Annotated in this window: 96 protein-coding genes, 8 pseudogenes, 2 CRISPR repeat arrays, 1 riboswitch and 1 other annotated feature (2 of these 108 only partly in view); of the genes and pseudogenes, 17 read left to right on the plus strand and 87 right to left on the minus strand. The window is 52.0% G+C overall.

Annotated elements, in window-relative coordinates; genetic code table 11:
* Positions 1–721: the 3' portion of a phosphatidylinositol-specific phospholipase C/glycerophosphodiester phosphodiesterase family protein gene (locus ACHHV8_RS21780; RefSeq protein ID WP_395161514.1), read on the plus strand. It extends 320 nt beyond the left edge of the window; the window shows 721 of its 1,041 coding nt (coding positions 321–1,041); its start codon lies off the left edge, out of view; the stop codon is at positions 719–721.
* A gap of 1 nt (position 722) precedes the next feature.
* On the opposite strand, the gene ACHHV8_RS21785 is transcribed toward ACHHV8_RS21780, so the two are convergent.
* Both ACHHV8_RS21785 and ACHHV8_RS21790 read right to left on the minus strand, forming a co-directional pair.
* Positions 723–1,184: a hypothetical protein gene (locus tag ACHHV8_RS21785; protein ID WP_395161516.1), complete on the minus strand. Its 462-nt coding sequence runs from the start codon at positions 1,182–1,184 to the stop codon at positions 723–725.
* A 334-nt stretch (positions 1,185–1,518) separates the two neighbouring features.
* Positions 1,519–2,553 carry a YheC/YheD family endospore coat-associated protein gene (locus ACHHV8_RS21790; RefSeq protein ID WP_395161518.1) on the minus strand — a complete coding sequence of 345 codons (1,035 nt, stop codon included), beginning with the start codon at positions 2,551–2,553 and terminating at the stop codon, positions 1,519–1,521.
* A 524-nt stretch (positions 2,554–3,077) separates the two neighbouring features.
* On the opposite strand from ACHHV8_RS21790, the gene ACHHV8_RS21795 reads away from it, so the two are divergent.
* Complete coding sequence (locus ACHHV8_RS21795) at positions 3,078–3,233, plus strand: hypothetical protein (RefSeq protein ID WP_395161520.1); 156 nt, start codon at positions 3,078–3,080, stop codon at positions 3,231–3,233.
* 628 nt (positions 3,234–3,861) lie between these two features.
* Positions 3,862–4,284 (plus strand): hypothetical protein, encoded by a 423-nt coding sequence (locus ACHHV8_RS21800; protein ID WP_395161522.1) that lies wholly within the window; start codon positions 3,862–3,864, stop codon positions 4,282–4,284.
* Between the two features lie 351 nt (positions 4,285–4,635).
* A CRISPR array of direct repeats spans positions 4,636–6,197; the repeat unit is 32 nt; unit sequence ATTTCAATCCACACATCCGTGAAGGATGTGAC.
* Positions 6,198–6,388: 191 nt separating this feature from the next.
* On the opposite strand, the gene cas2 is transcribed toward ACHHV8_RS21800, so the two are convergent.
* From cas2 to cas3, 7 genes are all read right to left on the minus strand, one after another.
* Positions 6,389–6,679 (minus strand): CRISPR-associated endonuclease Cas2, encoded by a 291-nt coding sequence (cas2, locus tag ACHHV8_RS21805; protein WP_395161524.1) that lies wholly within the window; start codon positions 6,677–6,679, stop codon positions 6,389–6,391.
* A gap of 9 nt (positions 6,680–6,688) precedes the next feature.
* Positions 6,689–7,720, minus strand: a complete 1,032-nt coding sequence (gene cas1c / locus ACHHV8_RS21810; RefSeq protein WP_395161526.1) for a type I-C CRISPR-associated endonuclease Cas1c — start codon at positions 7,718–7,720, stop codon at positions 6,689–6,691.
* Positions 7,717–8,373: a CRISPR-associated protein Cas4 gene (gene cas4 / locus ACHHV8_RS21815; RefSeq protein ID WP_395161528.1), complete on the minus strand. Its 657-nt coding sequence runs from the start codon at positions 8,371–8,373 to the stop codon at positions 7,717–7,719. Before cas4 ends, cas1c begins: the two co-directional genes overlap by 4 nt.
* On the minus strand, positions 8,363–9,226 hold the full coding sequence (gene cas7c / locus ACHHV8_RS21820; protein ID WP_395161530.1) for a type I-C CRISPR-associated protein Cas7/Csd2: 864 nt from the start codon (positions 9,224–9,226) through the stop codon (positions 8,363–8,365). The genes cas4 and cas7c overlap by 11 nt, the downstream gene beginning before the upstream one ends.
* Before the next feature lie 13 nt (positions 9,227–9,239).
* Complete coding sequence (gene cas8c / locus ACHHV8_RS21825; protein ID WP_395161532.1) at positions 9,240–11,156, minus strand: type I-C CRISPR-associated protein Cas8c/Csd1; 1,917 nt, start codon at positions 11,154–11,156, stop codon at positions 9,240–9,242.
* Complete coding sequence (cas5c, locus tag ACHHV8_RS21830; protein WP_395161534.1) at positions 11,153–11,872, minus strand: type I-C CRISPR-associated protein Cas5c; 720 nt, start codon at positions 11,870–11,872, stop codon at positions 11,153–11,155. Before cas5c ends, cas8c begins: the two co-directional genes overlap by 4 nt.
* A gap of 78 nt (positions 11,873–11,950) precedes the next feature.
* Entirely contained in the window at positions 11,951–14,386 is a 2,436-nt protein-coding gene (gene cas3, locus ACHHV8_RS21835) for a CRISPR-associated helicase Cas3' (protein ID WP_395161536.1), read from the minus strand.
* A gap of 122 nt (positions 14,387–14,508) precedes the next feature.
* Positions 14,509–16,331: direct repeats of the CRISPR family, unit length 32 nt; unit sequence ATTTCAATCCACGCATCCACGTAGGATGCGAC.
* Positions 16,332–16,811: 480 nt separating this feature from the next.
* Here cas3 and ACHHV8_RS21840 point away from each other — a divergent pair.
* A complete protein-coding gene (locus tag ACHHV8_RS21840; RefSeq protein WP_395161538.1) occupies positions 16,812–17,891 on the plus strand; it encodes a GGDEF domain-containing protein in 1,080 nt (359 codons plus the stop codon).
* Between the two features lie 246 nt (positions 17,892–18,137).
* On the opposite strand, the gene ACHHV8_RS21845 is transcribed toward ACHHV8_RS21840, so the two are convergent.
* Positions 18,138–18,809, minus strand: a complete 672-nt coding sequence (locus ACHHV8_RS21845; protein ID WP_395163583.1) for an O-methyltransferase — start codon at positions 18,807–18,809, stop codon at positions 18,138–18,140.
* Positions 18,810–18,943: 134 nt separating this feature from the next.
* Here ACHHV8_RS21845 and ACHHV8_RS21850 point away from each other — a divergent pair, with 134 nt between their 5' ends.
* Positions 18,944–19,846, plus strand: a complete 903-nt coding sequence (locus ACHHV8_RS21850) for a LysR family transcriptional regulator (RefSeq protein ID WP_395161540.1) — start codon at positions 18,944–18,946, stop codon at positions 19,844–19,846.
* Between the two features lie 27 nt (positions 19,847–19,873).
* Here ACHHV8_RS21850 and ACHHV8_RS21855 read toward each other — a convergent pair whose 3' ends face one another.
* From ACHHV8_RS21855 to ACHHV8_RS21865, 3 genes are read right to left on the minus strand one after another with little or no spacing between them, the layout of a single operon-like run.
* Complete coding sequence (locus ACHHV8_RS21855; protein ID WP_395161542.1) at positions 19,874–21,055, minus strand: Ger(x)C family spore germination protein; 1,182 nt, start codon at positions 21,053–21,055, stop codon at positions 19,874–19,876.
* Positions 21,052–22,488, minus strand: coding sequence for a spore germination protein (locus ACHHV8_RS21860; RefSeq protein WP_395161544.1), 1,437 nt, complete (start codon positions 22,486–22,488; stop codon positions 21,052–21,054). The genes ACHHV8_RS21855 and ACHHV8_RS21860 overlap by 4 nt, the downstream gene beginning before the upstream one ends.
* Positions 22,485–23,585 carry a GerAB/ArcD/ProY family transporter gene (locus tag ACHHV8_RS21865; protein WP_395161546.1) on the minus strand — a complete coding sequence of 367 codons (1,101 nt, stop codon included), beginning with the start codon at positions 23,583–23,585 and terminating at the stop codon, positions 22,485–22,487. Before ACHHV8_RS21865 ends, ACHHV8_RS21860 begins: the two co-directional genes overlap by 4 nt.
* Before the next feature lie 167 nt (positions 23,586–23,752).
* Between ACHHV8_RS21865 and ACHHV8_RS21870 the strand changes: the two genes are divergently transcribed.
* Entirely contained in the window at positions 23,753–24,832 is a 1,080-nt protein-coding gene (locus ACHHV8_RS21870; protein ID WP_395163584.1) for an LLM class flavin-dependent oxidoreductase, read from the plus strand.
* Between the two features lie 275 nt (positions 24,833–25,107).
* Here the strand turns inward: ACHHV8_RS21870 and ACHHV8_RS21875 are convergent, their stop codons facing one another.
* The 9 genes from ACHHV8_RS21875 to ACHHV8_RS21915 all read right to left on the minus strand — a co-directional run bounded on the left by ACHHV8_RS21875 (position 25,108) and on the right by ACHHV8_RS21915 (position 39,242).
* On the minus strand, positions 25,108–25,509 hold the full coding sequence (locus ACHHV8_RS21875; RefSeq protein WP_395161548.1) for an NUDIX hydrolase: 402 nt from the start codon (positions 25,507–25,509) through the stop codon (positions 25,108–25,110).
* 104 nt (positions 25,510–25,613) lie between these two features.
* Complete coding sequence (locus ACHHV8_RS21880) at positions 25,614–26,696, minus strand: mandelate racemase/muconate lactonizing enzyme family protein (RefSeq protein WP_395161550.1); 1,083 nt, start codon at positions 26,694–26,696, stop codon at positions 25,614–25,616.
* Positions 26,693–29,785: a hypothetical protein gene (locus ACHHV8_RS21885; protein ID WP_395161552.1), complete on the minus strand. Its 3,093-nt coding sequence runs from the start codon at positions 29,783–29,785 to the stop codon at positions 26,693–26,695. The genes ACHHV8_RS21880 and ACHHV8_RS21885 overlap by 4 nt, the downstream gene beginning before the upstream one ends.
* The gene (locus tag ACHHV8_RS21890) at positions 29,748–30,020 is read right to left on the minus strand and encodes a hypothetical protein (protein WP_395161554.1); all 273 of its coding nucleotides are present in this window, start codon (positions 30,018–30,020) and stop codon (positions 29,748–29,750) included. The genes ACHHV8_RS21885 and ACHHV8_RS21890 overlap by 38 nt, the downstream gene beginning before the upstream one ends.
* Positions 30,021–30,246: 226 nt before the next feature.
* Positions 30,247–32,610, minus strand: coding sequence for a helix-turn-helix domain-containing protein (locus tag ACHHV8_RS21895; RefSeq protein WP_395161556.1), 2,364 nt, complete (start codon positions 32,608–32,610; stop codon positions 30,247–30,249).
* Positions 32,611–32,681: 71 nt separating this feature from the next.
* Positions 32,682–33,542 carry a carbohydrate ABC transporter permease gene (locus tag ACHHV8_RS21900; RefSeq protein ID WP_395161558.1) on the minus strand — a complete coding sequence of 287 codons (861 nt, stop codon included), beginning with the start codon at positions 33,540–33,542 and terminating at the stop codon, positions 32,682–32,684.
* 23 nt (positions 33,543–33,565) lie between these two features.
* Positions 33,566–34,528, minus strand: a complete 963-nt coding sequence (locus ACHHV8_RS21905) for an ABC transporter permease (protein ID WP_395161560.1) — start codon at positions 34,526–34,528, stop codon at positions 33,566–33,568.
* 99 nt (positions 34,529–34,627) lie between these two features.
* Positions 34,628–36,178, minus strand: a complete 1,551-nt coding sequence (locus tag ACHHV8_RS21910; RefSeq protein ID WP_395161562.1) for an extracellular solute-binding protein — start codon at positions 36,176–36,178, stop codon at positions 34,628–34,630.
* Between the two features lie 427 nt (positions 36,179–36,605).
* The gene (locus ACHHV8_RS21915; protein WP_395161564.1) at positions 36,606–39,242 is read right to left on the minus strand and encodes a metallophosphoesterase; all 2,637 of its coding nucleotides are present in this window, start codon (positions 39,240–39,242) and stop codon (positions 36,606–36,608) included.
* Positions 39,243–39,576: 334 nt separating this feature from the next.
* Between ACHHV8_RS21915 and ACHHV8_RS21920 the strand changes: the two genes are divergently transcribed.
* Positions 39,577–41,103 (plus strand): glycoside hydrolase family 26 protein, encoded by a 1,527-nt coding sequence (locus tag ACHHV8_RS21920; protein ID WP_395161566.1) that lies wholly within the window; start codon positions 39,577–39,579, stop codon positions 41,101–41,103.
* Positions 41,104–41,129: 26 nt separating this feature from the next.
* Here the strand turns inward: ACHHV8_RS21920 and ACHHV8_RS21925 are convergent, their stop codons facing one another.
* From ACHHV8_RS21925 to ACHHV8_RS21965, 9 genes and pseudogenes are all read right to left on the minus strand, one after another.
* On the minus strand, positions 41,130–42,398 hold the full coding sequence (locus tag ACHHV8_RS21925; protein WP_395161568.1) for an MFS transporter: 1,269 nt from the start codon (positions 42,396–42,398) through the stop codon (positions 41,130–41,132).
* Between the two features lie 62 nt (positions 42,399–42,460).
* Positions 42,461–42,886 carry a MarR family winged helix-turn-helix transcriptional regulator gene (locus tag ACHHV8_RS21930; RefSeq protein WP_395161570.1) on the minus strand — a complete coding sequence of 142 codons (426 nt, stop codon included), beginning with the start codon at positions 42,884–42,886 and terminating at the stop codon, positions 42,461–42,463.
* A gap of 354 nt (positions 42,887–43,240) precedes the next feature.
* On the minus strand, positions 43,241–45,055 hold the full coding sequence (locus ACHHV8_RS21935) for an ABC transporter ATP-binding protein (RefSeq protein ID WP_395163585.1): 1,815 nt from the start codon (positions 45,053–45,055) through the stop codon (positions 43,241–43,243).
* Between the two features lie 46 nt (positions 45,056–45,101).
* Complete coding sequence (locus ACHHV8_RS21940) at positions 45,102–46,850, minus strand: ABC transporter ATP-binding protein (protein WP_395161572.1); 1,749 nt, start codon at positions 46,848–46,850, stop codon at positions 45,102–45,104.
* A gap of 15 nt (positions 46,851–46,865) precedes the next feature.
* Positions 46,866–47,375, minus strand: a complete 510-nt coding sequence (locus ACHHV8_RS21945; RefSeq protein WP_395161574.1) for a metallophosphoesterase — start codon at positions 47,373–47,375, stop codon at positions 46,866–46,868.
* Between the two features lie 147 nt (positions 47,376–47,522).
* A complete protein-coding gene (locus tag ACHHV8_RS21950) occupies positions 47,523–48,377 on the minus strand; it encodes an APC family permease (RefSeq protein WP_395163586.1) in 855 nt (284 codons plus the stop codon).
* A gap of 19 nt (positions 48,378–48,396) precedes the next feature.
* A pseudogene (locus ACHHV8_RS21955) lies at positions 48,397–48,870 on the minus strand (APC family permease); the annotation flags it as partial.
* A 56-nt stretch (positions 48,871–48,926) separates the two neighbouring features.
* A riboswitch (guanidine-I (ykkC/yxkD leader) is annotated at positions 48,927–49,034 on the minus strand.
* Between the two features lie 319 nt (positions 49,035–49,353).
* Positions 49,354–50,643 (minus strand): stalk domain-containing protein, encoded by a 1,290-nt coding sequence (locus tag ACHHV8_RS21960; RefSeq protein ID WP_395161576.1) that lies wholly within the window; start codon positions 50,641–50,643, stop codon positions 49,354–49,356.
* A 304-nt stretch (positions 50,644–50,947) separates the two neighbouring features.
* Positions 50,948–51,631, minus strand: coding sequence for a queuosine precursor transporter (locus ACHHV8_RS21965; RefSeq protein WP_395161578.1), 684 nt, complete (start codon positions 51,629–51,631; stop codon positions 50,948–50,950).
* A 241-nt stretch (positions 51,632–51,872) separates the two neighbouring features.
* Between ACHHV8_RS21965 and ACHHV8_RS21970 the strand changes: the two genes are divergently transcribed.
* Positions 51,873–52,796: an AEC family transporter gene (locus tag ACHHV8_RS21970; RefSeq protein WP_395161580.1), complete on the plus strand. Its 924-nt coding sequence runs from the start codon at positions 51,873–51,875 to the stop codon at positions 52,794–52,796.
* 4 nt (positions 52,797–52,800) lie between these two features.
* Here the strand turns inward: ACHHV8_RS21970 and ACHHV8_RS21975 are convergent, their stop codons facing one another.
* The 16 genes and pseudogenes from ACHHV8_RS21975 to ACHHV8_RS22050 form a co-directional block, all read right to left on the minus strand.
* Positions 52,801–53,295, minus strand: coding sequence for a hypothetical protein (locus tag ACHHV8_RS21975; RefSeq protein WP_395161582.1), 495 nt, complete (start codon positions 53,293–53,295; stop codon positions 52,801–52,803).
* Entirely contained in the window at positions 53,282–53,842 is a 561-nt protein-coding gene (locus ACHHV8_RS21980) for a GNAT family N-acetyltransferase (RefSeq protein WP_395163587.1), read from the minus strand. The genes ACHHV8_RS21975 and ACHHV8_RS21980 overlap by 14 nt, the downstream gene beginning before the upstream one ends.
* Before the next feature lie 6 nt (positions 53,843–53,848).
* Positions 53,849–54,257, minus strand: a pseudogene (locus ACHHV8_RS21985) (NUDIX domain-containing protein); the annotation flags it as partial.
* A 543-nt stretch (positions 54,258–54,800) separates the two neighbouring features.
* On the minus strand, positions 54,801–56,342 hold the full coding sequence (gene spoVB, locus ACHHV8_RS21990) for a stage V sporulation protein B (protein ID WP_395161584.1): 1,542 nt from the start codon (positions 56,340–56,342) through the stop codon (positions 54,801–54,803).
* Between the two features lie 151 nt (positions 56,343–56,493).
* Positions 56,494–56,886 carry a hypothetical protein gene (locus tag ACHHV8_RS21995; RefSeq protein WP_395161586.1) on the minus strand — a complete coding sequence of 131 codons (393 nt, stop codon included), beginning with the start codon at positions 56,884–56,886 and terminating at the stop codon, positions 56,494–56,496.
* Positions 56,887–57,344: 458 nt separating this feature from the next.
* Positions 57,345–58,650, minus strand: a pseudogene (locus ACHHV8_RS22000) (ABC transporter substrate-binding protein).
* A gap of 160 nt (positions 58,651–58,810) precedes the next feature.
* Entirely contained in the window at positions 58,811–59,635 is an 825-nt protein-coding gene (locus ACHHV8_RS22005) for a carbohydrate ABC transporter permease (RefSeq protein WP_395161588.1), read from the minus strand.
* A complete protein-coding gene (locus ACHHV8_RS22010; protein WP_395163588.1) occupies positions 59,632–60,483 on the minus strand; it encodes a carbohydrate ABC transporter permease in 852 nt (283 codons plus the stop codon). The genes ACHHV8_RS22005 and ACHHV8_RS22010 overlap by 4 nt, the downstream gene beginning before the upstream one ends.
* Positions 60,484–60,857: 374 nt before the next feature.
* On the minus strand, positions 60,858–61,247 hold the full coding sequence (locus ACHHV8_RS22015) for a CS domain-containing protein (protein WP_395161590.1): 390 nt from the start codon (positions 61,245–61,247) through the stop codon (positions 60,858–60,860).
* Between the two features lie 18 nt (positions 61,248–61,265).
* Positions 61,266–61,484, minus strand: a complete 219-nt coding sequence (locus ACHHV8_RS22020; RefSeq protein ID WP_395161592.1) for a spore germination protein — start codon at positions 61,482–61,484, stop codon at positions 61,266–61,268.
* A gap of 26 nt (positions 61,485–61,510) precedes the next feature.
* Positions 61,511–61,897, minus strand: a complete 387-nt coding sequence (locus ACHHV8_RS22025) for a spore germination protein GerPE (protein WP_395161594.1) — start codon at positions 61,895–61,897, stop codon at positions 61,511–61,513.
* A gap of 38 nt (positions 61,898–61,935) precedes the next feature.
* Complete coding sequence (locus ACHHV8_RS22030) at positions 61,936–62,109, minus strand: spore gernimation protein GerPD (RefSeq protein WP_395161596.1); 174 nt, start codon at positions 62,107–62,109, stop codon at positions 61,936–61,938.
* Between the two features lies 1 nt (position 62,110).
* Positions 62,111–62,332 (minus strand): spore germination protein GerPC, encoded by a 222-nt coding sequence (gerPC, locus tag ACHHV8_RS22035; RefSeq protein ID WP_395161598.1) that lies wholly within the window; start codon positions 62,330–62,332, stop codon positions 62,111–62,113.
* The gene (gene gerPC / locus ACHHV8_RS22040) at positions 62,301–62,729 is read right to left on the minus strand and encodes a spore germination protein GerPC (RefSeq protein WP_395163589.1); all 429 of its coding nucleotides are present in this window, start codon (positions 62,727–62,729) and stop codon (positions 62,301–62,303) included. The genes gerPC (ACHHV8_RS22035) and gerPC (ACHHV8_RS22040) overlap by 32 nt, the downstream gene beginning before the upstream one ends.
* A gap of 18 nt (positions 62,730–62,747) precedes the next feature.
* Positions 62,748–62,957 (minus strand): spore germination protein GerPB, encoded by a 210-nt coding sequence (locus tag ACHHV8_RS22045; protein WP_395161600.1) that lies wholly within the window; start codon positions 62,955–62,957, stop codon positions 62,748–62,750.
* Positions 62,958–62,972: 15 nt separating this feature from the next.
* Positions 62,973–63,203: a spore germination protein gene (locus tag ACHHV8_RS22050; protein WP_395161602.1), complete on the minus strand. Its 231-nt coding sequence runs from the start codon at positions 63,201–63,203 to the stop codon at positions 62,973–62,975.
* A gap of 91 nt (positions 63,204–63,294) precedes the next feature.
* On the opposite strand from ACHHV8_RS22050, the gene ACHHV8_RS22055 reads away from it, so the two are divergent.
* Positions 63,295–63,528: a hypothetical protein gene (locus ACHHV8_RS22055; protein ID WP_395161604.1), complete on the plus strand. Its 234-nt coding sequence runs from the start codon at positions 63,295–63,297 to the stop codon at positions 63,526–63,528.
* A 107-nt stretch (positions 63,529–63,635) separates the two neighbouring features.
* Here ACHHV8_RS22055 and ACHHV8_RS22060 read toward each other — a convergent pair whose 3' ends face one another.
* Both ACHHV8_RS22060 and ACHHV8_RS22065 read right to left on the minus strand, forming a co-directional pair.
* Complete coding sequence (locus ACHHV8_RS22060) at positions 63,636–64,808, minus strand: aminotransferase class I/II-fold pyridoxal phosphate-dependent enzyme (RefSeq protein ID WP_395161606.1); 1,173 nt, start codon at positions 64,806–64,808, stop codon at positions 63,636–63,638.
* 49 nt (positions 64,809–64,857) lie between these two features.
* Positions 64,858–65,095, minus strand: a binding site (T-box leader).
* Positions 65,096–65,608: 513 nt separating this feature from the next.
* Positions 65,609–67,753 (minus strand): right-handed parallel beta-helix repeat-containing protein, encoded by a 2,145-nt coding sequence (locus tag ACHHV8_RS22065; protein WP_395161608.1) that lies wholly within the window; start codon positions 67,751–67,753, stop codon positions 65,609–65,611.
* A gap of 537 nt (positions 67,754–68,290) precedes the next feature.
* On the opposite strand from ACHHV8_RS22065, the gene ACHHV8_RS22070 reads away from it, so the two are divergent.
* The gene (locus ACHHV8_RS22070; RefSeq protein ID WP_395161610.1) at positions 68,291–68,797 is read left to right on the plus strand and encodes a CBO0543 family protein; all 507 of its coding nucleotides are present in this window, start codon (positions 68,291–68,293) and stop codon (positions 68,795–68,797) included.
* A 48-nt stretch (positions 68,798–68,845) separates the two neighbouring features.
* On the opposite strand, the gene ACHHV8_RS22075 is transcribed toward ACHHV8_RS22070, so the two are convergent.
* The 10 genes and pseudogenes from ACHHV8_RS22075 to ACHHV8_RS22120 form a co-directional block, all read right to left on the minus strand.
* A complete protein-coding gene (locus tag ACHHV8_RS22075) occupies positions 68,846–69,193 on the minus strand; it encodes a hypothetical protein (RefSeq protein ID WP_395161612.1) in 348 nt (115 codons plus the stop codon).
* A complete protein-coding gene (locus ACHHV8_RS22080) occupies positions 69,190–69,528 on the minus strand; it encodes a YHYH domain-containing protein (RefSeq protein WP_395161614.1) in 339 nt (112 codons plus the stop codon). Before ACHHV8_RS22080 ends, ACHHV8_RS22075 begins: the two co-directional genes overlap by 4 nt.
* Before the next feature lie 114 nt (positions 69,529–69,642).
* The gene (locus ACHHV8_RS22085) at positions 69,643–69,843 is read right to left on the minus strand and encodes a hypothetical protein (RefSeq protein ID WP_395161616.1); all 201 of its coding nucleotides are present in this window, start codon (positions 69,841–69,843) and stop codon (positions 69,643–69,645) included.
* A complete protein-coding gene (locus ACHHV8_RS22090; protein WP_395161618.1) occupies positions 69,840–70,928 on the minus strand; it encodes a GerAB/ArcD/ProY family transporter in 1,089 nt (362 codons plus the stop codon). Before ACHHV8_RS22090 ends, ACHHV8_RS22085 begins: the two co-directional genes overlap by 4 nt.
* Before the next feature lie 122 nt (positions 70,929–71,050).
* Positions 71,051–72,091, minus strand: a complete 1,041-nt coding sequence (locus ACHHV8_RS22095) for a Ger(x)C family spore germination protein (RefSeq protein ID WP_395161620.1) — start codon at positions 72,089–72,091, stop codon at positions 71,051–71,053.
* Between the two features lie 49 nt (positions 72,092–72,140).
* Complete coding sequence (locus ACHHV8_RS22100) at positions 72,141–73,526, minus strand: spore germination protein (RefSeq protein ID WP_395161622.1); 1,386 nt, start codon at positions 73,524–73,526, stop codon at positions 72,141–72,143.
* A 478-nt stretch (positions 73,527–74,004) separates the two neighbouring features.
* Positions 74,005–74,358, minus strand: a pseudogene (locus ACHHV8_RS22105) (hypothetical protein); the annotation flags it as partial.
* Positions 74,359–74,715: 357 nt separating this feature from the next.
* Positions 74,716–75,432: an amidohydrolase family protein gene (locus ACHHV8_RS22110; protein WP_395161624.1), complete on the minus strand. Its 717-nt coding sequence runs from the start codon at positions 75,430–75,432 to the stop codon at positions 74,716–74,718.
* Positions 75,433–75,538: 106 nt separating this feature from the next.
* Positions 75,539–76,369, minus strand: coding sequence for a sulfite exporter TauE/SafE family protein (locus ACHHV8_RS22115; RefSeq protein WP_395161626.1), 831 nt, complete (start codon positions 76,367–76,369; stop codon positions 75,539–75,541).
* A 21-nt stretch (positions 76,370–76,390) separates the two neighbouring features.
* A complete protein-coding gene (locus tag ACHHV8_RS22120; RefSeq protein WP_395161628.1) occupies positions 76,391–77,401 on the minus strand; it encodes an ABC transporter substrate-binding protein in 1,011 nt (336 codons plus the stop codon).
* A gap of 275 nt (positions 77,402–77,676) precedes the next feature.
* Here ACHHV8_RS22120 and ACHHV8_RS22125 point away from each other — a divergent pair, with 275 nt between their 5' ends.
* Positions 77,677–78,885 carry a helix-turn-helix domain-containing protein gene (locus ACHHV8_RS22125; RefSeq protein ID WP_395161630.1) on the plus strand — a complete coding sequence of 403 codons (1,209 nt, stop codon included), beginning with the start codon at positions 77,677–77,679 and terminating at the stop codon, positions 78,883–78,885.
* 117 nt (positions 78,886–79,002) lie between these two features.
* Here the strand turns inward: ACHHV8_RS22125 and ACHHV8_RS22130 are convergent, their stop codons facing one another.
* Genes ACHHV8_RS22130 through ACHHV8_RS22140 form a run of 3 tightly spaced genes read right to left on the minus strand, consistent with a single transcriptional unit; the run spans position 79,003 to position 82,101 of the window.
* Positions 79,003–79,827 (minus strand): carbohydrate ABC transporter permease, encoded by an 825-nt coding sequence (locus tag ACHHV8_RS22130; protein WP_395163590.1) that lies wholly within the window; start codon positions 79,825–79,827, stop codon positions 79,003–79,005.
* Positions 79,828–79,838: 11 nt separating this feature from the next.
* A complete protein-coding gene (locus tag ACHHV8_RS22135; protein ID WP_395161632.1) occupies positions 79,839–80,750 on the minus strand; it encodes a carbohydrate ABC transporter permease in 912 nt (303 codons plus the stop codon).
* 28 nt (positions 80,751–80,778) lie between these two features.
* A complete protein-coding gene (locus tag ACHHV8_RS22140) occupies positions 80,779–82,101 on the minus strand; it encodes an ABC transporter substrate-binding protein (protein ID WP_395161634.1) in 1,323 nt (440 codons plus the stop codon).
* A gap of 386 nt (positions 82,102–82,487) precedes the next feature.
* On the opposite strand from ACHHV8_RS22140, the gene ACHHV8_RS22145 reads away from it, so the two are divergent.
* Both ACHHV8_RS22145 and ACHHV8_RS22150 read left to right on the plus strand, forming a co-directional pair.
* Complete coding sequence (locus ACHHV8_RS22145; RefSeq protein WP_395161635.1) at positions 82,488–83,264, plus strand: response regulator transcription factor; 777 nt, start codon at positions 82,488–82,490, stop codon at positions 83,262–83,264.
* Between the two features lie 27 nt (positions 83,265–83,291).
* Positions 83,292–84,887 carry a sensor histidine kinase gene (locus tag ACHHV8_RS22150; protein WP_395161636.1) on the plus strand — a complete coding sequence of 532 codons (1,596 nt, stop codon included), beginning with the start codon at positions 83,292–83,294 and terminating at the stop codon, positions 84,885–84,887.
* Positions 84,888–85,457: 570 nt separating this feature from the next.
* On the opposite strand, the gene ACHHV8_RS22155 is transcribed toward ACHHV8_RS22150, so the two are convergent.
* Both ACHHV8_RS22155 and ACHHV8_RS22160 read right to left on the minus strand, forming a co-directional pair.
* Positions 85,458–85,907: a hypothetical protein gene (locus tag ACHHV8_RS22155; protein WP_395161637.1), complete on the minus strand. Its 450-nt coding sequence runs from the start codon at positions 85,905–85,907 to the stop codon at positions 85,458–85,460.
* Positions 85,855–87,057: a hypothetical protein gene (locus tag ACHHV8_RS22160; protein WP_395161638.1), complete on the minus strand. Its 1,203-nt coding sequence runs from the start codon at positions 87,055–87,057 to the stop codon at positions 85,855–85,857. Before ACHHV8_RS22160 ends, ACHHV8_RS22155 begins: the two co-directional genes overlap by 53 nt.
* Positions 87,058–87,294: 237 nt before the next feature.
* Here ACHHV8_RS22160 and ACHHV8_RS22165 point away from each other — a divergent pair, with 237 nt between their 5' ends.
* Positions 87,295–88,032 carry an SDR family NAD(P)-dependent oxidoreductase gene (locus ACHHV8_RS22165; RefSeq protein WP_395161639.1) on the plus strand — a complete coding sequence of 246 codons (738 nt, stop codon included), beginning with the start codon at positions 87,295–87,297 and terminating at the stop codon, positions 88,030–88,032.
* A gap of 273 nt (positions 88,033–88,305) precedes the next feature.
* Here ACHHV8_RS22165 and ACHHV8_RS22170 read toward each other — a convergent pair whose 3' ends face one another.
* The 16 genes and pseudogenes from ACHHV8_RS22170 to ACHHV8_RS22245 all read right to left on the minus strand — a co-directional run bounded on the left by ACHHV8_RS22170 (position 88,306) and on the right by ACHHV8_RS22245 (position 103,678).
* On the minus strand, positions 88,306–89,220 hold the full coding sequence (locus ACHHV8_RS22170; protein ID WP_395161640.1) for a DMT family transporter: 915 nt from the start codon (positions 89,218–89,220) through the stop codon (positions 88,306–88,308).
* Between the two features lie 240 nt (positions 89,221–89,460).
* Positions 89,461–89,742, minus strand: a complete 282-nt coding sequence (locus tag ACHHV8_RS22175; RefSeq protein WP_395161641.1) for an NUDIX domain-containing protein — start codon at positions 89,740–89,742, stop codon at positions 89,461–89,463.
* Between the two features lie 62 nt (positions 89,743–89,804).
* Positions 89,805–90,221 (minus strand): annotated as a pseudogene (locus ACHHV8_RS22180) (GNAT family N-acetyltransferase); the annotation flags it as partial.
* 96 nt (positions 90,222–90,317) lie between these two features.
* Positions 90,318–91,313 carry a DUF1835 domain-containing protein gene (locus tag ACHHV8_RS22185; RefSeq protein ID WP_395161642.1) on the minus strand — a complete coding sequence of 332 codons (996 nt, stop codon included), beginning with the start codon at positions 91,311–91,313 and terminating at the stop codon, positions 90,318–90,320.
* 174 nt (positions 91,314–91,487) lie between these two features.
* Positions 91,488–92,057, minus strand: coding sequence for a maltose acetyltransferase domain-containing protein (locus ACHHV8_RS22190; protein ID WP_395161643.1), 570 nt, complete (start codon positions 92,055–92,057; stop codon positions 91,488–91,490).
* 288 nt (positions 92,058–92,345) lie between these two features.
* The gene (locus ACHHV8_RS22195) at positions 92,346–93,140 is read right to left on the minus strand and encodes a putative protein N(5)-glutamine methyltransferase (protein WP_395161644.1); all 795 of its coding nucleotides are present in this window, start codon (positions 93,138–93,140) and stop codon (positions 92,346–92,348) included.
* A gap of 125 nt (positions 93,141–93,265) precedes the next feature.
* Entirely contained in the window at positions 93,266–94,672 is a 1,407-nt protein-coding gene (locus ACHHV8_RS22200; protein WP_395161645.1) for an ABC transporter substrate-binding protein, read from the minus strand.
* 139 nt (positions 94,673–94,811) lie between these two features.
* Positions 94,812–96,437: a response regulator gene (locus ACHHV8_RS22205; RefSeq protein WP_395161646.1), complete on the minus strand. Its 1,626-nt coding sequence runs from the start codon at positions 96,435–96,437 to the stop codon at positions 94,812–94,814.
* The gene (locus ACHHV8_RS22210) at positions 96,430–98,244 is read right to left on the minus strand and encodes a cache domain-containing sensor histidine kinase (protein ID WP_395161647.1); all 1,815 of its coding nucleotides are present in this window, start codon (positions 98,242–98,244) and stop codon (positions 96,430–96,432) included. Before ACHHV8_RS22210 ends, ACHHV8_RS22205 begins: the two co-directional genes overlap by 8 nt.
* A 146-nt stretch (positions 98,245–98,390) precedes the next feature.
* Positions 98,391–99,236, minus strand: coding sequence for a carbohydrate ABC transporter permease (locus ACHHV8_RS22215; RefSeq protein WP_395161648.1), 846 nt, complete (start codon positions 99,234–99,236; stop codon positions 98,391–98,393).
* Between the two features lie 44 nt (positions 99,237–99,280).
* Positions 99,281–100,240: a carbohydrate ABC transporter permease gene (locus tag ACHHV8_RS22220; RefSeq protein WP_395161649.1), complete on the minus strand. Its 960-nt coding sequence runs from the start codon at positions 100,238–100,240 to the stop codon at positions 99,281–99,283.
* 214 nt (positions 100,241–100,454) lie between these two features.
* Positions 100,455–101,033: an alpha-L-rhamnosidase-related protein gene (locus ACHHV8_RS22225; RefSeq protein WP_395161650.1), complete on the minus strand. Its 579-nt coding sequence runs from the start codon at positions 101,031–101,033 to the stop codon at positions 100,455–100,457.
* Positions 101,002–101,754, minus strand: coding sequence for an alpha-L-rhamnosidase-related protein (locus tag ACHHV8_RS22230; RefSeq protein WP_395161651.1), 753 nt, complete (start codon positions 101,752–101,754; stop codon positions 101,002–101,004). The genes ACHHV8_RS22225 and ACHHV8_RS22230 overlap by 32 nt, the downstream gene beginning before the upstream one ends.
* A 24-nt stretch (positions 101,755–101,778) precedes the next feature.
* Entirely contained in the window at positions 101,779–102,396 is a 618-nt protein-coding gene (locus tag ACHHV8_RS22235; protein ID WP_395161652.1) for a family 78 glycoside hydrolase catalytic domain, read from the minus strand.
* Entirely contained in the window at positions 102,350–102,628 is a 279-nt protein-coding gene (locus ACHHV8_RS22240) for a hypothetical protein (protein WP_395161653.1), read from the minus strand. Before ACHHV8_RS22240 ends, ACHHV8_RS22235 begins: the two co-directional genes overlap by 47 nt.
* Positions 102,629–102,778: 150 nt before the next feature.
* A complete protein-coding gene (locus ACHHV8_RS22245) occupies positions 102,779–103,678 on the minus strand; it encodes a LysR family transcriptional regulator (RefSeq protein WP_395161654.1) in 900 nt (299 codons plus the stop codon).
* 181 nt (positions 103,679–103,859) lie between these two features.
* Between ACHHV8_RS22245 and ACHHV8_RS22250 the strand changes: the two genes are divergently transcribed.
* Complete coding sequence (locus tag ACHHV8_RS22250; protein ID WP_395161655.1) at positions 103,860–104,624, plus strand: sulfite exporter TauE/SafE family protein; 765 nt, start codon at positions 103,860–103,862, stop codon at positions 104,622–104,624.
* A gap of 131 nt (positions 104,625–104,755) precedes the next feature.
* Here ACHHV8_RS22250 and ACHHV8_RS22255 read toward each other — a convergent pair whose 3' ends face one another.
* Positions 104,756–105,469: a glycoside hydrolase family 73 protein gene (locus ACHHV8_RS22255; RefSeq protein WP_395161656.1), complete on the minus strand. Its 714-nt coding sequence runs from the start codon at positions 105,467–105,469 to the stop codon at positions 104,756–104,758.
* Between the two features lie 301 nt (positions 105,470–105,770).
* Between ACHHV8_RS22255 and ACHHV8_RS22260 the strand changes: the two genes are divergently transcribed.
* Both ACHHV8_RS22260 and ACHHV8_RS22265 read left to right on the plus strand, forming a co-directional pair.
* Positions 105,771–106,091, plus strand: a complete 321-nt coding sequence (locus tag ACHHV8_RS22260) for an NIPSNAP family protein (RefSeq protein ID WP_395161657.1) — start codon at positions 105,771–105,773, stop codon at positions 106,089–106,091.
* 32 nt (positions 106,092–106,123) lie between these two features.
* Complete coding sequence (locus tag ACHHV8_RS22265; protein ID WP_395161658.1) at positions 106,124–107,077, plus strand: aldo/keto reductase; 954 nt, start codon at positions 106,124–106,126, stop codon at positions 107,075–107,077.
* 717 nt (positions 107,078–107,794) lie between these two features.
* Here the strand turns inward: ACHHV8_RS22265 and ACHHV8_RS22270 are convergent.
* The 6 genes and pseudogenes from ACHHV8_RS22270 to ACHHV8_RS22295 form a co-directional block, all read right to left on the minus strand.
* Positions 107,795–108,941 (minus strand): annotated as a pseudogene (locus ACHHV8_RS22270) (benzoate/H(+) symporter BenE family transporter).
* 527 nt (positions 108,942–109,468) lie between these two features.
* Positions 109,469–110,231: pseudogene (locus tag ACHHV8_RS22275) on the minus strand (DeoR/GlpR family DNA-binding transcription regulator).
* Between the two features lie 27 nt (positions 110,232–110,258).
* Positions 110,259–111,687: pseudogene (locus ACHHV8_RS22280) on the minus strand (rhamnulokinase).
* 70 nt (positions 111,688–111,757) lie between these two features.
* Positions 111,758–113,020, minus strand: a complete 1,263-nt coding sequence (gene rhaA / locus ACHHV8_RS22285) for an L-rhamnose isomerase (protein ID WP_395161659.1) — start codon at positions 113,018–113,020, stop codon at positions 111,758–111,760.
* A gap of 24 nt (positions 113,021–113,044) precedes the next feature.
* Positions 113,045–113,416 (minus strand): sensory rhodopsin transducer, encoded by a 372-nt coding sequence (locus ACHHV8_RS22290; protein WP_395161660.1) that lies wholly within the window; start codon positions 113,414–113,416, stop codon positions 113,045–113,047.
* A gap of 58 nt (positions 113,417–113,474) precedes the next feature.
* A protein-coding gene (locus ACHHV8_RS22295) for a bifunctional aldolase/short-chain dehydrogenase (protein ID WP_395161661.1) crosses the window boundary here: on the minus strand, positions 113,475–115,343 show its 3' portion. Its footprint extends 201 nt past the window's final position; only the last 1,869 of its 2,070 coding nucleotides appear in the window; its start codon lies beyond the right edge, outside the window — the gene reads right to left on this strand; its stop codon occupies positions 113,475–113,477.

Below are 115,343 nucleotides of genomic sequence, written 5' to 3' on the forward strand. Positions count from 1 at the left end.
AAACGAACCGTTGACGCTGAAGGAGTTTAAAGGGTACAAAATATTGAAGGACTATACTCCGCTCTCTTTTATGAACGTCGTACGTATTCTGGAGAAGTATCCGGACGTTTACTTTATCACCGATACGAAGGAAACCGACCCGGCTTTGGTCCAAAAGCAGTTTACGCTCATAAAAGATACGGTCAACAAGGTCGATCCCGCCCTGCTGGACCGGCTTATACCGGAGATTTACTCGCCGGAAATGATGACCCAGGTGAAAAATCTTGTTCCCTTCAAGCACGTCATCTTCTCCATTTATATGTCTTCCATGGAGCCCAATGAAGTTGCGAAGTATGTGAAGGAGAACCAGATTCATGTCGTAGCCATGCCGTTTGAGAGAGCCACCCGCTCCTATATGAAAAAATTATCCGACGCCGGCGCCGTAGTCTACGTCCATTCCTTGAATAATGTCGATGATGTAAATAAATATTTGGCGATGGGTGTGCACGGTGTATATACGGACTTCTTGTCCTACAAAGATCTCGGGATCGATACTACTGCCTGGACCCAGCCTGTTACGGTAGCGTCCGCCGCTCCGGCGAATCCGGCCGCCTCGAACACAGAAGCAGCAGCCACACCGGCCAGCAGCACTGCCGTTTCAGGCAACGCCGTGGCAGCAGAGCCGAAGCCGAGCGCATGGGAAATGCTGAAGTCGATTCTCTCAGACATTTTCTCCATTTAACTTAATAGTGGCAGTTCAGCCGGTTCCAAGCCTGCTCAGCCTCCGACGCCGGGGACATGATGCAGGCTTGGTTTATGCCGCTAGGCGCAAAGGTAAGGATCATCTCCTGATACCGCTCTACGCCTTGTATGGCAAAAACAAGCCTTGTTCGCCCGTCCATATGCTCTCTGTCGTGCGGAACAACCAGCGAGTTATAACGGACTGCATACAAACCCTGCGCCCTCAGTTCTTCCATCTGGCGCACCCATTCCTTTTGGCGTTCCGGATTGCGTGCCAGCTCGGCAGATGCGGCCTGCAAATCATTCTCGGTCAAAGCATCCAGATAGCGCACGGCTGTCTGTTTGTTAACCGGATTCAATACCCAGCCGATCACACGCACAGGTTCGACCATAAACAACACCATGACAAAACCCATGCCCAGCGTAAAAAGCAAGCCGATGGTCTTAAACAAGCTCCATTTCATAAAGACGCTCCTTTTTGGCGAATTGAGCTTTTTGTGATTTATCTTGTAGACGCTTAGAGTATCCCGTGTAGGGTGTGACTTTCTTACTTCAAACAAAGCCGTAAACGTGCTCCGTGTATTTACGCATAATTGATTTTGTTTGATCCGTCGATTCAGTATCTACAAAAACAATCTCATCTACGAGATAACAAGCATCATTCGATGGTATCCTCTTCATTTTTCTAAATCATAACAGACTAATAGTAATTAAGACACTCACTTCGTAATAGTTTTATTCAGAAAAAATTTCCTGCCTTAGCGCTTCATGAGGAAAATTAAAAAAACTAAAGATCTCTCAAGATTGAGAAAGATAATATGCATACTCCAATGGTCTACTATAAATTTTACGTTTATAATACTTAAGATCTTTGTATATAATTTTTTGGGGTTTTCCGTTAAGTTCTATAATCCATAGCTTTCTCTGTTCGTCTAATACAAAATCGACACTCAGTTCCCCCATTGAACCCATAAGAATTTCTGCTTCTTGGGCAGCCTTTACACTTACCACACTCAGAGAACGGAGGATTTCATTCACTTTATCCGGCAAAAATATTCGAGGAAAAATTTCTGCGGCATCATAAACCGTTTCACACACACTCGTATTATAAAAATGTTTAAAAGCTACTCGACATGTTATGGCGGAAGTCTTCCATTCTCCAAGAATATCCTTTTGAAGAAGCACCCGGATATCAAAATATTGATGATCAAGTTGATTCATACGAATTCCTTGCTGAATAATGAATGACTTTTGCCCGAACAGTTCATCCAATTTCCCCTGAGTATCTTCACACTTTCTGCAAATATATCTTGGAGCCACGCTGTGCAATGAGATATGAATATCTCCACGATCCGTTAATTCAACCCGATATACAGACTTCCCTTTAGATCCGTAAGTGGGCTTAATATAGACAAGCTTATATTTCTCTAATAGCTCTGATACGTTCACTTCATTGTATAAAAATGTGTCCGGCACATAGCTGCTAAGAGTTGTCCGTTCTAATACATTATATAGATCCCATTTATTCATAAAATTGATTTTGTTGAAGCATTTGTTGCTGCCAATCGCTTTCTCAAGACGATGAATCGTTTTTAATTTTTTGTTAAAACATCGGTTGTAGATAACATCAGGAAATGGGAACGAACATTGCTTCCATATACCCTTTTTAAAACAAAGTCCAGTGATACGCTGTTCCTTCCAAAGAATATCTGCTGGAGTAAAGGCGTAAAGCTTAATATTTAAGTTGTTATAACGTTGATATAGCCTTAAAATTCTTTTTCTACTGTTCCTTTTAGATACCAAAATACCTACTACTGGGCAATTCCCCACCATTATCAACTCCCTGGTACTCATGCACTTTGTATTATCTAATGCATGCGTAGACGTCTGATATGGGCCAATCTCATAGGGGAATATAAATTCAGCGAATGTACCAACAGCATTTGTCTATTTTTAACTTTATATAGGCATTTACCAGTTTTACCCTCATTGATCATGAATATGATGGAATCACCTTTGGTAATAGGAGATGAGACTATGGGAAAACATATTGGTCCTTCCTGGTTCATCCAGGCCCTGAAGGCCCTAAAGGACCTAAAGGGATCCGAGGGGCAACAGGGGCTACTGGCGCGACGGGCTCTACTGGACCCGCTGGGGCTGCAGGCGTGACGGGCGCTACTGGACCTGCTGGGGCTACTGGCGCTGCCGGACCTGCTGGGGATGCTGGCGCGACGGGCTCTACTGGACCTGCTGGGGCTACTGGGGCTACTGGCGCTACCGGACCTGCTGGCGCTGCAGGCCCGACGGGTGCTACTGGGCCTGCTGGGGCTACTGGCGCTGCCGGGCAGCTGCTGGGGATGCTGGCGCTACCGGCGCAGCCGGAGCTGCTGGGGCTACTGGCGCTACCGGCGCTACTGGACCCGCTGGGGATGCAGGCCCGACGGGCGCTACCGGACCTGCTGGCGCTGCAGGCCCGACGGGTGCTACTGGGCCTGCTGGCGCTGCAGGCGTGACGGGCGCTACTGGGCTGCTGGGGCTACTGGCGCTACCGGCGCTGCCGGACCTGCTGGCGCTGCAGGCCCGACGGGCTCTACTGGACCTGCTGGGGCTACAGGCGCGACGGGCGCTACTGGACCTGCTGGGGATGTAGGCCCGACGGGTGCTACTGGGCCTGCTGGGGATGTAGGCCCGACGGGCGCTACCGGACCTGCTGGGGCTACAGGCGCGACGGGCGCTACCGGACCTGCTGGGGATGTAGGCGCTACCGGCGCTGCCGGACCTGCTGGGGATGTAGGCCCGACGGGTGCTACTGGGCCTGCTGGGGCTACAGGCGCGACGGGCGCTACCGGGCCTGCTGGGGATGCTGGCGCGACGGGCGCTACTGGGCCTGCTGGGGCTACTGGCGCGACGGGCGCTACTGGGCCTGCTGGGGCTACAGGCGCGACGGGCGCTACCGGACCTGCTGGGGATGTAGGCGCTACCGGCGCTGCCGGAACTGCTGGGGATGTAGGCCCGACGGGTGCTACTGGGCCTGCTGGGGCTACTGGCGCTACCGGACCTGCTGGGGATGCTGGCGCGACGGGCGCTACTGGGCCTGCTGGGGCTACAGGCGCGACGGGCGCTACCGGGGCAACGGGCGCTGTGTTCGGCTTTGCAGATTTTTTTGCACTTATGCCTCCTGATAATGCAGCAACTGTTGCTCCCGGTACAGATGTTAGTTTTCCGCAAGATGGACCTAATAGCGGGACTACTATTACTCGTATTGGTCCCAGTTCATTCAACCTCGCTTCAATCGGCACATATCAAATTTTGTTTCAAGTGGGTGTAACTGAACCAGGTCAACTAATTTTAACTCTCAATGGCGCTGATTTAGCTTATACGGTAGTCGGGCGAGCAACAGGTACTTCTCAGATCGTAGAAATGGCTCTTGTGGAAACGACCGTCATCAATTCAATTCTTACAGTACGAAATCCTGCCGGCAATTCCACAGCACTAACCATCACTCCTCTCGCTGGAGGAACAAGGCCTGTTTCTGCACATCTTGTTATTACGCAACTCGGATAAAGAAAAATAAATGGACCCACTCGTCCATCAAGAAGGGTTGCGAAAAGCACAGCATTTTCAAATCCCCCCCTTTCGGTACGAAAAAACTAAAGGGTAAGCACTCTATTCGCATAAATCACAAAATCCAGCCGGACAAACTGATTTAGTGTCAGTTTGTCCGGTAGGCAACGATTACACCGAGGAGCAGCAGTATCAACTCAAGAATACAATCATCGAGTACATCAAACGTGAGTTTGGAAAAAACTACTCCATCCGATGTGTCTCCAAGTCGATGTTTGTCGAAACCACTTCTCCAAAATGATTGACTACGGGTGACGTTATATGTTGGACTACGTAACGCAAGCGCAACGAATTTCAATCCACACATCCGTGAAGGATGTGACGGGGTTATTTTTTGCCCAACAACGGGCGGACAGGAATTTCAATCCACACATCCGTGAAGGATGTGACATGTTCGAGAATCGCGGCATTAGCGAGTATTGGGCATTTCAATCCACACATCCGTGAAGGATGTGACGCCGTCTCCAATTCGCGCCTATCGCTTATTAGCTATTTCAATCCACACATCCGTGAAGGATGTGACCTGGTATCTACACATTGGCAGGATGCAGAAATTATTTCAATCCACACATCCGTGAAGGATGTGACGTAACGACCAGCCTTACAACGGGCGCGGGTGACAAATTTCAATCCACACATCCGTGAAGGATGTGACCTATTGCCGGGACGATTGTATCGCGCATGATGGCAATTTCAATCCACACATCCGTGAAGGATGTGACTTACACCGTTTCAGCTGTTGATTTATCCGGAAATATTTCAATCCACACATCCGTGAAGGATGTGACGACCTCCTTGGCACTATGGGTACTCCAAGGGCTGATATTTCAATCCACACATCCGTGAAGGATGTGACTTCAATAACACGGAAGGGACGACCGTTTTTCTTGATTTCAATCCACACATCCGTGAAGGATGTGACTGCGCTGCTTTGCTTCGATGATGATTTCGATATTGATTTCAATCCACACATCCGTGAAGGATGTGACGCAAGCCCTCATAAACGACTACATCAAGCGGTGGGATTTCAATCCACACATCCGTGAAGGATGTGACTATAATTGTTGCTTTACTGTTTAGTGGAGTTAGAGATTTCAATCCACACATCCGTGAAGGATGTGACTGTCCGATACATTCTCGTATACGGTCGCCAATATATTTCAATCCACACATCCGTGAAGGATGTGACATGAGGGAGGGACACGAGGGACAGCTCAATCCGATTTCAATCCACACATCCGTGAAGGATGTGACAACACCTTGACCATATTCTTTAACCATTTGTTCAGTATTTCAATCCACACATCCGTGAAGGATGTGACATGAATTTCCGTAAAAAATGCCGCTACTGTCCATTATTTCAATCCACACATCCGTGAAGGATGTGACTTGGAGCAAATTGCGCAATTGCTTCAGCAAGAACATATTTCAATCCACACATCCGTGAAGGATGTGACGTCGGCAGGTCGATCCATTGTTTCACTCGATAGATTTCAATCCACACATCCGTGAAGGATGTGACGAAATCCAACTGGTCAAGGAAATTTTGATGGCGGCATTTCAATCCACACATCCGTGAAGGATGTGACGCTTCTTGTCTTCATCCCAAACAGTTGCACAGGAATTTCAATCCACACATCCGTGAAGGATGTGACAAAAAAGTACCGCTGGTGACCCGCCAAAGAATGATTTCAATCCACACATCCGTGAAGGATGTGACGCTAATCGGACTGATGCCGACCGAACGCAGCACGCGATTTCAATCCACACATCCGTGAAGGATGTGACGCTCCTGCTTTGGGAGATGCACGTCCAGATGAGATTTCAATCCACACATCCGTGAAGGATGTGACAGCGATTTTTAACCAAAATATAACATTTATTACATATTTACAAGAAAAAAACCGCTAAAAGAAGTATACATCCATAAAACATAGACTTAGGCGCAGTAAACCATCCGTATAACTGGATATTAAATCCATTTTCATGGTGCGAATGTTCCAGGAAAATCATGTGTGCTATACATCCGCACCGCCTATTCGCACTAAAAAATCAATGGACCCTCCAAGTCAATAGATTCTTTCACTCCGATATGCTCTACCTTATTTTTATAATTATTACCTAGTTGATATATCCTGAGGCTATCTCTTTCTTGATCAATAACCTCCAAAAGCTTAATTTTTAATACGGCAAGCTGCGTGGCGTCAACAACACACTCAAAAACTGAATTTTGAACTCGCTGACCGTGATTCTGGCATATTTTCGCTACTTGGCGCAATCTCCGTTGGCCGCTGCTATTCACTGTGCTTACATCATATGTTACTAATACGAGCACTTCATTCACCTACTTCCATAAGAACGGAGGGTATTCATCCAGATCATGGCGCAAATGACGCGCTAATAATAAGGCTTGCGCATGAGGTACTAAGCCCCAAGAAATCTTCTCTCCCAGATAAGGATGCGTGATTTTCTCCTGCTTTTTATTTTGCCATGCCGCCAGAAACTTCTTCCTTGCCTCGTCTTTCATGATAACGGCACCGTTCTCTTTTCTCAAGAAATCCTCTTTGCTCACCATCTTCTTGTTAATTAGCGACAGCACAAACCGATCCGCATAAACACCGCGAAGCTCCTCCATCACATCAAGCGCCAAGGAAGCCCGGCCCGGCCGATCGCGATGCATAAAGCCGACATAAGCATCCAGTCCGACTCCCTCCAATGCGGATGTCACATCGTTAGCCAGAAGGGAATAAGCAAAGGAAAGCATCGCATTGACATTATCCAGCGGCGGTCTCCGGGACCTGGAATGAAAATAAAAGTCCTCTTTTTGCTGCAAAACCATTGAGTCCAGCAGTTTGAAATAGCTTGTTGCCGCCTGGCCCTCCAAGCCCCTCAATCTTTGTAGATCTTCACACGTCCTTACCTGCAAAATCAATTCAGATAGCTGCTGAGATACAGCTTTGAACTGAGCAACGTCAATGCGTAAGGGATAGTCTCTCGTCCATCTCTCGAGGATCCATTTATGATTGTAAATCTTTCCAATAATAAAATTGCGCGCAATTTTTGCAGACAGAACTTCATCCGCCGATACGGCATATTGCTTTTTCCTCAGGACGACATTGCCGTTGCTTTCCCCAATCACTCTTGCCAGAAATCTTCCATTCATTGTAAAAAAGGATAATGAGATATTGCGTTCCGCGCAGTATCCCATTAAGGCCGGACTCGCGCCCGTGTAACCAAAAGAGATTACCGCCTCCAAATTATGCAGCGGCAATCTCCCCAGCTTTTCCTGCTCCTTTACTAAAACAATATTGTCGCCGTCCAATGATAAATAAACGTCAGGCTGTGTAACAAATAACGTGTTCAGCAGTTTTTTCATTCGTGAATTTTCCCCTCAATATAGCTTTTCACGGACCGTTTATTCATCAGCTCTGGCAAGCAAATCGATTGGAGGGAACAGCTTCGGCAGAACGGGCCCGTCTTCACTTTAGGCGTATATTTTCGAGTATAATAGTCCTGCATTTCCGCGGCCATTTGTTTCACTTTCATTTTGACAGCCGGAGTTAAGGGCACCTCGACTCTATGCTTGATCTCGTTATAGAACAGGTAGCCCGTGTCAATATGGCAGAGCAGCATTTCTTCCAGGCAGATCGCCTGAGCGGCTAATTGCAGAATATCTTCGTCGTTCATTTTCGGTTTGCCCCGTTTATATTCAACAGGGTAGGCGGTGTAGGTTCCTTCAGCTCCGCTAATCCCCACACCGCTGTCATCTCGTACAAACTCAACGACATCGCATACGCCTGTGATTTGAAGACGGTCCGACTTTACAGGCATAGCGCGGACAATGAGTTTATCTCCCCGGTTTTCTCTCGTAAACGGCTGGTCAGCCTTCCTGTGAAGATGCTCTCCCTCAATGGTGCGGACATTTTCCTCCCACTGTTGTTCAATATGAATCAACGCCCACTGCCGCTTGCAAAATTGAAAATGCTGTATGCCGGACAGCATTAAATATTCATCTTCCCTACTGTCCATCAATGCAATCGACTCTTAGACCTTCTAGCGGCTCAACATGAAATTGATAATCTTGAAAGGTCTTGGGTTCTTCGGAAAGTCTGGTAACCTTGAGTGAACGGTGTACTTTAGCTGAGGAATATTGTCCAAGCTTAGAGGTGTGCTCCCACCAATACACGGTATGCACCTCCATACTCCCTTCCGGTCTGGCCGACGAGGCATCATTCTCAAATAAAGAAACAAGCGCATTCTTGAATCTCTCAGCATCTTCGTTGGTGAACCCGGTTTTCTCCGCCAGCTGCGTATTGATGCTTCCGCAAAACACATAGACGCCCGAATCTACCCGATGCTTCATCCCCATCGTATCCGAACCTCTGGATGCCCCCGGCTCGGAATTCACGCTTTTCGTGATCTGCATGCTGGAGATATCGATAGGATCCAGGCTTGTCGCCGTATGAATCGATACCGGGCCTCTAATGCCGACAGATACACCGGCACCGCTTTTATCCGCTTTGAATGCAAAAACCTGGCCGAAGCTTCGCACGTCGATCCATTCGCGGCAGGCGATACGGGCAAACTCGTCGCTGGAGACGGTTTTGGATTTCAAAATTTTCTCCAATTCGGCGTTCCCATCCGCACGTTCCCGAAGGCTGCCATAGGCATCTATCTTCCGGTCATTGGACTGCACGAAGATCGACTCCCCCATATCCTGCAGGCGGTTCCGGATTTTCCGTTTCAACGCCACATCCGAAATTTCGCCATAACCGTCATAGTTTTGCCGCGGACGGTTGCCATTCAGCGGGTCGCCGTTCGGGTTCGCTTTCGTCACAGATAAAACAACTGCAAAATCGATTTTATGATCTAAAGTAGTCATGTCCATCTCTCCCTTATTCGTTGGATGCTTCCACCGTATCGCCGGATTCCTTTTTCCGATAAAGCTCATGCCGCTGGCTGTAGTAGCCGAGCAGATATAAATCAGATAATGGCTCGTTGTTAAATTTACTAATTGGAATCCTAGAAGCTACTTCATCAATAATCGCTGCATATTCGGATAAATATTTATATCTTGTTCCAAGCTTGGCTTGATGGGGTTGCAGGGCCGACTGGATCGTATTCCACGTTCTTGCCGGATGTCTGGAAAATGCATTCATGTATCGGATAGCGTTGGTGGCTCGTGTTTCTTCATACCCCAGTGCTCGCCTTTCCAATACATCCGCAACCGCTAATAAGCGTCCGAATAAATAGTTTCGATCAGAATGATTTTCGTCCAATGCCACACTGAATCCCACCTTACTCTGTTTATTAATAAGCGCACACGCGATGCTCAGCGTCTTCTCCCAATCCCATTTGTCCATCGATTCTGGACTTGATGCCCGATGGCGGACACTGTTCACAATATCCAACGGTAAATTCCGTTTGTCGATGATGCATGGCAGCATCCGCTCCATAACCCCTTTGACGAGCTTGTCGCTTGCTCTCGGGCCGTAGGCAGCATAAGCGATATCCTTTGTCGCAGGCGCTCCATAAAACCGGACATACTCTCCGTCATCATTTTTGCGGTAACTGTGCAGCCAGCTGCAAGATGAATGCCACTCGCTAAGCCTGTCCAAGTAATGCTCCACGTTCAGATTGCGGTAATACAGTACCGCCATGCGTCCTGTCGTTGCCGAATCCAGGACAAGAATACTAACCTTCTGCTCCTTATTGGATGCAGGCTTCAGCTTGTTTCTGTATCCGTCCAGCGCTTTGGCCACTTCCGCCGCAAGCTCTGGATGAGTATACGAAGCTTGCTCCTTGACGACGGCAACCGCAGGATTAATGGCAAATAAATCTTCGGTGAGCCCCGGAATGTCCTTATCCTCATTGCCCCATACGAGAAACACGCGCTGGTCGATTGTTTTGCCTTGGCGATGGATCAGCCACTTCAGCGCATTATGGGCTTTCTGAGATACCTCGTAGCTGATGCTTGCCGCTTCCTGACTGTTATGAAACCGTCCTCGAAAGGTGAAACCGCTGGTGTCATTGGCCGAAATGAGCTTGGCCTTATCTGCAGCATTTCGAATCTTATTGGCATGCTTGTCTGTCGCCGGAAGCAATTCCCCCGTCACATAGCACAGATCTTCATCGCCTAACTGACCGCTGTAAAATCGGACGAAGGAATCGTACATCTCCTGATCCTTCCACACATCCGTCAGCTCTTTGACCGGGGAATAGACGTTGAACCGGACAAACGCGCTGGTCTGATCGCCCGCCAGCACAGAGAAGATCGGAGGTCTCGCGCTATCCTTTTCCCCCGCCTGCTGCTCCCATTTGTCCAAAAGCTTGCCGTGGGCGTCAACATATAGAATGCCGCCCTCCACCAAATCCTGAATAAGGCGTCCCTTGCGCAAGTAGTGATAAATGCTTCTCACCTTATTGGCGGCATAAGGGGAGTTCGCCCAGCTCTTCAGCTGCTGAATATAGTAGGCGAAGGGTTCTTCCTTCTTGATCTCCCCGCCATAGGCGGCATAGTCTCCCGCAACATAGCTTAATTTGTCGTGCAGCGGGTAAGGAGCGATTTTAGCTCCCGCACGGTTCGCCGAATCTTCAGTGCATGGGATTAAAGTGCTCGCATCACTCTTATCAACGACCTTGGCGGAATGAAACTCTCCATCTGCGGTAATCTGCACCTCGATATGCGCATTCTGGGTTGTATGGGAAACCGGCAGCAGCGTATATTCCTGCTCGTTATGCTTTTTCTCGATGCGGCCCACGCGGCCTGTATTCGATTCGTATGTTTCATATAAGTTCAATAACCAGCTCACTGATTCACCTCCCCTTCCAGCTGCTCGAACAGCTCATCTGCGGACATGACATTAGCAGCGCTAAATGGCTTCGGCATCATATCTGTAATCGTGCGTACCTGGGTACATTGTTCAGGCCTTATAAATTGGATATTGCCGTCCCTCATCACCGGATTCCACAGACGCACTTCCAGCTGGTTCCTTCCGGTTTCATCCGGATAATTCAAGCCGTGCACCATCGTTCCCAGATGAATATCGCCATAGTTATCGTAAAAGCCTGTCCCAGAACCAAACTCGCAAGGCTCCACATAAGCCTGGCATTCTCTTGCGCCGAGAAAAATATCCCTGCGGCCCCCCGCATGAAGAGAACGCTTCATGATATTGTGATGCTTGTGCTCGTTCCGGTCATAAGCCAGATCCGGCCGGTGTGGATTAAACTCAAAATAAGCCCTTACCTGATATGCGACATCCCGCAAATACGTGTAATTCGCAAGTGTATTCCCGCCTCCGTAATCCATCGGGCGAATCCCTTTGGATTCCATACGGATAGGCTTCATAATGCGAACCTCGTCTACGAACATGGTCAGCGTTGGCTTCCAGTAAATGCTCTCGACGATCCCCTTCAGCGCCTGATACGTCGGCACCTGATAGCTGAGTTTCTCCCCGCCGAGCTTCGTCAGCGGATCGGTGAACAGGGCATAGTCGCCGTATACTGTGAACTCTATCGAATTTCTCATAGCTTCTTCACCTCCTTTCAAAAATATAGTGTGTGAAGTGGAAACCTATCCGGCAAGACAGATAGGTTTCTTCTCTTCTCAGTACATACTCAGATCCCACTGGCCGTCATTCTCCAGATTCAGACCATACTCCTTGTTGTAGGCTGTTTCCCTCAGCGCTAATATTTTGCCGTCCAACAAGCTGTCCAGCCCGTCATTCTGCTCCAGCTGCTTGCATTCATAATAAAACAAATTAATCATGTACTGCTGTGCCCGGCGCAGCAGCCCTGACAGATCCTCTATCGTTTCACTCCCGTTCAGCTGCGCAATGATTTCCTTGCTCTCTTCATCGTAAGGAACAAGGACCGAAGTTGTCCGATCTTCGATCACCTGAAAGTGCTCCGCTGCCGTGCGATAGCTGTTCACGATAAACAGCGGCAGCGACTTCTTGTTCTCATGCGTATAGGCAATGTTGTAAGAACTGTTATTCCTGTTCGCCGCCAGCAGCTCTGTCATGTCCTTCTTCAACGGCTTAATAAAATAATTCAAGCTGGTATCAAAATAAGTATAAAATTGTTTAAAATATTTGTTCATCGCCTGAGCCGACAAAATATGGCCGCCATGCTCGCTTCGATTCCGCTTGAGATCGACTAGAATCCTTGCCGAAAAGTCCTTGCCTGCCCGGATTTCCTGCAAATACTTTAAATTCTCCTCCGCATGGTCAATGACGTACACTTGTCGGATGCCTTGCCGTCCGTGCCGGTTGCATCTGCCTGCCGCTTGGGCTATGGAATCCAGCCCCGCCATAGAACGGATCACACAATCGAAGCTGACATCGACCCCGGCTTCGATCAGTTGGGTGCTCAGGCAGATGACTTTTTCATGACGCTCCAGATGCTCACGCACCTGCTTCAAAATAACATTGCGATGAGCGGCGCACATCGATGTGCTTAGGTGATACACAGGGACTCCAAGATCCTTGTCCGCCATTTGGCGATACAGCTTCTTGACCACTGCTTTCGTATTCAGAATGACCAGTACACTGTGCATCTCATCCAGCTTCTCAGCAATAAAATCCGCCAGCTTGTCATTATCGAATGTCTCGTCCGTCGCTTTATCGACAATTTCCACCCGTTTGAATGCCGCAATAACACCGTCCAGATCCTGTATGATTTCAGCTTCAGCATCCATATCGAGCCGCCGCTCGACATAATTCAGGGTTGGCTGAGTTGCCGTACACAGCAGAAGACTGGATTGACCGTAAGCCTTCAAAAAGTTGAGCGCTTGATTAAATAAGGATACGCATGAAACCGGAACCTTCTGCACCTCATCGAAAATAACGACCGATTCGGTTAAGTTATGAAGTCTTCGAATATTGCGGCTTCCTTTGGCGTAGAAAACATTCAGAAATTGCACCATCGTTGTAAAAATAATCGGGGAGTCCCAGTTATCCTTAGCCAGCTTGAGCTTTTGGTGGGTACTCATAATGCCATCTTGGGACTCATCGTCAACCTCATTCACATCATTAATCACATTGGAATGATGCTCCAGAATGCTGCCATCATCCATCAAAATCCGGCGCACCTCGGCCGCGTTCTGTTCGATAATCGTCGTGAAGGGAACCACGTAGATGATATGCTTTTTGCCGAACTCCTTTGCGTGCTTGAGCGCATACCTTAAACTTGCCAAGGTTTTGCCGCCCCCCGTTGGAATCGACAGCGTATAAATCCCTGAGGGCTTCTCCGCGAAGCGGTCACATTGATCGGACATGTCCCTCCTAAGCGTATTAATCGCTGATTGGGCCTCCGGATGAGCTTGGTAAGAATCGATTTCTGCCATCAGCTTTTCATAATAGCCCGCAAACAAAGCCTTATAGTCCTGTTCCGGCTCGGGCTGTTTATTTTCTTCAAATAACCGGGTATTTGTTCGATCGGCATCAATTAAAGCGCTGAAAATAAATTTGGTCAAAAACATGAGCTTGCTTTCGTCGGTCTCCTTGCAAGGCTTGCTCAAATAAGCTTCCAGTTCGTCTAATGCGGTTGAAACATACTGCTGAAACTTAGCCTCACTGATGACATTAGCAAAAAAGCATTGCTTGGACAGCTCGAACTCTCTTAGCTGGTCATCGGATTTCCGTACACGATTCAAGTAGGGTGATTCCAATTCAGAATTTAAAAAATCATGAAGATAGGAATGATGCGAGATGATCGCGTTTCCCACTACTTCGGACAAAATCCAAACCCTGGAGGGGTTCCCCTGATGAAACCCTTCATATAACAGCTTTCCACCCGCTGTAGAGTGATCCACACTTCCTCTTTTTGGGGGAGCATCCGGGTTTTCTACCGCTTGCATGATGTACTCTCTGAATTCATTGGTATACTTGCCCATATCATGAAGCATGCCTGCCAAGCCCGCGATATGCTTCACGCCTATTTTCACGCCATAAGATTCCGCCAACTCTCTGACACCAATCAAATGCTCCTCAACGGTTTGAATTTCTCTATCACTCTCACGAATGTGGGCGATGTACTTCATATGGTCACCTCCGGTCACTCCTAGTAGTATACGATACGCTGCTGCTCATAGGTTGTCAGGAAACATATGTTCTATGAACACGAGGCAGCCCGAACGATATTTATAAAATCCTCCCAGTTCATATTTCAATCCGCGTATCCGTGAAGAATGCGACAACCAACGATACACTGCTCAATTCTACGACGCAGAATTTCAATCCACGCATCCACGTAGGATGCGACTACAAATTCGCCCAGGTTCATCGAGATCCGGACATTTCAATCCACGCATCCACGTAGGATGCGACTAAATACAAATTCTTGTTGAGGGATGACGCGGGAATTTCAATCCACGCATCCACGTAGGATGCGACTGTTTCTTTCTCTGCAAATTCTGGGACCGTTTATATTTCAATCCACGCATCCACGTAGGATGCGACAGCTGCTTGGCCTTTGAATCTTTCATATTGGAGATTTCAATCCACGCATCCACGTAGGATGCGACGCTTCACATTGCTCCTTTAATACCGTTCCTATCTATTTCAATCCACGCATCCACGTAGGATGCGACCGGGTCCGATTCCGCAGATATTTTAAAAAAGGGGGATTTCAATCCACGCATCCATGTAGGATGCGACGCTGCGGCAGCTCCTACATTGAGTGCAACGGCTGGATTTCAATCCACGCATCCACGTAGGATGCGACTACGGTAGCTTTTACCGACTGGTAACTCACGGATATTTCAATCCACGCATCCACGTAGGATGCGACAACGTCCACCCTGTTTTATTCCGTCACTGGTTTAATTTCAATCCACGCATCCACGTAGGATGCGACCTGTGCCGGCGATGAGGCCCGCAAGCCACGGTGAATTTCAATCCACGCATCCACGTAGGATGCGACATTACCGCCCGCGTCCTTGGACGGGGCTACAAGCGATTTCAATCCACGCATCCACGTAGGATGCGACCAGGATCACGTACGCTGCCGTCCTTAAAATTGAACATTTCAATCCACGCATCCACGTAGGATGCGACAATATCGTTAGCATCGAAGACATTAATACAATCAAATTTCAATCCACGCATCCACGTAGGATGCGACTCTCCCGGCAACGACATAAAATAAAACGCAATCCAATTTCAATCCACGCATCCACGTAGGATGCGACCCAATCCGTTGTAAACCGATCCCAAGGTATTGCAGATTTCAATCCACGCATCCACGTAGGATGCGACGCAACTCGGCGAGTATACCGTTATCGGCAATATATTTCAATCCACGCATCCACGTAGGATGCGACGAAATTGACGACGCAACAACGGAAAAGACGCGCAAATTTCAATCCACGCATCCACGTAGGATGCGACATTTTGCCCAGGCGGACTATGAAACCTTAAAAAGGATTTCAATCCACGCATCCACGTAGGATGCGACACCTCTCCGACCTTTGCACAGTAGAGAGATTTAAGATTTCAATCCACGCATCCACGTAGGATGCGACGAATCCCTGTTGGGCTAAAATCATATTCCCCAGTATTTCAATCCACGCATCCACGTAGGATGCGACTCTGCGGCCAGGTACTGGTATGGGGCGCTGTATGGATTTCAATCCACGCATCCACGTAGGATGCGACTAACCAGAACCCCAAGTCGTATACATCGACTTGATTTCAATCCACGCATCCACGTAGGATGCGACTAACCAGAACCCCAAGTCGTATACATCGACTTGATTTCAATCCACGCATCCACGTAGGATGCGACAGGAAGGCGGCGACGCTTTACTCATCTTTTTTTTATTTCAATCCACGCATCCACGTAGGATGCGACCTGCATACTGAATACATTGTCGGAGATGGCGGGGCATTTCAATCCACGCATCCACGTAGGATGCGACGATGGTAGCTATCTCCATTATAGGTCACTTCCAAGATTTCAATCCACGCATCCACGTAGGATGCGACAGCGATTTTAAAGGATACGATGGCTTAAACCGCCAAATCAACCTTCAAAACGCTCAAACAAAAGAAGAAACTGTAAACTAATGTATAAATCACACCATAAAATGGTCATTACTTCCATTTTTATGGTGCGAATGTCCCTGCAAATGCATGTGAACTATACATTCGCACCAATAATTCGCACTACATTCATCAATCGAACGCTGCCACGATGGACCAAATCATTTTTCCGCATCAATACTATCTATCATTCTATCAAGCTAGTTATAGTTCTTAAGAACTATTTAATATATTCCCAATTATATACTTAATATCCTCATCCTTCAACAAATTACGAGTTCCGCTACTGATTACAAAATATAACCATTGTTAATATTCTTTTTCACTAAAAAAAGAAGAAATACGACCAATTATATACACAAAATCCGACTGACTCTGTGCTAGAATTAATAATAAAACTAATAAAACGATTCCGGGTGACTTATGTTAAACAAACTCACAGAGAAGGAACTCAAATGGGCCAGAAACATATGGATTTTCTTTTGGTATATTATTTGGGTACATTTTTTTGCCCAGCTCTTCTCCTTTCTGTTTCTGCCCTACCCGGCACAAGCCCGTGAATTTTATATAGACGTGCTGATTCTGCCAACCATCTTCATGAGTGTTACCGTCAGCCTTGCATGGGTTATCGTCAAATTCAGTCAAAAATATACATTTCATGCCTTATATATTGCGGCTACCGTGGTTGCAGTGATGATTATTCGGCTTAACACGGATATCCGGATTATTTCTGCGCTTTTGCTACTGCCTATTCTTTCGTCGGTTATTTTCTTCCGCATTCGTTTAACGCTGTTTTCCGCGGCTCTGCAGGTGCTGGGATTCATCCTTTTATACTTCGTGGACCCGAGTTACCGGGGGTATTTGTCCGCGTTTGACGTGATTGCCATTCCCTGCTTTCTCGGCCTCTGTACTTTGATCGCAACCATCATTATGATTCGCGGCCGCGAGCTGCGGGAGGAATTATTTGCAGCCATGATCGCCAAGCAAGACCTCATGATTCAATACGCGATTATGCAAAAACAAGCCAAGTTCGATTCGCTTACGAATCTGTATAACCAGGCTTCCTTTTACGAGCATTTCGAGCTGGCGCTAAAGTACGGGGACGATCACCGATCCTCATTCCATCTGGCTCTGATCGATATTGACAATTTCAAAACCATTAATGATACCTTCGGCCACCGCGTGGGGGATCTGGTGCTTTCGGGCGTCGCCCGCATCATCAAGGAAACGATACCTGCCAACGACATTGCCGCGAGATACGGCGGGGAAGAGTTTGCGATACTGCTGTTTGAAGCCGACTTTGAGGATGCGGTCAAATTACTCGACAGCATTCGAGCTGCCGTCTCCGGCACGAGCTTTGAAGAATTGGACGGAACTCCGGTCACCATAAGCATCGGAATTTCCAGCTACAAGCCGTCCCTAAACAAAGAAAGCTTATTTGAACAAGCGGATAAAAATTTATATAAAGCCAAGCGGTCCGGAAAAAACAGAATTGCGACCTAAGCCGCTCTGTGTGATGAACTGAGAATTGAACCGAGAAGTGAACTGAGTAAACGTGCGTGGTATATAACAAATCCCCCTTCGTCAACGTAAATCGGTGCAAATACCTCGTTTACAGAGAGGCCATTGAAAAACTTGCGGAGAGTACGGAATCGTTCTGTAGAAGCGAAAGCGATCGGAACAATGGTCCGTACTTGCATGGATGGCTTTTTCAGTGGTCCTTTACGAAGGGGGATCGCTGTTTAAAAGTTACGAGGTGACGATACCGAGCACAAAGCCGTCATATCCTTTGCTGCCGACGGTTTGGATCGCAGAAGCGGTGATCCTCGGCTCCGCCGCAAGCAAGTCGTAAAATGTGCGAACTCCCTGCACCCGCAGGTCCGTACTATCCTCTTGGAGAATCTCCCCGTCGCGAATCACATTATCCCCGAAAATGACCGTCCCCGGACGCGAGAAGCGGAGCGCCCACTGCAAGTACCCCGGATTATTCGGCTTATCCGCATCAATGAATATGAAATCAAAAGGCTCCACGCCCTCCCGCTCCATTTCGGCCAGCTGATCCAAAGCATTCCCGACTCGCAGCTCGACGCGTTCCTCCAACCCGGCAAGAGACAGGTTGGCTTTCGCCACTCGGGCATGAACGGGGTCCAGCTCCAGCGTGACCAATTGTCCGTCCCGCGGCAGCGCCCTGGCCATCCAGATCGTGCTGTAGCCTCCCAAGGTACCGATCTCCAGAATTCTTCGGGAGCCATGCATTTGCACCAACAGCTGGAGCAGCTTCCCCTGAGCAGGCGTCACATCGTAAGAGGGCAGCTTCGCCTGCCGATTGGAAGCCAGCGCTTGCTCCAAAACCGGATCCTGCGGGATGAGACGCTCCGTGATGTAACGATCGACCTGATCCCAAGTGTCCGCTGATTGCATATTCATCACATCTCCTCATGAATCGATTCGCTTTCGGGTTTATTATAGAGGAGATTTTATTATAAATATAATATATGATTTTATATAAACCATATTTTAAATATATAAATTAACCAACAGGAGAGACCCCTGCCATGTTAAATCTGCATGCGCTCCGTTTATTTCATGTCATTGCTTCCACCGGCAGCGTCACGCGCGCTTCCGAGCTGTTAAGCATAAGCCAGCCGGCAATCACCGCTCAAATTAAAAAATTCGAGAAGGAGCTGTCGCTTTCCCTTCTCAAGCCCCAAGGCAGGGGAATCGCCTTGACCGATGCCGGAGAAGAGCTCGCCGTATTGGCCAAAAGGCTGTTCGCAGTTGAGCAGCAAATCGAGCAATTTGCGCTTGATTACCGCTCCGGCACGAAGGGCAGCATCCGGCTGGCGGCGACCTATTTGCCCGCTAACTTCCTGATTCCGACCTGGATAGCGAAGTTCAAGCAACGGTTCGAGCAGGTCGAGATGAGCATCACGACTACGAATTCCAGCGATGCCATGAAGCAGCTGTTACAGGTCGAGGCGGATATCGCCCTATACGGGGGTGTTCCGGAGCATTACCCGGACACGATTCAAACCGAGGAGCTGTTCCAGGATGAGCTATGGTTCGTGGTGGCGCCCGGACACCGGTACGCGAATCAGCACATATCCTTGCAGGATATGATGAAGGAACCCTTCGTCATGCGTGAAGAGGGGAGCGCTACGCGTGAGCGATTATTTTCGCTGTGCCGCACTTACAACATGCCGGCCCCCCTCATTTCTTTGCAGTTCAACGGGCTGCATGAAGCGATTACGGCTGTCATTGCCGGCTATGGCGCGAACTTCGTCTCATCCCTGGTTGTAAGGGAATATGTAGAGCGAGGGGAGCTGTGCCGGGTTTATGTGGAAGGCATCCGGCTTCAGAATACGATTGCGATCTGGACCCGTAAAGACGAGCCTCTATCCGCCCCGGCGATGAATCTGATCCGGCTCATCCGCCAGTTCCCTCGGGGAAATGAATGAATATACGAATCCAGCTTACCAGCCTCCTCATCTATAAGTATCCTTAACCTGGGGCGATTTGTACTTCTGCGCATGGTTGATCAGAAGCTCCACGTCCACCGCTTCCAGCGAACTGGGCTCCAGCGGCAGCCGGCCGTTCACGCTGAGTTTTTTCCACCGGGCCGGATGGTAGCGGTAATAGGTCTGGCCCAGACGGACCAAATCGGCCTGCATGGCAAGCCCTTTCTTGTAGTAGGCCATAATTTCGTTACGGACCGTCTGCTCGGCCAGCCGTTCAATCTCCTCCAGAGGCATTTGCTCCGCCAATTCCATGATCGTCCCCTTGGCCTTTAGCTTGACCTTAAAACGGGGTTGTCCCGCCTGTTCGTGAATTTCGATTCGATGCGTGGCATCCTTCACTTCGATGGTAGCGAGCACATGCTGATCCCGGCGGAGCGTCAGCGGCGAAGCCTGGTACGCGCTCTGAAGCCAGCGGCCCTGCATAATATCGCTCATCTTCATCCAGCCGGCATACTGGGTACCGTTAAATATAAAGCCGCCCGATTTCTTGAAAATGGGCATCGGTTTATTTTGCTCCCTCCATACTTGATCGGTGAGCTCCATCGAAGGAATCACGACCGTGGAGGAAGGCTCCAGCATCCCCGCTACAATCTCATTGACATAGTAAGGCTTCAAATTCGACAGCTGCGCATAATTTTGCTCCGGATCGCCCAGCTGGCTGTCGAGAGAACTGCGGTCAAAGAACGATTTGGCGGACATCAGGTCAAACAGACTGCCCCGGGTGCCGTAAAACCATTTGGTATACCGCGTTTCTTTATTGCGGTTCGTAAAATCGAACACCTTCTCCAGCATCTGCTCCTTAAACACGTTTTCGGTCAAAATGAGAAAGTTGACGTGCCCGAGAAACATCGTTCCTGATGCGGTGGATATCAAATCGTTAATGGCGGCAAGCACGGTAGAGCCCTTCCCCTGCCCTACCCAGGTTTTTACCTTGGCGTTCTGCTGCTCTTCCTTGGCGATGGCCGCAAAGTTGACCATTTGGGCATAAATGACGAATTTATGGTTCTCATAATCGACGCCGAGGCCTGTAATGTAGCTGAGACGCTGCACCTCTTTGGCATCCCAGCAGCCCGTAAGGAGCACCAGGAACAGAAGAACCGCGCCGCTGAGCAGACAAGCTGCAAATCGTTGGGCCGCCCTTCTCTTCAAGACCGGTCATCCCCTTTCTGTGCGGAGGCCTCCCCGATCACGTCAATGTTGTTTTTGCGGAAGGGCAGCCGGATAAATTTCAGCAGACTGTCCTTTCTGCCGTATTTTTCGTACCTGAAGTAAGGCTCCCCGAACGATTCCTCATTAATCGCATAAACCAGCATATAAAACAACGCCAGAATGGTGCCGTAGATCCCGCAAATCGCGGAGAACATAAGGACAAACAAGCGCATGATGCGCGTTGTGCTTTGCAGATTCAAATTGACGAGAGTGGAGCCGGACACGATGGCCACCGCCGCCAGGAAAGTCATGCTCGGAGACAAAATCCCGGCACGCAGCGCCGCATCCCCGATAATAATCCCGCCGACGACGGTAATCGTGGAGCCGGTCGCCCGCGGAAGACGAGCCCCTGCCTCGCGCAGCAGGTCGAGCAGAAATAAGCTCAGCAGCATCTCGAAAAAAGCCGAGATCGGAAGGCCTAGCCGGGAGATTCCAATAGTGGCCAGCAGCTGGAACGGAATCTGGTCTTGATCGTACATCAGCAAGGAAATAAAGAGTCCAGGGGAGAATACTGTGACAAAAGCGGCTATCACCCTAAGCAGCCGGTTGGCAATAGCTACGTGATAGCTGAAATAAGAATCCTCCGGGCTGATAAAAAGCTCGGTTAAAGTGACGGGCGCCATCATGCAGGTAGGGGAGCCGTCCATAAAGACGAGAAATTTGCCCCGTGCAAGACGCTCCGACGCATAATCCGGCTTTCCCGTAAAATTGCTTAGCGGCAGTATGGAATACCGGCTCCCTGTAAGTACGTCCTCCAGCCTGGCATTGCCTCCGATCAGCACCGTATTCCCAAGGTCGGACAGGCGCTCGTGAACCATGGACAACGATGTCTCGGGCACTCTGCCCTTGAAATAAAGCAGCGCGAGGCGCGTGCGAGCCGTTCCGTGGGAATAGTAATACTTGACGCTAAGCTCGGAGGTCCCAAGGCGCTTGCGGATCAAAGCGATATTGGTGTCCAATTCTTCGGTAAATCCGTCCCTGAACCCGCGTATGGAAGGCTCCAATGCGGATTCTTCCGGTTCCCTGTGCGGCTTTTCCGCAAAATTGATGCAGTACATTTCTTCCCTGTGGTTGAAATACATCAGCAGCCGTCCGCTGAAAATAAAAAACGCGTAGTCTTCCGCCGACAAGTCCGGATCGTCGATAAGTACGGCTGCGTTTTCTTCCAGAAGCTCCGTAAATTCGGTGCCCTCCAACGACAAGGCGTGCGTCAGCTCCGGCATAAAATACTCACGCATCCGCCGCATGTCGATCAAGTCCGGCTGAAAAAATAGCGTGACCAGCCGCTCCCCCGAGCTTTGCTGCTCCGTAGCGATGTCTTCGCAATCCTCAATGGCATTCTTCAGCGCTTCATATACTTCGGCTTGACTCATGGAGAACCGCTCCTCTCCTGCATTTTAAACCGGGTCAGCAGCATCAGTCCTATACTGAACAGCAGGGCGACGGCAATCGTGCCCGAAAAATACCATTTGCTCAGCAGTTCGACAAAGCCTTGATCCGAAAAGGGCAGCAGAGCAATGATCGTCATCAAAACAGCGCCCGTCATAATGATGAGAAATGAGGCTCTCGTTCCGCTGGAATCGCTGCGCAGCAGGTCTTTCATAAGAAAGAGCGACAGCGAGATCCGTACGAAGCTGCCGGACAGCCATTGAAAAATCGACAGGAAATCGACATGCTCCACATAATGCCCGATCCGCACAAGCCGCCATTCTTCATAAGCCGGGTAGCGGAGACGAGCCGCCTCGTCCGGTCCGAATTCCACGATAGCTCCGATCAGCGGCCCCGCGGTTAAACCGACCAGCATCCAGAGGATGAACGTCAAATGACGCACCTTCAGCTTCTCCTCCAGATGATGCTGGAGCAGCAGGACGAGCACGACTTCAATCAGGCCGCCCATGCCGATAAAAATACCCTTGAAAACCGGATGAAACCCGTTCTCCAGTATCGGCAGAAGATGCATGTAATGCTTGCGCGGAATATTGGCTACGCTGACAAAAATACCGAACAGAACGACCAGCGGCAGCAGAAAAATACCGCATCGCGCAATTTTGCGAATGCCCAGGAAGGCCGCCCACACACAGACTCCCATAAGGGCGATAGTGATAAACCATAACGGCGTTTCCGGAAGAAACATGCTCTTGACCCAGCCGACGGTATCCACAAGCGTGACGGTGCCGAAAGCGAACACATAAATCATCACCGGGGCTTGGAGCAAAAGCGCGGGCAGCGCGCCGTATTTCCGCTTAACCCATTCGAAAACCGGCTGCCCGTTCATTTTACGGATAGCATAAGTCAGCGACGGGAGCCAGCAGGTCAGGAGCAAACCGACGATCAGGACGGAAATCCATCCGCTGCGTCCCGCCGTACCGAGCAGGAACGGCATCACGATCACATGGTCCATGAGACCGGATGAAAGCATGAACAAAGTAATAAGCTGATGAAGATTCAAGCCTTTCTGGCTGGGTATCATGATAAACCACCGACTGAAGGATTTTGTCAAAAAGAATACAAGTAGACATATTATCCCTCCGACGGTAACCTTTATACTTTCTTCCACCTTCATTTGACTTACTAAATTTGAGAAACTATAAATAATAGAGTAAAGTATGGGTATGCAATCTAAGGAGGCGTTTCATGATGGCCGAGCCGGCAATGAATATGGAAATTGGAATCAGTACATTTTTGGAAGCGACACCGGACCCGGTAACGGGAAAAGCAATCACCCATGCCGAGCGGCTGCGCGAGGCGGTGGAGGAAATCGTGCTGGCCGACCAGGTCGGTCTGGACGTATACGGCATCGGGGAGCATCACCGTCCCGATTATGCAGGCACGTCTCCTGCAGTCGTATTGGCCGCGGCGGTAGCCATGACAAAACGAATCCGGCTGACCAGCGCCGTAACCGTGCTGTCTTCGGACGATCCGGTTCGCGTATATCAGGCATTCTCCACACTGGACGGCATCTCCAACGGCCGGGCCGAAATTATGGCGGGCCGGGGTTCATTTATCGAGTCCTTCCCGCTGTTCGGGTACGATCTGAACGATTATGAAGAATTGTTCGAGGAAAAGCTGGAGCTGCTGCTCGCCATCCGGGCATCGGAAAAGGTAACCTGGCGCGGCGGCCATCGCCCTGCCATCCATAATCTCGGGGTTTACCCGCGATCCGTCCAAGATCCGCTGCCTGTATGGATTGCAAGCGGCGGGAGCCCCCAATCGGCCGTCCGGGCGGGCATGCTCGGTCTTCCGATTGCCTTTGCGATTATCGGGGGGATGCCGGAGAGCTTCGCACCGCTAGTCGAGCTGTACAAGAAAGCTGCCCTGCAGGCCGGGCACGACCCGAACAAGCTGGCTATTGCAACGCATTCGCACGGATTCGTCGGGGACACCACAGAACAGGCCGCCGATGCGTTCTTCCTGCCTACGCAAGCCCAGATGAACGTCATCGGGCGCGAGAGGGGCTGGGGACAGCCTTATAGCCGGGCTACCTATGACGCAGCGCGCAGCCTTCGGGGCGCCCTCTATGTGGGCGATCCGGAATATGTGGCGGAAAAGATTATTTTGCTGCGCAAAAATCTGGGTGTAACCCGCTTCTTCCTCCATGTGAATGTCGGGACGATGCCGCATCGCGAAGTCATGCATGCCATCGAGCTGCTCGGGACCAAGGTAGCCCCGATCGTCCGTAAGGAGCTAGCCCGGATCGAATCTGAATCCAAGGCGTGACGTTCCGCCTGTCTTAAGCCGCAGAAACGCATCGCAAAGCTCCATTGTTATTAACCCCGTCACAGACGGCTGCACTGTTGTCTTTACCCAGGCTGACACTGCTCCAATTGACCGGTCAGCAGTCTGATCTAGTCCAACAAAAAAAGTGTGCAGGCATGGAACAGCCTGCACACTTTTTTTGCCTCTTACCGAAAGCTCCTGCGTACCGCCGCAGCCTGCCTTCAAGCCTCGGCCAGCTCGTCTCAGCCGGCTTTCCGCCAACTGTCGCCGCTCGACTACAATAACAGCTTCATGTCATGCAGCTTGTCAAAAATGATTTGGCTGACTTCGGATACCCGTTCCCGGTCGCTGTAAGTCAGCCAAGCCACTTCCTCAATTTCAGAGGCCGGACGCAGCTCGCCTTCGAACTCCGCTGTATAGCAGGACATGCGGACAAGAACACCGTCCGTCTTGCCGTGAGCTTGGGCCTCAAAGGTACCGAAAGGCCGGATCGTTTCGGGCCGGATCCGGACGGACAGCTCCTCTTCTATTTCCCGCAGCAGCGCGGCGGCATCCGTCTCGCCGGGCTCCCTTTTGCCTCCGGGTAAATAGTAAGTGTCCTTTGCTTTGGAACGGGCGCCTAACAGACGCCCTTCCACAATATAAATCCAAGCAATCTTATCGATGATGGCTGTCATGGTGTGCGCTCCCTTGCCTTTGGCATGTTTACCTGAAATTATAACACGGGAGCGCCGATCCGCCCAACCGACTGTCTGCTTCGTCCGTTACCGGAGAGAGCGGATTAAACGCGGGTCAGCAGGCGGTTCATTTTTTCCTCGTCCGGCTGAATGCCAAGACCGTTTCCTTCCGGCACACGGATAAATCCGTTCTCCGCCTTCAGTTCCGTCGGAGCAAACTGCTCTCTGATCGGGTTCTTCTCGATCGAGTACTCGTAATAGCTGTTGCATTCCGGCGTGCTCGCCGCCAGATGCAGCGCCGCCGCAAAGCCGACCCCGCGCGTTGTATTATGAGGCACGTAGTGAATGCCGAAGGCGCGGCATAAGACGGCCGCCCGTTTGGCCTGTGAAATACCGCCGCATTTGATCGGATCGGCTGCATACAGGTGGCAGGCTCCCTTGGCGATGAAATCGCGGAACGTAAACAGGCTCCAGTCCTGCTCGCCTACATGGATCGGCACCGGCAATGTTTGCGCCAGCTTGACGTAGGCATCGATATCGTAATACGGGCACGGCTCCTCGTAATGATGCAGGTTGTATTGGCTGATTTTCTCATACAGCTGTACCGCCTGGATATACGTGTAGGAGCTGTTGCCGTCGACCATCAGCTTGCAATCGGGGCCTATCGCTTCGCGGACGGTGCGAACCTTCAGCGCATCCTTGTCCAGATCGACCGGCAGACCGGAGCCGTACCGCGGGCCTACTTTGATTTTGACCGCTTTGAACTGGAACTGGTTGATGCCTTCGAGCAGCTTGGCCGCTTCCTCCTCCGGCTCAAGATCCCGGCTCATGCTGGAGCCGTAGAGCGGGATTTGATCTCGGTACAGCCCGCCCAGCAGATTGTACAACGGCTGCTTTAAAAATTTCGCTTTGGCGTCCCAGAGCGCGATCTCGATGCCGCTGAAAGCCATAGCCAGCAGCTGGCCGGAAATTTTGTAGTTTTTCCGCATCACCTGCTCCTCGATTTTCTCGATATCGAACACGCTTTGCCCGATCACCTGCGGCTTAATAACCGTCTGAATAATCGGCACAATCGCGTCCACCTGCATCGGACTGCATTCGCCGAAGCCGTCGATGCCTTCATCCGTTTCGACTTTGACATAAAATAACCCTTGGGCAAAATAGCAAATAATATTCGTTACTTTCATTTCGTTTCCCCCTGCGAATTTATTTCGTAAACAAACGATGAGGTTTCCTTGATCTGATGCGTTTCATAATAAAAATAAGTGCCGTCGAGCCGCATACTCAGCGTGTTGTTCACTCTCAATTCAACGGTATTGCCATCCGGACGAAGCCATTCCGTCCGTCCCGACCAGCGGTAAGGCGTCCAGGCGCGCACGCCGAGCGAATGACCGTTGACCCGGATTTCCGCGCAATCGTGGAAGTGCGGGCTTAAACCGGACAGCGTCAGCTCGAACGTTTCCGACGCTCCGGGATCGGCAGCCAGCGCCACGGAGGTTTGCCGGAAAAGGGCGGCCCCCGAGTAATACGGGCAGCCTTCGATGACGGGAAGATTCGGGTTCCCGTTCACCGGTGCGGCCGTCAGGACCGGCCGTCCGCCGGATTTGAAGCGTACGCCGAATGCGCCCCGCAAATAAATCGGGTCGACCACGCCTTCATAAGCGTGCCGGATGACCACGCGGACCATCAGTGTGTTCAAGCCTTGGACCAGCGGCAGCGGACCGCCGTCTCCGTCCCACAGCGTACCGTTCACGAACAAGCTGTACTCTCCCAGAATCGCTTCGCGGTCCATCGTCAGCTCGGCCGCGGCGGGAAGCTGCTCGACTTCGAATACGGCCTTATACCAGCATACGACCGGGTAATCGATGTTCAGCTTGAAAGGCGTACCGAACCAATGGGTGCGGTAGGTCAGCGCATGCTTCCATTCTTTAGCGTGATCGGACGTTTGGCTGATCCATGTTTTCGCGTCGACTTCATACCATTTCACATCGGCTGCCGTCCCCGGATTTTGCGGCCATCCTTGTTCCAGCCCGACATCCTGCTCATCCAAGGCGAGCTGAAAGCGGCCCAGTCTCAGCAGGTTCGGCTCCGACAGTTCCAGCTCCCATGCGGTGTCGGCATGAACCTCCACCGGAAGGAGCGCCGTTTGTTCTTCAACGTCCACTACTTCGGACGGAGCAGTCAACGCCGCAGCCGTACCCGCAATCTCGATCAAGTGCGACTGATACGGGGCGAACGTCAGCTTGAACACCGTTTGGCCGTCCTCCGTCCGTACCGCCTGAAGCGGAGCTTGGCCGCCGGTCTCCAGATCCCGATACGCGAGCTGAAGCTCCGTACCGAAGCAGGCTCCATCCAATCGGACTTCCACCTGCTTCTCTGCCGCCCCATGGTTGGCGATAAAGACGACATCGCTTTGATCGTCGATCCGTCTGTGCTGCATCAGCAGCGTGTCCGTCAGGCCGTCCTCCGACCGGAGCTCAACTGCGCGCGGCAGCGTCCGGTCCAGCAGCTCAAGCAGTGTCCCGATAGCCGGAGCGCCTTCGGCACCGTCAGCGTACGGAACGAAATATGCCCCTTGCTTGCCCTTCCTCCAAGCGGTTGTTTCTCCAGCCTGATGCTCAGCAGCATCCGTTCCGGCAGCGGCTGCGCCGCCGTTCCCAGCGCCTCCGAGAAACCATTCCGCCATAGCCGCAACCGTGTCGGCTTCCGGCTCGATCGTCTCGTACGGCAGGGAGCCGACGGAAATGACGGTGCCTCCCGCCTCCATAAACGAGCGGAGCTTCGCCCAGGCCGCCGACTCCAGATTCGATACCGGCGGAATAATGAGCACCCGGTACTGAGCGGCGCCAAGCTTCAGCGAGCCTTCTTCCACGGAAGCTTCCATCAGCAGCTCCGGGTCTAACGTATCGTAATCGCGCTGGTTCATCAGCAGCGCGGTCTGGATCTCGATCCAGCTGGCCTTCAGCTGCTCCAGCATCTTTTTCTCCCGCTCGCCGACTCCGGCAAAGCCGAACTGATGGAACGGATTGCCCATATGCGTCCAGAGAGAAGTCGTCGGGTCCACTACGGCAATATCGATTTTGGCCGCGCCCTCGCTCATCAGCCAGCTCAGCCGGCCGATATAGTCGCCGAGAAGAGCGAAATGCTCCCAATACGGGTTCTCCTCGAACTGGGACGGCGCCGCGTCATGCTTGCGAAGTCCGTCAATAGAGTAGAAGAACGCATGGAAGTTAAACATGTTGGTGCCGAGCACCGCCATCCAGTCGATCATCCAGCGGGCATCCTGCAGCGTCATCGACCAGCCGATGCTGTGGAAGCATTCGATCAGCGCACGCCGGCGTCCCAGCTGCCGCGACAAGGAGCTGCCCATCTTCGGATTATGGCGCAGGCTGTGCGCATACCGCTTCATAATTTCCGGCAGCGAGCGGCCGAGCTTCTCATGCGCGCTGTCTCCTCCGGGAATATGGCTGTGCAGCTGCGTCGTCATGCGGACACTCGGCACTTCAGCGACATATTCCATGCCGTACTTGTCGCACCAGTCCGCAACCTTTTTATGAAAACGCTCTCTAAGCATCAGATGAATGCACTGGAACAGGTCGTAGCGTACCCGGGCCGTCTCCTCGCCTGCATCCTCGTAAAGCATATGCAGCTTATCCAGCAGATTGTAGCCGCAGCGTTCCTGGAAGAAAGGGACGATCAGCGGGGACCATGGAAGCTTGCCGGCCCGAAGCCCGACTTCATCGGTAAACATCCCTTTGATCGTTCCCCCGAAATATTCGCCCATTTCCTCGGCGTAGCGCTCATGGGTCATCTGCATAAACGTATCCACGGCGTCCGTATGCAGCGGATCGACAAAGGTGCCGAAATATTTAAAATCGTCCACTTCCTGCTCCGTAATGACGATCACTTCCCAGCGGTCGGCGCCGGTTGGCAGCTCGTACCTCAGCCGCTTCACGGTATGATAAGTAAAATAGCGCTTCCGGCTGTAATTGGTCGATCCCGTCTGCTGAAACACCGTCTCATCCTGGAAGCTGCCGATCCATGGCGTTACATCTACCGCCCGCTCCCAATTCTTTGCTCCGTCCGGTGTGTACGGTACCGCTTTGGCCCATAGTACCCGGCCCCAAGGCAGATCCATGTCCGCCGCCTCGCCGCCTTGAAAAGCTTGCACCGTTCTGGACAGCATCCGCTGCTTCGCCTCGGGATGCTCCAGCGTCACCTCGCCGCCGGCCATGCCGCTAGGATACGGGTATTCGTCGTACAGCCATACGTTCAAACCGGCCTGCTGCGCGGTTTGAACGGCAAACTTCACCCGGTCGAACCATACCCGCGATAAATAAGGCAGGTCCGATCCCCTGTCTGGCGCAAATGAAAATCCCGCCGACGCCTTTGTCTTTCATTTCTCCGATCTGCCTTGCAATCTCCTCTTCTTCCATCTCACCGTTCCAGAACCAGAAGGGATGAACCCGGAATTCGACTGGCGGGAACTGAAAACGATCGTTGCTGATCACCCTGCTTCACCTTCCATCCATTATTTGTTGTCTTTCCAGGCGCTGCGCTCCGGTGCCGCGGAAGTGCCGCCTGAAGCTGCCGCAGTGCCGCAGCTGCCAAATCCCCGGTTTTACCGGGGGGCGCGGAGGCATGCTTTGGATGCGCAGGCAGCGGCAGCTGCCTTATAAAAAAGCCGGAGCAGCTTTGCCGCGGGCACGGCAGCGCGTTTACGCACAGCGAAAGACTTTATTCCTTAGCGTTATCCCTGTACTTGCTCGGCGTCATGCCGACATTTTTCTTGAAAATCCGGCTGAAGTAGCTGTGCTGGTAACCCACCCGCTCGGCTACCTCATTCAGCTTCAGATCCGTGCTGCACAGCAGCTCCTTCGCTTTCTCCAGCCTGATTTCCGTCAAGTAATCAATAAAATTAATGCCGACATGCTGCTTGAACATTCTGCTTAGCGCATACGAGCTCAAATGCTCCGCCTCGGCGATCGATTCAAGAGACAGCTCTTCCATGTATTTCTCGTGAATGACGGTAACAATCCGATCCACGGCCTGCTGTAAGTAAATGTCCTGCTTGCGTCTCGTCTCGCGCAGGAAAGGATAAATGACGCGGGCCAGAAACCATTTCTCAATCTCCTCCGGCTCCTTGATCTGGCACAGCTGATCGTACAGATTCACGCCCTCATAGAGACCGGACAAGCTCGTCCCCATCTGCATAATGGCCCGCTGCACGGAAGCGAGCAGATGCAGCATACCCTGCTGAACCCACAGCTCTTTACCCGCATTCATCCGCAGCTCATGCAGAAACCGGGAAAGCGCCGCCGTCGTTTCATCCTCCTGCCCCATGCGAAGCCCGTGCAGCACTTCCTTCTCCAGATGAAACGGATACTCGGAGCTTTTCTCGCCCTCGGTTACCCACTCGCCCAGATCGAGAATCTGGTTATGCTCCTGCAGATCGCGGAAGCGGAGCACTTGTCTCGTTTCTTCCATCATAGCCGGGATTTCCTTGATCTGGGCTACAGGCTGGCCGAGTCCGACCGCCACCCGCAGATGCAGAAGGAGGTTCAGCCGGTCCGTCATATCCTGGAGCAGCGCATGGATGCGTTCCCGGTCCGCTCCGGCGGCTCCGAGGCGGGCGTGCCGATCAAGAGGCCGATCGTCAGGTTCTGGAAGTTGATCGCATCCGCCTGCTCGAAGGCGCCGGACGCCAGCTCCTGAACGATGTTGGCCGCGGCGAACGTCACCAGCACCTCGTCTCCTTCGGAGAAGCGTCCCTCCAGGCTGGCAAAGCCGAGCAGCTGCATAAAGATCACGGTAAAATGATGGCCTGGCAACGTCCCAGCCCAGATTGGCCATCTGCTCCTGCAGGTCCGCTTCGGACAAGTAGTACAAATAGCCTTGCGACAGCTGCAGCAGAAATCCTTGACGCACCTGCGGCAGCTGGCTCTCCAGGCGGGTCTGCAGCGTCTGGCTCTCCCGTGTGACCCGGTTCCACACCGTTTCGATCATTTCAAATTCATCCCCCGCTTCCAAGCGGGAAGAATCGTTCCGGCCGCCCAGCAGCTGTACCAGCCGTTCAACCGGCTTGTACAGACGGCGCGAGGCGAACCAGGACAGCACGACAGCAAGCAGAATACCGAAGCAGCTGAAGCCGATGATCGCCCTGGAAATAAAGACGACCGGGCCTGTCAACGCAGTAAGCGGCGTAGCCGACACATAAATCCAGTCGGTGCCGAGCCGGTTTAAGGTCACGGAGGATACCGAATATTTCTCCTTCCCCCAAGAGAACATGAAATGCTCCTGATTCCCCCCGTCCTCCAGCACATGCTTACGCAGCGCCTCATCCAGCTCATGCCCCGCTCCCTCTTGTCCGAAAGGCGCAATCCACTGGCCGCTGCCCTGGATCAGGAAAGAGGTTCCTTCATTATGCGGAGTCAAAATCGTGACGGCTTCTTTCAGCTTGGCCGCATTGACCGTGACCAGAAATACGCCGAACGGGCGCGGGCTCCCGCCGGGTATTTTGTGAATCAGCGACAAGGTCGACATCGATGCTTGACCCTCCGCCGTTTGCTCCGCCTCATCGCCTGTAAAATTGCTCCACATGGCCTGATACGGCTGCTTTATCAACGCGTCGAATTTCGGCTGCAGCTCAGAGGCAAGGGGATGGTACCCTTCCTCCGTGAAAAGCAGCGGGTACGGGTCGCGCAAATATAAGGTAACCTTATCGATCAACGGGTTCAGCTGCTTCATAACCAGCAAGGTTTTGAAAATATCCTGTACCTGGCTGTAGCCGTAAACAAAATCAAGCTTTTTCAGCTTGTCGTCGAACTGCGGGTCGAACGCCCAATGGGACAGGGACGTTTCCAGTCCGTACAGCTGGTCGTCGATGCTTTTCTGCGCCTGCTCGACCTGCTGCTGATGGAGCCTGTTCGTTTCATTGGCAATCTGCTCGCTGCCGACAAAATAAATGCCTATTCCGATAAAAAGCCCCGGCAGGCTGGCAATGATGATGACCATAATCAAGCTCCGCCGGAAAAAACGCCCTTTTTTCTGTGTAGGGGTTTCGTTAGGTGCGTTCGTTACGCTGCGGTTATCTGAAAGCACAAGCACCCTCCTCCCATTCTCTCTTTACAACATTCGGGATCAGGTATAGAGTGTCCTTCCACCGAAACGAATTATCCTTTGACGGAGCCGACCATAACCCCTTTGGCAAAATGCTTTTGCAGGAACGGGTAGACGCATAGGATCGGAATCGTCGCGATCACGACCGCCGACATCTTCAGCATTTCGGCAGGCGGCGGCTGAAGCAGCGGATCCGCTTCCGCCAAAGGATTCTCGGCGAGCATATTTTGCAGCAGCACCTGAATCGGCCACTTCTGATAGTCGTTCATGTACAGTAAAGCCGAGAAATACGAGTTCCAGTATTCTACCGCGTAAAAAAGTCCGAAAGCGGCGATCGCAGGCATCGACAGCGGCAGCACGATACGGAACCAGGCCGTTACCTCGTTACAGCCGTCAATAGCGGCCGCTTCGTCCAGGCTTTCCGGAATATTTTCAAAAAAGCCTTTCATCAGGACCACATACCAGCCGCTCGACAGCACCGGCAAAATCAAAGACCAAATATTATCAATCAGCCCCAGGCTGCGCACGAGCATATAATTCGGAATAATGCCCGGACTGAATAAGATCGTAAATAAGATAAGCATGAGCGCTACCCGTCTTCCGAGCAGCCGTTTTCTGGACAAAGCATAAGCCAATGACGCAGTCACAACCAGACTGCATAGGGTGCCGACGACCGCCAAGAAGGCGCTGACGCCTACCGAGCGAATCATGGACGGATTGCTTAACAAATACCGGTACGATTCCAAGGACCAATGCTCCGGAAAAAGCACGATCGTCTTCGATAAATACTCGCCTGTTTCCGTGAACGAAATGACAAACACATAATAAATCGGAAATACCGTCACCAAAGCGACAATGCCAAGAACTAGAATATTAACTCCGTGAAATAATCGATTGCCGCGGCTGTACTCCATAGCTCTCTCCCTCTCCTTCTCTCTTAGTAGATGCCTTCCTCGCCGAAACGTTTGGCAAGCCGGTTCGCTCCTATAACAAGCACCAGCCCGATGACCGACTTGAACAGTCCGACCGCCGTACTGAAGCTGAACTGCCCCTGCTGCACGCCAAGCCGGTATACATACGTATCGAACACTTCCGCTACATTCGAAACCGCTCCGTTATACATCAGGAACACCTGCTCGAAGCCGACGTCCATCATATGGCCCAGCCGGAGAATCAGGAGAATAAAGATGACGTTGCGGATCGCAGGCAGGGTGATGTGCCACATTTGACGAAATCTGCCCGCGCCGTCCATCCGCGAAGCTTCATACAGCTGCGGATCGGTTCCCGCAATCGCCGCAAGGAACAGTATTGTGCCCCAGCCGCATTCCTTCCAGATCGACTGGACGGTCAGGATGATCCAGAACAGCTTGGGATCGTTCAGAAACTGGATTTTCTCCATGCCGATCGAAACCAGCACTTCATTCACGAAGCCCCTGGACACGGACAGCAGCATAAAGGTCAAGCCCGCGATAATAACCCATGACAGAAAATGAGGCAGGTAAACGATCGATTGGACGATCCGTTTGTAAATCTCGCTGCGCAGCTCGTTCATCAACAGCGCAAGCACGATCGGCAGCGGGAAGAAGAAGACGAGGCTGAGCAGGTTAATCATCATCGTGTTTCTGAACAGGAGCCCGAATTGAGGATCCGAGAAAAAGCGTTGAAAATGATCGAAGCCTATCCATGGACTGTGAAGAATACCGGCAATCGGAGAATAATTCTGAAAGGCGATGACAACGCCCCAGATCGGAATATATTTAAAGATCAAGAAAAACAAAAAGCCGGGGATCGCCAGGCAGTATAAATATTTGTCGCGCAGCAGCCTTTTTCGGATATGCGCTAAGCCGTTTTTTTTGTGTGTCTTGGTAATCTTACCGGAATACGCGGAATAATCGGACATGCTGTTATTCCTCCTTCTTCAGATGCTGTAAATGACGGGGAAGCCGGCCCCTTCCCATTTCCCATGTTTCTCAAGGAGCCGGCCTCTCCTCTGCTGATGTTATTTGCCTGTCCGCTGTTTGTAAGACGCGTTAATTTCCGTTGTAATTTTGGTCATTTGCGGGTTTGATTTCAGCTGATTGACGAAATCGTCCCATGCCGTGATCGGGCTGACGCCGAGAATCACCTTCGTTTTCACGTCCTGCGCCTGCTTCGCAAGCTCGGGACCGTAGGATTGGAACGTTTCCGAGTAAAGCCCTACGCTTGGATCGGCTTTGCTGTTTTTGGCCCGTTCATCCTGAAGTTTGGTGTACAAATCGATGCTTTCTTTCGGGAAATTGCGGTGAAGCGTATTCGCATAAGGGTCGGCGACATAGACGATCTGGTTGTAGTTGTCGATACCCGAAGCGGTATATTTATCTTTAATCAGCTCTTTGTTGCCGTCTTTGACCGTGTAGTGAGTGCCTTCAACTCCCCATGTTTGCAGGTCAAACACTTCCGGAGACATCCATTTGTCGATCATCTGCATAATTTTATCAAGCTTCTCCTCCGGAACCTGCTTGGAGATAGCCAGCATGCCAAGGAAGCCAGGGCCTTTCGGATTAAAATCATTGATCGACGTTACAGGATAGAACGCTTGATGATCGTGGACGGTAGGATCGACCTTGCCCAGCTTGCTGACCATCTCCTGCATGTTCCCCGTTTTGTCGGCGATCATGCCCGCTTTGCCGGAAGCGTACAAATCGTCCACCTGGCTCGGCTTCAGCGAAGCAAAGTCGGCCGGGATCAAGCCTTCCTTATAAGCTTTGTTTAAAAACTCCAATGCGCTTCTCGTCTCCGGCATCAGATCCGTATAGACCAGACTTCCGTTCTGATCCTTCCAGTTGCCCGTCGCTCCGGTAAAGCTGTTGATAATAATGCCGAGCGTCCCCATATCCGCGGCGTTTACGTTACCGGAAAATCCGATCGTATCGTTCTTGCCGTTGCCGTCCGGATCTTTTTCCTTGAAGGCTTTCATCACGTTATACAGCTCGTCGGTCGTCGTCGGCACCTGCATGCCCAGCTTATCCAGCCAGTCCTTTCTCAGGACGAAGAAGCGCGCGCCTTCCGCTCCGCGCGGCCGCGGAACGCCGTAGTTTTTACCGTCCTGCATCTTCGTCGCTTCCCAAGCCTCCGCCGGAATCAGCTTGCTGATGTTCGGGTACTTGCTGTACAGCGTGCTGATATCCCAGAATGCTCCCTGCTGAACCATGGAGCGGAACATCGTGGAGAACGGATCGTCGATCATCACTACATCGGGAATATCCCCGGAGGACATGCTGACGTTCAGACGTTCTTTATAATTGTTCGCCGAAACCCATTGAATGTTGAGCTTCGTATTCGTCGCCTTCTCGATCGCTTTTTGAATTTCGCCGTTAGGGTCCGGCGGATTCGCGCTTGTAAATGCGCTAATAATGCTGACTTCCGTCGGCTTGCCGCCGCCGCTGTCACTTCCGGATGCGGCCGGCGCCGGATTTTGTCCACAGCCGGACAGTGCGGCCGTGCTCATTAAAGCCATAGCGAGCGTCGCAATCGTCATTCTGTGTTTCTTCTTCCCCCAATTGTTTTGCATACTGATCCTCCCGTTTCATTTCGTATTGGCATTATGCAGAAGCTTTGTGTTGCCAGATGTGAAAATCGCTTCGATGCCCTGAATTTAACGGATAGAGCCCTTTCCAACAAGCCCATTTTTTTGTGTTTTTCACGATAAACCTAGTTTGCACATTTTTGCATTTGTCATTTTTCTGCAGAAAGGCGCTGAAATATACGCTGTATAAGCGCCTTTTCAAGGCGTTTGGTGTCGAAATAGCCGAAAAAGAGCATAGCTCCATAGCTTGGGCTAAGTACCGAACTCATTAGAGATCAGTTGGGCAACACGGCTCGCTTTCTGATGACACCCGCGCAAAAAAGCCTGGCCGGTGAAGGCCAGGTTCTTAAAAAAGCTTTGAATACACTCAACTATTAGCGGGCTGGAGCTGGAGGAAAAAAGGAGACGCCCCCTACTGGCCAGCTTCAAACGAAAATACATCCGATACGCTCCGGCCGCCGTATTCGTCTTTTGCCACCGCGTACCAAAAATAGCTTTGTTCCGGCTGCGCCCCCGGATAAGGCACCGATGCCCTGCTTCCGCTTGCAGTCGGCTCCGACGTTCCGATCAGCTCCTCCGTCCTCGCGTAAATGCCGACATAATCGGTCGCGACCTGCTTCTCGACCGGCTTCAGCTGCAGAGGAAACACCAGCTCCTCCTCCTGCGGTTTGAAAAAATCCCATTGGTTCAAATAAGGAGAATACGTATTCACCAGCAGCCGCTTATGCTGCAGATCAAATTGCAGGAAGCGCATGAAGCCTTGCCCTCCCTCCGGCCCGTTCTGGTAATCGCTCAGCATTTCCACCACAGTCCGGTCCCCGATTTTCCGAAGATTATTCGCCACACCGGGGTTGTGCCCGCCGAGCACCATAAATACGTTCGGATTAGGGACGACCAGCTTGTCCCATATCTCCTTGCCTTGACCAAAGTAAGCTTTGTTCGGCTTTAAATATTCATGCGTGGCAATGATCGCATTTCTGTCGGCATATTTCTGCAAAATGCTGTTCGCCCAGTCGAACGACTTCTGATCGATGAGCCAGCCCAGGTAGACGATGACAAAATCGTTCCCTTGCGCCGAAACCAGGTCATAGTGGTCCCGGTTGTTGTTCAAATCGCCGCCGAAGGTCGGCTGTCCGACGAACCGTTCCTTGCCAAAATATTTCCAGAACTCATCGTAATTTCCCGCATCGTAAGCTACATCGTGATTGCCTGCCGCCACTCCGTATGGAATGCGGGCATCATCTAATATTTTCATGCTTCGCGACGCATTCTCCCATTCCGGTTTACTGTTCCAGTTGTTAACAATGTCGCCGGTATGAATCGCATACTGAAATTTACGCTCTTTCCAATGATCCACCGTCCAATGGGTCATCTGATCGTATATGTTCGGAAACGATTCGCTGTAATACTGCGTATCGGTCATCCAGAGGAAAGCAAAATCATACTCGCCCGTCGAAGGAATCCGGTCCTGGATCAGCACATCGACCGTGCCGTCGTGAACGAGCTCCCCCGTCAGCTTCCCGCGCAGCGTGAAATCCTCCGTCCCTTGATTGGAGTCCAGGTCCTGCCACTGCGCCTTCGTCTCGTTCCAGACGTAGAGGGTAACCCGCCGGCCCGGAAGCGAATGCCCTGTCCAGACGACTTCCGCATCCGGAGGCAGTCCCTCCTTCACCTCGAAGGTGAAACGGTGGTACGGGAAGCGGTCTTTGGCATCCTCCGTCAAATATTGACCGTCCCGCACCGAAACGGCGGCTCTCTCCTGGGGAGTCAGCGCCCTCTCGCCTTCCGGCTGCTTCTGCAGCGGCGGCTCCCGGTCCGCCGTATTGGCATAGGCCAACAGATTGCCGGAATGCGTCAAATCATACCGCTGCGCCTTATAAAAAGAGACGGTCAGCTTGTCCTGCGCCGGATCGCTAACCTGCACGCTTAGCGGAACCGGTCCCGCCCGGACCTTGCTCCGATCGGCCGGATAGGGCTCGGTCGGTGGAAGCGGCATCTCCTTCAGCACTTGAAACGTCACCGCGGAAGCCGTTTCGTTCCCTGCTTTATCCGCTGTCGTTACCTCCAGCCGATGCTTGCCGACAGCGAGCTCGGCGGTCAGCAGCTCCGCCGGCGCCTCAATCACTTTGCCGTCCAGCTTCGCTACGATGGTCGCGGTGCCTGACCGTTCATCCTCTGCATGTACGGCAACGGCCACTTTATTGCGGTAAGTTTTCCCTTCCACGGGGGATGTAATCTGAACCTGGGGAGGCGTGTTATCCACCTCGACCTGGACGGTCCGGGCATTCCGCCTCCCCTCCTGCTCCGTCCGCAGCTCAATCCGGTGGCTCCCTTCGGTTGTCTTCGCCGTATCCCAGCTGTAATAAACGGAGCGGTACTTCTCTTCCTTCAAGGTGTAATGAAACGTTCTCTGCAGCTCAGCCGGGGACTGAACACTACCGGGTCCGTCACTGCCGAGGCTGTAAGCCGCAGCCGTCTTGTAGTCCGGGGCATCGAGCACGGTTCCGTCACTCAGCTCCAGCAGCACATTGCGAAACCGCCATGCATCGTGCGGGCCCTCCGTATCCTCAGCCGAAAGCTTGCCGCCGGCCCGGAAGGTCACGGCATTGTCCCCGGGCTGAAGAAATGCCGCAGGAATGGGAATCGTCACTTTGGCAAAGCCGGACACGTCCGTCTCAAAGACATGGGCGAGCTTCCCGTTCACCCATAAGCTGTCTTTGTAGCCCGCGCTTCCTTCCACACCGTCAGCTTCCAGGGTTAGCAGCACCGGTTTATCCATGACAGCCTCGGCCGGTACCTTCTCGCCGTCAATGCTCAGCTGAAGCTTCGTGCCGGGCTTGGCCGCGGTTCCCAAGATCGTTTTGGTTCCTCTTATCATGTCGCCGTCATCGACGGACAGTACAGCGGAGCGGACGGCTGCCGGGTTTCCGGAAGAGCCGTACGCTTGTACGGCATACAAGTAGACAGACCATCCAAGCCCTGCCAGGACGAATAGGCCGAAGACATAGCCTATTATTAGTTTGATCGTATTCGAGCGAGGGTACGGCATCCTTCCAGCCCCCTTGTGTTCGGCATTCGTTATGCCCCTTATTACCACACAACGCTCTGGCTGACTCGTACGTGTTCCAACGCGCATGAATCCCGGACACGTGTACGATGCTGCACGGGAGCCGGCCGAACCGCTCGTGGTCATGGTTCTATGCCGAACCAGTAAGTCATCTTGGCAGCCTTCGTGCGCAGGCGTCAAGCATTACCAAGCCATCAATCTGCATGCTTGCTCCGCTTCCTCTGTCCCCTTATGATAAGAATACAAAACGATGCAGCGATGCCGTTGGCCCTGCAGCCATTCCATTCGATGCCCCGGAAAGGAGCCATCCCCGTTCATGAGCTGGAGCTTCCCCTTGTACCGCGCCGGACTACTTGCAGTTTGTTTCTTCATGCTGCTAATGCTTCTTCCGGCTTCTCCCCTCCCGCACGAAGAAATGCCGGCGAAAAATCCGGCGCTGGAGCTGACCGACTGGTGGAGAGAGCAGGCCGAACAGGCCGAAAGCTCAGGTCAGCCCGACATTGCCGCGATCTATAAAGCAAGACTGGAGGGCTACGGCCTAAGCCGGCAGCCGGAAGCGCCGGCTGGGAACAGGCTAACCTCTCCTCAGCCGCCGGCGGATTCGTTCACAGCCGTGCAGCTGTTGGAGCGGGTTCCTCTCCCGACTCCCGCCGCGCCGGCGCCTCTCGCCCAATACGAGCCCTCATCGGGCGCCTACCTGGGCATGCTCGGCGCGGACCGCCGGGTTGGCTACGACGTAACCAAGGTGGAGGGCGTATACGGCCGCCGCCATGCCATCTATTTAGCCTATGTCGGATGGCGCAAATTCCAGACGGACACGAGCTCGTACTTTCCGGTACGTACGGCGGAAAGGGTCAAGCAGATGGGCGGGGCGCTGCAGATCGGCTGGGAGCCGCGTTACGGTCTGGAGGACGTGAAGGACGACGAATACGTCCGGACTTTTGCTAGAGAAGCCAATGCTTCCGGCATTCCGGTCTTTCTCCGGTACGCCTCCGAAATGAACGGCGCCTGGGTTCCGTGGCACGGCAATCCGGAGCTCTATATCGAAAAATTCAGGCTCATTCATGACATTATGAAAGAAGAGGCGCCCAATGTCGTGATGGTCTGGTCTCCGAACTTCGCTCCCGCGAATACGATCGACGAGTATTATCCGGGAGATGCGTATGTGGATTGGGTCGGTTTCTCGCTCTATGCAACGCCGCTGACGAACGGCAAGGAGCAGCTTGCAGGCAGCGTGGTCGATACCTTCGCGCCGTTATATGCGAAATACAGCCGCAAACCGATCATGATCTCGGAAGGGGCTGTAGCTCATACGGTTCTGTCGACGAACACAGCCTATCTTTCCTGGGCTGAAGGTCAGTTGTCGTATATGTATGCGGTCGTGCCCCGGATGTTCCCTCAGGTCAAAGCCATCACTTATTTTAATTTCAGCCGCGCCCAGGCGGCCCGCAGCCAGATGGATTACGTATACGATTTGGGCGAAAATCCTTTAACCGACGCGCTCTATAAACGACTGATCCAATCCGATTGGTTTCTCGAATCGGTTGAGCACCCGGCGTCTATGCCGAATTATACCTATACGCCTATTCAGCCGGAGGAGCTTCATGGCGGCGGAGAGCACCGGCTTCTCATCCATGCCGCGCTGGCCGGCGGAGCCGTACCTTTTGCCGTCGAGCTATCAAGAGGAGAGCGCCGTCTGGGTATCAGCTATCAGATGCCGTGGGAGATAACGGTAAATGAGGCTGCCGGCCCGGACGGCAGTCCGGGCGTCGAGCCGTTGAAAATCACTGCTTATAATGAACGAATGGAGCCGCTTGCCGTTCAGCTTTTGAAGGAGTCCTAGGCCGAACGGCATACTCCCTCTCTCCATTAAGCCTGCGCTTGCGGTACTGCGGCGCGGCCTTTGGCGATCCGGATCGCCATCAGGGCGGCGAACAGGCATACGAAGCCTGCGGTGACGAAAGGAACCGTGTAGCTGCCGAGCCATTCGCGCATGACGCCTGCGCCGTAAGCCGCGGCAGACGCGCCCAGCTGGTGGGCGACGACAACCCAGCCGAAGATCATGCCTGCTTTTTCTTTACCAAATTCCTTGGTCGCCAGCTTCACCGTCGGAGGCACTGTGGCAATCCAGTCCAATCCGTAAAAGACGGAGAAAACGAGCAGCGCGGCCGGGCTGGAATCGAGCGCGTAGGGCAGGAATAGCAGAGAAAGCCCGCGAAGGCCGTAATACCAGAAGAGCAGCCAGCGGCTGTCGAAGCGGTCGGACAGCCAGCCCGACATGGTCGTGCCGAACAAGTCGAACAGCCCCATCAAAGCCAGCAGCCCTGCTGCCATCACCTCGGGTATGCCATAGTCGCCGCATGCTGGAATCAGGTGGGTACCGATCAATCCGTTCGTGGAAAATCCGCAGAAAAAGAACGTGCCGGCCAAAAGCCAGAAGGTTTTGCTGCCAAGCGCCGAGCGCAGCGCCAGCAGCGGCGCAAGAAACAGATTCCCGCGGAACGGCTCCGGCTTCACCAGCTCCTCCGCGCCATAGGGAGCCCTGCCTACATCGTACGGATGGTTCCTCATCCAGATGGCAACGACGACAAGCAGCACAATAAGGGCGGCGACCGTCGAATACACGGCGTAGCGCCAGCCTGCGCTGACCGTAATTTTAGCCAGCATCGGGAGGAAAAGCAGCTGTCCGGTGGCGGCGCTGGCTGTGAGCAGGCCGACCACCAGCCCTTTTCTTTGGACAAACCAATGATTGGCTACGGTTACGCCAAGCACATTGGCCATCATCCCGGTGCCCAGGCCCGTCACAAGGCCCCACAGGATTTGAAACTGCCACAAAGCGGTCATTAGCGGCGTCACCGCCAGACTGGCTGCCAGCACCGCAATCGAAATCACCAGTACCCTGCGGATGCCGAATTTCTCCAGCATGGCGGCGGAAAACGGCCCTACGAGGCCGTACAGAAAAATGCCGACGGAAATCACGCCGGAAATGCCGCTTCGGTTCCATCCGAATTCCTGCTCGAAAGGCAGCATAAGAATACTTGGCATGGACCGGATTCCGGCGGAGATGAGCAAGGTCACAAAAGTGATGAGCACCACAAGCCATCCATAATATAATTTCGAATTTACTTTTGCATTCATTTACTCACCACTCCCAAGCTCATCGTTTGTTGTACATACAAAATAACTAAAAAAATAAAAACTTATTGCCTCTCCAGCTTCTCGCTCATCTGCTTCATATTTTCGGACAGCTGGCGGGCCGCTTCCGGTCCAAGCAGCTCTTCGTATTTCTGATGAAAGCTTTTGGAAGCCTGCAGAATCGTTTCCAGCAGCTGTTGTCCCTTTTCGGTTGGATACACGAGCACCGTTTTCCCCTGGCCTCTGCGCTCCACCAGATGCTTGCCTTCCAGCTTGTCAATAAACCGGGTCAGCGTGGAGGCGGTAATATACAGCTTCTCGGCCAATTCCTTCTGTGAGATGCCCGGATTAATATTCACTAGCCGGATTAAATAACCGTACATCGGCGTTAGCCCCGTTGCCGCAAATTCTTCCTCCGCCATCTTCGTAATCGCCCGGCTTAACCGGTTCGTCGTAAAAAATAAACAATTATGAAGGAAGCTCTCATCCATGCTTTATTCCACTCCTTTCCATTTTTATTTTGTATGTACAACTAATATAAAGTGAGACTCAACCAAAGTCAATAGTCAAAATCATCAGGACTGTTTCTTGAAGAGCGTCAAACCACTCACCACTCTCTAAGCTGCTTCCATTCCCCGGCCCATTCTCGAACTGTTAAGTCCATGCAAACCAACTATCCTCTCCTGGCTGCCGCTTGCTCTTGGCACAATGGACGGCGTTCTTAAGAACCCTCGACCGGGATGGGACTTGGAATTTGTTCTACCCAAAAAAGTCTTAATCTATGACCTGCAGTTCCACTACGGAATACTGCAGATCACAGGCCAAGACCGGTTCATTCCTGGCGGCTAATCCATTGCGCCTTCCAAATTTTTAAATTGGTTGAAAAACATCCGGTAATACTTGCCCTGCTCCTGAATCAGCTGGTCATGGCTGCCCTTTTCGGCAATCTCTCCTTGGTCGATAACCATAATCGTATCAGCATCCCGGATCGTATTCAGCCTGTGGGCGATAATAAAGCTGGTTCTTCCCTGCATGATTTGCAGCAGCGCATCCTGAATATGCAGCTCCGTCCGGGTATCGATGCTGCTGGTCGCCTCATCCAGGATGAGAATGGACGGCTTCGCCAATATTACCCGGGCAATAGCGAGCAGCTGCCGCTGGCCCTGGCTCAAATTGCCGCCATTTTCCGTCAGCAGCGTCTCATATTTATTCGGCAGCCTGTTGATAAACACATCCGCATTCGCCATCGCGGCGGCCTTCTCTACCTCATCATCCGTCGCATCCGGACGGCCGTATTTGATATTCTCCTTGATACTCCCCGAGAACAAATACGTGTCCTGAAGCACAATGCCGAATGCTCTTCTCAAGCTGTCCCTCGTATATTCCTTGATATCCGTCCCATCGATGCGAATCGTCCCGCCGGTTACATCATAAAAGCGGGTCAGCAGATTGACAATCGTCGTTTTGCCCGCTCCTGTCGGACCGACAAGCGCGGTACTGCTTCCCTGCTCGGAATCGAAGCTGACATGCTTTAAAATCGGCACGTCCGGACGGTAACCGAAGCTGACGTTATCGAACACGACATGTCCCCTCGGGTTCGTCAGCACCTTGGCACCCGGCTCGTCTTCGCTCTCCTCTTCCTCGTCCAGCACCTCGAACACACGTTCCGCTCCCGCCACCCCTGACTGCAGCACGTTAAAAATGTTGGCAATTTCATTCAACGGGCGGACGAACTGCCGGGAATAGCTCAGGAAGCTGGCGATGATCCCGACCGTAATCATGCTTTTGACCGCCAAAATCCCGCCGACGATCGCTACGGCAGCAAAGCCGATGTTAGTAATGACGCTCAGCAGCGGCATCATAAAGCCCGACCAGATCTGGGCGCGCAGGCCGACCTCGCACAGCGTAGAGTTCACTTCCTCGAACTCCTCGATGGCTTTCTCTTCATGGTTGAATGCCTTGACGACCATCAGTCCCGAGATCGTCTCCTCGATATGGCCGTTCAGCTTGCCGAGCTGCACCTGCTGATCCTTGAACAGCACGCTCGTTCGTTTCGTAATGGTTTTGGCCAGCATATAGACCAGCGGCACTGTAATCAAGCTTGCCAGCGTGAGCAGCGGGCTGAGAATCAGCATCATAATAAGGGAGCCTATAATGGCAATCGAGCCTGACATCAGCTGCGTAATGGATTGGGACAAAGTATTGCTGACGTTGTCGATATCGTTGGACAGGCGGCTCATGACTTCCCCGTGCCGTCTCGTATCGAAGTAGGCGAGCGGCAGCTTCTGCAGCTTGCCGAACAAAGCCCGGCGCAGGCTCAGCACGATCCGCTGCGATACGCCGGCCATCAGCCACCCCTGCAAAAAGGTGAGCAGGGCGTCGACAAGGTAGGATGCGGCCAGCGCGATGACCGCAATTTCGAGCAGCTTGAAATTGACGCTGCCCTCCGCCGCTGTCATCGAATCAATGGACACACCTATGAGATAAGGTCCCAGAAGCATAACCGCCGCATCGATAAGGATAAAAATAAAAATGATGCCAAGCCATTTTCTTTCCCTGCCGAGATACTGCCACAGCCTTCTCAGGGTTCCTTTAAAATTTTTCGGTTTGACGACAGGCCGGCCGCGGCCGCCGAAGCCTCCGGCACGTCCGGCCAGCATAGGAATGTCGGGAGGCTGGTTCGGAGAGCCTGCTCCGCTCTTTTGCTCAGACATTGTGATGCATCTCCTTACCTACCTGGGATTGAAAAATTTCCTGGTACACGCCGCACGTTTCCATAAGCTCCTCATGCTTGCCCAAGCCGACGATTCGGCCTTGGTCCATGACGATAATTTTGTCCGCATCCATAACGGAGGTGATCCGCTGGGCGATAATGAGACAGGTCAGGCCCTGCGCATACGTTCTCAGCGCCTCCTTAATGTTGGCTTCCGTAGCTACGTCAACCGCGCTGGTACAGTCGTCGAGAATGAGAATGTCCGGCTTGCGGACCAGCGCCCGCGCAATCGAAATGCGCTGCTTCTGCCCGCCGGAGAAATTGACCCCGCGTTGCCCCAGCATCGTGTCGTAGCCTTCCGGGAAGGCAGCGACGAAATCGTGCGCTTCCGCCATTTTGGCGGCATGCTCGATCTCCTCCCGCGTGGCCCGCTCGTTGCCGAAACGGATGTTGTCCAGGACGGAGCCCGTGAACAGCACCGTTTTTTGCGGGACAACCGCAATCGTTTCCCTGAGCCGCTGCGGATCGACCTCGCGCACATCCTTGCCGTTCACTTTGACCGTTCCCTGCCCGGCGTCGTAAAACCGGGGTATCAGGTTGATCAGGCTGCTTTTGCCCGAACCGGTCGAGCCGATAATGCCGACCGTTTCCCCGGGCAGGCAGCTGAACGTAATGTCGCGCAGCACAGGCTCGCCGTTCGAGCCCGCATAGGCGAAGGACACCTGTTCGAAATCGATACGGCCCCGCATCGTTTCATCCTTTGGCTCCACAGCCGGCGCCGCCTCGGACCAGGTCATCGTGTTCTGCTCTTCGAACACTTCGCCGATCCGTCCGGTAGAAGCCTTGGCGCGAACCAGCATGTTGAAAACCATCGAGATGGTCATCAGCGAAAATAAGATTTGTGTCATATAGTTTACGAAGGCAATGATGTGGCCAACCTGCATTTGGCCGCTGTTCACCCGCAAGCCGCCGAGCCAAATAATGGCCACGATCCCGAAATTGACCGTCAGCGTAATTCCCGGACTGAAGATAGCCATGGCCCGCATGGCAAGGGTCGACCGCCTCCGGTACTCCTGGTTCACCCCGTCAAACTTATCGACCTCCGCGTCGAACCGATTGAAGGCCTTGACCACACGCACCCCCGACAAATATTCCCGCATCACCAGGTTAACTCGGTCCAAGGCATGCTGGACCCTCGTAAAGAAGGGAAAGCCGACCTTCATATTCAGCGCGATCAGCACCCCGACCACCGGCACAACGATCAGCAGCACGACGGCGAGATGGGGATTTAGGCGGGTTGCCATAATCAAGCTGCCGATGCACAGAAGCGGGGCTTTGGCAAAGACCCGCATCAGTCCGTTGACAAACGTCTGTACCTGCGTGATGTCGTTCGTTAAGCGCGTAACGAGCGAAGCCCGGTCGAACCGGTCGATATTTTCGAATGAAAGCGTTTGTATTTTGCGGAATAAATCCGATCGCAGCTCGGCGCCGAAGCTTTGAGAGACCCGGCTGGAGACGATATTGCGCGACGAGGCCGCCACCGCTCCCATCGCCGTGACCAGGAGCATCAGACCTCCCATCTGCAGCACCACATTCATCTGACGGTTCGCGACGCCGACATCGATAATTTTCGCCATAATCGTCGGCTGCAGCAGGTCCGCGCACGCCTCCAGCGTGACAAAGAAAATGGATACGCAAAACAGCTTCCAATACTTTTTGATATACTTGTTCATAAATCTCATTTCGCGCTCTTCCCCCTACTGCTCTTCATTCGGCACAACCATCGCCCGGATGGCGTCAAATGAAACCGGCGTATAGTTCCAATGCTCCACGCTGACGTTAATATACTGCTTCCCTTCATACTTCTGTCCGTGAATGTGTCCGTGGATGTTGGCGTAAGGCATCTGTTTATTCATATACATCGGTTCGTGGGAGAGAAAGAAAAATCCGCCGTAAACGATCGGATGCTCGCTAACCTCCTGGAAGCCCGCTTCCAGCCACCAGGTCCTCGGCCGTCCGCGGTCATGGTTGCCCATAATCAGCATTTTGTAGCCGTTTAACCGGGAAAGAATGCCACTCGTCTTCTCCTGATTCAGAAACGAAAAATCGCCCAAATGAAATACCAGGTCCTCTTGGCCCACGACCTCATTCCATTTAGCTATCATCGACTCGGTCATTTCCTCTACGCTGCCGAATGGCCTGGACTCGAAATCAATAATCTGCTTATGCCCAAAATGATGATCCGAAATCAGATAAACCTTCTGCATATCCGTCCTCCTCTCTTCTATAATTATGCTTGATTCCGTACAAGACTTACTTCTTTAGAATAAGCAATCCGACTTCCCTCTGCAACCAAAACATGGATCATTTGACCCGCATAAAAAAAACACCCTGTTAAGGGTGCTTTTGGGGGACTAGGCTTCCGTCCGGACCGCCGCAGTCCCAGGCTGCCGCTCCGGCAATGCCGTACGATTGTCTGCACGGCCCCTGTTCCGGTAACGGTGAAACGCGATTCCGAACCCGATCCAGATCAGTCCAACCGTCAATGCGTTCGCATCCAGCAGCGACAGCAGCCAGCCGATAAAACCGGCGCCTACGAGCGGAAACACGAGGTAGAGCAGCGTCTGCTTCAAGGAACGGCGCTTTTCACGAACAAATTTTTGCGCAATGACTGACAGGTTGACGAAGATAAAGGCGGTCAGCGCGCCGAAATTGACGAATTTGACGGCCATATCGAGACTGATGACCAACGCGAGCAGCGAAACGAGCGTGACTAGAATAATATTGAAGGCCGGCGTCTTGTACCTCGGATGCACATAGGCGAACTGCCGCTTAGGCAGAATCGAGTCTCTTCCCATCACATACAGCAGACGGGAGACGGTCGTCATGGACGAAAGCCCCTGGGTAAAAATCGCCATAATCAGCACCGTAATAAACACTGAGCTCAGCAGCGTGCCCCCGATGTTCTGCACCAGCTCGAAGCCCGCGGCGTCCACGTTCGCAAATGTCATGCCAGAAAAGCTCATCTGCGTCAGGATTGATGGCCCCATATAGAGCACAATGGCCACTAAGATGATCATCATAATGGCTCTTGGAATCGTCTTCTTCGCATTTATCGTTTCCTCCGACATCGTGGTGACTGAATCGAATCCGAGGAAGGAGAAGCAAATGATGGAAGCGCCTGATAGAAAGGACCGGAAGCGGGACGTCCGTCTGGAACACGGAATGCAACGGCTGGTCCGAGCCGAGCAGCCGGATACCGAGCACAGTGCAGAAGACCGCGATAAAGAGCATCTGTATCAAGACGAACACTTTGCTAAGCTGGGCGGAAAAGTTGATTCCCAGCAGATTGACGACGGCCAGGGCTGCATTCAACACGACGATGCACAGCCAGGAGGGAATGGAAGGAAACTGCGCATGGACATAGATGCCGAACATCAGGCAGGCAATGATCGGCGAGAACAAATAGTCCAGCAGAAGCGCCCAGCCGACCAGGTAGCCGATATAAGGATGGAGCGCCTTCTTGGCATAAACATAAGCGGAACCTGAGGTCGGATGGGACTTAGCCATGATACCGTAGCTGTATGCGGTAAAAAAGATCGCAATAAAAGCAAGCGCATAAGCTTGAACCAGCATGCCATGGGAGGTTTCATACGCAATCCCGTACACCGAGAAATAGATCATCGGCGTCATCCAGGCTAACCCCAGGAATACGACTTGATACAAGGTCAGTGATTGGCGAAGCTTCGTTTGCGTTGGCATCGTGCAGCACCCTTTCTTATAAAAAAATAAAGCCCGGGAGATATCAGCAAACGATATCCTCCCGGGCTTTTATCCCTCCGTGAACACAGCCTTCAGGCTGTGCGTTTTCTCTCGGACCTGGCCGGCATGCTGCTGCTTACCGCGGAACCCTAGAAAACTTTACATAGTAATCGACGGTTCAAGCTTCCATTTCACAGTTAACTTCCATTCACTTCAATAATCAGAATGAGACAATCAACTTTAATAACCAAGGCAAGATGTACGTTACTTTCTTTCACAAGAATACTTGCGTTTAGATCGAAATCAAGCCAAAATATCACATCTCTTCGCGAAAGGAAGAATACATCTTGTTTTATGTTAGATAATATAACATAAAATGATTTATTTGAAAAGAATTACTTTTTCGTATGTAATCGCGTCACAAAAAATCACAACAAAAAAACCCGCCTCTTTATAGTTAGAGACGGGTTGGACTGTAAACTTTTAGTGGATGTTTGCTCTCCTGATGACGTAATCCTCCGGCCAGGCAAAGAAGTCGCGGCCCAGCGTCAAGCTCAGCGATACCCGAACAACCGGATCCGTTAATAAGGCGTCCGCCAAGCCTTTCGATACGGCCAGCTCATTCTCCCGCACTCCGGTCTTAAGGAATAGGCGGATGCTCCGGTCTCCGGCCGAGTTGACCAAATCCAGGAAAGGCGCGGACAGCTGCTCCGCCGTTTCCCCATACTGCAGCGGGCGGTCGACCCGGTAAAACGCCTGATCGTTTTCGATCCGGTCGACGATCAGATCCGGCACGCCGGCCGCAGACGAAGTCAGCTTCAGCTCCAGCACCGGATGATCCGACCGGTCAATCGGCCTTGTATCTTTCAGCGCCGCGGTATTGGAAGCGGCATCCCACCCCACTTGCACGCCGAGCTTCTCGGCAGTATCTCGCAGCGGGACAAACACGACGCCGTCGTAAACGAACGGCATGTGCTCCGGCGAATATCTTTTGCCGTCCACCTTAGCCTGCACGTCCGAGTATGTGACGCCGGCCTCGAACGGCTCGTTGCCCGGCGGAATCCCCCGGGAGCCGGTCCAGAACGCGGCCTGCGCCTGATCCCCCTGTGCGGCGATGCCCGCCCATTCCGAGCGCAGCAGAATGTCGTACCGCTTCGCCTCCTCATTCCAGACCGTCACATAGCCCAGCGTATCCCGGAAAAACGTCGCCGGCACATACAGCATGTCTTTATAAATGAGCGAGCCCGGCGTTACCGGAATAGTCCGGCCGTCAAGCGTAACGGTGACTTTCGACCCGGGATACAGCGTCACCCGACGCTCCCCGGACTCCGGCAGCGGCATAGCCGCCTCCAGCTCCTTCACAATCGCCAGCCTGCGCAACGCCTCATCCCCGGCGAAGACGCTAAAAGCACCCGCAGCAGGATAACCCGCGCGGTTGTCGGCAAACACCAGATAGCTCGTTCCCGGTACAAATTCGACGCCGCAGCGGTCGCTGTCTACCGGAGTCAGCACCGTCCGGGTGTATCGGCCTTTCAGATTCGTATCGACGACAAAGGTAGCCATGCGGAACAGCTCGCCGCCAAAATACACGTCCTCCACCGTATTGACCATTCCGTAAAATACTTGATTCGCCGCCGAATAATCATACTCCGGGGTGGTGACCTCCCCTTTCGAGCAAGCATACGCTTTCTGGGGACTTGAAGGCAGCCCGGCAGGAACCGCTCCCATAACCAGGATTGCCGCCGTCAGGCAGCCAAGCATCTTTTTCTTCATTCCTTACGCTCCTTTTGGTACGGCACCAGAAAATTTCTTCCAGCGGATCGGATGCGCCCGCGGTTTTCTTGCGGGTCTTGAGCACTAAGTCCTGCTTGAAGATAGGCTGAAATCTTTAGTACAGTATATTGGCGTCAGGCTTGTTCTAGAATGCGAAGAACGAGATGCAGGCCTGCTGACTGCGGCTTTCGTCCGAAGCCAGCGCTCCACGCTTCACATGAATTCCGTAAGCTTCCGCTGCCGAAACTCCATAATAAAAAGCCGCATCCCCGGAGGGTGCGGCTTCCTGCTTTACATGAGCTGATTAGTCCGTATTCTGAAACTTAAACGTTCGGGCGATATATAAGACCGGCGTCCCCGCAGCCGAAATCATAAATTTCAGCACATAGGTGGTCAATAGAATCTGCCACCAGACGTCAATCGGGTACACGCCGTAGAAGGCGATCGAGCAGAAGACCAGCGAATCGATAAACTGGCTCAGCCCCGTGCTTCCATTAATCCGCAGCCAGAATTGTCCGCGTTCCGGAAATTTGCGCTTCAGCACGCTGAAGACGCGCACATCGAGAAACTGGCTGATTAAATACGCGCAGACACTGCCGAGAGCAATCTGCGGAGCCAACCCGAAAATCGTCTTCAGCGCCTCCTGTGAAATGTCCTCCTGCTGCGGTACGAAGACAAGCACCATCTGCATCATGATAGTGGATGCAATGAGGCTGAAGAAGCCGAACCAAACCGCCTGCTTCGCCGCCTTGGCGCCGTATTTCTCATTCAGCAAATCCGTGCTCATGTAGATCGAAGCATAAACCGAATTGCCCAGCGTCATAACGAAGCCGAAAATTTCAATCGTTTTGACGACCTGGATGTTCGCCAGCACCGTGGCAAAAGCAACCCAGGCATACAACCCCTTGCGCCCGAACAGCCTGTAGCTGATCAGGAACAGCGCAAAATTGACGATGACGAACGCAGCGCCCCAAGCCAAATTAAACATAGTCCTCTCTCCCTAGTTTTGATCACGCGGGATGGTTTCGAACCGCGACCGGCGCCTGAACGGCCCGCCGGTTAAGCCGGATCGGCATGGTATACCGAAGGCATTATTGTATCACGGCGTCTTTATTCCGGCAATCCATAGGATCTAACTATGAAAACTATAGCTTTTCGCTCTTGGACGCGCAGCGGTTTTTGGGTTAAATTTGAAGGAAATATGTCCACGGAAGGGAAGGCCTTACGAAATGATGCAATCCGTATTAACGACGCTGTTTCAAGTCATCGTGCCCTTGTCCATTCCCGTTATCGTCGGGGCTCTGCTGGCACGGTACAAACAATTGGAAACGAAGCCTCTGCTGACGCTGTATCTGTATTTTCTAAGCCCGGCCATTATTTTCGAAACTTTGACCACAGCCGAGCTCTCCTTCGACGACGTATACAAAACCTGTGCCTTCTCGCTGCTCAATCTCCTTGTGCTGTGGGCCGCCGCCAACCTGATAGGACGTCTGCTCAAGCTCCCCTCCACGGAAACCGCAGGCGTGACGCTCGTATCGACTTTTACGAACAGCGTCAATTACGGCCTGCCGCTTGTCCTCCTTGCATTCGGAAAGCTGGGGCTGGACAAGGCATCCGTCTATGTCATCGCGCAGATGGTCATCGTGAACACGATCGGAGTCTATTTCGCGGCAAGGTCGCAATTTTCCATCAAAAATGCAGTGAAATCCGTCTTTTCCCTGCCGGCTATTTACGCGGCGCTGCTTGCCTTTCTCCTTAGAGCCTTCGAACTGCATTTCCCCGCGGGCATAGAAAAAGGAATCGCGATGGTTTCCCAAGCGTATTCCCCTGTCGTGTTAGCTATATTGGGCGCGCAAATGGCCAGTGTCCGAAAAACGGAATACGACCCCGGCATTCAAAAGGCTTTCTGGACCGGCATGACGGTCCGCTTGCTCCTGTCTCCGCTGCTTGCCTGTCTCGTTCTCACCCTGCTGCAGGTAAAAGGCACCTTATTCTCCGTCCTGCTCATTCTGGCTTCCATGCCTGCGGCGGTCAATGCCGGCATTCTGGCGGAACGCTTCAACGCTTCCCCGAAGATGGTGACCAAATGTATCCTGTGGACGACCCTCGCGTCGTTCATCGTGCTGCCCGTTCTGATTGTCTGCGTCAAATAACCGGCTACAGCCGATTCAGATCCTTGAGCAGCCATTCGTTCGTTCCGTCTCTGGACAGGAACCAGACATGCGTAAATTTTCCCTGCGGCTTATACAGCAGATGCTTTTCCCGCAAAATATCCGACATCCCGAAGGACGGCGAGGCATTGCGGATCAGCAGCGCGATCGGATATTCCGTCGCGTACGTGCTGATCTTCGCTTCCTTGATCTGAATCCGGTAGTTTAATTCTTTTACCAGCAGCTCGATCAGCTCCTGGCTGTGCGCGTGGTTTTTGGAGCGTCCCAGCAGCCGCTTGGCTTCCTCCGAATCATAGAATAAGTGGGTAATTTCCATCCCGAGCTGCCGCTGCAGCGGATCCTGGATCTGCAGCACGGCATCGGGACGCTCCCGCTGGTAAAGCAGCCTCAGCTTGGGTGTATGGTTCTGGTTGTAAATCCCGATAAAAATAGCGGCCGCAGCGCGCTCCAAATCGTGTTTTTCCCGATTATACCTCAGCATAGGGCCCCTCCAGACGCCGTTCCATCAGCCAGCAATCCCGCATCTTTCCTTCGTGCCATTCGTGGCCGGGCAGCAGCTTGACCTTGCGGAACCCGCACTTTTCGTAGCAGGCGACAGCCCTGCCGTTCCATGTCTGCGGATCCATAACCACCCGCTCCGCACGATGCCGTTCCTCCAGGTGCCGAAGCATAGAGCTCACTAGCCGCCGTCCGACTCCCCGGTTCCAATAGGCAGGCTCCCCGATAAACTGGTCCATTCCGAAAATCCGTTCTCCGGCAGCCGGTTCCTCCAAACCGTATCCCCGGATTCCCTCTTCATCCAGCCTGTAATATTGTATGTATCCGATCGGGCAGCCGTCATACTCAACAATACAGCGAAATACCTTGTCATCCCCGCTGTAAAAATGCGCCTGCACCCTCTCATCGGTTTGCGGACGATCCCGTCCTTCATAATATTCGAGCACGACCGGGTCGTTCAGCCACCGGTGCAGCAGAGCCGCATCCGAAGGAAGCAGCCCGCGGACAGTCAAAGGATTGCTGCGGTACACAACCGGGCTGGCGCCGGTACGGACATATTCCAGCAAAAATGCCCGATCCTCGGGATAGGTCAGCTCCAGAAGCTCAATCTCCTGCGCACTCTTCCACTGGATGTCATAAATCAGCTCATCCGGATCATGAAGTACGGGCGAGCCTCCGATCAGCTCCGCCTCAAAGTATTTCACCTTGTATAATATACCGCGGCTGACGCCGCCTTTCTCATGCAGATAACGGCCAACCTTCGCTTCGTATCCCGTCTCCTCCCATACCTCGCGGGCGCAGCATGCCTCATAGGTCTCGTCCCCTTCGGCCTGTCCGGACGGGACGAGACCAGCGCTTCTCCTCATCCTTCCTTCCCTGAAGAATCATTAGAAGCTCCTTCTTCTCATTGACGCAAATTGCCGCTGCGCCTCTCCATATGCTCATAGCGTTTGCTCCTTTGTTCGGGTCGTGCGAATACTTTTATTATAGGGTTCATGATTTCCCTTTTCCAGCCGAGAGGCACCTTCGTTGAAAAAAGATCGGATCGCGCAAAAAAATAGCAAGAGCCGCGTTTCACCGCGGCTCTTGCTTCTGTCCTGATGCCCTTAGTTCTCCAATTGTATTTATACTGCGATATATCCCTTTCGAAAAAAAATGTAAAATTTTTACTTTTTTAATAAATCAAGAAGATGTATGTATCGCCTTTATCTGTTTCTGTTATTGTCGCTGCTGGTGTTGCTGCTATTGTTGCTGCTGGTGTTGCTGAGATGAGATCGTCGGTTTCGATATCGAGAGTACCAAAGCTCGTTTTTGCCGTTTTTGCCGTTACTGCAGTTTTACTGCTTTTGCTGCTTCTATTATTGCTATTGCTATTGCTACTGCTACTCCTCTGTTACTGCTCTGTTACTGCTATTGCTACGGTTGCTACTGCTCTTTCTACTGCTCATTTTACTGCTCTGCTACTGCTATTGCTACGGTTGCTACTGCTCAACTGCTGCGCGCTGTCAGCTTGAATGTATTGGTAGCAACCAATGACATGGCGTACACGACCAACGACACGATGATGGAGACGAACGCTACCCAAGGAAGAGCATAGCCCTCATGGTTCATAAATACATAGACCCCCTGCCCGCAGATAGCCATACACAGCAGACACAGGACGGTTTTCAAATATCTTCGGCTGTCCAGCGAGAAGCCGATGTGGGTGGCTATTGCCAGAAAATTCAGCATCGTAATGATGCAAATTCCGAAGTTGATGCCTGTCGCCACCCCGTAAATTCCCCATTCTGAGCCGAAAAAGAAGATCGCCGCCGCCTGAAGCACCGTGCTGATCATAAAATTCCACATAACCGTCCGGACCCGCCCGACCCCAAGAAGAATCGCGTGCAGAGGCTCTTCGAAATAATGCAGCAGGAAAAAAGGCGCCAGCAGCTTCAGCAGGCTCCCTGCCTCCGGCGCATGATAGAGTACGGTGGTCAATGGGATCGCCCACATATACAAGATTAACGTGCACGGAGCCCCGACGATAAAGGCTAACTGAATCGCCTGATCGATTCTTTGATGGATCAGCCGGCGGTTGCCCGCCGCATTCGCCTCACTGATCGACGGGATGAGCGCAGTGGATAACGAGCTCATAATAAAGGTTGGAAAGACCAACAGCGGAAAAGCATAGCCCATCAGGAGACCGTACTGCTTCGTTGCCAAAGCGGTGCCGATTCCCGCAATCGCCATGCTTTTAATGACCAGCGCAGGCTTGAACGCCCGGTAAATCGAATGGATAAAGCCTTGGCCGGTGGATGGAAGACCGATGTTCAGCAGCTCATTCAGCGTATGCTTCTTGCTGGGCAGCGGCAAGGAAGCCGTGCCGTCCGCTCCTGTCCGGTTGCTTTTCTTTTTGTATACAATATACATAAAAAGCAAATACAGCAGACCGCTGCCCTCGCCAATCACCGAACAGACCATCGCCCCGGCAGCCGCATACTCAAGCCCGTAAGGAAGCAGCACTTGCACCAGCGCTACGATGACGGTAATTTGAACAATGTTCTCTATAACATCGGAAATAGCGATGGGCTTCATATTTTGCTTGCCTCGAAAATATCCCTTCAGCACGGATGAAATCGCCACAAGCGGAGCGATGGGGATAATTGCGAGCATCGCATAGTAGGCTCTCTGATCGGCCAAAATGACGGATGCAATCGATTTTGAGCCCAAGAAGGTGCCGACCGTCAGCACAATGCTGATAGTCACCGTCAAAGTTAACGACACTTGAAGGATACGTTTGACTTTCCCCTCATTGCCCTGGGCTTCCGCTTCGGCCACCAGCTTCGAAATAGCTACAGGCAGGCCCAGGCTGGTCAGAGTAATCATCATCGGAACGAGCGGATGGGCCATCATAAGCAGTCCGATGCCCTCCGGCCCCAGATAGCGGGCCAGCAAAATACTGTTCAGGAATCCGATAATTCGCGTAATAAAGGCCGCAGCGGTCAAGATAAAGGTTCCCCGGACAAAAGATGATTGTGGTTTGGGCATTCGCGTACATCTCCATATCTATAGGCTTAACTCTATTCATATTCGACATGGAGACAATGTATGCGAACAAGCCGGGCAGCATGAAAAACCGTCCCACGGCAAATGCCGGGAACGGCTAAAGTCAAGAACGGTTAGATTCAGACCGTTCGTCTTACGGATAAGCGACATGCCCGCCTTCATGACGGATCAGTTCAACGGCCTCGATATAGTCCTCGTCCGGAACCTGAACGCTAAGCGAATACAGCAGCGCCCGGTCATCCACACCGTCCTCGTTGCGGTCGTGCGCCTCTTCATCCAGCGAGCGAAGTCCTACATAGGTTCCGGCCGCCGCCGCCCCGGTCGTTATTCCCGGAGCATAGCCGTTGCCAACGGGGCCGCCATACGTTCCCGCCGCAAATGCGAGCGGAAGCAGAAGGGGAATTTCCCTGTCCAACGGCTCCGGCAGGGCGCCGATTTCCAAATTCTCATGTTTGCAGGTCTGCAGCTTGACGCGAACGTCCTCCGCTTCATTTTCCGTATGGAAATAAGCTTGAATCTGTCTCATGGTTCAACACGCTCCTTTGGGATGGAAAATCGGAACTATCGTACTTCCATTACCCGGTTCAGAGCGGATTGAACCGGACGAGCCGTGTCATGACCGAACCCGTCTTCCGGCTGCGTACATGCGCTGCTGTCAAGCTTGAGTTCGATTCCAACGGGACTTGACTGCTATAAAACTTGTCCCGGTTTCTCGATAGCAATTGTGCTGCAAGCAAGCCCGGCCCGGTGTCTCGCGGACACATGCAGCTGCTATAAAACGTGCTCCGGTTCTCGCGAGCATATGTACTGCTGTCAAGCTTGGTCCGCTTTCTATAGCACATATGCAGTCGTTAAAATAACCCCACAAAGTGGGGCTTATGCTTCGAAGCGGACTCAGGTACTTTGCGGGGACCCCGAAAACATATAAATTCTGGCGTTTAAAAAAGGGATGGCTGCGGACACGCCCTCAGCCATCCCCTTTTCTTACTGCTTCACCGTCTTGTTGTACTGCTGAATTTTGGAGGTAATTTCCTTTGCAGCGCCGTCCAAAGCGTCCTTCGGCGACTTTTTATTGTTCAGCACTTCCTCAATCGCGCCTTCGACAATTTGCCTCGCTTCCGGGAACACGCCCATGACCGCGCCCTGTGTAGCGGTATTCAGCTTCGTTTGGTGCAGCTGGTCGATGGCGGTCTGGAACTGAGGGAATTTTTTCAGATTCTCCTTCACACTGTCCTCATCATAAGCTTTTTTCGTAATAGGGAAGTAACCGGTGTTAATGTGCCAGTAGGCCTGCTCCTTGGGCGAAGTCAGGAACTTGATGAAATCCCAAGCCGCCTTCTGCTCGTCGTCCGGACGGTTGTTCATCATCCACAGGCTTGCGCCGCCGACGACAACACCGCCTTCCTTCGCATCCGCAGGCTTCGGCAGAAAGCCGGTGCCGACCTCGAATTTGCCGCTTGCGCTGTCCACGAGCCCTTTGAGGGCAGCTGTAGATTCGAGAATCATCCCCACCTGGCCGGCAGAGAACGCTTTCTTCGAGTCGTCCGTTTTCCGTCCGAGATTGTTGGCCGCCTTGGAGTCGATCAGATCCTTCCACCAGGCCAACGACTTCACCCCCGCTTCCGAGTTCACCAGCGATTCAGTGGCAAGCGAGGTCCAGGCCGTTCCCGTTGTTGACATATTCCGCGCCCTGGTTGGCGAAAAACTGCTCAAGGAACCAGCCGTAAATGGCAAAATTGGCGCCGGTCGCTTTCCCGGTTTTTGTAATGGCGTCGGCGGCGGCCTTTAACTCCTCATACGTCCGGGGAGGCTTAGCCGGATCGAGGCCCGCAGCTTTGAACAAGTCTTTGTTGTAATAAAGGATCGGATTGGACGTGTTGAACGGCATCGAATACAGCTTGCCGCCGAACGTATAATACCCGGCAATATTCGGCTCCAGCTGCGAGACGTCCCATTTGTCCGCGTCAATAAAATTTTGCATCGGCGTAATCGCTTTGGAATCGACCATAAACCGGCTGCCGATTTCATACATTTGCACGATGGACGGGCCGTCATTGGTTCCCATCGATGCTTTCAGCTTGCTGAGCAAATCGTCGTACGTGCCCTGAAAAACAGCTTCGACCTTGACTTTGTCCTGCGAGGCATTGTAGTCCGCTACCATCTGATCGACGACCTTCGTGTTGGAGCCGCCCATCGCATGCCAGAAGACGACCTTCTTAGGAGCGGATGTCTGCGCGCTGCCCGGCTTCGTTTCCTCTGTCTTCTTGCCCCCGTCTGCGCTTTCCCCCATATTGACGTTACAAGCGGATAATAAAACCATCATCGACGCCAGCAGTATCCCTGCCGTTTTTCGTTTCCCCATTGTCTCTTCGTCTCCTCGCTTCGCTATAATGTGAATGCCTATCTATGATAAGTCTGTCCTTTAGGAACAGACGGATCACCCGCAGCCGTCAGCCTTTCACCGCTCCCGCCGTAATCCCGCGCACCAGCTGCTTGACGCCGAAGGCCAGCAGAATAAAGGACGGCAGCAGAACGAGCGTAACTCCGGCCAGAATCAAGTTCCACGACATTACCTCCGCATGCTGCAGCATCGCAACGCCAATCTGCACCGTTCGCATAGAAGGCCGGTTCGTAATCAGCAGAGGCCATAAGTAATGGTTCCAGTGCGTCAGGAACACATATACCCCCAGCGTAGACAATGCCGGACGGGACAGCGGAAGCACGATCGAGAAAAAGTTGCGCAGATGGCCGCAGCCGTCGATTCGCGAGGCGTCGAACAGCTCTTGAGGCAGCTGCAGAAAAAATTGGCGCAGCAAAAATACGCCGAAGGCCGAAGCCATAAACGGGACGATCAGTCCTTGATAGCTGTCCATCCAGCCCCAGCTTTTAATAGCCAGATAGTTCGGGATGATCGTCACTTCCCAGGGAATCATCATCGTAGCTAAAAATAGCGCGAACAGCAGCTTTTTGCCCGCAAAATTCAAGAAAGAGAACGCATAAGCCGCCATGCTGGAGGTGATGACCTGGCTGAGCATAATCGCCGTCGAGACGATAAAGCTGTTCAATATAAAGCGGACGACCGGGAAGCTCTCCACCGCCTCCTTGAAATTGCCCAGGTACAGATGGGAAGGAAACAACGGCGGAGGGAAGTCGGATACTTCCTTCTCCGTCATAAAAGACGAGAATACCGTAAAGATCAGCGGATACAACACGGCAAGCGACAGCACAATCAGCAGCAGATACAGCAAGGGGGGCGTGATTCGTTTGGCGGTCATTGATAATGCACCTTCTTTTCCAAAACTTTAAACTGAATCAGCGTCAGCGCCAAAATAATAACGAACAGAATCAAGGCCTGCGCACTGCCCGTTCCGAAACGAAAATTAATAAACGCATCCTGATAAATCGAGTACACGACAACATTGGTGGAGTTCATCGGACCGCCTTTGGTAAGCACATGAATTTGACCGAAGGTCTGAAACGCCCCGATAACCGAGACGATTAATGCGAAAAAAAGGGTCGGGGACAGCAAAGGCAGAACGATCTGGATAAACGTCCGAATAGGCCCGGAGCCGTCGATTTTAGCGCTTTCATAAATTTCCTCCGGCACTCCCTGCAGACCGCTCGAGAGGACGATAAACAGAAAGCCCATATTCATCCAGACCGTCATCAGAGCAATGGACGCAAGCGCCCAGGAAGGATCCGTCAGCCACGGAACCGGCGCAATATGAACCCAGCTCAGAAAATAATTGAGCATGCCTGCGGTCGGATGAAACAACAGAAACCAGATGATCGAACCGGTGCCGACAGAGATGACGATTGGGAGGGAGAAGATGAATTGAAATACCTTCATCCCCTTCAGTTTATTGTGCGTAAGCGCTGCCAAAATTAATGACCAAACAATAGAGGTAGGTACCGTAAGCAGAATAAACAGCAGCGTGACCTCAAGGTTAGAATAAAATTGCCCAGATGTTAATAAGTCCTTGAAATTATCCAGACCGACGAATTCGGCCACCCTCCCTCTGGGGTCGGTAACCGTCATACTCAAATACACCGAGCGGAGCATCGGATAGAACAAGAATGTGACAAACAAGATCAAGGACGGCGCTAGAAAAAAATAAGCCAGTACATTCTCTCCGAGTCTCCTCCTTTTTAACTTAAGTGAAGCGCTTTCATTTGTCCTTTGGTTAAAATTATTTACTTGGACTGACAATCGGCATACCCCTTTCTCGCATTCTCAGCAGGTGTTTTAGGGAATAAAAAAACACATAAAATGCTTGTCTCAGTTGACATAGCAGCTTATGTGAATCTCCATTTTCTCCATCACAGCTATTAACTTGATCTAATGATACATGCAAATTATGGATATTGTCAACCAATCATTTACAAAAATAATTATACGATAACAGCCAGCTGCCGCTTGTTTGTTTGCGCTTTCAAAATGAAAAAATTCAAACAAAAAAGCCGCAAGGCGCAGCTTTCCTGTCAGCAGCACAATATTTATACAAATTGCACGTTTATATTATAAAAGAGCTCTTCCTTCTCCTGCTTGCGAAGCTGAAGCTGCAGTACCCCATCCTTATATACCGCCCTGCAGCTGGAAGGAATTACCGGATGCAGCAGCTGAATTCGCTGCTCCGCGTCCCTGTCTTTTAGGCTAAGCCTGATTTGCGTAGCGGCCGCTTCCACCTGTAACCGCTTGGCCTCCGATGGGTCGGAGACGTAGACTTTTACCGTTACATGCTGTCGGGTCTCCGTCGTCTCCACATCATAGCCTTTCGAGCCGGCGTGCAGATCCGACTTCGGGAGCGTTTGCTTCAGGATGTTATGCACATACTGCTCCACCCATGAAGCATCGAATCCGGAGGAGGAACGTGGATTACGCTTCATCCGATGCGCCCCCTATCCTCATAAACCTACGGTTGCCGTAGGCTGATCGATCAAGGAAGGATCCAATACATTATTAACATTGGCTCCGTTTAATGTATTCACCAGATTCCCGGTATTGCTTCCGCCCTGCCCGGAGACCGACTTGGTGCTGGAGGTGGGTGAAATGCTTAACGTATCGCCGAAGTTCACCGTTCCGCTGTTGCTGTTGATATTGACGGACAATACGATCGATGGCAAAGAAGCTCCCTCCCGTCTGAATGAAGTTATGACGATTTTGTAGGCTCTTCTCTCAGTAAATGCCGGATATGCTTAATTCGTGACTGGGCCGTTAATTCCTCGCTCGATCCGATATGGGCAATGGAGGAGGAGGAGGTGATGAATACGTTAATATCCTGGACGACAATGTTAGGAGAAACGTTCGTACGCGTCATCCGCAGGGGCTCGTCAACGACCGGCTGCAGGAGCGGTCTGGCAAAGATCTGGTAATCGAAGAAATTAAACTCGCTCTGGATATAAATCGATTTCTCGCGCTGGACCGCTATAGTATAGTTAAGCGGCATCATCTGCCGGGAGTCCCCCACCTCAAGCATAGTGGATGCCCCCACCGTATTGATTTTGATTCTGCCGACGGCGGAAATCCGTTTGTGCATCCGACTCACCCTCCGTCCCTTGCGCTTATGCTTATAGCTTATTCAATAAAAGGAATCGTAACGCCTACAATCATTTTCTCCGGAGGAGTATCATAAGCGCTTAGCAGGGAAACGGCACGGATGTCCCCCACCAGAAATGTGGATGAGGTACTCAAATACGTAATATCCATTTTACCGATAACCAAATCTCCATTAATCACATTGAAGTCCATGTTAGGTGTCGTACTCCTTTCGAGGCAAATTTTGGATAAACGCTTCGAAGGTCTTCTCGATATCCTGCTTGACTTCCTCTATGATCGAACGTTCCTTATCCTCCATCGGCTCCGGATGCTTCTGCAAATAATAGCGGATGCGCTCGTCAATCTGCTTTTTGACATCCTCTACAATGAATTTGCGGTAAGGCTCATCCAAAGGATAGCGGTACTGCTGCTCCATCTTCTCCAGCGCGCGATAAGCATCGCTGCTCAAATACTGCTGGACCTGGTCCATGAATATCCTGAAACATAGGACCGTACTGTTCACTCCCCGGCGGTGTGCTGACGGACTGGCCAACGGCAAATTCCTCGATGGATGAATCTTTATCGCCCGGATTGGGATTAAGACCGATATTCAGGGTCCCTTCCAGCTTTTCGACCTTCAATAGATCGAACCGGTATTCATTATTAATGACGGGCTGCTGCTGTGCGCTTTTCTTTTGAAGCTCCTTCACTTCCTTATCCAGATCATCAAGCCTCGATGTCAATTGTTGGATTTGTTGATTTTGGTACTGCAAGTATTCGTTCACCTGCTGAATATAACGCAACCATTCCTGGCTCCAGTAGTACATTCCCATCAACCTCTCCTTACGGCACTATAGACTTGGCTCTGTTAAAGGAATAAAAGGAATGGTAGATGCCGATGACTCCGCAGTGGGTGCCGGCTCCTTGAACCCCCCCGTATTATATAGCTGTGAGAGGGGCTTAATGATTCCAGCACTGCCGATTTGAAGTACGGAAGAGTTAGAAATTGCCTCCACTTTAAAGGTATGAATGACAATATTCTGGTTGATGAAAAAATTCATTGCTTCCATCCTCCTCTAACCAGGTTCGGGGTCCGGCGTGCCGATCGCTCTTTCCTCGTAGGCGAAGCTGCCGTACACATTAACGACGCTGGGTGCGTTGGTAATGTTTAGCGTGTTCCCGGAATTGAATGAACTGCCTCCGGCATATGTTTTACTGTACGTACTCGGAGATATAATTCCGACATCGCCTACATTCATCACACCGCTGACGATATTGATGGAGATCGCACCTACAATAGCGGGCATAGTTTTACATCCTTTTTAGTTAAAATGTCCTTATTTTATTTCTATGAAGGAACTTTCGGCGTATTCATCTATTTATGAAGGAGTGTCTGCAATGAGGATGACCGTCAAAAATAAATGTATCCGCGTCGGCTCCATTAAAATCAGCGGGGTGGGCAGCTCTTCCCTCGTCCTGATCGGAGATGCCGAGGTCATAACCTGCTCCTCGTATTTCGATACCCCCGCAGATTCGCTTATTTACAGTCCGGCCGTGCCGCTCATCCCGCCTTTCAGGGAGCTCCCTGCGGCTGCTGCTACGGACGCGGCACCGCCGTCAACGCCTCATTAGCCCCGCGATGAGCGTATGCGGGCATCTTGCTTCTTGCGGCAAAAGACCGCTTCAAGGCGGCACGGCCCCGCTAGCGGGCTTCGTCAGTCGCCGCCGCCCGAAGGCCGTTACAGCCTGCCAAGGAACGCCTGCATCCGTTCCAGCGCTTCCTGCAGCTTAGGCAGGGAGGTGGCATAGGAGCAGCGGATAAAGCCTTCGCCCCCCGGCCCGAAGGCATCTCCCGGCACCGTCACCACCTTGCTTTCCTGAAGCAGCCGCTGAGCGAACTGGTCCGACGTCAAACCGGTGTGGGCGATTGACGGAAAGACGTAAAAGGCGCCAAGCGGTTCATGGCATGGCAAGCCGATCTGCCGCAGCCCCTGCACGATCATCCGCCTCCGCTGGTTGTAGGAATCGATCATGTGATCCTTCTCCTCCAGCCCGTTTTTGAGCGATTCGATCGCCGCAATCTGCCCCATGATAGGAGCGCACATCAGCGTGTATTGATGAATTTTGAGCATAGCGGCGATGACCTCGGGGTGCCCGCATGCATAGCCTACTCTCCAACCTGTCATGGCAAAGCCCTTGGAAAACCCGCTCACCAGCACGGTTCTCTCCTTCATGCCCGGCAGCCCGGCCAGGCTGACATGCTTGCCTTCGTATGTCAGCTCGGCGTAGATTTCGTCGGAGATGACCAGCAGATTGTGCTCCACGGCGAGCTTCGCTATCGGAAGCCAGTCTTCATAGGTCATGACGGCTCCGGTAGGATTATTCGGATAGCACAGAATCAGCACCTTGGATCTCGGTGTGATCTTGCTCTGCAGCGCTTCGGCCGTCAGCTTGAATTGATCCTCGGCACGGGTCTCGATCTCTACCACCATGCCTCCGCTTAAGGCCGTGATCGGCGCATACGAAATATAGCAGGGCACCGGCACGAGCACCTCGTCGCCCGGAGTAATGACCGCGCGCAAAGCCAGGTCGATCGCTTCGCTGCTGCCGACCGTAACCATAATCTCGTCCGCCGGATCATAATTCACCTCAAAGCCGGATGACAAGTATTCGGCAATCGCCTCCCTCAGCTCCGGCAAGCCCGCATTGTGCGTATAGGTCGTTCTGCCCTGTTCCAGCGAGCGGATGCAGGCGTCCCGGACCGCCTTCGGCGTTACAAAATCCGGCTCGCCGACGCCGAGCGAGATGATATCCTTTTGCCCGTCGATCAAATCGAAAAACTTCCGTATGCCTGAAGGCGGCATTTCCCTTACTACCGGTGAAATCAGCTCTCTTATCGAATGATTAGACATATCCATCCATCCTCTCCGTTATGTGAAAAAACAAAAAAACCCGCCCCTGACAAGGGACGAGTTTATACCCGTGTTACCACCCTAGTTTCACCCCGAACGGAGTGACACTCTGCTCACATATCCATCAATACGTGTTCCTTGTAACGTAGGAAATACGGCATAGCCTACTAATTTCAGCTTGCTTCTCGGAGATGGCTTTCGGCAGACATTTGAACGTTGGTTTTCAGCAACCCCAACTCTCTGTCAGAACAAATGGACGGCTTACTCTTTCTCTTCTTCGAATTTAAAGGTACCGTTATGAAATTTAAGGTAATCATAAACAGCGCAGGACGGTTTGTCAATAGTCAAATATCCGGCAGAAAGCACAAAATCAAAAGTCAGATTTTGTGACATGAAAAAGAAAGGAAATATGACTTGCTATCTTTTAAAAAATTTTCCTTTTTATAACGAGCACGTCGAGAACTCAGCGGCGTTTGGCTTGTCCCTAGCAAAAGGACCGACCAGTAATCATGAGGCCACTGAAAAAGTCATTGCTACGAGTACGGAATATTCTTACGATCGCTGTTGTCTCTGTATTTCTCTGATTATATTCCGCTTGTAGCGGTTGAAATCCAGGGACAAAGGCGAACGCTTACGCTTCTACAGAACATTTCCGTACCCTCTGTAAGTTCTTCAGTGGCCTCGTAATCATTGGCCGGTCAGTTCGTATGTGAAGTATTTCTTACACTCCCCTATGAAAGGGGTATAAGCTCCCGGATCGACAAGCTTGCAATGCCTGAGCGAAGCGGCTGGCAGCCTGCTTATTTTTCCACGTTGCTCGTGCTCGCATCCGTCTCCCGCAGCTGAAGCTTTGCATGAACCAGCGTATTATTCTCGATCGTATACTTCGGCGCCCCGGCTCCCGCGTAGATCGTCGAGATCCCCTGGGCAGGAAGATTGGTCGTTATCGTATTGCCGCGGATCACGGCCTCCTTCACTGCGTACGGATTGTTTCTCGTCCAGTAATCCCCAATAATGACAGCGTAGTCCGTCGCCGCGGCCATCCGCTCCGATACGATCTCGTTGTTCTCGAACCGGATGCTTTGAGCTTGGACCGCCTTCAGCGCGAAGCGCCGGTTCAGCATCTCGAAGCTGGAGTTCGTCATTGTGAAATCCGCATCAGGATGTGTGACGATGATGCCTTCTTTCACCTTGAGCCGGCATTGGTCGAACACATATGCGCCTTCTCCATCCAGCGTAATTCCGCTCGTCGCCGACTCGATGTCGCACTGATTGTACGTGGCCGGAGGCAGATTCAAGCCGCTTGTCTCGCGTACCGTAAGCCCGTCGATCACGCTGCCGCTTGCGGCTCCACCCGAAAGGCCGGCCCCGATCAGCGTAATATGGCTCAGATGAACCGGCTGGAGCCATAAGGAAAGCTCCGCGCCGCCCTTATCGTTAATCAGCGTAATATTGGAGGCCGATATCCCGAACGGTTCCTTGCTGCTGATAATGAACTTGGAGTCGGTAAATGTCATGCCGTCCAGCGATAAGTTAGGCCCTTCCAAATGCGTCAGCGAATCGTTCATTTGGTTGCCGATAAAATGAACGTCATGGTAAGCGTAGATGCTGGTTCCATCAAAATGGTTATCCTTAACCGTAGCGCCGGTAAACGGAGGCGACACCGCCAATCCGATTCGTCCCTTGGAGCCGAAGCGGTTTCCTTCCACCGTGGCGTCATGTCCATCGTATAGGATCAAATCATACGCCGTGTTATTATAAAACTCGTTATTTTGAATAAAAATGTTCGTATTCAAGTGACCGTTCTGCCCGTAGCCGCCCTCCACATCAATTCCCGACTGAGGCGCCGCGCCTTTCATATCATGCAGCTTGTTATTCTTGATAGTAATCTGGTCGCCGCCTCCGACCGTAATCCCCTGCCTGCGGTTAAAAGCGAATTCGGAATTTTGAATCACCACCTGCTTGGATACGGCCCGCTGCCAAAATTCCACATAAGCTCCGGTGCTGACCGCTTGGTTGAACACCAGATGGAAATCGGCAGCTCCCTCCGGGATTTGCATAATTTGACGCATTGTCATATCGTGCAGACTCGTCAAGAACGTGCCATCCTGCTTATAAAAATAAATGTCAAAAACGGCCGGGAGCTTCTGCCTGTTCGACAATTCGAATTCCCTTTCGGTTTGGAAGATCGGATGATTGAAATGGAGCGGCGCCTTCGTACGGATTTTACCAGCATCCGCGATCATTTTGCCGCTGTCGTCAATCGCTCCGGAAACGAAGCTGTTCTCATACAAATCCTGCACCAGCGTTCCTTTGCCGCCGACCGCCAGCCCGTCGCCTGTGAAGTCAACCGCTTTAACGCCATCTACCGTTACATTGACGGCGCCTTCGATCACGATCCCGTACCCGCCTTCATGGGTGCCTCCGCTGGAGTAATCGTGGGTATCTTTATCCCCTCGGTAGGTGCCGCCCTTAAGGGTCACATGATTCGCTCCATACCCGACGTGCAGCGTCTGGTAGCCCGGCAGTCCATTCGTTTCCTTCCGAAGGACCGCTTGTTCGTCCAGCTCAAAGGTCATATCCGGCACCATATTGATGCGCGCACTCGGATCGGAAGGCCGCGCAGGATCTTCCTTCTTAATCAAATAGGTTCCGGCCGGAACCTTGAACGTGCTCTTCCCGTTGTTATGTGCCCAGACTAAGGCATCGTTGAAGCCTTTTGTCGTCTCCTCCGGATGCGTGCCGTCCTTGTAAATATGCCAGTCCTCAGGCACCAGCGTGTATACCGTATCGTCCTGGACAGAGGTTGTGCTTGAAGATGAGGCTGAGGCATCTGAGGCATCTGAGACAGCTGGGGCATCTGAGACAACCGAAGCATCCGGGGCCTCCGCCCCCGTTAGCAGAAATGCCAGCAGAAATGCAAAAGCAAACAAAGTATTTTTCATATTTCATTTCACCATTCTTTTATTCATATTTGGTAGCCGTTCAATTCCGATGGCAAGCAGCCTGATTCAATTTCAGCTCCATTATAGTCAATCTTGCCGCTGCAGCTCCACCTCACTTTCGAATTCGATTTGTGGTGCAGGATCATTTTACTATCATACCTCAGAAAGAGAGCATAATTTGTCAGTTTATGGAACGGATCCAGCGGCTTGAAACCCTGCTTTTCCGCCGCATATACATCAGAAATGACCTTCATGATAATAAAAAAACAGCCCACATAGGCTGCATTAGGCCTTTCCACCCTGCCGCATTACTCCTTCTTCGGTTCGAATGAACCAGAAATCCTCATTTTCTTCCGACCCTCCGAAATGGCTGAGGCTTAGGTAGGAATTTGCTCCCTAGCGTGCCTATTTCGCCTAAATAGGCGCTTTCCTGATTTTATGTAAATTTTGCATTGATTTTTCACTTATTGGAAAAAATCATATTAACAGATACTGGCGATAGATTGGTTAAAACGCAGGTTGGCTGGAGGTAACAGGATGATTTTATTAACCGATCTCATATTTCTTGCAGTCACCTTGGTTTCGAAATCCCGGCGCCAATGGCAGACTTATTTTGAGACGATGCTGTTTGTTTCGTTCTTAAATCTTTTATACAATTTTTTGTGCAGCAACTATTTAATCTGGTCGTTTCAGCCGGACATACTGAGCAGCCATACTATGACCGATCTTACAAATACAATCATTTTGCTTCCCTGCATCACGCTTTTATATCTTAACTATTTTCCTGATATCTCCATGAAGCGCAAGGTATTCTACTATGTTGCTTGGGTCGTTTTGTTGTGCCTTATCGAATATACTTGGCTGCATTTCGGAAAAATCAGTTATCATCACGGCTGGAGTTTTTATTGGTCGATCGGGTTCTATTTCGCCATGTTCTTCATGATCCGTTTCTTCCATACGCATCGCGCTAAAGCATTACTGCTTTCATCCGCCATCATCGTTTTATTGCTTTTTTGGTTTAAGATTCCTGTTTTTCAAAGATGAGCAATTTACTAATAATAAAGAGATCGTTGGATCGGCCCCTTTTTAGCGCTACTTTGAAATATAAAAACTATTGTTAGTAAAGCTTGCAGTCAAGCCAAGCTCCTCAACGGCAAACTTCCAGGTCATTGGAAAATAATTAACATCGTTCAGGACAAGCAAAGGATATTCCTCGCTCGAGTTATCGATCCATACGTCGTTCACATAAACATTAAAATCAGGAAGCTTCGCATACAGCTTGGATGCGGGAACGCCTGCATCCGGGTTTAGTTTGGCCGCTTTCGCCTCCGACTTTCTTACAACAAAGCCGACATCGGCGTCCCATTTGGTTTCAAGTCCTAACGCTTGCGTATAATTCCAGGTCATCGGAAAATAAGTAATATCCTTGTATTCGATCACCGGATATTTCGATGTGGAATTACCTGCTGGCCATTCACATAAACAGGATAGGAAGGCAGGCTCACTTTGACGGCGCCGTCAGGAATAACCTCTTTAGGAGTTGTATACACCGGTGAACTGCTGCCTGTAGATGAGGAACCGGAGCTTGACGATCCGCTGCTGCTTCCCCCGCCATTATGATAATGGTACTCTCCGTACTTCAGTCCCCATTTCTCACAGTTGGTCCGGCAATAATGTCCCCCGTTAGCGTCCGTCCTGCCCGGGTGAGCACCTGCAATGGAAGAAAAAGACAAGCTGAGTAGTGCAAAAGAAACAATAATTTTCTTGATTTTCATGGTAATATCCTCCTGAATTGGTTCAAATGACCTAGAAAATAATACCATGAAAGATAAATAGCGGCAATTATTATTTTGAAAATCGGGACAAGCTTGCCCGCACCCTGCTCCACCTTACAGCCAATGGGACAGCATCCAACCGATAGCTTTATTTACATCCAGCGGATGCCGGAGAATGATACTGCCCCAAAGCACAGCCCCCAACGTCGTTAGGCCGAAAAAAAGCCCCATTTCCTTCTTTTGGGACGGGCTCGCTCTTAATATCCAGAACCCGCCTATGTGAAAAAAAATATACAAAAGAATCAGCAGAGTCATGTTGCCGTCTCCCTCTTCCGGAACCGGCCTTTTTTCCTCATCCGCGCACATATAATCAAGACGGCAGGGATCACGATAGCGTACAACGCATAGTAGTTAAACAAATACATTTTCACCCAATTCACATTTTCCACGATATTCTTGAAAAACAGCGCATACGCCGAAATAATCCAGATGAGCGGATAAGCGACAACCCCGCGCTCCTTCACTTCGAATAGCTGGCAAATAGCCAGAACCGCACAGTAGAACAATAAGCTTAATTTAATGCATACGATCAGAAGAATGTTGATGGAAAGCACCGATTCCAGATGCTCGATAAAGTTCGTAAACTCCATCTCACGAAAAATAATGAATATCGGGTAGATGAGATGCGAAGCACGCTCCACGCCTAACACGCCGATCGTAAATAGAATACTTAACGTCAAATTGATTCCAGCAAACCCGATTCCGGAGAGAAAGGCAAGGTTTAAGCGGCGTCCGGCAAACGGGAAAATCATCATAAAGGAAACGGCCTCCATAAAAGGGAACGCAAGTGCATAACGGGTGTTTAAAAACGTCTCCCAAGGGTGAAAAACATAAGGCACGTTGAAGTTCTGCCAATCCCATTCTTGAATCATGATGGAAAAGGGAATCCAGAAAGGCAGAGTTAACAGCAAGCTCAACAACTCGCATACCATGGCGATCGATTCGATCCCTTTGACCACAGCATAGGCGCAAACGGCCAGGATCATGATATTGAAGACAGAAAGAGGCGTACGCGGCATCACATTAATGTGCATGAAATCGCTCATGTTGCGCGTAACCCAGGAAGCGATCTGAATGAAGAAGAGAACGTACAGAAGGGAAACGAAGCCTCCCGCCCATTTACCCAGCACCTGTACCGCGATCTGGACAATGCTTAGTCCCGGAAATTTGCTGGACAGGTACAACCAGAGTCCTCCCAATATTATCCCGTACAGGAACGCCCATATAAAAACAAGCCAGCCATACTGCTTGGCGTCGGCAATGAGACTCCCGGGCAATAAGATAAACGAAGTCCCAATGATAAATACCAAAGTAAGATTAAAGAGTTGCCAACCGCTCAAATTAGCCTGCTCCATCCGATCGCATCCTCTATTCTAAAAGATAGGGTGTACTCGTGTTGCCGGTCGTTGTCATCGTCGACGTAACATGGAATGTTACTTTCGTTTGCCGCCAGCTGTCTTCATTACCGCCATGGTTCGTGTATGCCGAGCAGGTCCCAGCCTTTGTCTTTACTCATCTGCTCCAGGGCTTCCGCTTTTGCTTCCAGCATTTTGTTAAATGAAGCCTCAATTTGCTGGAGGTTTTGCAGAGTCATCTTTCTTTGTTGCTGATTGTTGATGATGCGCAAATCCGCATGGATATCGAAGGAAAGATGAGAGCCGGGCGCGATCCATTTTCGCTGAACCTGTATATCTTGCGCTTCGACATCGACATAGCTTCCGTTTACGGTGATCGTTTCTGTCAATCGCCGGTACTTTTTATTCAGGATGTAAAACAGAACCTTCGATTTATCATCCAGACGGCCGACCATTCGGGCATGGATAAAGACGGCACCTTCGGCAAAAGTCAATCCGTTTTGGGTCGCATTGATTTTTTCGATTTCATCGGACTTGGAGGCCGCTTTCACTCCGTTATAGTGAATGATTGGAATGACAGTGGGTGTCTGGCGCTTCAAATCCTTTTCCAGGTCCTTGAACCGGATCGGATAAATGTTCATTCTAAAATTGCGCTGATAGTGATTGGACAAGGAACGCATGAATCTGCCGGGAACTCGGTCCAGAGGAGTAAAGCTGTTCATAATGACGTCCAGAGGGCTGTCCGAAACAAAAATAATTAAATTGGACCGGCGCTCAGGATTCAGCTCGACATAATTGATCAGGTCCAGTATGCCTTCCCTGGCGTAACGTTCGGAGATGATGTAGCTCTGCAAATGCGCCGTAAAAAATAATCGGGGCATAGCCCTGCCTGTTTTTTCAGTAAATCTTCCGTGACTGAAGTCTTTGAAATTAAAGGTATACACGGCAGCCTTCGCCGAGCTTCCTGTTCTTGTCGACAGGCCTGTCGGATTCATGACTTGATAGTAGGCTAAGAAATCTCCCGTTTTCGGATCTTTATCGACACCGGCCAAGCTAACTATGGCCAGCGTATTGATATCCTTTATATCCCAGCACCCGGTACAAAGCGCCAGCAGCGTCAGCACGACTCCTAAGCGTGAGGCCTTCATCTTCCAGCACCTTCTTATTTATTTTGCATTCGTCTATGCGGGAATCGCTTCATCTTATACCGCGGAACTCTGAACAGCGTATCTCTCCAGGCAGAGAGGACACGAACGGAGCCAAGGGTGTAAAATACTTTACGCCGAATGAGCGCAAAGAAACGAGATGAATGAGCACAAAAAATACGCCGCACATCAATCCGAATAATCCCATTAATCCCGCCAGAATCATAAACGCAAACTGAATGATTCTTTGGGCGATGCCGAAGCCGTAATTGGGGGAGACAAAGTTGGAGATCGCCGTTAGCGAGACGACGATAACCATGGCGGCGGAAACCAGCCCCGCTTCCACAGCCGCTTCGCCCAGCACAAGAGCCCCTACGATGGAAATCGACTGCCCGGCAATACGCGGCATCCGCAGCCCCGCTTCCCGTAAAATCTCGAAGGTCACCATCATAATCGCCGCTTCAAAAAAGGCGGGAAACGGCACTTCCTCCCGTTGGGCCGCCAAGCTGATCAACAACGAATTCGGCAGCAGCTCCGGATGATAGCTGACGACGGCGATGTAGAGCGCCGGAACAAAGATGGACAGCAGGAAGGCAAAGAAACGCAGCCATCGCGATAGGGTGGCAATATCCGCCCGCTGGTAATAATCCTCGGGAGAATTGAAGAATTGGAAAAAAGTAACCGGACCGACCAGCGCAATGGGGGTCCCGTCCGTCATAACGACGACCTGTCCCTCCATAAGCTTGGCAACGACAGAATCCGGCCTCTCCGTAAAGAGCAGCTGAGGAAAAGGAGACCAGGTATTATCTTGAATCCACTCCTCGATGTAAGAGCTCTCCAGAATGCTGTCCGCATGAATGGAATTGAGACGCCTGCGGAATTCCTCCACAACTTTGACCTGCGCGATATTATCGATATAGGTCAAGTAAACCTTGGTCTTGGTCTCCGTCCCGATAATCAGTTGTTCAAATATTAAATGCTCGCTCTTCAGCCTTTTGCGTATTAAAGCGACATTTCTGGCAATATCCTCAACGAAGCCTTCTCTTGGACCTCGGATGGACGCCTCCGTCGTAGGTTCAGAGACACTGCGGTTCTGCCCTTTGGCAATATCGTAGCTGAGACGGCAATCTCCGCTGCTTGAAATGAGAAGGCACTGCCCCTCGAGAAGGCGTTGAATCCCCTCCGTTGCTTCCTTAAAGGCATCGGTCTGTGCCTTGGGGATGAGCGATTCAAGCCAAGACTTGGGATCGCGCAGCGCCCTGGCATCCAAATTTTGCTCCAGAATGGGCTTGAATATAAATTCATTGGCATGCTCTGTGGAAACGATTGAAGAAATGTAGATGCAAAATAAACCAAGGTCCGGACTTAGCGCGAACTCGTGACAAACAAAGTCCGGCGAATGCCCCAGCCGTTCCATGATTTGATGAACAATAAGCACGCTCGATCCGTTGGAAGCCAGGGTTGTCCCCTCCCCGGTAAATTTTTCTTATCATTATCCATTTCAAGAAATATTATGCAGTCATATGGATATAACAAAAACAAGACCAAAAAGAGAGCAGCCTCGGCAAAAGCAATCGCTATGCGTACGGCTCCTTCTTTCGATCGCAGTTGGGGATCTGCAGAATGGTTTCCGCACACGAGGTCACTGAAAAACTTACGGAGGGTACGGAAATGTTCTGTAGAAGCGTAAGCGTTCGCCTTTGTCCCTGGATTTCAACCGCTACAAGCGGAATATAATCAGAGAAATCCAGGGACAACAGCGATCGGAAGAATATTCCGTACTCGTAGCAATGACTTTTTCAGTGGCCTCTCGCACGCTGCGGTGCTTTTTAGCGCCTTGTAAGAGGCATGGCTTCTTATCTTGGTCCTGTTTTCTCAATTATATTAGGAAGACATACGTTTCGCCGGACACCCGCTCACCCGACCGGGCGGCGAAGGATGCCGTTTGCTTCCCTGCCGGCCCGATGCTCCGCCGATGAAGGATGGATCTTATGAATCGGTGCGGCTGCAACCGCCGCCTCGGCTCGCCGGCCGACCTCGCGCATTAGCGCCCGTCCGTCCCAATCGACGGGCCAGCCGTTCCATAACCGCAGCCTTCCCGCTACGAACACGCCGAGAATCTGATCGCGGTTGCCAAAGCGGGTCAGCTCCCATACAAGGTCCCGTGACGGGTAAAATTCCGGCACATCGATATCGACGATCAGAAAATCCGCCGCCTTGCCGACGGCGATTTCGCCGGTCAGCCCGCCCAGGCCGACGGCTTCGGCACTCCCCGCTGTGGCATGCGTTCAGCCAGGGCCAGCCGCCGCCGCAGGAGAAATCGCCCGCTGCGAGACCGTAGGCGAGGCGCTGCGTCGCTTCAGCCGAGTCAAGCAGCCGGAACCCGTCGCTGCGGGTTCCGTCCGTTCCGAGGCCGAAGCGGATGCCAAGCGACTGCATAAGCGTCGCCGGCGCGACCGCGTTGCCTTTCCACTGCGAGGCCACGGGATTGTAGGCGACCGCGGTATCCGTCTCGCGCAGCACCATCAGCTCGTGCGAGGTAAGCAGCGTGGCATGCGCGATCAGCGTGTGCGGACCGAGTGCGCCCGCCGCATGGAGATGCTCCAGCGGCCGCAGGCCGCGCTGGATCAAGGAGCGTTCCACTGCGCCGAGATGCTCGTTGACATGCGATTGAAAACCGCTCCCGCCTCTCGGCAAAGTCCCGCAACGCTGCGCAGCATTTCATCGGTTGCCGCCTCCGGAATGGAGATGGCCAGTGAAGGATGGATCAGACCGTCCTTCGAGCCATTCAAGAGGTGAGCCTCTGCCCGCTTCAGAATCGACTGCGCGTTATCGGACGGCGCGCCGCCCAGATCGTTGCAGATCAATCCAAGCACACAGCGCAGTCCCGCTTCCGAGGTCGCCTGCATCAGAGGCTCAAGACCGGCATCGGCGCGGGTGCCTGCATCGACGACCGTCGTAAAGCCTCCGCGCAGCGCCTCCAGCGCCGCAAGCTTGCTCGCAAGATACAGAAGCTCCGCATCGAGACTGCCTTCGAGCGGAACCCAGATGCGGCGAAAAATTTCCGAAGGCTCGCCGAATGCGAGCGCCTTACCGAACGCTTGCGTCAGATGGTGATGCGCATCGATGAAGCCCGGCATCACGACGGCGCCGGGCAGCCGCACCTGCGCTGCGTCGGTATAGCGTTCGATCAGCTCGGCCGCCGGGCCGATATCGGCGAAGCGCCCTTTTTCCACGAGAGCCGCTTGGCCGGCCGCAGGTCCCTGACGAAGCAGCAGCTGGTCGGGAATGAGCAGCAGCCGTTGTGCGGTGAAATCATCCGGTGTAAGTGACGCGTTGATCATAAAGAGCACCTCCTTCTCTGGAAATGAAATAATCGCTTGTTTTGAAAATAGCGTCCTCGTTTATCAGACCGCCGCATTGGAGCAGGCCGATCCTGCACTGCAGGATTCATAGCTCCCGCTCCTTTACCCGTGTGTTTTTCCACGGGCGGTTCTTCCATACATTTTGAATCCCGATGTATAGCAGGATCACAATGAGGAGGCCTTTAAGCACCGATCCGTGCAAATGTACGGCAAGCCAGCCTCCCAGCAAGCCGCCCAGGAAAGCCGTCGCCGTTAAATAGGGAGCCACCTTCGAGGCGATATTGCCTTGTCTGTACTGCATCCAGGTACCCAGCAGCGTAGTGGGAATGATGGCAAGCAGCGATATGCCTTGAGCTGTCTGCTCTGCGACTTGCAGCAGGAGCACGGCCCCCGGAACCATAATAATTCCGCCCCCGGCCCCGAACAGGCCGCTTGGGATCCCTGCCGCCAATCCGAGCAGGATCGAACGCAGCAGCGAATACGATGCCTCGCCTGTCTGCCCCTCCGATCCGGTCGTTAAGGACAAGGCGAAGCCTGCTGCAATAATGAGGAGGAAACAGCCGAACCATAGGCTTAGATGCCGGCCTTTTACATATTTCATCCACCGCGTACCCAGCATAACTCCGACCAGACTGCTGATCATGACAGGAATCGTGAGCTTCAAATCAATATGGCCCGATGCCGAGTAAAAGCCGAGAGCCGACAGCCCGGAGGCAAAGGCTACGGGCAGCGCTGTTGCATGAGCCTTATGGGAAGACAAGCCCAGCAGGCCGGATAAGAAAGGAATCACAAGGAAGGAGCCGCCGATGCCGAGGAGCCCGCCCAGAAATCCGCCGAATATGCCGATCAGACTCACTTTGATAAGGAACGGCAGTCCTTCGGATGCTTCTTCCCCCAAGTTAGGATGATGTTTCAATTCGCTTCCCCTTTCCGGTGTTTAATGTGCAGGCGCGGGCAGAAACTCGTTCGTAAACACTTTGGTCACATCGACCTCTTTCTTGATTAGACCCGCCTCAAGCAGCTGCTTCATCAGCGTAGTCCAACGGGCCTCTGCCATATAGCCTACACCGTGTTCTGCCGCATCGCCGCCAAATACAAGATCCCTTTGGGATTCCGCCCCGAAATTCAGCAAGTCCGCGTTGAGGTTGGGGTTCGCCTTAAGCAGCACAGGGTTCACATCCTTATAGTGATCCTTATAATAGTTCCAGCCTTGGACGCTGGCCTCCACATAAGCCTTCACCAGCTTCGGATTTTCCTTCAAAACCTTCTCGGTCGTAAATAAAACATTGGCGTAGGGCTGATAGCCCGAATCGTAGATTTTCAAGTAATTGGTTTCGATGCCCTGCTCCTTCAAGCTGAAAGGCGCTGTGTTCAAATAAGCCTGGGCGCCTGAGGTTTTATTTGAAAGGAATCCGCTGAAATCGCCGGTAAATGCCAGCTCATTCACTTGATCCAGCTTATATTTCTTCTTGATATATTCCCAGTAAGGCGACCCTGGAGAAACAAACACCGTTCTTCCGTTCAGATCCCCGAAGGTTTGGATCGGTTCGTTCTTCTGAAACAGAATGATCTGCGGACTCACTTGAAACAAAGAGGCAACCGCCACAAGAGGAATCCCCTCCGCACGGGCCATCAGCACCTGGTCTCCTTGCGCCATACCGAACTGGGCCTTCCCCGACGAAACGACCTGAATGGTCGAAATTTGCGGGCCGCCCGGCTGGATCGTCATATCGATTCCGGCCTCTTTATAAAACCCCTGCGCTTGTGCGGCATATTGTCCTCCTTGGTCCGCCTGCGCATACCAGTTCATGATTTGCGTAACCGGCACCTGCTCTTTCGTCTCTTTTGCCGCCTCCGAAGCTTTGGGCGTAGAAGCGGCGGAACCGCAGCCGGCCAGCAAAGTCATAACCAATGAAATACATCCCCACATCCGCACCGTTTTTCTCATATACAAATCCCCCTTGTTCTTCACTGAGCGATGGTTAATTGACCCGGTAATCCGGTTTTACCGGCCAATCGTTATCATCTAACATAGCAGCGATGTAATTTCGAGTCAATATAGTTAACATTTAATGATATGCCAACGAGGACGAATGATGAAAATCGACGAATATGCCCATTAAATTCCACTTTTATGTCATGTCATATCACATTGGGGTTGTGCCTTCTTTAGAAACTTACTATACTGAAACTATGGCATTCATTTTCAAAGGAGCGATGCGAATGTCCGGTCACCGAATGAATCTGATGACACTTCAAGAAGCGATGGACCTGCTGGAAGTAAGCCGGTCGACCTTGGACCGGTGGCGCAAGTCCAAGCGCCTTCCTTTCATTAAAATAGGTAAAGAAATTTATTTTCATAAAGAGGATTTGCAGCACTGGATTCGCCGCCAAACTACGGTGCTTGCTGCCGATGAAGCCGAAAGAAGACCTCTCTCCTCCAGCCCGGAAACGATAACCATCGGCTACCAGAGCGGAACTGCTTATATGTGGAGTCCGTTGATCATCAAAGAACTGAGATTGTTCGAGGAGGAGCTGGCGCTCCTAGAGCCGTCGCGCGTGTTTTCCGTACAGTGGCGGAACGCCGTCAGCGGACTTGAATTGGTGGAAGACATGATCGCAGGCCGCGTCCATGTCGCCTATTTGGGCGACTATCCTATTGTCGTCAGCCAGCAGCTCAGCCGGCTCCTGCCCAATTTCAACCCGGTATTGCTCGCATTCGACGGCAAATCCCAGCGCGGCCAGGGGATTTCCATTGTCGTTCCCAGAGGCTCCAACATCCATGAGCCGGAGGAGCTTGCAGGGCTGAGCATTTCGACGGTTATGAACTCAAGCGCCGGATGCCGGGTAAACCGGCTTCTGGCCGCTCTCGGCGGTCAGCCATCTCAAGTGATTCATCAGGACATGAGCAGTATATTGACGAGCATCCGGGGGATGAGTAAGGGCGCCAGCGCCATGTGGGAGCCGTATATTAGCCTGGCTAAGTTCCAGGGAGTGGGCGAGGTGATTTTCGACGAAGGTCTGGGCGATGATTACTTAACCGGAATCGTAGCTCAGGAGCAATGGTCGCAGCGAAACGAATCGTGCGTGATTGCCTATCTAAAAGCCCACTTGCGCGCCCATCAAATCGTACGAGATACCCCGATGAAGGCCGTATCCATTATTTCACAAGCCGCCGGGTTCCCGCAGAGCATTGTAGCGGAAATTATCGCCCGTGTCCGATGGGATGCGGCGGTTTATACGCGCGATTTGGAAACACTCCTTCATTTAAATGACAGCGCAGCTGCCGGAGGCGGGAATGCAGCCGGAAGCTCCCTTCACCCGATTGCTTTCAGGGGGAATTATTTGCACACCGCCTCCAGGCAGCTGAGGCTTCCTTATTTAACGGGAGATCCTCTCACGGGAGAATGGGCTCCAGAGCAAATATATTGAGGTCCTGCAGCCATTAACACAGCCTTGCTCCATGATAAACAAAAACCCGGACGCGGCCACTATAAAAGTGCCGTACCCGGGTTACTTGGTCTGGGGCGGAATTGCGCTTAGCGCGTTCTAGCCCTTGATGCCTGTTGTGGCGATGCCTTCGACAAAATATTTTTGCGAGAAGAAAAAGACAAGAATGCAGGGGATAATCGCTACCACAGACATCGCCAGCACCTGATTCCAGGCAATGCTTGCCGAATTATCCAGCGCCATGCGGAGCGCCAGCGAAACCGTAAACTTTTTGACGCTCGTAATATAAATCAAAGAATTGAAGAAATCGTTCCAGGTCCAGATGAACTCGAAGATTCCCGCAGAGAATAACGCCGGCTTGGCTAACGGCAGCAAGATCCGGACCAGAATCATGAACGAATTGCAGCCGTCCATTTTGGCCGATTCATCAAGCTCCCTCGGCAGGCCGCGGAAAAACTGCACCAGCATAAAGACGAAGAACGCGTTCGTCGCCAGCGCCGCCGGCACAATAAACGGCAAATAGCTGTTCAGCCAATCCAGGTTTTTATATAAAATGTAGCGCGGAATCATGACGACCGCATTAGGCAGCATCAGCGTGGAAATCATGAGCGCAAAAAACAGCCTTTTCAACGGAAATTGAAACCGGGCGAATCCATAGCCTACAAGGGTACTCGAAACTACGGTGAAAAACACGGTCGGCAGCACCAGCTTGAACGTATTCATGAAGAATAACCCGAACGAATATTGGCCGGAGCCCTTCCAGCCGTTCTGATAGCCATTCCATAAAAATTCCTTCGGCCACAGGCTCAATGAGCCGAAGATTTCCTCGTTGGACTTGAAGGAAGCGCTGAAGAGCCAGATCAGCGGATAAATCATAATCAATCCGAACACACACATGAATACAAAGGTGACTGCCTTGCGCATGGATTCATTCCTCAATGTTTGTCCCCTCCATCCTCATAGTGCGCCCAATACGAAGAAGAGCGGAACACCAGCAGCGTGAAAATTAAAATGATGCTGAACAGCACCCAGGACAAGGCGGACGCATAGCCCATTTTCAAAAATTTAAAGCCTTCGTCATACAATTTCATTCCGAATAAGTAAGTCGACTTCAGCGGGCCCCCATCCGGCAAAATGACGAACGCTCCGGTAAACTCCTGGAACGCGTTCACGATCTGCATAACCAGATTGAATAACAGAATCGGGGTGATCAACGGCAGCGTGACGGAGAAAAACATTCTCAGCTTGGACGCTCCATCCACCCGGCCGACCTCGTACAGCTCACCGGGAACCTGCTTCAAGCCTGCAAGAAACAAGACCATAGAAGAGCCGAACTGCCATACGTTCAGCATGGAGATCGTAAACAGCGACAGCTTCGGGTTCCCCAGCCAATCGACGGCTGGCAGATGCAGCATTGCAGTCACGTTGTTAATAACGCCTTCCTTCATGAACAGAAACCGCCACAGGACCGCTACCGCGACGCTGCCCCCCAGGATGGAAGGCAGGTAATAAACCGTGCGGAAGAAATTGACGCTTCGCATCTTGACATTCAAAATAACGGCGACGAGAAGCGCAAAAGCCAGCTTGGCCGGAACGGCGATCAAAGCATAGATCAGAGTGACCTTGAGCGTCTGGTAAAACATGTCGTCCTTCGTGAACATGTCGACGTAATTTTTCAAGCCAATCCATTTCGGCGTGTTAATAAGGTCAAACGATGTGAAGGAATAATACATTGAGGCAAGAAACGGATAAAGCTGCAGGAGCAGAAATCCGATAATCCAGGGGCTGATATATACCAGCCCGATATAAGATGCTCTGCTCCTTTTTCTTTTCAGAGCCTGCTGCATGGTCATCTCTCCATCCTGTACGTGATGTCTATTTTTTCAGCTCTTTAATTTTCTCTGTATACCGCTTTATCAGCTCGTCGGCCGCCTGGTCGGGAGAGGTCTTGTCAAACGCGATTCTCTGAATCAGGTCCTTCGAGATCTCGCCCAGCTGGGAATTTTGCGAGATCGCATTGTCCGGAACCGCTTGGCTTTTGGAGGCCAGATCTACCGCTTGGGCAATGTTTTTATCCAGCTTGTTCGCTTCTACAATCGCATTTTTAGCCGAGTCCAGAGCCGGTACGGCGCGAACATCGCCCAGCGTCTTCGCCGCTTCCGGATCGGTCAGCAGCCAGTTGACGAATTTCAAAGCTTCCGCCTGATTCTCCGAGCGCTTGTTAATACCTACTACCATCGAAGGGCGGATTTGTGCGGCGCCTGTCTTGGCATCCTTGGCCAAAGCCGGCAGCACGCTTTCCACTACGGTGCCTTTAGGCAAAGCGTCCTTGTACTTGCCGATTTCGCTGCTCCAGCCATCGTAAGCCAGCAGCTCCTGGTTGATCCATTTCGGGTTTTGATCCGTTTTGCCCGTAAACAATTGGCTTTCCCCCAGCGGCTGGTACACGCCGGCCTTGAACGCTTTTTGCACCCAATCGAAAGCTTCGGCCGCCTGCTCCTTCGTAAACGCAAGCGTGTAGTCGTCCTTGACCATCGGGCTGTTCGTTTTCTGGCGGAGATAGTTGCCGAACATCGTGGACACGACGCCTAGATCGGAGTCAAGCAAATACATCTTGCTGTCCTTCTCGCGAATCTTCTTCGCGGTTTCCAGCAGCGTATCCCAGGTCCAGGCCTGATCGACCTGAATCCCCAGCTTGTCCGCGAGCGTTTTGTTCACGATCATCGATCGGCCGTTGGTTCCCATCGGAAGCGCGACCACTTTGTTGTTGTAGGTCATGAAGCTTTTCATATAAGTTGCATCGAACTTGCTGACGTCAATCGTTTTCTGCGAGTTCAAATCAAGCAGCAGCTCGTTTCCGCTCGTCAATTCCGCAAGCCACGGCTGATCCAGCTGCATAATATCCGGTGCCGTAGCGCCGGCCAGCTGGGTCTTGATTTTTTGCTCATATCCGTCAAAGCCGCCGTATTCCGCTTCGATGGTCACGTTCGGATTTTTTTGCTGGTACAGATTAATCGCATCCAAGGTCGCCTTATGCCGCGAATCGCCGCCCCACCAGGAGAAGCGTAAAGTCACTGCTTTCCCGCTGTCGCCTCCGGCCGCAGCCCCCTGCTCGCTCGAACCGCTGCCGCAGCCGACCAAGCCGATAGATAATAACGAAACGGCAACGGCCGAGCTTATAATTGCTGTTTTTTTCATTTCGAAGTCCCCTTTGCCTGACATTTTTATTTGTAAGCACTTTCAAATTAATTATAGCAACGCGCCAAAGCAACTTAAATCCATCTGGTTTGTCAAAAGGTTTGAATATTTGTCTATCTTTGTTCGTTCCCGAACGCCAAAATGGGCGCAGGATTTGCCATAAGTTTTCATTATTTGCTATGGTGTTGTAAGCGATTTAACGGTAACTTATAATGAAGCTTACATGAATCCCGGCTATAGTTGATGCGGTGCAACAGCGGCGGCGGGCCGGATTGAACCCTCCTGGAGCCGTGTGCAAGCGTTCACCTGCGTCACCTGATTTTCGCCGGACTCCCCTTTTCCTGAGAAGCATGGACAAGCTTTAACCCTAAGGAGGCATCAGACGCATGTACAAGCTGTTGGTGGCTGACGATGAGACCAAAATACGAATGGGCCTATGCAGTTACTTTCCCTGGAACGATATCGGTTTCGAGATCGTGTCCGAGGCCAAGAACGGCAAGCAGGCGCTGGATTATATTCTTCATCATGAAGTGGACGTCGTGCTGAGCGATATTAAAATGCCGGTCATGTCCGGCATCGAGCTGGCCGAAGAGCTGCATAACCGGAAGTCCGATACGAAAATTATTTTCCTGTCCGGCTACAAGGAATTCGAATATGCGCAGCAAGCGCTTGGCTTCGGCGTCAAAGGCTATATTATCAAACCGACCAAATATGAGGAACTGCTGAAGCTGTTTACCGGGATTAAAGCGGAGCTGGATAACGAGAAGCTGAATGGAAAGCGCTTTACCGCTGAGCCTCCCACTGAGCCGGTGGAACCCGAAGAAAACCAGGAGGAGCAGGGATACCACGAGAAAAAAATCACTGCCATCAAGGCTTACGTCACCGAGCATTATCAGCATGTCACACTGGAGGAAGCCGCCGGCGTCTTTCATATGAGCCTGCACTATCTAAGCAAATATTTCAAAAAATGGTCGGGACAAAACTTCTCGGACTACGTCATTTCCGTCAAAATGGAGAAGGCCGCGGAGCTGCTGAAGGATATTTCCTACAAATCCTACGAAATCGGCAGCGCGGTCGGCTACGATAATGCCAAAAATTTCTCCCGGGCGTTCAAATTGTATTTCGGCAAAAGCCCGCGCGAGTTTCGCAATACGCCGAATTAACGTCAGACCGATACGGATGGAGACACGATGAAGAATACTTTTTTCATGAAGCATCTTATGATGTTCCTGCTTCCCCTGCTCATTCCCATTATTATTCTAGGGACCCTCTCCATTCTAATATCGCAGAGCTATCTCAAGGAGGATATTAACAAAAACTCCGTCAACCTGCTGAAGCAGACCAAGGAAAATATCGAGTTTATCGTCAGCGAAACGGATCCGATGATGCTCGTGTATGACAACGATCTCAAAATCATCGATGCGCTGAGTTCCATTATGCGCAACCGTTCGCTTTCTCATGAGGATCTTATTTCATTCGATCTGCTGAAAAGCTTCCTGAACGCCCCGGCCAATGCCAGGCAGTATATCGATTCCTTCTACATTTACCTGCCGAACGATAACGGGCGGTTTATTTCCTCCAAGCAGGGACTATCCGAGCTGAAATCGTATGACGATACGCAGTGGTTCGAGCAGTTTCAGCGGCAGGATGAGCATGTGAAGCTGTGGATCGAGTCCCGTTATATCAAGTCTATCGGCCAGAATGCGGAGCAGCAAAGACGGGTGACCATTTATCAGCGAATTAATAACGGCCGGGGCGTGCTGGTGCTCAATATTCTTCCGGGGTATATCGAGAATATATTGCGGTCCCTCTCCACCTTTCCCGATCAGTGCATATTGGTCGTGAACGAAAAGAACGAAATTGTTTTCAGCGACAAGCAGCCCGCCTATTTAACAAGCCTCGATCTCGCAAGCATTCTTCCGTCGGGCCAAACGTTCTATACGGTTAAAACCCCCGATCAGTCGTTGATCGTGACCCAGTTAACTTCCGTCCGCTACGGCTGGAAATATATTTCCATTGTTCCGCAGAGCGCACTGTATCAGGTGCCGTTCCAAATTATTAAAATTACGATCTGGCTGCTGCTGATTTCTTTTATTCTCGGTTCCATGCTGGCCCTATACATGACGCAGCGCAGCTACTCGGAACGCCGCTACAAGCTGCAGGCTTCGCAGCTGATGGCGCTGCAATCGCAAATCAATCCGCATTTCTTGTTCAATACGCTGGAAACGCTGAATTGGGAAACCATCGCCCTTACGGGACGCCCGAATCAGGTGACCCGCATCATCGATAATTTGTCGGAAATTTTGCGCTATTCCTTAACCGACCCCGAGGAGTCCGTCACCTTGGATACCGAAATCAGCAGCCTGGAGCATTACCTGCAGATTCAGAAATACCGGTATGAGGACAAATTCGATGTGGTGCTGGATTACGATTCCACCGTGCTGCATTGGAAGGTGATGAAGCTGATGCTTCAGCCTATCGTCGAGAACAGCATCTACCACGGCATCAAGGAAAAAGAAGGCCCGGGCCGGATTAAAATTAAAATTCGCCAATCGGGTCCGTATCTAGATATCGTTATTGTCGACAATGGGCTTGGCATGAGCCGGGAGGTGCTGCAGCTGATCCGCTCCAATCTGAACAAGGAGGACGGCTACTCCCAGCATATCGGGCTGCTCAATACGAACAAGCGGCTGGTGCTGGCCTACGGGGAGACGAGCCGAATCACGATTCGCAGCAAGGAGGGCTGGGGAACGGCGATTTATTTTAAAGTGCCGGCCCGTGCTTAGGGAAGGGTGAAATCATGAGGCATACAATGGCCTCGTGATCCGGTATCTGTTATAGAGGCAAAAAGAAGAGGCCACTGTATCACGCAGTGGCCTTCGGGCTGCCCGAAACCTGCCTTAAGTGAAAATGAGCACAGACACAGGGGGGCCGCTGAAAAAGTAATCACTGCGAGTTCGGAACATTCTTCCGATCGCTGTTGTCCCTGTATTTCTTTGATTATATACCGCTTTTAGCGGTTGAAATCCAGGGACAAAGGCGAACGCTTTCGCTTCTACAGAACGATTCCGGACTCTACGCTTGTTTTTTCAGTGGCCTCGACGCTGGTGGGGTATCTTCCGGAGGAGTATACGTCCGCCTTTAAAATCCATGAAATTACCGCAAATTCTAATCCCATTCATGGATTTTAACAGCAGCTGGAGGAAGATACCCCACCGGAGTCTCCCACCATGTGTGAGGGGGTTCTTAACAAGCTCGAGGTCACTGCATCACGCAGTGACCTCCTTTGCTCAATCCTCCAGCTTTTTGAATAATTAATAGATTAGATCGGGACCAAGCTATTATTGCTCTTTGAATCATGATTTGCTTGCCGGGTCCGTCTTCTGAATGTACCAATAGGCCACCGGCATCTGAAAGGAGCCCTTGGGATTGGTGAGCAGGGTGTATGCCGTCACCCGGTACATTCCGGAAGACTCGGGCAGTTTCACTTTTGCAGTAAAGCGATCGCCTTCAAACGGCGCCGATATCGGGTCGCCCTCCTGCACGTATGCGTCTCCCTGCTGACGTTCCACTTTAAAAGTCAAGCCGGTGCCATTGATCCTGTCCACCGTTCCCGAGAAGGTCATGTCCGAGCTGTTGGTTTCCTGATATGCCTTTTCCGGCGTCACTTTCACTAGACGGGTGGAGTCTCCGGAATTGAACGACGTATTCTGGTCCAGAATGGCATCCAGCTCCTGCAGGGGAAGCTCCACATCATACTCCGCATAAAACAAAATACGCCTGTTCTGGGTCAATTGAAGCAGCATATGGTTTGTTCCGAGATCCATGCTGATAGACGTATCCAGTCTGTACTTCAGGTTCACCCTCTTCAGCATCAGCCATGCCGCCTGCAACGACCGGCGCGAGAATCTTCTGCCCGTCAACTTTTTTTCCAAGACCAAGGAAGGGCAGATCGGACGTTCCTTGGATAAACTCGTCTACGCGGACAATATAATTATAATTATCCACACGCTGCTTAAGTCCATGGTCTTCCACGATCAGCTGCCGGTACGTAATATTCTCCATATGCGTCTCTGGACTCCATACCGACTCATATCCGAACAATTCCTTAAGATCCGGCTCTCGAAGCAGCCATTTGCCGTCCTGCTTGACCGGTTTCTTCCAAACTTCCGCTTCCCCGGCAGTCGTCCCAAACCAAACGAGTTCCACTTGGTTGTCGCCTTCCTTCAGGATAAACCCGTTGGTCCCGTTATCTACCAGCAGACTGCCGTCTTCCGTTTCTTTCGCCGTATAGCCAAGCATACCGGCAATCCAAGATACATCCAGCATAGGGACATAATCGATCGTCCGGCCGACCTCCTCCCCATTCCACATGATCTGCGGGTCTCCGATCAGGATATTGTCTACTTTAACAGAGTCCTTCTCCCGCACGATTAGCGGATTATCGGTGAACCAACCGTTCTCTTCCGCCTTGGGAGTGAAGCTGATTTTCCGCTCTCCCTCCGACCACACCACACTGCCAAAGGCGGACAAATCGTTCAGCTTGATAGCCGTTCTCCCCCCGATATTAATGGAGGGAATCTCTTGATCTCCGTAATAGGCGGTGATGTCCGTATACAAGGCGTCAGCCAGCTTGGTGCCTGGCGGCTGCGCTGTTGTCTGGACGGGCAGAGGATGAGGCTCCTTTTTCCCGGCATAGCGAATGACAATTTTCCTTTCCTGGGGGACCCAGGCTACATCAAAGCCGTATTCACGAAGATCCTCCGCCGCTACCGCCGTGTAGCCGTCTACATTGAGCGAGGGAATCTCAGTACCGTTTACATACGCACGGATATCCGTGGATAGAACCTGTCCGGTCACCTCTCCAATCTCTGCTGCCCAAACGGACGGCGTACCGGCTAAGGTTAGGCATGCCGCAATCCCGAGAGAAGCGAATGATAACCTTTTTTTCTTCATCCGATTCGTTCTCCTTTCAATTGAATGAACTTCGTTTAAATTCCTATATTATACCATGATATCAATTTTATGTTTACGATCCCTTTGTACTTTTATAATATGGGTTTCATAATTCCGATATTGCTGCATCCAGGTTTCCAATGATGTCTCCCCTTTTGTCAGTAAAGAATAAACCAATTATGATATATTAGAAATAAATAGGGAATCCAATTTTTATATCTATTAGGAGGCGGTTCTGTGTTAAAAGGAAAAATCGCGCTGATTACCGGTTCGGCAACCGGCATCGGCCGGGCCATTGCGCTTCGTCTGGCTCGGGAAGGCGTCCATGTTACAATTAACTATTCCAAATCGGAACAGGAAGCGCTTGAAACACAGCGGGAGGTTGAAGCTTTAGGCGTACAAAGTCTGCTGTATAAAGCGACTGTGTCCGACGACCAGCAGGTAAGGCAAATGGTCCAAGAAACGATAAACAAATTCGGACGTTTGGATATTTTGGTCAACAATGCCGGTGTTACCGATTTTGTTAAACATGATGATTTGGAAGGGCTCAAGGACGAATATTGGGACAGAGTGATGGATGTCAACGTCAAAGGACTGTTTTTCTGCTGCCGTGCGGCAGCAGCTGAATTGAAGAAGCAAAAAGGATGCATCGTTAACGTTACTTCCATTGCAGGAATGACCGGTCTGGGAAGCTCGATCGCTTATGCCGCTTCCAAGGCGGCGGCGATCAGCGTGACGAAATCGCTGTCCCGCGTTATGGCTCCGGATGTTCGCGTGAATGGCATAGCGCCTGGAATTGTACAGACGCGCTGGGTAGCTGGGCAGGAAGAACATATTAAGCACCTTGCTGAAGGTACCCCTCTGGGAAGGGTGGCTACTCCGGAAGATGTAGCCGAGACCGCCTATTCTTTAATTGGCCATTCGCCATTTGTAACAGGCCAGACACTGGTCGTTGATGGAGGAATGTTTATTTAACGCATACCTTTAGTTCATATTTGAATCTTATTCACTTCCAATTATTTACTTATTTGGTTATTTAAAATCAAAATAAGTGTCCTGTAAATGAACACGACGAGGCTGCCAAGGCATACCTGCAGCCTCGTTGTTTATTCAACTATTGAGTCCCAACTATAAAGTTTATCATAAGCGTCGAAGATCCTGTAAGGCTCGGACGAGTCTTACTCCCTCATAAATACAAAATACCCCAACAAATTTTACGACCAGGCAGGTTCAATTCCACCAACTCGGTCAGGCATCCTTGAAGTCCAATCCAGCTTTCACCCGGCGAGGTAACCGCAACTTCAAGTTCGTGATCGCGACACCGGCCAAAATCAGCACCCCGCCTCCCAGTTGCGCAAGCATGATCGGATCGCCCAGCACAAAATGGCTGACGATGATGGCGATGAATGGCGGGATGTTCATAAACATAGCGCTCATGGATGGCCCGGCGACCGCAATGCCCTGATTCCACCAGAAGCCCGCCAGTCCTTGGCCGATAACGGCAACGCAGACAAGTAATACCCATGTAAATACCCGATGGCTGGCGTGCATGCCGCCGTTCAGCGCTTCAATTCCAACAGCAGGCGACATGAGAATTGTGCCAATCACCGTGGAGTAGATCGTTACCTCGTACGAAGTCATCACCGCCGTCAACTTACGGATGAACAGCAGGCTTACCGACATGCCCAGCATCGCGACAAGCAAATACACATCGCCATGGGAGATGCCCAACTGTTTGCCCCCGTATAGGACAATGCAGACGACGCCGATAAGCGCCACGATGGCTCCGACCAGCTTCTGCTTGGTGATAACCTCCTTGAGGAATACACGCGACAGCAGCGTCGTCGCGATCGGGGCAAGCGCGATGATTAGGGCGGCATTACCTGCTGTCGACTCCTGCAGCCCGGTAAAATAAAACAATTGGTTGATAAGCGTACCAGTAATACCGGCCATCAGCAGCAAACCCCACTCACGTTTCTTCGGCCGCCGAATCGATTTATTAATGGCAACCACCGAAATGAGGAAAATCGACATGACCACTAAACGCGCGAATGAAAGAAAAATCGGCGAGAAATCGCGCAGCATATACGCGCTCGCCACATAGTTGCCTCCCCAGAGCAGAGAGACGCCCCATAGTTTAAGAAATACTGTTCGATCTGGCATGAAATGATTCTCCTTGACGTCCAATTAGATAAGATAGCGATAGCCCCCGCATCCGCTGATTCATTGCATTTGCATGCAAAAGCCGCTCTGCGAAACCTGCGGGGTCCTACAATTAGAAAACTTCCAAGCCTGGTCCAGCATCTCCTTCACCTTTAACACTCAGCACCAATTTTATCATACTCTATTATCTACGCAATCTGCACTATCGTTTAACGCGGCTATTTTATGATTGTAACACCACTATACTTTAAATCCTTCAACATCTAAGTCAAAAGAGTGATATTTCATGGATTTGTTAATGATCCAATGCTCAAAAGGAATCACCTGCGGACGAAATTTTATAATTAGAATATCTAGTCCCGTTTCTTCTTTAGCTTCTCGTGTGGCAGTTACCTCGAACGTTTCCCCACTCTCACAGCTACCCTTCGGTAAACTCCAACCATGCTTGTCACGAACTAATAACACAGCTTTATTTTTAATTATTAAAATTCCTGCTGCAAGTAAATGTGATTGATTTTTCATTGCGCGAAACTTGATACGTTTGCAGTACATAAAATGGTATCGCTCGCTGGTGGGAATCATCATTAGTAATCATTGATCAATAAATAGTCCAGAATAGTATGGTTCCCCCCTCCATCTCCATCTTCCTCGACGTAGTCTGAATCTGGTTCGCCGCCATTTTTCAAAATTGTTTTTTCAGAAGCAGTGTTAAGTTCGTCGCAAACAACTAGAGCTTTTTTGATTCCTAACTCTTTTGCTTTCTTCAATGATAATGCTAATAATTGACTTGCATAGCCTTTTCTTCTCTCTTTTGGCCGGATTCCATATCCAATATGTCCGCCACAATTAAGCAGTTTTTCAGTTAAGCGATGTCTAATGTTAACAGCACCAACCACCTTATGGTCGACAACTAACCAAAATGTAGAATCGGGAACCCAGTTTTCAGGTAAATTTTCTCCTCTTTCATTATTCAGCAGGAATTGAATCATAGCTTGGATATTCTTCCTTCAAATCGACTGTTGGCCTGACTAAAGATATACATACGCCCATTTACTCATCCTCCAGACAGCGCCACGCCTGTTTCACCATACTTTCACTTACATCCGCTGGACCAGCCTGCGCGAAGCATCCCAACGCCATCCTAATGGATGCCCTTTAAATCGGAAGCCTCCGTACCAAGCATTCATTTCCTTTACCTCTGCCCAATCCTTTTCACCAGCCAGCACTTTTCGCCCCAGCTCCGTTAGAGTAATGACACAATCACGGAATGACGGTACTGAATTTGTGAAGTCGGGAAAATCCGTAGCCCCTTGGACATGCAATAACGCGTATGGCTCTTCCGACATATTCGCTAAGTGGTACCAATATTCCAAGTCACCCATGCCCAAATCATTCAACTCGTTTCCCGCCTGCTCGAATAATTTGTATGGAGAGCTTACTCCTGAAGCGACAAGCTCTAAAGTGCTTCGCTCGATCATCCCAAGACCATTGTAAGTGGAGGGCAGCCGGGATAAATGAGCCTCAAATGCAGCTCTTGCGAAAGGGAGCGCCGACATATCTTCCTGAAGGAATTCAATGTGCTTCTCCAGCTCTGGCGAGGTATAGGCCTCCCACCATTTGCTCCCCAGCTCGAGCTCCCGGCGCCCAATCGGCCGCCAAGTTCCCATCAGAGCCTCTAATTGCTTGGGAGTAAGCTGACCCAGGCCGCGAAATAATTCGATTCCGGGGTAAGCCCCGATGCATAGCAGGCTCAATTTCGTTTTACCTATCGGCTGCTTTGCAAACCAGTTGAGCAAATAACACAGCATCGTCTGGTCGAACAGATCGTGCTCAAACCATAATACAATCTCTTCGTACTTCTGGAATTGTTGTAATTTGTTCTCTTGGTTCTCGCAAGTGGAGATATAGTCTGCCGGAGGAATATTCAGAATATGCTCCAGATCATGCGCTCTTACGGATCGGTTGTTTTCCCCAGCCATATCGCTGAATACCGGTCCAATGGAATACACTTCTCTCCACACGAATAGATCTCCTTGAATTCCCGCTTGCTTTAGCTTATCTCCCACCGAATCTCCATTTACAATATGCAGCATTCCTGTCCCTCCTTCATCCTTGTTTTTATATGGAGGCCGCCGTTTCTTGTCGGCAGCCTCGTTTTGTTAGATTCATGCTTGCATATAACTGTTGCTCATCCGTATATTCGAACCTTCCACTTACCCCTTGATGCAGAGACGTCACCGCGTCCCGCCAGCTGCGTCATCATTATTTTATTGTACGTTGATGTTCTTAATGATTTTGGCAGGATTCCCTCCTACGACGACATTGTCGGGAACGTCTTTGGTCACTACGGCTCCGGAAGCAATAACCACATGATCACCGACGGTAACGCCTGGATTGATTACTGCTCTTCCGCCTATCCAGACATTGTTCCCCATCGTCACAGGCTTCCCGAATTCTGCACCGGCAGCTCGTTCCAAAGGATCAAGCGGGTGAGTGGCTGTATAAATATGTACGCCTGGTCCCACAAAACAATTTTCACCAAAACGGACTTCGCATACGTCCAAAATCACACAGTCAAAGTTAGCATAAAAGTTGTTGCCTGCATGGATATTATAGCCGTAGTCACAACGAAACGTCGGTTCGATATATATGCTTTTTCCCGTTGAACCGAAAAGCTCTTTGAGAAGTTCAACCCGTTTATCATAATCCGTTTCTACGGTTTGATTGAACAATCGCGTCAATTTCCTGGCATTTTCTCTATCTCTTGTTAATTGCGGATCGGATGCTAAGTACAGCTCTCCAGCTAACATCTTTTGCTTCTCGGATTTAATTTCCATGCATTACATCCTTTCATATAGAAGCTGTATTCATGAATCACTTCTTTTTCCTTGCAAGGAACAAAGCAGCAACCTGAGGCTTTAGTATAGTTCCACCATAGTCTTCAATTGTACTTTTTATACTTTGAAACAGCTCTTTCTTTACATGGTCTAAGATATATATTGGAATATAAAATAAAACTCCCGTCCCCATAAAGGACGAGAGTAAAGCTGTTAATGGAATATAATGGATATGCCTCAAATAATAACATGGATGAAACGCCAGAACAATACTTTTTCTCGACTTGCTTAGAGCGATCGGATCCCTATGACAACGTTAGCGTCCAGCTCCTCGGATCGAACCCAGGATACGAGCAGCCCGGACTGAGCAAAGAGTTCGACAGCTAATGGCGCCTGCCTCTCGCCGGTTTCGATGAGCAGGCAGCCTCCCGGTACAAGCCATAGAGGGGCTTCAGCCGCTATTCTTCGGTGGATATCAAGACCATCGGTTCCTCCATCCAACGCGATCCTTGCCTCGTGGATTCGGGCCTCCGTGGGCATCCGTTTTATGGCGTCCGTAGGTACGTAGGGGGCATTAGCGACAATAACGTTGACACGGTTATACAGCTGCGGAGGCAGCGGCCGGAAGAGATCCCCTTCATACACATAGCCTTTGTCTAAATGAATATTACGGCGGGCGCATCGGGCTGCGGCAGGGTCGATATCAACCGCGTGCAATTCAATCTGCCCCTTGGAAGCCGCTAAGGCGGCGCTTAAAGCTCCCGATCCGCAGCACAGGTCAACGACGACGTCTCCCGGCTGAATGAGAGCCGCGGCCTGCCGAACAAGAAACTCGGTTCGTGGCCGAGGCACGAAAACTCCGGGCTCCAGCTCAATTCGCAATCCGCAAAATTCCGCCCATCCGATAATGTGCTCAAGGGGGAATCCGGCAGCTCTCCGGTCGACCCGTTCGGCCAGCTCGGCAGCATCCCGTGAAGAAGCTATAAGCAGCCGGGCCTCATCCTCAGCAAAAACACAGCCGGCCGCGCGAAGCTTCCGGACAACCGAACCCCAAACGGTACTTTCATCCTCGCGATAATTCACATATCAACCTACTTTGGCATTGGATTTGATATAATCATTAATACCAGTCTATAGGTTATCGCGGTTTTTTAACAAGTAAGAATCTCTTATAGCCAAACGATCCGAGCATTTCATCGTATTCCTATTTACTTGCTAAACACCTTACCGGGATTATCCGGCGTGAAGTCCGGATACTGTACCCGCTTCGTTTTGCCGTCTGCAACGGCTTTATCCAGCGCTGCATTGTAACGCTGATTCAGGTCGGCGAGACCTTTGTCCGCATCCAATGCGCCCATAATGATCGCGTTCATGATGAAATACATGTCGTTGCCCTCCGGCTTCACATTGGTCGGCACCGGCGGCCACACCTTATCCTTGTCGTCGAACTGGAGACTCGGCTTTTGCTGAATGATCTCCGGCTGCTTCGCTTTGGACAGAATCGAAGGCACCATGACCAGGCCGAGCCCTTTTTCATGATAGCCTGCGAGCACTTCATCGCTGTACAGGTACTTCATGACCTTCCAGGCTTGATCCGGATTTTTCGTTTTCGCATTCATCAAGAACCAGCGGCCGGCCAAATAAATATTTTGCGAGCCCTTCACACCGTCAATGGTAGGCAGCGGAGCGACGTCCCAATTCTCCTTCGTCTGGAATTGGTTCTGATAGACGCCCGGCTCGGAATGCGTCCAGGAAATGTACATGCCGATTTTGCCGGCGGCGAATTGCGTGCGAAGCGGATCGATATCCAGGGAACCCGAGCCCGGGAAGGCCGCGTTGGAGGTGAAGATCTCCTTGTACGCATTCAGAATCGGCTTGTAGCCGGTAAAGTCGTATTTGCCGGTTTTGAAGTCATAGCCGGACTCCACGCCTCCGCTGCGCATCATAATGAAGTCAATCGAGCGCTGCAGCGCGGAGGACGGGCTTTTCAAATTTGCCGCAAAGCCGTAAATGCCCTGGCCCTTCAGCTTGTCGGAAATTTGCTTGGCGTCCTTCACCATCTCGTCCAAGGTGGCCGGAGGTCCGGCGATCCCCGCTTTCTCGAAAATCCCTTTATTGTAATACAGTCGCGGCGTCGTTCCTACGGCAGGCAGCGAGTAAATTTTGCCGTCCTGCATGTTGATGCCTTCAATGAAGGCGCCCTCGCCGAAGCGCTGTTTAAATTCCGGTGTCAAATATTTGTCCAGCGGAGCCAAATCCCCTTTGGGCAGATGGTCCGTGTAAGCGGTGGAGCCGTCGAAGAAGACATCCGGACCCTCGTTCGTTGCCAGCGCGATATCGAGCGACTGCGTGAAGTTCTCGGAATACACTTGGTATTCGGCTTCAATGTTATCCTTGTTTTCTTTATTGAACTTGTCCAGCGCCGCTTTCATATAATCCTGATCGTGGCGGTTGATCGTCCATACTTTAATCTTCGTTTTGGCTGCCGATTTCGTCTCGGAGCCCCCTGCTGTCGTAGCGGAAGCGGCATTCTTGTCGCTTGGTGCGGTCGAGCAGCCTGCCAGAAGGGACAAGGTCAAGGCTCCGGCTACAAGACCGGTTACGGTTGGTTTCATTCTGTGATCACCCTTTTGTTATTTTTGAAAACCCTTTCAAACCTACAAGCTTAGTGTATCAGTCCCAGGTTCCGTTTCTGAATCCAAAATCCACAGATTTCATGTTCAGATTCTGCACATCTTGTTTGCCTCCGCACGTTCAAACGATGCCTTCGGCAAAAGCCTCCCGGTATTCCGTCGGCGTCATCTGATAATATTTCTTGAAGCAGCTGGAAAAATAGCGTTGTTCCTCATAGCCTACCTTTTCGGCCACGTCTTGTATTTTCAGCAAAGGGTCGCGCAGCAGCTCCAACGCTTTTTCCATCCGGATGCGGGTTACGTATTCGACGAACGACTCCCCGGTTTGCTGCCGGAACAGCTGGCGCAGGTAATTAGGGCTTAAATAAAGCTTGGCGGCGACATCGGCGATGGACAGGCTGCTGTCGGACAAGCTGTTATCCAGATAAGCTTTGACCTTCTCAATGTACGAAACGCCCTTCTTCTCTTTGCCCTTCGCCATTTCGTCCAGGCATTTGTCCACGAACTGCCCCATCCAGCCCTGAAGCGCCGCAGCGTCCTGATGCTGATAAATGTTGAGGTAAGGGTCATACTCCTTGTCCTGAAAAAACAGCCCGAGCCCGATGCCCGACTCCTCCATCAGATGTATCAGCTTCATCGCCAGCTCCATCACGGACATTTTGACCCAGTGCGGATTGGTCCCCGACAGCGAGGCAAAATAGCCGAACAGCTGACCGATAACGTGATGAGCGGCTTCGCGTTCCAGCAGCTTCACCTGCAGCAGCAGCTCATCGTACAAACGGTCGGTTTGCAGGACGCCGGGGACGATGGACGTTGAAATCTCCTCATAGTGAACCAGGACGCGTGAGGTCAGGGAGAAATGGTACAGCATCGCCTCTTCCGCCTCCTGATAGGAAGCTCCGGCTTCGTGCAGCTCGGCGTAAAGCTGGCCGGCCGCAATTTTGGCATCCACCTGCACCGTTTTCTGCAAAGCATGGCCAAGCTGCATCAGGTACTGGTCGAGCGCCTTGAAGCAGCTATCTTTCGCGGCTCCGCCGTACCCTAGCAGCAGCACAAGCTCATCATCATTCATATAAAAAGGATGCAGCTCCATCCGGATCCGGCCGTTCGCACCTCTCAGATCTTCGGCCAAGGCGGCGGCCATCACTTCGGTTTCCTGCCGGTTCGCTTCCGGCTTCCTCCGCATCTTGACGAGGGCGACGCCATAGTAATCCGCCTGGAACTGAAGCCCCAGCGCCTTCGCCTGCTCGTCCACCGCTTCGCTGCCGAGCCCGCCGGATACTAGCTGCCGGTAAAACCGCTCCTTGTAGAGCGTCCGGCTTTGCGCAATCTGCTGCTGAAGATCCTCCAGGCTCCGCTTCAAGCCCTGCTTCCGGTTCAGCTCCGCTACCGCCTGGTTCAGCCGTTCGGCCAGCGCGTCCGATTCGACCGGCTTTAACAAATAGTCCTGCACCCCAAGCTTCAGCCCTTTCTGGGCATATTCGAAATCGTCATAGCCGCTGATAACGAGCACCACGACGTCCGGATTGTCGCATTTCAGCTGCTCGACGAATTCCAGCCCGCCCATCCGCGGCATCTGAATATCCGTAATGACCACATCGGGCACGTAATTGAGCGCCAAAGCTAAAGCTTCCTCCCCGTCCTTGGCGGTATAGATCGACTCGAAGACAGGACAGTGCTTGCGCGCCATTCGTTCGATGCCTTCGCGGATCACCGACTCATCATCGACAATTAACAGTTTATACATGCTCGATCTCCTCTCTGCTTATCGCCCGTAACCGCGCCGTCAGCTTCGTTCCTTTGCCCGGCTCGCTCGCAATGCTCAGTCCGCACTCTTCGCCCAAATAAAGCTTGATGCGGTCATTCACGTTATACAGGCCATACCCGTCCGCCGTGCGGCTGCGATTTTCCAGCAAGCGCTTACGTATGAGCTGCAGCTTCACCGGATGAATGCCCGCTCCGTTATCCTCTACCGTAAGCAGAATTTCTCCCTGCGCTCCGCGTTTCGCGCCGATCCGGATCATTCCGCCTCCCTCCAGCGGCTTGATCCCATGATAGATGGCGTTCTCCACCAGCGGCTGAAGCAGCAGCTTGGCTGTCAGCGCTTCCTTGAGCTCTGCGTCCACATCGATTTCATAGGAGAACAGCTGTCCGTACCTCATTTGCTGAATAATCAAATAGCTGCGGATATGTTCGATTTCCTCACGCACCGGAATGAACTCCTTGCCCCGGCTGATCGCCGTCCGGAAGAAGGTCGCAAGCGCCGTCACGATCCGGCTGATCTCGGTCTGGTCATTCTTCTCGGCCATCCATTTGATCGAGTCCAGCGTATTGTACAGAAAATGCGGCGACATCTGGGACTGCAGCGCTTTCAGCTCGGCGCGCCGTTTCAGCTGCTGCTCCGTATGGACGCGGTACTTTTCCTCCTGCAGCTCCGCAATATATAAGTTCATCTGCTTCATCTGCTCCTGCAGCTGCTCGACCATGAAGTTGAAGGTGCGGCCCAGCTTGCCCACCTCATCCTCGCTCCGGTCATCTACTCTCACATCCAAATTCCCGAGCCGTACGCGGTGCATCGTCTTCTCCAGCCTGCTCAGCGGCCTGCTGAGGTTGGAAGACATGAGGAACGCAACCGCCACGCTGAGCGAGGCGCAAAGCACGATAACCCAGAGCAGGTATACGTTCATCGAACGCAGCTTTTCCAGCAGCGCTTTCTCCGATTGGATATGCACCATCACCCAGGGCGCCACATTCGTGCTTCTATAATTAATCAAATAATTCTCGCGGCCCGTGAGCATGCTTCGCTCGTGGCCCGCTTCTTGGGCGGCCATGGCAGACCAAAGCCTTGCCTGGCTTCTATAGCTCTCAACGGCAGGCGAATTGTCCGAAGCGATCAGTTCTCCCGTCTGATCTACGATAAGTGTCGAGTACCCCGCTTCCGACTGCGCATTCTGCATATAATTCAAGATCATCCGCTCGTTCAAATTAATAACCAGCAGCAGATCCTCGCTGTATCCCGGTATCGAAAACTTCATGACCAGGGGGATGACCTCCTGGGGCTCCCGGTAAAACTCCCCCTTCATCAAAGGAAGCCAGTATAAGGAAGACTCATGACGAGCGCCGATTTGCCGGTATAACTCGGATTGTTTGAAATCCTTGCTGTAATCCGTAGGCAGCAGCAGATCGTAGAACATCCCTTTGGGCGTGTACAGCAGGATGGAAGAAACCAGCGGCTCGGAGAATCGCTGCTCCGCAAACACATTGGAGAAGTAGGACAAGGCTCTCGCGTAATTCTGGGGCTCATTCGTGAGCAAATAGCCGGATAACGCCTGGTTAAACGTGTCGTCACTGCGAAGCACGTACAGCCGCGTAATGATCCCTTTGAGCTTCTCGTCCAAATAATTGCCTACCTGGGCCATCAGCTCCGTCGAGTGAACGGTCGAAGTATTCCGCGTGACGCCGGTCGTATACCGGTTCTGCAAATAACCCGACAGCCCCGTAGAGAACAGCACCATCGCTACGCACAATAAAGCAATCTTGTTCCTTAGTCTCATCTGATGAAGTCTTCCGATCCACGCACGCATCTCCTGAAGTCACCCGCTATCCTGAAAGTAGGGAAAAAGCCGCATTCTCTACGGAATGGCGGCTAACCCATTATAACATTAGACGAAATAAGTGGGCATGCTAAAATTTAATCCCATTAACCTTTTACGGCTCCGGCCGTCAGCCCGCTAATAAATTGGCGGTTCGTGAAGAAATAAACGATCAGGATCGGAATCAGCGCAATCGAAGCTCCGGCGGTCATAATTTGCAGCTCGGCAGCCGCGTTAGCGGAATACCGGAGTCCGACGACCGCGACGGTCAGCGGCTTCATGTCCGGATTCGGAATGCTGAATACCAAGGCGGTAATATAGTCGTTCCAGGCAAGCCGGAAGGCGAACAAAGCGACGACCCCGAGAATCGGACGGATCAGCGGCAGAATGACCGTCGTATAAATTTTGAAATAACCGGCGCCATCCATGAAAGCGGACTCGTCCAGCTCCTTGGGGACACTTTTGACAAAGCCCATAATGAGGAAAATATTGCTCGCCTGGCCGCCCGTCAGCACGAGAGCCAAGCCCAGCAGGTTTCCGGTCAAGCCCAGCTGATGCATCAGAGTATATTGCGGATACAGCACGATAGGCCCCAGCGCCACGAACATGACGGATAAGTAAGCGACCATGAGCGCTCTCTTCCCTGTAAAATCGTGCCTTGCAATGACATAACCGGCCATGGACGAAGTGACCAGAGACAGCAGCATCGTGATGCCGCTCAGGATAACGCTGTTCCATGTATATTTGAGAAACTCCGCCTGCCGGAACGCCTGCACATAGTTGGAGAACATCCATTCCTGAGGCCAGAAGCTTCCTCCTGTCTGCAGCTCCATATTCGTTTTGAACGAGCCGATAATCGTATACAGAACGGGATACACCGTAAAGAGGACAATGACAGCCAAAAAAGCGAACTTGATGATATGGCCGATCCCCCGGGTAACCTTCCTTTCCATGCGTGACTCCCCCTACCGTTTCATTGTTGTCGTTGCTTTGCTTCCTAGTATATTTTTTCCAGCTTCTTGGACAGGTACAGATAGATTAAAGTGATCAGGCCGAGAATGAGTCCTGTCACGACGCTGGCTGCCGCCCCATAGCCGATCTCCGGCTTAATGGGAGACGAAGTCGATACCGGGAAGAACAGCTGGTACATGTAAAGGAACACGACCTGCGTTTTGCCGAGCGGCCCGCCTTCAGTCAGTACCATAATGCTCTGAATATCCTGGAACGAGTTAAGAATCGCCAGCATAAGAATGACCCTCAGAACGGGCCCCAGCATCGGCAGAGTAATGTAGAACAGCCGCTGCCAGTACGTTACCCCATCCAGCTCGGCGCTTTCGTAAATGTCCCTGGGGATCGTCTGCAGCCCCGCCAGAAAGTAAACCATGTAATTGCCTAATCCGCCCCACACCGCAACAATAATGACGGTAATCATCGCAAAATGCTGCCCCAGCCAGTCCACCGGCTGCTCGATTAGCCCTGCGAGGGACAGGTAATGGTTCACGTCCCCGTTGTATACATTGAACAGCAGGTAAAACATCAGCGCCATGACCGCCGAGCTCATAATCGTCGGACTGAAAATCACGGCTTGCAGCAGCGTACTGCCTCTAAACCGGAGATTGATGACCACCGCCACCAGAAAGGATAACGGGATAACGATCAACAGCTTGCCCGCCGCATAAATGAGCGTATTGACCAGCGAATCCCAGTACACCGTGTCTCTGGTGAACAGACGTATAAAGTTATCCGCCCCGGTAAACGTGGCCGCATGGATGCCGTCATAATCGTAAAACATGTAGCGCAGCGCCCAAAAAATCGGATACACTGTCAGTGCGGTAAACAACACAAGATTAGGCAGCAGCATAAAGTACAGCTGCCGTTTCGGAAAACGCTTTCGTTTGACGGCAGTCACCGCGTGCCTGGAGATCTGCTCCCTCTTTTCTGTTCCTGTTGCCTGCATAGCTATTCACCTCACGTCAATTTCCAACGGCTGCAAGTATTGAAGTGAACGCTTACAACAATACGACAGCCCTAGTTAGTAATTGAAATATATCATGCAGAAGGGCTGCGGATAATCGAAAATCCATAGGACCTATGTTCAAAATTCACAGCAAAAAAATGCCTCTGAGCCGCAGCCTGAGCACTGCGGATCAGAGACATTTGACTGAAACCAATTATTGCGTGACCATCGTTATTCCGGCGCTGACTTCAAGGGTCGGCTGCCCCTCCGCAATCGAAATGCGAATCTCCCCGGCCGGCACGGTGAAGCTTAACTCCACCTCTTCCAGCTCGCGCGGCAGGTGCGGCTCAAACCGCACCTCCTTCCAGCCCGGCTGCCCCGGCTTGAGACCGATAATTTCCTCGATCAAGAGCGGAATCGGCGAGCTTGCCCACGGGTGGCACAGACTTGTATTCCACTTCTTGCCCTTGCCCCAAGCCTCGAAGCAGGTCGTAGCACCTTCTCGCAGCATGTTGACCCATGAGCGCTCGTCCTCGCTGCGGATCAATTCGTAAACCAGCCCGTATTCTCCGGCTTTAGCCAAGGCCTTTAAGACGAAGTAGGAGAAATATACGCCGCAGTGCAGCCTTTTCTCCCGGATCAATTGGACGATGCTCGGCACAGCCTCCTCAGGCGCCAAACCGAACAGCAGCGGCAGCACGTTGGCATGAAGCGAGGAGTGCCTACTGTCTACGGCATCTACGAATAAGCCCGTGCTAGCGCTATAAAATTGATCGAGGAACGCCTTCTTCAATGGGGTCAGGCTCCTCGACCGGCTGCCCCAGCGCTTCTCTGATCGCGTTCATCGTCTGCTTGCATCCGTAGTAGAAGGCGTTGACGACATTATGGCACCCTTCCGTAACCGGACGGGTCAGCGGAAAGTCGTAGCCGTCGCGCAAGTTGTCGGGCCAGTCGACGAGATTCCATTTTTCCACAACGGACTCCAGCAGTCCCGCTCCATTCTTATACTTGTCAAAATAAGCGAGAATGCCCTCACCAACCGGAGCCATCTCCCGCAAAAACGCCTCGTCGCCGCTAAACTGGTAGTACTGCCACAGCTGCATCGGCCACTGCAGGGAAAAGTCGGCGATTTCCTGCATGAAATTTCCCGGAGCGACAGCCATCATTCCTTCACATACGGCCGTGCTGCGGGCGAAGTCCCCGAGCGCCTTCTTGACCAGACGCACATCTCCGCTCAGATACATATGCGCATGCCCGATGACCGTATTATCGCCCAGGTACTGCCCTTTCTCCCGGCTCGGACAATCCACGAAATTTTCCTGCGAGCCGTATTTCACTCCGTTCGCGCAAATTGACCAGATCTGATCGAGCACGGAATCCGAGCTTTGGAACCGGCAGCGGCCTTCGTCCAAAGGATAATGGCGCACGACGGCGGCGAAGCTGTCCGTTTCAAGGGACGCTGCCGGTCCCAGCACTTCGACGTACCGGAATGCTTTATAGTCGTATAACGACAAGACATCCTCTTCCCCGGACAAGGCTCACGTTTCTTCGTATTTGCAATTGCAGCGAAGCTCGTACCTGGCGCCAGTTCCTTCCGCATTCAATTCTTCTCCGCAGCGGATCAGAATTTGTTCTCCGCCCACGCCGCTGGCTTTCATCGTAAACTGGCCTGTCAGCTCCGTGCCGAAATCGATCAAGTAATGGCCGTCCGACAGCTGCCGGACCGATTGCGGACGCCGCTCGTAGACACTCAACACAGGCGTCGGCTGCAGCGCCAGCTGATGATCCGGCGCGGCGGTCATCGCCTGCTCCCATCCGCTGTCATCGTATCCCGGCTGTTCCCAGCCTTTGTGCTCCAGACGGCTGTCGATCCGCTCCAAATACTGCGTATCGTAGCCAATCGTCTCTTCGCCAATATACTCCCGGGCGCGGGCATACTTCCAGCTTTCGTCCGTAACCGCTTGTACGCTCTGATCCGCAAGCAGCTCCGCGATCAAGCCCTGCCGTAAATCCCCGCTGTTCATGGAACGGTTCATCAGTCCTTGGTAGTATACATGAACCGCCAGCACGTTCTCCCCTTCCCGAAGATACGGCAGAAGATCGAGACGATTATAGAAATAATGGGTCGGATAGCTTTGCGCATGAACCTTGGGCAACGAAGACGCCGTTGACATACAGCTTGTAATAGTCATCCGCCGTAATATCCAGCTCGGCCCGCTGCGGCAGTGCGGACAGAACGAAGCTTTTCCGAAACAGCGTATGCCGGTTCTTCAGCTCTTCCGGATGCGTATGCGTAACCGGATTAAGTTCCTTATGCAGCATAGAAAAAGGCTTTAAGCCTGAGAAGTCGGGGTCTTGAATCCATTGGGCGCTCCATTGCTTATTCATCGGGTTCTCCTTCATTATTTAGTAGGACGATGGCTTGTCCCGCCGTCTCCCATTTATTGTAAGCGATATCATTACAACCTTACCACAGCCGCTTGCACGGAGGAAGCCAAAATAAGCAGTACGTATGTATAAAAATGAAAGGTGTGCCGGTCAAAGACGCCCTGCCCTGCTTCCCTCACGGTAATAATCGACCAGAAAGCGGTAAAACTGCCGGGCGACCGGGCTTAAATATCTGCGCGAATTCCATGCTATTCCGATTCTTCTCTGGCACACCGGCTCCCGGACCTCCAGGCACACGACCTCGGACATATCCACGCGCATCACCCTGGGCAGCAAAGCCACTCCAAGCTCCGCCGCAACGAATCCGATGATCGTGACCGGGTCCTCTCCCTCGAACGTAATGTTCGGCATTAATCCCGCTTCCCGGAACAGCTCGTCGAAGATAGTACGGGTCCCGTACCCTTTCTTCAACGCCACGATCCGTTCCTCCGCGATTTCATACAGTGAAATGCCGTTGCGCTGCGCTAAAGGGTGACGGCTTCCTACATAGACGCACAGATCCTCCGTCCACAAATATTCCCACTCAATGTCCGGGCGTTCCTCCGTCATCGAGGATAAGCAATAGTCAATCTCACCGCTGAGCAGCTGCTCCATCATTTCGCTGGACGATTTCTGATACAGCTGAAACTGCACCTGGGGATGCTCGGCCAGGAATCGGCTCACCAGTCGCGGCACCTCGAAGCCGCCCAGCGACTTCAGGAAAGCGAAGGACAGCGTTCCGTAATCCGGCTTCAGCAAGTCCCATATTTCCTGCTTCGCCTCCTCGATATCCTGCAGGACGCGGTGCGTCCGTTTGTAAAATAACTCCCCGTACGCGTTTAACGATACGCCCCTTCCGGCCCTCTCGAACAAGGGAACCCCCAGCTCCTCCTCCAGCTTGGCAATCGAACGGCTTAGCGTGGACTGGGATACCGACAGCCGTTCCGCCGCCTTCGTAAAATGCTGCAGCTGCGCCACAGCCTGAAAATATTCGATCTGCTGCCATTCCATGAGCGCCGCTCTCCCTTCTTCTTTCCATGTTATGGTTAACGAGTTTACCTGCACCATTCTGAATGATTACATATTATCATGATTCATTTGATTTTAATACATTAGACGCATCATTCATCCCGTGCTTTAATGAACATAGAAGCTTCATTACAAATTCGTTATCTATTTGGAGGGAAGTCGTATGGAATTCACTATTATCGGGACCATGCTGTTGATCGGCATGCTGCTGGGCTTTGTCGGGGCGGGAGGCTCCGGCTTTATTATTGCGATGCTGAGCACCGCTTTCGGCTTTTCCATTCATACGGCTCTGGGCACTTCGCTGGCCGCGATGGTATTTACAACATTGTCCGGGGCGTTCAGCCATTACCGCGAGGGGAATATTGCGGTCAAGCCAGGGGTAATCATCGGCCTCACCGGCGCGGCGGGAGCTTGGATCAGCTCGGGCTATTCCGCTTATGTGCCTGCGGAACACTTGATGTGGATGACCGCCGGCATGCTGTTTCTGTCCTCCGTGCTGCTGTGGATCCGCACCTCCGCCATGCGCGGTCCGTCTGCGAAAGCAAGCCTGCCTGTCCAAGGCACAGGCATCCGCTTCTGGTGCTCCGCAGTAGGTATCGGGCTCGTTACCGGTGCGATGTCGGGATTTTTCGGCATCGGCTCCACTCCGTTCATCCAGATCGGCATGATTATGCTCCTTGGGCTCTCGATCCGACAGGCCGCGGGCACGACCATGCTGGTCATTATCCCCATAGCCCTGGCCGGCGGAGCCGGCTATTATCAGATGGGCTACCTGGACATTCCGCTGCTGATCCAGGTGGTCGTCGGCTCTATGTTAGGCTCCTACATCGGTGCCAAATTCACCAACCGCGTGCCGCTGGGGGTGCTGAAAACCGCCATGATCGCCATGCCTTCGGTCGGGGCGCTGCTTTTGATGCTGAGGTCATAGCTTGTCCCCGAGCGGAACCCGCCTTGTCTCATTCATGGCTTATTGAGAAGCCCTCACGACTCGAAATTATACGTTCCGTTTATTCATTGAAGGCTTCTCAACAGCCGTGGACTGAAATGCTTTGTTATGGGTTAAAAGAGTCCTTTCCGGTGAAAGACGGTAAGCACCCTGTAAAAGTCGTAGCTTCCGCCCTTCGGCGTATCAATCAGCCCGGCAGCTACCGCGGCGTCTACGGCTCCCTGCGCCCAGTCCGGCACGTCCGTCATGGTTGCTCTTTCTTTTAAATTTTGAATAGTAATGGTGTGGCTTTCCACCGTTTTTTCCAGCACCTGCAGCTGATTTTGCAGCTGAGTAATGATCGACAGCATTTCATCCGCCTCCTTGTCGTATGCGTCTAAACCATATTTCTCAATGATGGCGATAAGCTTGGATGCGTAGGACGGGTCGGTAGCATACCCTGCTTTCTGCAGAGCGTTCGCCGCCGCTTTATAATCCCGTTCCTCTCCGGCCTTAAATACCCCGCTCGCCGTATATCTGCTGTTTTCCATTAAAAACTGCGAATGAGCTATGACGGAAGCCTCCAGGCTGTTATAAGAAGCAAAGCTGGCTGTGGTCGTTATCCACTGCCCGAAAATATATTCAACGGTGGTATAAACCGTTCCGGAGCCTTTGATGCCGAAATAGTTGCCGTTCGCTGCCGACCTGCCGTAAGCCGATTCCAGGCATGCTTGGGCAATGGTATAGCTGGCCAGAACAGGCTTGCCGAGCAGCACGGTCCGTACCATGTCCATCACCGCGTAGTCCGAAATTTGTGCAATGAACGCTTCTTGCGGCGTTGTGCTCAAATCATCTCACTCCTTTCCGCTTCTTCTATACTATTGTATTCATCAAAGCGGACTGCCCGTTCAGGCTTTTCCGGGATACCCTATATGTATGCTCGCCGTCTTTCAGGCGTTCTGTAAGTATACCTGAGCACTCTGACAAACGCCTCAACGCAAGGGAGCGAGGCCCGTCTTTTGCTCCACGATGAGGTTACATACTTAACTTGAAGAAACTAAGTATGCAAATATTCAGTCATTTCCAGTCAGGACAAAGTGGCTTATAATGGGACAGGTATGAATTTATTGATCGAAAGGGGAGCGTTCCATGCTGTATGAACTTCGTATTTACTATATGTACCCGGGTAAAATGGAGGCTATCAACAACCGGTTTTCCAATCATACTTTGCGTATTTTTGCCAAGCACGGGATGAAGGTTACCGAGTTCTGGGAGGACACGGACCCTGAGCATAGCCGTCTTTACTATGTAGTGGCATTTGAGAACAGGGAGGAACGCGAGCAAAAGTGGGAAGCGTTCCGCAGCGACGCAGAATGGCTTCAGGTCAAAAGCGAATCGGAGAAGGACGGCCCGATCGTGGAAAAGGTGGAAAGCATTTTTTTGAAGCGCGCCCCCTACTTCCCGCAATAAAACCAAACCCGTAACGGAAGGAGCGAATGAAGATGAAATATCGTAAATTAGGTAAAAACGGCCCGGAGATTTCCGTCATCGGGTTCGGATCTTGGGCAATCGGAGGAGCCGGCTGGGCCAGCGCTTGGGGCGAGCAGGACGATCAATCCTCCCACGAGAGCGTCCGGGCGGCGCTGGATGCGGGAGTCACCTTCTATGATACCGCCGCTGTGTACGGACTCGGTTATTCGGAGGAAATTATCGGCAAAGCGCTTAAAGGAGACCGGGATAAGGTTGTCTTGGCAACCAAATGCGGGCTTGTATGGAATGAAGACAAGGTCATTTCCAAAAACGGCACCTACGACTCGGTCATTCGTGAAGCGGAGGCGTCGCTGCGCCGGCTGGGCACGGACTACATCGATCTGTATCAGATGCACTGGCCGGATACCGAAACGAACGCACCTGCGGAAGAAACGATGCGGGCGATGGACAAGCTGGTTCAGGACGGCAAAGTGCGTTATGTCGGCGTAAGCAATTACAACGTTCCTTTGCTCGAGCAATCTCTTGCCGTCCGGCATGTCGATTCCCTGCAGCCGCCTTACTCGATTCTCCGGCCTGCAGTCGAGAAGGAAATATTGCCGTTCTGCCTTGAAAAAGGAATCGGCGTTGTGGCCTACAGCCCGCTGACCTCGGGCCTGCTGTCCGGCAACTACACCTACGATACGAAGTTCGAGGCGAACGATTGGCGTTCCCGCAACGCCGCGCATACCGGTGAAGGGCTGCGCAAGAACGTCGACCGCGTCGAGAAGCTGAAGGAAGTCGCCGCACGGTTCAACCTGACGGTGCCGCAGCTGGCGGTCGCTTACGTGCTGGCTCATCCGGCATTGACCAGCGCCATTGTCGGCGTGCGCAAGCCGAGCCACATTCTGGGCGTACTGCCCGCGGCCGACGTGACATTGGATGAAGCCACATTGGCTGAAATCCGCAGCATTGCCGTCTCTGAATAGCGGCTTCCTGCCGCGGAGCTCGACCGTCCGCCGCCATGAAGCGCCGCAACGCGCGATTGGGTTTCGCGCGCGTTGTCCGGTTAAAGACATGCTGTACGATTAGCTCCAAATCCTGATGTCTGATCGGAAGCCGCTGGAAAAGCTAAACTACTGCTTCACGTGCGAAGCCTTCTTACGCTCGCTGCTATCCCCTGATTTCCTCCGCTTACAGCGGCTGAAATCAGGGGATAGCGGCGGGCGTTTGGCTTTTGCGCTGAGTTTCAACAGTGGAGTCTCTGCGTTGAGGCTCAGCGACAAACTTTGGCCCTTGGCTATTGCATTTAGCTCATGCGCGGACTGCACTGAGCCTCTGCGATGAGGCTATGCGTTAAGCCTCTACTTTGAGCTCATGCGCGGACTATACCGGGCCCTTGCGCTGAGCTTTGCGCTGGGCTCTGTGTCGAGTTTCGACACTGTGCTCCTACGTTAAGCTCATGCGTGGAGCCCTTGCGCCAAACCTCTGCGTCGAGGTGCTGCGCTGGACTTCTGCGTTGAGCTTCTCCCTGGGCTCCTACGTTTGGCTTCTACGTCAAGATTTGACCCTCGGCTCTTGCGTTTAGCTTTCACGCTGAATCTCTGCGTGGAGCTTCTGCAGAACAGCTCCTCACGGCACGCTCCGCTCTTTTCAGCAGTCCTCTGACAGATTAGCGTCGTCCAGTGCTTCGCCAAAGGCTTAGTTCATTTCATACTAAGCCCGCCTGCGCTTGTCTCCGGCTCTTTCCTCTTCTCGCCCTCCCCCAATATTTTGCCCGACAGCACGCCGATAATAAGCGACCAGACCGGCGCCGCCACGCCCAGGAAGGTCACGTTGGACACCGCGACAGCAAAGGCAAACAGAGTGGAATACCGGTAAGACTTCTCGGAGAAAGCGGACTGCATGCTGTTCAGCAGCACGCCTACGAGCGTAAAGCCAGCGATCAGAGTGACGAAATCAAGCGGCAGCACCTCGATAACGAGCACTGTCGCCCAAGCGAACAGCCCGAACAACACGAACCAGCACGGCAGATACGACCGCCGCCCAGTAGCGCTGCTTCCGCGGCCCCGCTTCCTCCTGGCTGCATACCGCGCTCATCATGCCCCCGATGTTGGCCGCATGGCCGCCGAACCAGCCGACAAAGACCGTGGCCAGACCGGATATAATCAAGATGCGGTTCACCGGCAGCTCATAGCCGTTCTTGCGCAGCGCAGCGAGTGCGACCGCCACATCGTTGCTTAGAATCAGAATCGCCACCGGGATCGTGATGGAAATGAAGCCGTTGACCGTAAAGGATGGCGCGATCGTCTGCGGCCATACGACAATCGCTTCCTTCAGCGGAGGAAAGGACGAGCTGATAAGCAACCCGATCAGCCCGAAGCCCAGCACGCCGATGATCGGCGGAATTTTGCTTGAGAGCTTCGGCATAATCAAAAATCCGGCGGCCGTAAACAAGCCTACCACCGGCGCATGCTTGAAGGCCGGCACCATTTTGACGATGTAATTGAGGACAAGCCCGGCCAGCATCGCATCGAGCATCGGCCGCGGAATAAACCGCAGCCATCTGACAAAAAGCCCGGAGGCGCCGACAATCGCGATGAGCAGACCGGCCAGCATGTAGCTACCGGCCAGCTCGGAGATCGAGAATCCGGCCGCCGCCGTGCTCAAGAACGCGGCCGCGGTGATCGAGTGGGCTCCGGCAATCGGAATTTTGAAAATAAGCGGCAGAATGAGATTTAGCAAGCCGCCAAAAAAATAAATCGCAAAAATCCATGAAATCAGCTGCGGCCGGCTGAAGCCCGCGGCATTCGCGGCGTCGATGACAAGAATGACCGGCCCCGTACAAGCCATCAGCGCAGATAAAAAGCCTGTTGACAGGTTCTGTGTATTCACGTGCTGCCTCCGTTAAGCTGTAATGTGAGCCCTGAGCGGAATGAAATAACCCCACAAAGTGGGGCCAGGCTGTCGAGAAACCCGCCTTTAAGTGAAAAAGGAGCACAGACGCAGGTGGGGTATCCAAGCTTACGAAGTCCGTTTTTCTCCGAAAAACGCTTAGTTTACGTCCGCCTTTGAAATCCGTGAAAATACCTTTAAATTTAATCCGATTCACGGGTTTCAACAGCGGCTGTAGGAGGATACCCCACCGGAGTATCACACAAATTCAGGGTTTCTCGACAAGCTCACCCCACAACGTGGGGCTTATGCTTCGAAGCGGACTCAGGTACTTTGCGGGGACCCCGAAAACATATCATTTCTATCATGTTGAAAAAAACGGCAGGCCAGAACGATCCTCTGGCCCGCCGCTTGCTTATTTATCTTGTCCAGGGCCCTCTCTTTAGAAGAATACTACAGAGCAGAGTTCCTGGCTATACTTCATTTCAAACGATAATGACTTCCATGCCGCGGTCCTGCAGCTGCTTGACCGTATCCCCGGGAATGCGGTGATCCGTGATAATCACGTCGACCTCGGACAGATCGGCTACATGCGTGAACGCGCGGACGCCGAACTTGCTCGAATCCACCAGCAGAATCACCTCATCCGCCATGCCGATCATCCGTTCCTTGATCCGGGCCTGCAGCTCGTTAGACTCGCTGATGCCCCTCTCCAGATGCACTCCCTTGCAGGATAGAAAGACTTTATCTACGTGATAGGCATCGAGAGAACGTTCGGCCAGCGGCCCGACAAAAGACAGGGAACGCTGAGCCAGCAGGCCGCCCGTCGAGATCACATCGATCTTCTCTTTGCTGCTCAGCTCCGTGGCGACCTTGATCGAATTGGTAAGCACGGTCAGAGGAAGATCAGGTACTTCCGCAGCCATATACCACGCCGTTGAGCTGGCATCAAGAAGAATCCGATCCTTCGGGCCGATCCGCTTGATCGCGGCCTGGGCAATCCGTTTCTTCTCTTCGGCGTAAGTGATTTCCCGTTCGAAATAGGGAATTTCCGGTTGCTGGTCGTCCTTGATGCTCACCGCTCCGCCATGCGAGCGGCTCAGACGGCCCGCCTGCTCCAAGCTGGTCCAGGTCGCGGCGGATCGTCTCCTCCGTCACCTGGAAGAGCTCGCTAAGCTCGGAAACCCTTATCGCCCCTCTTTGATTAACCACACTTACAATTTTCTCATAACGCTCCGCAGCTAACACATAGATGACCTCATTTCACTGGCTGTATTATTCTGCAATGCCCGTCAGCTGTACGAATCTCTCGTAGGCGCCGCCCCACAGCTCTTGATCCTCAGGCTTGTATTCGATAACCGGGAAGGAGTCCCGGATCGCTTGGCGCGCTTCCCAAATATCGGCGAAGACGCCTTGCGCGATCCATTGCACCGCCATATTGCCGATGGCGCTGCCTTCGGAGTTGCCCCGCCCATACCGGCTTGCCGATCGCGTTGGCAGACCATTGGCACAGCAGCGTATTCTGGATGCCGCCCCCGACCATATGCAGGCCGTTGAAGGCCTGGTTCGATAAGCGTTCGGTCATTTCGAAGACGAACCGGTATTTTAACGCCAGACTTTCCAGAATGCAGCGGACGAATTCGCCAACCGTTTCCGGCGCTTGCTGGCCCGTTTCACGGCAGTATTGAGCGATGCGTGTTGGCATATCTCCAGGCGCCAAGAACATGGAATGATCCGGGTCAATGAAGGCGCCGAACGGCTTCGCTTCCCCTGCAAGCTTCACCAGCTCAGGGAACGAATACGATTGTCCCGCCTTCTCCCATTCGCGGCGGCTTTCCTGGAGAATCCACAGGCCCATAATATTTTTGAGCAGGCGATAGGTGCCCTCGACTCCGCCTTCGTTCGTGAAATTAAGCTTTTGAGCCGTCTCATGGATAACCGGCTCCTGCACCTCGGTGCCCATCAGCGACCAGGTTCCGCAGCTCAGGTAAGCGAAGGAACGGTCTGTCGCCGGTACGGCCGCTACAGCAGAGCCCGTGTCATGCTCAGCTACCGCATAAACCGGAATGGCCGGAAGGCCCAGCTCCTCGCAGACGGACGCTTGCAGGACACCCGCTTGACTTCCCGGCTGCAGCACTTCGCCAAACCACGATGCAGGGAAGCCCAGCTTCTTCAGAAGCTCTTGATCCCACTGCCCCTCAACCGGGTTATACAGCTGGGTCGTCGTCGCATTGGAAAATTCGTTGTGCATTTCTCCGGTCAGGAAGTACCGCAGCAAATCCGGAATCATGAGGAAGCGGTTGCCCTCCTGCAGCCATGGCGAGTTCGCCTGCTTCAACGCAAAGAGCTGGAAGATCGTGTTGAACTGAAGAAACTGGATTCCCGTCCTTGCAAAAACCTCGGAGGCCGGAAGCTCCGCAAACAGCTTCTCCATCATATGCTCCGTATGGCGGTCGCGGTAATGATACGGATTGCCGATCAGTTCGCCATTCGGACCGATGAAGCCGAAGTCGACCGCCCAGGAATCGATCCCGATGCTCGCTATTTCGATGCCCTGGTTCTTGGCCTTCAGCAGCCCCTGCTTGATCTCGTGGTATAAACGCAGAATATCCCAATGCAGGCGGTCGCCCACCTGCACTGGATCATTGGAAAACCGGTGAAGCTCCGTAATCTCGATCTTGCCGTCTATCAAGCGGCCCAGCATCGCTCTTCCGCTGCTTGCCCCCAGATCAAACGCAATAATGTTTCCCAAAGGTATCACCCTTATTCGTTAATTAGATGCCGCGCTTCAGTAGCACTTCCTGCTCGTAGGATTTCACCTCGGCAAGCCATTCTTCCCGTACGGGAACGCCTTTGGACGCACAGTAGTAGTCCCAAACCGCGCCGAACGGATACGATTTGAATTCTTCCGTCAAAGCCAGACGCGTAGTATAATCTCCCGCCAGCTCGGCTTTTCTCAAAGCTTCCACCGGATCCAGCATGGCGCGCATCAGCGCTTTGATCGTGTTGCGCGTACCGATAACCCAGGCTGCAACACGGTTGATGCTCGCGTCGAAGAAGTCGAGACCGATATGTGTTTTTTCCAGCAGTCCGCCGCGCACCAATTCCTTGCCGATTTCGATCAGCTCATCGTCCATGGTGACGACATGGTCGCTGTCCCATCTCATCGGGCGGCTGACGTGCAGCAGAATGCCGTCTGTGAACAGGGCAAGCGAGGACAATTTATTCGAGATAACTTCTGTCGGATGGAAGTGTCCCGCATCCAGACAGATCAGTTTGTTGTTCTGAATGCCGTAGCCCATATAGAACTCATGGGAGCCTACAACATACGCTTCGGATCCGAGGCCGAACAGCTTGCTTTCTACTGCGTCCAGGTTGTAAGCCGGGTTGAGTTCTTCGGCAAACACTTCATCCAATGCGGATTTCAGACGCTGTCTTGGAGCCATGCGGTCGGCCGGAACATCCTTGTAGCCGTCCGGGATCCATACGTTCGTTACGCAGGTTTGGCCCAGCTGTTCGCCGAAGTAGGCGCCGATTTTTCTGGAAGCTTTGCAGTGGTCGATCCAGAACTGGCGAATTTCAGGATTGGCGTGGCTCAGCGTAAAGCCGTCCTTGGAATTCTCGTGAGAGAAGCAAGTCGGGTTGAAGTCCAGGCCCAGACCCTGCTCCTTAGCCCATTCCACCCAGGATTGGAAGTGCTTCGGTTCCAGCTTGTCGATCTCAACCTTCTCGTCCGTATCCGCATAAATCGCGTGAAGGTTTACCTTGTGCTTGCCCGGGATCAGCGAGAACGCTTTCTCAAGATCGGCACGAAGCTCGGCAGGCGTACGCGCCGCCCCTGGATAATTCCCAGTAACGGAGATCCCGCCGGTCAAATCCTGATCGCGGTTCAGGAAGCCTTTGACATCGTCTCCCTGCCAGCAGTGCATGGAAATTTTCACTTTATCCAGCTGCTCGAGCACTTGATCGACATCAATCCCGTGGGATGCATACAGCTCTTTAGCCAGCTCATAATTGGCTTGAACGTTTTTATCCATTTGTACAACTCCTTAAGCTATATATTATTTGATCGGGTAAGCGATGACCGACATAAGAGCGTTTTCAGCCTGAGTGGCATCCAAGCGGCTGTATTGTACGATAATCGGGATATTGCTCTTCACTTCTATAGCGTAGGGAACGCCAACAGGTATTGGCGTCCCTTCTTTTGCTAAGGAGCTTGTGCGGATATGCTTCGTACGGCGGGCCTGGACCACTTCTTCCATATTTTCCAGCGGGTCGCGGTCCTCGAAGAAGATCGTGATGCTTAAATGGGCATCCTCCGATGCGGTATTCAATACACAAATCGATTCGTGGCTGGTTAACGCTCCGGAGCTAAGCTCCGGAATGTAACCATCAGGAATAATCCATACCTTTTCCCCAGTAGCCGATGGCATATGACAGCTCCTCCTTATAATTAAATCATCCTAACTTCATTGCGATTGCAGCCGCGGATTAGCGGGTGAAAGCAGCAGGTACGCCGCCGTCGATCGTCAGCATGCAGCCTGTCGTTTTGTCCGCTTTCGAAGAAGCGAAGAACGCGATGCCTTCCGCAATATCACGCGGATAAATGTTGACCAGCAATGTTGTACGCTTGCGGTAGTATTCTTCCAGCTGGTCCGGCTCGATGCCATAGGCAGCGGCACGCTCATTGCGCCAGCTTCCGTTCCAAATGGCCGATCCTTGCAGGATGGCATCCGGCAGAATCGTATTGACGCGAATGCCGAATTCTCCGCCCTCTGCGGCGATGCAGCGTGCAAGATGCGCTTCCAGTGCTTTGACCGCGCTGTAGGCCGTTGCGTTTTTGCCGGCATATACCGAGTTTTTGGAGCCGACGAACACCATGTTACCGCCGATCGCCTGCTCTTTCATGATGATGAAAGCTTCGCGGGCAACAAGGAAGTAACCCGTTCCGAGCACGTTCATGTTCAGGTTCCATTCCTTCAACGAGGTTTGATCGAACGGGCTGGACGTCGCAAGCCCCGCATTGTTGACGATGATGTCAACACCGCCGTAAGTAAGAGCCGTTTGCGCATAAGCGTCTTTGATCATCTCTTCGTTCGTTACATCCATCTTCACGGCGAATGCGCGGTTCTCGCCATACTTCGCGTTGATTTCGGAAGCGACTTTCTCAGCGCCTTCGAGGTTCAAATCCGCCAGCACCACATGTGCGCCCTCGGAAACCAGACGGCGTGCCGTTTCGCTGCCGATACCGCCCGCTCCGCCGGTGATGAAAGCAATTTTGCGGGAGAATTCGGCTTCTGCCGGAGCCAAGGACAGCTTGTAAAGCTCAAGCGGCCAGTACTCTACGTTGTAAGACTCGTTCTCGCTCAAGGAAACGAAATTGCCCAATGCCGTAGCGCCTCTCATCACTGCGATTGCGCGGTGGTACAAAGCGCCGCTGACTTGCGACATCGCCCAGCTTTTGCCGGTATTGATCATACCTACGCCCGGGATCAGAATGACGCGCGGAGCCGCTTCGAACATCACGTCGCCTTCATTTTTGTTACGCTCGAAGTAAGCTTTATATTCTTCTTTATAAGCTGCAATTCCTTCTTTCAGCTTCGCTTTCAAGCCGTCGACATCTTCTGCGTTCGGCGTCCAGTCGATGAACAGCGGAACCACTTTCGTATGAACGAGGTGATCCGGGCAAGCCGCTCCAACCTGGGACAGCTGTGCCGAATTTTCTCCGCCTACGAATTGAAGCACGTCTTCCGCGTCGTCGAACGAAAGAATCATTTTCTTCGCGTCGCTTACCGCACCGCGGATCGTTGGCATGACTTGCGCCGCAATGCTTCTGCGCTGTTCCGCAGCCAAAGCACCGTGCTTCACGCCGCCGAATACTTTGCATTCGTTAATGCGGGCTTCGATGAAGCTTTCCGCTTCAGTAATGATTTTGATCGTTTGGGCATAAGCCGCTTCCGAAGTTTCGCCCCAAGTCACCAGACCGTGCTTCTCCATCAGAACAAGCTCAGCTTTAGGATTGTTTCTTACGCCTTCTGCGATCATTTTGGACAGCTTGAAGCCGGGACGGATATAAGGAACCCATACGAAACGGTCGCCAAAAATTTCGCTCGCCAGCTCTTTGCCGTTGTCTGCGCAGCAAAGACTGATGATGGAGTCCGGGTGCGTATGGTCTACATGTTTAAATGGAAGAAAAGCATGAAGCAAAGTTTCGATAGAAGCGCGCGGATGCTTCGCGTCGATCATACAGTTGGCCAGATAGGCAACCATCTCTTCGTCAGGCATTTCGTCTTTCTCGTACAGCGGACGAATGTCGTCCATGCGCAGGCCGGTAAAATTGGACGCTTTCATCGTAGCGAG

The organism is Paenibacillus sp. TAB_01 (genome assembly GCF_043945595.1).
Taxonomy (GTDB): Bacteria; Bacillota; Bacilli; order Paenibacillales; family NBRC-103111; genus Paenibacillus_S.

Excerpts from the sequence above, each read along its gene's own strand:
- ACHHV8_RS22015 (WP_395161590.1), bottom strand. The coding sequence starts at position 61,247 with ATGAAGCGTAATCCACGTTCCTCCTCCGGATTCGATGCTTCATGGGTG.
- gerPC (WP_395161598.1), bottom strand. The coding sequence starts at position 62,332 with ATGGAGCAGCAGTACCGCTATCCTTTGGATGAGCCTTACCGCAAATTC.
- cas1c (WP_395161526.1), bottom strand. The coding sequence starts at position 7,720 with ATGAAAAAACTGCTGAACACGTTATTTGTTACACAGCCTGACGTTTAT.
- ACHHV8_RS22200 (WP_395161645.1), bottom strand. The coding sequence starts at position 94,672 with ATGAAACCAACCGTAACCGGTCTTGTAGCCGGAGCCTTGACCTTGTCC.
- ACHHV8_RS22290 (WP_395161660.1), bottom strand. The coding sequence starts at position 113,416 with ATGCCATCGGCTACTGGGGAAAAGGTATGGATTATTCCTGATGGTTAC.
- ACHHV8_RS21940 (WP_395161572.1), bottom strand. The coding sequence starts at position 46,850 with ATGAGATTTATGAACAAGTATATCAAAAAGTATTGGAAGCTGTTTTGC.
- ACHHV8_RS21915 (WP_395161564.1), bottom strand. The coding sequence starts at position 39,242 with ATGCCGTACCCTCGCTCGAATACGATCAAACTAATAATAGGCTATGTC.
- ACHHV8_RS22055 (WP_395161604.1), top strand. The coding sequence starts at position 63,295 with ATGAGGATGACCGTCAAAAATAAATGTATCCGCGTCGGCTCCATTAAA.
- ACHHV8_RS22160 (WP_395161638.1), bottom strand. The coding sequence starts at position 87,057 with ATGAAGAAAAAAAGGTTATCATTCGCTTCTCTCGGGATTGCGGCATGC.
- ACHHV8_RS22185 (WP_395161642.1), bottom strand. The coding sequence starts at position 91,313 with ATGCTGCATATTGTAAATGGAGATTCGGTGGGAGATAAGCTAAAGCAA.
- ACHHV8_RS21935 (WP_395163585.1), bottom strand. The coding sequence starts at position 45,055 with ATGCTGGCCGGACGTGCCGGAGGCTTCGGCGGCCGCGGCCGGCCTGTC.
- ACHHV8_RS22080 (WP_395161614.1), bottom strand. The coding sequence starts at position 69,528 with ATGAAAATCAAGAAAATTATTGTTTCTTTTGCACTACTCAGCTTGTCT.
- ACHHV8_RS21995 (WP_395161586.1), bottom strand. The coding sequence starts at position 56,886 with ATGAGACAGATTCAAGCTTATTTCCATACGGAAAATGAAGCGGAGGAC.
- ACHHV8_RS22260 (WP_395161657.1), top strand. The coding sequence starts at position 105,771 with ATGCTGTATGAACTTCGTATTTACTATATGTACCCGGGTAAAATGGAG.
- ACHHV8_RS22220 (WP_395161649.1), bottom strand. The coding sequence starts at position 100,240 with ATGCAGGCAACAGGAACAGAAAAGAGGGAGCAGATCTCCAGGCACGCG.
- ACHHV8_RS21870 (WP_395163584.1), top strand. The coding sequence starts at position 23,753 with ATGGCCGAGCCGGCAATGAATATGGAAATTGGAATCAGTACATTTTTG.
- ACHHV8_RS21945 (WP_395161574.1), bottom strand. The coding sequence starts at position 47,375 with ATGCAGAAGGTTTATCTGATTTCGGATCATCATTTTGGGCATAAGCAG.
- ACHHV8_RS22030 (WP_395161596.1), bottom strand. The coding sequence starts at position 62,109 with ATGGACTTCAATGTGATTAATGGAGATTTGGTTATCGGTAAAATGGAT.
- spoVB (WP_395161584.1), bottom strand. The coding sequence starts at position 56,342 with ATGCCCAAACCACAATCATCTTTTGTCCGGGGAACCTTTATCTTGACC.
- ACHHV8_RS22170 (WP_395161640.1), bottom strand. The coding sequence starts at position 89,220 with ATGCCAGATCGAACAGTATTTCTTAAACTATGGGGCGTCTCTCTGCTC.
- ACHHV8_RS22205 (WP_395161646.1), bottom strand. The coding sequence starts at position 96,437 with ATGTATAAACTGTTAATTGTCGATGATGAGTCGGTGATCCGCGAAGGC.
- ACHHV8_RS22110 (WP_395161624.1), bottom strand. The coding sequence starts at position 75,432 with ATGATCAACGCGTCACTTACACCGGATGATTTCACCGCACAACGGCTG.
- ACHHV8_RS21795 (WP_395161520.1), top strand. The coding sequence starts at position 3,078 with ATGCTGGCGCTACCGGCGCAGCCGGAGCTGCTGGGGCTACTGGCGCTA.
- ACHHV8_RS22240 (WP_395161653.1), bottom strand. The coding sequence starts at position 102,628 with ATGAATAAGCAATGGAGCGCCCAATGGATTCAAGACCCCGACTTCTCA.
- ACHHV8_RS21900 (WP_395161558.1), bottom strand. The coding sequence starts at position 33,542 with ATGGAGTACAGCCGCGGCAATCGATTATTTCACGGAGTTAATATTCTA.
- ACHHV8_RS21970 (WP_395161580.1), top strand. The coding sequence starts at position 51,873 with ATGATGCAATCCGTATTAACGACGCTGTTTCAAGTCATCGTGCCCTTG.
- ACHHV8_RS22060 (WP_395161606.1), bottom strand. The coding sequence starts at position 64,808 with ATGTCTAATCATTCGATAAGAGAGCTGATTTCACCGGTAGTAAGGGAA.
- ACHHV8_RS22025 (WP_395161594.1), bottom strand. The coding sequence starts at position 61,897 with ATGCACAAACGGATTTCCGCCGTCGGCAGAATCAAAATCAATACGGTG.
- ACHHV8_RS21975 (WP_395161582.1), bottom strand. The coding sequence starts at position 53,295 with ATGCTGAGGTATAATCGGGAAAAACACGATTTGGAGCGCGCTGCGGCC.
- ACHHV8_RS21930 (WP_395161570.1), bottom strand. The coding sequence starts at position 42,886 with ATGGATGAGAGCTTCCTTCATAATTGTTTATTTTTTACGACGAACCGG.
- ACHHV8_RS22125 (WP_395161630.1), top strand. The coding sequence starts at position 77,677 with ATGTCCGGTCACCGAATGAATCTGATGACACTTCAAGAAGCGATGGAC.
- ACHHV8_RS21785 (WP_395161516.1), bottom strand. The coding sequence starts at position 1,184 with ATGAAATGGAGCTTGTTTAAGACCATCGGCTTGCTTTTTACGCTGGGC.
- ACHHV8_RS22070 (WP_395161610.1), top strand. The coding sequence starts at position 68,291 with ATGATTTTATTAACCGATCTCATATTTCTTGCAGTCACCTTGGTTTCG.
- ACHHV8_RS21845 (WP_395163583.1), bottom strand. The coding sequence starts at position 18,809 with ATGCAATCAGCGGACACTTGGGATCAGGTCGATCGTTACATCACGGAG.
- ACHHV8_RS22265 (WP_395161658.1), top strand. The coding sequence starts at position 106,124 with ATGAAATATCGTAAATTAGGTAAAAACGGCCCGGAGATTTCCGTCATC.
- ACHHV8_RS21925 (WP_395161568.1), bottom strand. The coding sequence starts at position 42,398 with ATGAATGCAAAAGTAAATTCGAAATTATATTATGGATGGCTTGTGGTG.
- ACHHV8_RS22145 (WP_395161635.1), top strand. The coding sequence starts at position 82,488 with ATGTACAAGCTGTTGGTGGCTGACGATGAGACCAAAATACGAATGGGC.
- ACHHV8_RS22190 (WP_395161643.1), bottom strand. The coding sequence starts at position 92,057 with ATGGAAATTAAATCCGAGAAGCAAAAGATGTTAGCTGGAGAGCTGTAC.
- gerPC (WP_395163589.1), bottom strand. The coding sequence starts at position 62,729 with ATGGGAATGTACTACTGGAGCCAGGAATGGTTGCGTTATATTCAGCAG.
- ACHHV8_RS22130 (WP_395163590.1), bottom strand. The coding sequence starts at position 79,827 with ATGCGCAAGGCAGTCACCTTTGTATTCATGTGTGTGTTCGGATTGATT.
- ACHHV8_RS22245 (WP_395161654.1), bottom strand. The coding sequence starts at position 103,678 with ATGGAATGGCAGCAGATCGAATATTTTCAGGCTGTGGCGCAGCTGCAG.
- ACHHV8_RS22215 (WP_395161648.1), bottom strand. The coding sequence starts at position 99,236 with ATGGAAAGGAAGGTTACCCGGGGGATCGGCCATATCATCAAGTTCGCT.
- ACHHV8_RS21875 (WP_395161548.1), bottom strand. The coding sequence starts at position 25,509 with ATGACAGCCATCATCGATAAGATTGCTTGGATTTATATTGTGGAAGGG.
- ACHHV8_RS22045 (WP_395161600.1), bottom strand. The coding sequence starts at position 62,957 with ATGAATTTTTTCATCAACCAGAATATTGTCATTCATACCTTTAAAGTG.
- ACHHV8_RS21905 (WP_395161560.1), bottom strand. The coding sequence starts at position 34,528 with ATGTCCGATTATTCCGCGTATTCCGGTAAGATTACCAAGACACACAAA.
- ACHHV8_RS21850 (WP_395161540.1), top strand. The coding sequence starts at position 18,944 with ATGTTAAATCTGCATGCGCTCCGTTTATTTCATGTCATTGCTTCCACC.
- cas3 (WP_395161536.1), bottom strand. The coding sequence starts at position 14,386 with ATGAAGTACATCGCCCACATTCGTGAGAGTGATAGAGAAATTCAAACC.
- ACHHV8_RS22210 (WP_395161647.1), bottom strand. The coding sequence starts at position 98,244 with ATGAGACTAAGGAACAAGATTGCTTTATTGTGCGTAGCGATGGTGCTG.
- ACHHV8_RS21790 (WP_395161518.1), bottom strand. The coding sequence starts at position 2,553 with ATGGTGGGGAATTGCCCAGTAGTAGGTATTTTGGTATCTAAAAGGAAC.
- cas7c (WP_395161530.1), bottom strand. The coding sequence starts at position 9,226 with ATGACTACTTTAGATCATAAAATCGATTTTGCAGTTGTTTTATCTGTG.
- ACHHV8_RS21965 (WP_395161578.1), bottom strand. The coding sequence starts at position 51,631 with ATGTTTAATTTGGCTTGGGGCGCTGCGTTCGTCATCGTCAATTTTGCG.
- ACHHV8_RS22140 (WP_395161634.1), bottom strand. The coding sequence starts at position 82,101 with ATGAAAAAAACAGCAATTATAAGCTCGGCCGTTGCCGTTTCGTTATTA.
- cas5c (WP_395161534.1), bottom strand. The coding sequence starts at position 11,872 with ATGAGAAATTCGATAGAGTTCACAGTATACGGCGACTATGCCCTGTTC.
- ACHHV8_RS21860 (WP_395161544.1), bottom strand. The coding sequence starts at position 22,488 with ATGAGTCAAGCCGAAGTATATGAAGCGCTGAAGAATGCCATTGAGGAT.
- ACHHV8_RS22135 (WP_395161632.1), bottom strand. The coding sequence starts at position 80,750 with ATGCAGCAGGCTCTGAAAAGAAAAAGGAGCAGAGCATCTTATATCGGG.
- ACHHV8_RS21960 (WP_395161576.1), bottom strand. The coding sequence starts at position 50,643 with ATGAAGAAAAAGATGCTTGGCTGCCTGACGGCGGCAATCCTGGTTATG.
- ACHHV8_RS21865 (WP_395161546.1), bottom strand. The coding sequence starts at position 23,585 with ATGATACCCAGCCAGAAAGGCTTGAATCTTCATCAGCTTATTACTTTG.
- ACHHV8_RS21920 (WP_395161566.1), top strand. The coding sequence starts at position 39,577 with ATGAGCTGGAGCTTCCCCTTGTACCGCGCCGGACTACTTGCAGTTTGT.
- ACHHV8_RS22085 (WP_395161616.1), bottom strand. The coding sequence starts at position 69,843 with ATGACTCTGCTGATTCTTTTGTATATTTTTTTTCACATAGGCGGGTTC.
- ACHHV8_RS21880 (WP_395161550.1), bottom strand. The coding sequence starts at position 26,696 with ATGAAAGTAACGAATATTATTTGCTATTTTGCCCAAGGGTTATTTTAT.
- rhaA (WP_395161659.1), bottom strand. The coding sequence starts at position 113,020 with ATGGATAAAAACGTTCAAGCCAATTATGAGCTGGCTAAAGAGCTGTAT.
- ACHHV8_RS22150 (WP_395161636.1), top strand. The coding sequence starts at position 83,292 with ATGAAGAATACTTTTTTCATGAAGCATCTTATGATGTTCCTGCTTCCC.
- cas4 (WP_395161528.1), bottom strand. The coding sequence starts at position 8,373 with ATGGACAGTAGGGAAGATGAATATTTAATGCTGTCCGGCATACAGCAT.
- ACHHV8_RS22175 (WP_395161641.1), bottom strand. The coding sequence starts at position 89,742 with ATGAAAAATCAATCACATTTACTTGCAGCAGGAATTTTAATAATTAAA.
- ACHHV8_RS22065 (WP_395161608.1), bottom strand. The coding sequence starts at position 67,753 with ATGAAAAATACTTTGTTTGCTTTTGCATTTCTGCTGGCATTTCTGCTA.
- ACHHV8_RS21840 (WP_395161538.1), top strand. The coding sequence starts at position 16,812 with ATGTTAAACAAACTCACAGAGAAGGAACTCAAATGGGCCAGAAACATA.
- ACHHV8_RS22250 (WP_395161655.1), top strand. The coding sequence starts at position 103,860 with ATGGAATTCACTATTATCGGGACCATGCTGTTGATCGGCATGCTGCTG.
- ACHHV8_RS22155 (WP_395161637.1), bottom strand. The coding sequence starts at position 85,907 with ATGCTGCTTCAATTGACCCAGAACAGGCGTATTTTGTTTTATGCGGAG.
- ACHHV8_RS22050 (WP_395161602.1), bottom strand. The coding sequence starts at position 63,203 with ATGCCCGCTATTGTAGGTGCGATCTCCATCAATATCGTCAGCGGTGTG.
- ACHHV8_RS22095 (WP_395161620.1), bottom strand. The coding sequence starts at position 72,091 with ATGAAGGCCTCACGCTTAGGAGTCGTGCTGACGCTGCTGGCGCTTTGT.
- ACHHV8_RS21910 (WP_395161562.1), bottom strand. The coding sequence starts at position 36,178 with ATGCAAAACAATTGGGGGAAGAAGAAACACAGAATGACGATTGCGACG.
- ACHHV8_RS22005 (WP_395161588.1), bottom strand. The coding sequence starts at position 59,635 with ATGACCGCCAAACGAATCACGCCCCCCTTGCTGTATCTGCTGCTGATT.
- ACHHV8_RS22120 (WP_395161628.1), bottom strand. The coding sequence starts at position 77,401 with ATGAGAAAAACGGTGCGGATGTGGGGATGTATTTCATTGGTTATGACT.